This is a genomic window from Streptomyces marokkonensis, from assembly GCF_008312835.1.
Taxonomy (GTDB): Bacteria; Actinomycetota; Actinomycetes; order Streptomycetales; family Streptomycetaceae; genus Streptomyces; species Streptomyces marokkonensis_A.
The window spans coordinates 1-98133 of sequence record NZ_VSKS01000027.1; the positions used below are offsets into that span (position 1 = coordinate 1).

78 protein-coding genes, 1 pseudogene and 1 riboswitch are annotated in these 98133 nt (G+C 73.0%); of the genes and pseudogenes, 50 read left to right on the forward strand and 29 right to left on the reverse strand.

Annotated features, from left to right (window positions below):
- Both F1615_RS31960 and F1615_RS31965 read left to right on the forward strand, forming a co-directional pair.
- Positions 1-357 (forward strand): methionine adenosyltransferase domain-containing protein (locus F1615_RS31960; RefSeq protein ID WP_167533920.1); only part of this gene is annotated, 357 nt, incomplete at its 5' end.
- Between the two features lie 325 nt (positions 358-682).
- The gene (locus F1615_RS31965) at positions 683-2830 is read left to right on the forward strand and encodes a primosomal protein N' (protein ID WP_149552530.1); all 2148 of its coding nucleotides are present in this window, start codon (positions 683-685) and stop codon (positions 2828-2830) included.
- Positions 2831-2916: 86 nt separating this feature from the next.
- On the opposite strand, the gene F1615_RS31970 is transcribed toward F1615_RS31965, so the two are convergent.
- Entirely contained in the window at positions 2917-3468 is a 552-nt protein-coding gene (locus F1615_RS31970; RefSeq protein WP_149552531.1) for a hypothetical protein, read from the reverse strand.
- Positions 3469-3711: 243 nt separating this feature from the next.
- Here F1615_RS31970 and fmt point away from each other — a divergent pair, with 243 nt between their 5' ends.
- Both fmt and F1615_RS31980 read left to right on the forward strand, forming a co-directional pair.
- Complete coding sequence (gene fmt, locus F1615_RS31975; protein ID WP_149552532.1) at positions 3712-4644, forward strand: methionyl-tRNA formyltransferase; 933 nt, start codon at positions 3712-3714, stop codon at positions 4642-4644.
- A gap of 65 nt (positions 4645-4709) precedes the next feature.
- On the forward strand, positions 4710-6128 hold the full coding sequence (locus tag F1615_RS31980; protein WP_149552533.1) for an RsmB/NOP family class I SAM-dependent RNA methyltransferase: 1419 nt from the start codon (positions 4710-4712) through the stop codon (positions 6126-6128).
- On the opposite strand, the gene F1615_RS31985 is transcribed toward F1615_RS31980, so the two are convergent.
- Positions 6109-8253 (reverse strand): MMPL family transporter, encoded by a 2145-nt coding sequence (locus tag F1615_RS31985; RefSeq protein WP_149552534.1) that lies wholly within the window; start codon positions 8251-8253, stop codon positions 6109-6111. The genes F1615_RS31980 and F1615_RS31985 overlap by 20 nt on opposite strands.
- Positions 8254-8414: 161 nt before the next feature.
- Between F1615_RS31985 and rpe the strand changes: the two genes are divergently transcribed.
- From rpe to F1615_RS32035, 10 genes are all read left to right on the forward strand, one after another.
- Entirely contained in the window at positions 8415-9101 is a 687-nt protein-coding gene (gene rpe, locus F1615_RS31990) for a ribulose-phosphate 3-epimerase (RefSeq protein WP_149552535.1), read from the forward strand.
- 78 nt (positions 9102-9179) lie between these two features.
- Positions 9180-10223, forward strand: coding sequence for a sugar-binding transcriptional regulator (locus tag F1615_RS31995; RefSeq protein ID WP_149552536.1), 1044 nt, complete (start codon positions 9180-9182; stop codon positions 10221-10223).
- A 314-nt stretch (positions 10224-10537) separates the two neighbouring features.
- Positions 10538-11980 (forward strand): GuaB1 family IMP dehydrogenase-related protein, encoded by a 1443-nt coding sequence (locus F1615_RS32000; protein ID WP_167533921.1) that lies wholly within the window; start codon positions 10538-10540, stop codon positions 11978-11980.
- A 301-nt stretch (positions 11981-12281) separates the two neighbouring features.
- Positions 12282-13760 (forward strand): amino acid permease, encoded by a 1479-nt coding sequence (locus tag F1615_RS32005; RefSeq protein WP_149552538.1) that lies wholly within the window; start codon positions 12282-12284, stop codon positions 13758-13760.
- A 10-nt stretch (positions 13761-13770) separates the two neighbouring features.
- Positions 13771-14223, forward strand: coding sequence for an Lrp/AsnC family transcriptional regulator (locus F1615_RS32010; RefSeq protein WP_019523726.1), 453 nt, complete (start codon positions 13771-13773; stop codon positions 14221-14223).
- A gap of 95 nt (positions 14224-14318) precedes the next feature.
- On the forward strand, positions 14319-14999 hold the full coding sequence (locus tag F1615_RS32015; protein ID WP_149552539.1) for a hypothetical protein: 681 nt from the start codon (positions 14319-14321) through the stop codon (positions 14997-14999).
- Entirely contained in the window at positions 14999-17179 is a 2181-nt protein-coding gene (locus tag F1615_RS32020; RefSeq protein WP_149552540.1) for a bifunctional polysaccharide deacetylase/glycosyltransferase family 2 protein, read from the forward strand. Before F1615_RS32015 ends, F1615_RS32020 begins: the two co-directional genes overlap by 1 nt.
- Before the next feature lie 162 nt (positions 17180-17341).
- Positions 17342-18538 carry an MFS transporter gene (locus F1615_RS32025; RefSeq protein WP_149552541.1) on the forward strand — a complete coding sequence of 399 codons (1197 nt, stop codon included), beginning with the start codon at positions 17342-17344 and terminating at the stop codon, positions 18536-18538.
- A 496-nt stretch (positions 18539-19034) separates the two neighbouring features.
- Complete coding sequence (locus tag F1615_RS32030; RefSeq protein WP_149552542.1) at positions 19035-19823, forward strand: carbon-nitrogen hydrolase family protein; 789 nt, start codon at positions 19035-19037, stop codon at positions 19821-19823.
- Between the two features lie 38 nt (positions 19824-19861).
- The gene (locus tag F1615_RS32035; protein WP_149552543.1) at positions 19862-21559 is read left to right on the forward strand and encodes a flavin monoamine oxidase family protein; all 1698 of its coding nucleotides are present in this window, start codon (positions 19862-19864) and stop codon (positions 21557-21559) included.
- A gap of 155 nt (positions 21560-21714) precedes the next feature.
- Here F1615_RS32035 and F1615_RS32040 read toward each other — a convergent pair whose 3' ends face one another.
- Positions 21715-22401: a DUF5995 family protein gene (locus F1615_RS32040; RefSeq protein ID WP_149552544.1), complete on the reverse strand. Its 687-nt coding sequence runs from the start codon at positions 22399-22401 to the stop codon at positions 21715-21717.
- A gap of 173 nt (positions 22402-22574) precedes the next feature.
- Here F1615_RS32040 and F1615_RS32045 point away from each other — a divergent pair, with 173 nt between their 5' ends.
- Positions 22575-23693, forward strand: coding sequence for a glycoside hydrolase family 6 protein (locus F1615_RS32045; protein ID WP_149552598.1), 1119 nt, complete (start codon positions 22575-22577; stop codon positions 23691-23693).
- On the opposite strand, the gene F1615_RS32050 is transcribed toward F1615_RS32045, so the two are convergent.
- Positions 23675-25078, reverse strand: a complete 1404-nt coding sequence (locus F1615_RS32050; protein ID WP_149552545.1) for a uracil-xanthine permease family protein — start codon at positions 25076-25078, stop codon at positions 23675-23677. The genes F1615_RS32045 and F1615_RS32050 overlap by 19 nt on opposite strands.
- Positions 25079-25253: 175 nt before the next feature.
- Between F1615_RS32050 and F1615_RS32055 the strand changes: the two genes are divergently transcribed.
- A complete protein-coding gene (locus F1615_RS32055) occupies positions 25254-25712 on the forward strand; it encodes an acyl-CoA thioesterase (protein WP_149552546.1) in 459 nt (152 codons plus the stop codon).
- Here the strand turns inward: F1615_RS32055 and F1615_RS32060 are convergent.
- Entirely contained in the window at positions 25672-26877 is a 1206-nt protein-coding gene (locus tag F1615_RS32060) for an MFS transporter (protein WP_149552547.1), read from the reverse strand. The genes F1615_RS32055 and F1615_RS32060 overlap by 41 nt on opposite strands.
- A 146-nt stretch (positions 26878-27023) precedes the next feature.
- On the opposite strand from F1615_RS32060, the gene F1615_RS32065 reads away from it, so the two are divergent.
- Positions 27024-28214, forward strand: coding sequence for an ROK family transcriptional regulator (locus F1615_RS32065; protein WP_149552548.1), 1191 nt, complete (start codon positions 27024-27026; stop codon positions 28212-28214).
- Between the two features lie 361 nt (positions 28215-28575).
- On the opposite strand, the gene F1615_RS32070 is transcribed toward F1615_RS32065, so the two are convergent.
- Both F1615_RS32070 and F1615_RS32075 read right to left on the reverse strand, forming a co-directional pair.
- Positions 28576-29334, reverse strand: a complete 759-nt coding sequence (locus tag F1615_RS32070; RefSeq protein WP_149552549.1) for an SDR family oxidoreductase — start codon at positions 29332-29334, stop codon at positions 28576-28578.
- 213 nt (positions 29335-29547) lie between these two features.
- Positions 29548-31881 (reverse strand): chitinase C-terminal domain-containing protein, encoded by a 2334-nt coding sequence (locus tag F1615_RS32075; protein WP_149552550.1) that lies wholly within the window; start codon positions 31879-31881, stop codon positions 29548-29550.
- A gap of 222 nt (positions 31882-32103) precedes the next feature.
- Positions 32104-32234: riboswitch (FMN riboswitch) on the forward strand.
- Between the two features lie 151 nt (positions 32235-32385).
- Between F1615_RS32075 and F1615_RS32080 the strand changes: the two genes are divergently transcribed.
- The 9 genes from F1615_RS32080 to F1615_RS32120 all read left to right on the forward strand — a co-directional run bounded on the left by F1615_RS32080 (position 32386) and on the right by F1615_RS32120 (position 39830).
- The gene (locus F1615_RS32080) at positions 32386-33000 is read left to right on the forward strand and encodes a riboflavin synthase (protein WP_149552551.1); all 615 of its coding nucleotides are present in this window, start codon (positions 32386-32388) and stop codon (positions 32998-33000) included.
- Positions 32997-33638 (forward strand): nicotinamide mononucleotide transporter family protein, encoded by a 642-nt coding sequence (locus F1615_RS32085; RefSeq protein ID WP_149552552.1) that lies wholly within the window; start codon positions 32997-32999, stop codon positions 33636-33638. Before F1615_RS32080 ends, F1615_RS32085 begins: the two co-directional genes overlap by 4 nt.
- Positions 33635-34921 (forward strand): bifunctional 3,4-dihydroxy-2-butanone-4-phosphate synthase/GTP cyclohydrolase II, encoded by a 1287-nt coding sequence (locus F1615_RS32090; protein ID WP_149552553.1) that lies wholly within the window; start codon positions 33635-33637, stop codon positions 34919-34921. The genes F1615_RS32085 and F1615_RS32090 overlap by 4 nt, the downstream gene beginning before the upstream one ends.
- Before the next feature lie 19 nt (positions 34922-34940).
- Positions 34941-35426 (forward strand): 6,7-dimethyl-8-ribityllumazine synthase, encoded by a 486-nt coding sequence (gene ribH / locus F1615_RS32095; protein ID WP_149552554.1) that lies wholly within the window; start codon positions 34941-34943, stop codon positions 35424-35426.
- Positions 35427-35460: 34 nt separating this feature from the next.
- Positions 35461-35733, forward strand: a complete 273-nt coding sequence (locus F1615_RS32100; RefSeq protein ID WP_004990764.1) for a phosphoribosyl-ATP diphosphatase — start codon at positions 35461-35463, stop codon at positions 35731-35733.
- A 47-nt stretch (positions 35734-35780) separates the two neighbouring features.
- Positions 35781-36644 carry an ATP phosphoribosyltransferase gene (hisG, locus tag F1615_RS32105; RefSeq protein WP_149552555.1) on the forward strand — a complete coding sequence of 288 codons (864 nt, stop codon included), beginning with the start codon at positions 35781-35783 and terminating at the stop codon, positions 36642-36644.
- An 18-nt stretch (positions 36645-36662) separates the two neighbouring features.
- On the forward strand, positions 36663-37133 hold the full coding sequence (locus F1615_RS32110; protein ID WP_149552556.1) for a PH domain-containing protein: 471 nt from the start codon (positions 36663-36665) through the stop codon (positions 37131-37133).
- Between the two features lie 295 nt (positions 37134-37428).
- Positions 37429-38760, forward strand: a complete 1332-nt coding sequence (locus F1615_RS32115) for a hemolysin family protein (RefSeq protein ID WP_149552557.1) — start codon at positions 37429-37431, stop codon at positions 38758-38760.
- Positions 38757-39830: a hemolysin family protein gene (locus tag F1615_RS32120; protein ID WP_149552558.1), complete on the forward strand. Its 1074-nt coding sequence runs from the start codon at positions 38757-38759 to the stop codon at positions 39828-39830. The genes F1615_RS32115 and F1615_RS32120 overlap by 4 nt, the downstream gene beginning before the upstream one ends.
- Before the next feature lie 51 nt (positions 39831-39881).
- On the opposite strand, the gene F1615_RS32125 is transcribed toward F1615_RS32120, so the two are convergent.
- Positions 39882-41744, reverse strand: coding sequence for an AAA family ATPase (locus F1615_RS32125; RefSeq protein WP_149552559.1), 1863 nt, complete (start codon positions 41742-41744; stop codon positions 39882-39884).
- Between the two features lie 429 nt (positions 41745-42173).
- The gene (locus F1615_RS32130) at positions 42174-42833 is read right to left on the reverse strand and encodes a uridine kinase family protein (protein ID WP_149552560.1); all 660 of its coding nucleotides are present in this window, start codon (positions 42831-42833) and stop codon (positions 42174-42176) included.
- A gap of 200 nt (positions 42834-43033) precedes the next feature.
- Here F1615_RS32130 and F1615_RS32135 point away from each other — a divergent pair, with 200 nt between their 5' ends.
- Positions 43034-44407, forward strand: coding sequence for a peptidase C39 family protein (locus tag F1615_RS32135; RefSeq protein ID WP_149552561.1), 1374 nt, complete (start codon positions 43034-43036; stop codon positions 44405-44407).
- A gap of 141 nt (positions 44408-44548) precedes the next feature.
- On the forward strand, positions 44549-44689 hold the full coding sequence (locus F1615_RS32140) for an SCO1431 family membrane protein (protein WP_149552562.1): 141 nt from the start codon (positions 44549-44551) through the stop codon (positions 44687-44689).
- A gap of 87 nt (positions 44690-44776) precedes the next feature.
- Here F1615_RS32140 and F1615_RS32145 read toward each other — a convergent pair.
- A pseudogene (locus tag F1615_RS32145) lies at positions 44777-45215 on the reverse strand (glycosyl hydrolase family 18 protein); the annotation flags it as partial.
- A 465-nt stretch (positions 45216-45680) separates the two neighbouring features.
- Between F1615_RS32145 and F1615_RS32150 the strand changes: the two are divergent.
- Positions 45681-46853, forward strand: a complete 1173-nt coding sequence (locus tag F1615_RS32150; protein WP_149552563.1) for an acyl-CoA dehydrogenase family protein — start codon at positions 45681-45683, stop codon at positions 46851-46853.
- Between the two features lie 159 nt (positions 46854-47012).
- On the opposite strand, the gene F1615_RS32155 is transcribed toward F1615_RS32150, so the two are convergent.
- Entirely contained in the window at positions 47013-47447 is a 435-nt protein-coding gene (locus F1615_RS32155; protein ID WP_037936542.1) for a hypothetical protein, read from the reverse strand.
- A 215-nt stretch (positions 47448-47662) separates the two neighbouring features.
- Here F1615_RS32155 and F1615_RS32160 point away from each other — a divergent pair, with 215 nt between their 5' ends.
- From F1615_RS32160 to fxsA, 4 genes are all read left to right on the forward strand, one after another.
- Positions 47663-48103 (forward strand): Lrp/AsnC family transcriptional regulator, encoded by a 441-nt coding sequence (locus F1615_RS32160; protein WP_149552564.1) that lies wholly within the window; start codon positions 47663-47665, stop codon positions 48101-48103.
- A 141-nt stretch (positions 48104-48244) separates the two neighbouring features.
- Positions 48245-49849, forward strand: a complete 1605-nt coding sequence (locus tag F1615_RS32165; protein WP_149552565.1) for an amidohydrolase — start codon at positions 48245-48247, stop codon at positions 49847-49849.
- 549 nt (positions 49850-50398) lie between these two features.
- Complete coding sequence (locus tag F1615_RS32170) at positions 50399-51370, forward strand: polyprenol monophosphomannose synthase (protein ID WP_244328929.1); 972 nt, start codon at positions 50399-50401, stop codon at positions 51368-51370.
- A gap of 72 nt (positions 51371-51442) precedes the next feature.
- Positions 51443-52033: an FxsA family membrane protein gene (gene fxsA / locus F1615_RS32175; RefSeq protein ID WP_149552566.1), complete on the forward strand. Its 591-nt coding sequence runs from the start codon at positions 51443-51445 to the stop codon at positions 52031-52033.
- A 131-nt stretch (positions 52034-52164) separates the two neighbouring features.
- Here fxsA and F1615_RS32180 read toward each other — a convergent pair whose 3' ends face one another.
- The 4 genes from F1615_RS32180 to F1615_RS32195 form a co-directional block, all read right to left on the reverse strand.
- Complete coding sequence (locus F1615_RS32180; protein WP_003977404.1) at positions 52165-52539, reverse strand: RNA polymerase-binding protein RbpA; 375 nt, start codon at positions 52537-52539, stop codon at positions 52165-52167.
- A 278-nt stretch (positions 52540-52817) separates the two neighbouring features.
- The gene (locus F1615_RS32185; protein ID WP_149552567.1) at positions 52818-54167 is read right to left on the reverse strand and encodes an MFS transporter; all 1350 of its coding nucleotides are present in this window, start codon (positions 54165-54167) and stop codon (positions 52818-52820) included.
- Between the two features lie 51 nt (positions 54168-54218).
- Positions 54219-54986, reverse strand: a complete 768-nt coding sequence (locus tag F1615_RS32190) for a glycerophosphodiester phosphodiesterase (protein ID WP_149552568.1) — start codon at positions 54984-54986, stop codon at positions 54219-54221.
- Complete coding sequence (locus F1615_RS32195) at positions 54983-55648, reverse strand: YczE/YyaS/YitT family protein (RefSeq protein WP_149552569.1); 666 nt, start codon at positions 55646-55648, stop codon at positions 54983-54985. Before F1615_RS32195 ends, F1615_RS32190 begins: the two co-directional genes overlap by 4 nt.
- 101 nt (positions 55649-55749) lie before the next feature.
- On the opposite strand from F1615_RS32195, the gene F1615_RS32200 reads away from it, so the two are divergent.
- Positions 55750-57249, forward strand: a complete 1500-nt coding sequence (locus tag F1615_RS32200) for a PLP-dependent aminotransferase family protein (protein ID WP_149552570.1) — start codon at positions 55750-55752, stop codon at positions 57247-57249.
- Between the two features lie 73 nt (positions 57250-57322).
- Here F1615_RS32200 and F1615_RS32205 read toward each other — a convergent pair whose 3' ends face one another.
- A complete protein-coding gene (locus F1615_RS32205; protein WP_149552571.1) occupies positions 57323-59050 on the reverse strand; it encodes a hypothetical protein in 1728 nt (575 codons plus the stop codon).
- A 50-nt stretch (positions 59051-59100) separates the two neighbouring features.
- A complete protein-coding gene (locus F1615_RS32210; protein ID WP_030867896.1) occupies positions 59101-59295 on the reverse strand; it encodes a hypothetical protein in 195 nt (64 codons plus the stop codon).
- 261 nt (positions 59296-59556) lie between these two features.
- Here F1615_RS32210 and F1615_RS32215 point away from each other — a divergent pair, with 261 nt between their 5' ends.
- The 3 genes from F1615_RS32215 to F1615_RS32225 all read left to right on the forward strand — a co-directional run bounded on the left by F1615_RS32215 (position 59557) and on the right by F1615_RS32225 (position 62956).
- Positions 59557-59949, forward strand: coding sequence for an ankyrin repeat domain-containing protein (locus F1615_RS32215; RefSeq protein ID WP_149552572.1), 393 nt, complete (start codon positions 59557-59559; stop codon positions 59947-59949).
- Between the two features lie 300 nt (positions 59950-60249).
- Positions 60250-61668, forward strand: coding sequence for a HEAT repeat domain-containing protein (locus F1615_RS32220; protein ID WP_149552573.1), 1419 nt, complete (start codon positions 60250-60252; stop codon positions 61666-61668).
- A gap of 163 nt (positions 61669-61831) precedes the next feature.
- A complete protein-coding gene (locus F1615_RS32225) occupies positions 61832-62956 on the forward strand; it encodes a glycosyltransferase family 4 protein (RefSeq protein ID WP_149552574.1) in 1125 nt (374 codons plus the stop codon).
- A gap of 263 nt (positions 62957-63219) precedes the next feature.
- Here the strand turns inward: F1615_RS32225 and F1615_RS32235 are convergent, their stop codons facing one another.
- Genes F1615_RS32235 through F1615_RS32255 form a run of 5 tightly spaced genes read right to left on the reverse strand, consistent with a single transcriptional unit; the run spans position 63220 to position 67670 of the window.
- Positions 63220-64089: a biotin-dependent carboxyltransferase family protein gene (locus F1615_RS32235; RefSeq protein WP_149552575.1), complete on the reverse strand. Its 870-nt coding sequence runs from the start codon at positions 64087-64089 to the stop codon at positions 63220-63222.
- Entirely contained in the window at positions 64086-64715 is a 630-nt protein-coding gene (locus tag F1615_RS32240) for a 5-oxoprolinase subunit B family protein (protein ID WP_149552576.1), read from the reverse strand. Before F1615_RS32240 ends, F1615_RS32235 begins: the two co-directional genes overlap by 4 nt.
- Positions 64712-65470, reverse strand: coding sequence for a LamB/YcsF family protein (locus tag F1615_RS32245; protein ID WP_149552577.1), 759 nt, complete (start codon positions 65468-65470; stop codon positions 64712-64714). Before F1615_RS32245 ends, F1615_RS32240 begins: the two co-directional genes overlap by 4 nt.
- A gap of 38 nt (positions 65471-65508) precedes the next feature.
- Entirely contained in the window at positions 65509-66354 is an 846-nt protein-coding gene (locus F1615_RS32250) for a putative hydro-lyase (RefSeq protein WP_208818459.1), read from the reverse strand.
- Entirely contained in the window at positions 66351-67670 is a 1320-nt protein-coding gene (locus F1615_RS32255; RefSeq protein ID WP_149552578.1) for an MFS transporter, read from the reverse strand. The genes F1615_RS32250 and F1615_RS32255 overlap by 4 nt, the downstream gene beginning before the upstream one ends.
- Before the next feature lie 134 nt (positions 67671-67804).
- On the opposite strand from F1615_RS32255, the gene F1615_RS32260 reads away from it, so the two are divergent.
- The 4 genes from F1615_RS32260 (at position 67805) to F1615_RS32275 (ending at position 75761) form a co-directional block, all read left to right on the forward strand.
- Positions 67805-68509, forward strand: coding sequence for a GntR family transcriptional regulator (locus tag F1615_RS32260; protein ID WP_149552579.1), 705 nt, complete (start codon positions 67805-67807; stop codon positions 68507-68509).
- Between the two features lie 104 nt (positions 68510-68613).
- Positions 68614-70140 (forward strand): hypothetical protein, encoded by a 1527-nt coding sequence (locus F1615_RS32265; protein ID WP_149552580.1) that lies wholly within the window; start codon positions 68614-68616, stop codon positions 70138-70140.
- Between the two features lie 52 nt (positions 70141-70192).
- Positions 70193-71074: a hypothetical protein gene (locus F1615_RS32270; protein WP_149552581.1), complete on the forward strand. Its 882-nt coding sequence runs from the start codon at positions 70193-70195 to the stop codon at positions 71072-71074.
- Positions 71075-71108: 34 nt separating this feature from the next.
- Positions 71109-75761 carry a hypothetical protein gene (locus F1615_RS32275; protein ID WP_149552582.1) on the forward strand — a complete coding sequence of 1551 codons (4653 nt, stop codon included), beginning with the start codon at positions 71109-71111 and terminating at the stop codon, positions 75759-75761.
- A 23-nt stretch (positions 75762-75784) separates the two neighbouring features.
- Here F1615_RS32275 and F1615_RS32280 read toward each other — a convergent pair whose 3' ends face one another.
- Positions 75785-76582: an IclR family transcriptional regulator gene (locus tag F1615_RS32280; RefSeq protein WP_208818460.1), complete on the reverse strand. Its 798-nt coding sequence runs from the start codon at positions 76580-76582 to the stop codon at positions 75785-75787.
- A gap of 117 nt (positions 76583-76699) precedes the next feature.
- Entirely contained in the window at positions 76700-77272 is a 573-nt protein-coding gene (locus F1615_RS32285; protein ID WP_149552583.1) for a hypothetical protein, read from the reverse strand.
- A gap of 418 nt (positions 77273-77690) precedes the next feature.
- Here F1615_RS32285 and F1615_RS32290 point away from each other — a divergent pair, with 418 nt between their 5' ends.
- From F1615_RS32290 to F1615_RS32310, 5 genes are read left to right on the forward strand one after another with little or no spacing between them, the layout of a single operon-like run.
- Positions 77691-80684 carry a sensor histidine kinase gene (locus F1615_RS32290; RefSeq protein WP_149552584.1) on the forward strand — a complete coding sequence of 998 codons (2994 nt, stop codon included), beginning with the start codon at positions 77691-77693 and terminating at the stop codon, positions 80682-80684.
- On the forward strand, positions 80681-81115 hold the full coding sequence (locus F1615_RS32295; RefSeq protein ID WP_149552585.1) for a roadblock/LC7 domain-containing protein: 435 nt from the start codon (positions 80681-80683) through the stop codon (positions 81113-81115). The genes F1615_RS32290 and F1615_RS32295 overlap by 4 nt, the downstream gene beginning before the upstream one ends.
- Before the next feature lie 9 nt (positions 81116-81124).
- Complete coding sequence (locus tag F1615_RS32300; RefSeq protein ID WP_149552586.1) at positions 81125-81520, forward strand: DUF742 domain-containing protein; 396 nt, start codon at positions 81125-81127, stop codon at positions 81518-81520.
- A gap of 24 nt (positions 81521-81544) precedes the next feature.
- Positions 81545-85222 carry a hydantoinase B/oxoprolinase family protein gene (locus F1615_RS32305; protein WP_149552587.1) on the forward strand — a complete coding sequence of 1226 codons (3678 nt, stop codon included), beginning with the start codon at positions 81545-81547 and terminating at the stop codon, positions 85220-85222.
- Positions 85203-85805, forward strand: coding sequence for a GTP-binding protein (locus tag F1615_RS32310; protein WP_149552588.1), 603 nt, complete (start codon positions 85203-85205; stop codon positions 85803-85805). Before F1615_RS32305 ends, F1615_RS32310 begins: the two co-directional genes overlap by 20 nt.
- An 82-nt stretch (positions 85806-85887) precedes the next feature.
- On the opposite strand, the gene glpK is transcribed toward F1615_RS32310, so the two are convergent.
- Positions 85888-87399, reverse strand: coding sequence for a glycerol kinase GlpK (gene glpK, locus F1615_RS32315; RefSeq protein WP_149552589.1), 1512 nt, complete (start codon positions 87397-87399; stop codon positions 85888-85890).
- 34 nt (positions 87400-87433) lie between these two features.
- On the reverse strand, positions 87434-88159 hold the full coding sequence (locus F1615_RS32320) for an MIP/aquaporin family protein (protein ID WP_149552590.1): 726 nt from the start codon (positions 88157-88159) through the stop codon (positions 87434-87436).
- A gap of 331 nt (positions 88160-88490) precedes the next feature.
- Here F1615_RS32320 and F1615_RS32325 point away from each other — a divergent pair, with 331 nt between their 5' ends.
- Together F1615_RS32325 and F1615_RS32330 are read left to right on the forward strand one after the other, a co-directional pair.
- The gene (locus tag F1615_RS32325; protein ID WP_149552591.1) at positions 88491-89300 is read left to right on the forward strand and encodes a M15 family metallopeptidase; all 810 of its coding nucleotides are present in this window, start codon (positions 88491-88493) and stop codon (positions 89298-89300) included.
- A 62-nt stretch (positions 89301-89362) separates the two neighbouring features.
- Entirely contained in the window at positions 89363-89881 is a 519-nt protein-coding gene (locus F1615_RS32330; protein WP_425385673.1) for an NUDIX domain-containing protein, read from the forward strand.
- On the opposite strand, the gene F1615_RS32335 is transcribed toward F1615_RS32330, so the two are convergent.
- Positions 89872-92241: a glycoside hydrolase family 31 protein gene (locus tag F1615_RS32335; protein WP_149552593.1), complete on the reverse strand. Its 2370-nt coding sequence runs from the start codon at positions 92239-92241 to the stop codon at positions 89872-89874. The genes F1615_RS32330 and F1615_RS32335 overlap by 10 nt on opposite strands.
- Before the next feature lie 213 nt (positions 92242-92454).
- Between F1615_RS32335 and F1615_RS32340 the strand changes: the two genes are divergently transcribed.
- Positions 92455-94422: an acetoacetate--CoA ligase gene (locus F1615_RS32340; protein WP_149552594.1), complete on the forward strand. Its 1968-nt coding sequence runs from the start codon at positions 92455-92457 to the stop codon at positions 94420-94422.
- Positions 94423-94531: 109 nt separating this feature from the next.
- Positions 94532-95422, forward strand: a complete 891-nt coding sequence (locus tag F1615_RS32345) for a hypothetical protein (RefSeq protein WP_149552595.1) — start codon at positions 94532-94534, stop codon at positions 95420-95422.
- Between the two features lie 69 nt (positions 95423-95491).
- On the opposite strand, the gene ptsP is transcribed toward F1615_RS32345, so the two are convergent.
- Together ptsP and F1615_RS32355 are read right to left on the reverse strand one after the other, a co-directional pair.
- On the reverse strand, positions 95492-97162 hold the full coding sequence (gene ptsP, locus F1615_RS32350) for a phosphoenolpyruvate--protein phosphotransferase (RefSeq protein ID WP_149552596.1): 1671 nt from the start codon (positions 97160-97162) through the stop codon (positions 95492-95494).
- A gap of 91 nt (positions 97163-97253) precedes the next feature.
- On the reverse strand, positions 97254-97700 hold the full coding sequence (locus F1615_RS32355) for a PTS sugar transporter subunit IIA (RefSeq protein ID WP_149552597.1): 447 nt from the start codon (positions 97698-97700) through the stop codon (positions 97254-97256).
- Positions 97701-98133 lie beyond the last annotated feature (433 nt).

A 98133-nucleotide genomic window follows, 5' to 3' on the forward strand; every position in this document is an offset into this window, starting at 1 on the left:
CCCTCCAAGGTGGACCGCTCGGCGGCGTACGCGATGCGCTGGGTCGCCAAGAACGTGGTGGCGGCCGGGCTGGCCGCGCGCTGCGAGGTGCAGGTGGCGTACGCGATCGGCAAGGCCGAGCCGGTGGGTCTGTTCGTGGAGACCTTCGGCACCGCCAAGGTCGACACCGAGAGGATCGAGCGGGCCATCGACGAGGTCTTCGACCTCCGCCCGGCCGCCATCATCCGCGACCTGGACCTGCTGCGCCCGATCTACGCCCAGACCGCCGCCTACGGCCACTTCGGCCGTGAGCTGCCCGACTTCACCTGGGAGCGCACCGACCGCGTCGACGCCCTGCGCAAGGCCGCCGGACTGTAGGTCCCACCCCGCGTCCCCCGAGGCCCGGCGTCCCTTCCGAGGGGTCGCCGGGCCCCGGCGTGCCGTGCGCGGCGGCTACGCCGCGAAAAGCCCGTGCTCGCCGCACGGGTGAGCCCTACGCTGGACACCGCGGCGGCGCCACGGCCCGGTGCGAGGGGCACGGATACTTCCGGGTGACGACCCTCGCAGGTTCGAATCCTGCCGCCGGTCCTGGACCGGTGTGGCCGAGTGGACCAAGGCAGAAGCGCCTCCGGGCGTCCGTCCGTACCCACGGCCGATCTCGGGCCCGGCGCCGCTGTCAGTCGTGTTTGGTAAGAATGCAGGCGTGAGCAGCGAGAACGGACGGCCGGACGGCGACGCGGAGGGTGCGCCGCCCGAGCAGCTCGCGCTCATCCGGGAGAGCGTGCGCCAGGCCGGCACGCCCCGCGCCAAACCCCGTACCTGGCGGGGCGCCGCGCTCGCGAAGGACCGGCCCGTCGCCAGGGTCCTCGTCGACAAGGGCGTGCTTCATCTCGACCGGTACTTCGACTACGCCGTGCCCGAGGAGCTGGACGCCGACGCCCAGCCCGGCGTCCGCGTGCGGGTGCGGTTCGGTGCCGGCCGGCACCGGGTGCGCGGGGGCCGGCGCGAGGGCGGCGGACTGATCGACGGTTTCCTGGTCGAGCGGCGCGCCGAGTCCGACTACGCGGGCCCCCTGGCGGCGCTGGCCCAGGTCGTCTCGCCCGAGCGGGTGCTCGACGAGGAGCTGCTGGGGCTCGCCCGCGCGGTGGCCGACCGGTACGCGGGCAGCCTCGCCGACGTCCTCCAGCTCGCCGTGCCGCCGCGCAACGCCCGCGCCGAGCGGCGGCCCTCGCCCGACCCGCAGCCCCCGCCCCCGGCGCCCGGGCCCGGCTCCTGGGACCGGTACGAGCAGGGGCCCGCGTTCCTGGAGTCGCTGGCCTCCGGAGGCGCCCCACGGGCCGTGTGGAACGCGCTGCCCGGCCCGCAGTGGAGCGAGGAACTGGCCCGGGCCGTCGCCGCCACCCTGGCCTCCGGACGCGGCGCGCTGGTCGTCCTGCCGGACGGTCGCGCCGTGGCCCGCGTGGACGCCGCGCTCACCGGACTGCTGGGGGAGGGGCGGCACGCGGTCCTCACCGCCGACGCCGGGCCCGAGAAGCGGTACGCGCGGTGGCTCGCCGTGCGGCGGGGCTCCGTGCGGGCCGTCGTCGGGACGCGGGCGGCGATGTTCGCGCCGGTCCGGGACCTCGGCCTGGTCGCCGTCTGGGACGACGGCGACGACAGCCACAGCGAGCAGCACGCCCCGCAGCCGCACGCCCGCGAGGTGCTGCTGCTGAGGGCGGCGCAGGACAAGTGCGCCTTCCTGCTGGGCGGCTGGAGCTGCACCGTGGAGGCCGCCCAGCTCGTGGACACCGGCTGGGCCAGACCGCTGGTCGCCACGAGGGAGCGGGTACGGGCCGCCGCGCCGCTGGTGCGGACCGTGGGTGACCAGGATCTCGCGCGGGACGAGGCGGCCCGCGCGGCGCGGCTGCCGACGCTCGCCTGGCAGGCCGTCCGGGAGGGCCTGCGGCACGGGCCGGTGCTCGTACAGGTGCCCCGGCGCGGGTACGTGCCGCGGATGGCGTGTGCCGCCTGCCGGGCTCCGGCGCGGTGCCGGCACTGCGCCGGGCCGCTGGAGGCACAGGGGTCCGACGATCTGCGGTGCGGATGGTGCGGGCGCGAGGAGAGCGGCTGGCACTGCCCCGAGTGCGGCGGGTTCCGGTTGCGGGCCCAGGTGGTGGGGGCGCGGCGGACCGCCGAGGAGCTGGGCCGGGCCTTCCCCGCTGTCCCGGTGCGGACCTCGGGACGCGAGCACGTGCTGGACACGGTGCCGGGGTCGCCCGCGCTGGTGGTCAGCACTCCCGGGGCGGAACCGGTGGCCGAGGGCGGCTACGCCGCGGCGCTGCTGCTGGACGGATGGGCCATGCTGGGCCGGCCCGATCTGCGCTCCGGGGAGGACGCGCTGCGCCGCTGGACCGGCGCGGCGGCGCTGGTCCGTCCGCAGCCGGCGGGCGGCACGGTGGTGGTGGTCGCGGAGCCGACCCTGCGGCCGGTGCAGGCGCTGGTGCGGTGGGACCCGGTCGGCCACGCGGTGCGGGAACTGGCGGAGCGGGGCGAACTGGGCTTCCCGCCGGTGTCGCGGATGGCGGCGGTGTCGGGACCGGGCGAGGCGGTGACCGAGTTCCTCCGCGCGGTGGAGCTGCCCGCGCGGGCGGAGATCCTGGGACCGGTTCCCCTGCCGGTCACCGCGGCAGGCCGCCCGCGACGCCCGGGCGCGCCCCCGCCGGGGGAGCACTGGGACCGGGCGCTGATCCGGGTCCCCCCCGGCCACGGCGCCGCACTGGCCGCGGCCCTGAAGGCGGCGCAGGCGGCCCGCATGGCCCGGGGCGGAAACGCCCCCGTGTGGGTCCGGATCGACCCGCTGGACATCGGCTGAGCGGGAAGCGCGCTCATCCTGCCGGTGACGGACGTGCGGCGCCCTCCCGGAGGCGGTGCGCCCGGGAGGGCGGGGGTGGGGGCGGCTCAGCCGTTGCGGGGCGCGGGGAAGACCGTGGGGCGTGGCTCGTCGCGGAGGGACGGGCTGCCGGCCGTGGGCTGGGTCGGCATGGAGCGGGCGGCGGGGACCGTCGGCACCGTGGAGACGCCGGCGCCCACGTTGACCGCGTGGGTGCCCGGGGACTCCGGCGTGCGCTCGGCCTCGGCGGTGGCGGCCGGCGTCCGGTCGGCGGGGCGGCGGGCGCCGTAACGGCGGTGCACCGCCTGCTTGGTGACTCCCAGCGCGGAGCCCACCGCGTCCCACGAGAAGCCGAGTGAGCGGTCGAAGTCGACGGCGGCCGTGACCAGGGTCTCGACACTGTCCCGCAGTTCCTGGGCGAGACGGACCGTCGGGGCGGGCGCCCGTCCGTAGACGACGAAGCCCGTGGAGGGGCCGGAGCGGCGCGGGCGGTAGACGTTGCCCAGCTGGGCGGTGAGCGTGCGCAGCGCGTCCACCTGCCGGCGGACCCGCTCGATGTCCCGCACCAGCAAGTGCAGGCTGGCCCGAGCCTGGGCGTCGTGGGGTGCATGGTCGGCCATGAACAAGCCTCTCGAACCGGCGTTGAAAGGAATGAGCCCGTTTCGGGGCCCGGGGTCAACTCTCTCTTGACCAACGCGTATGCGCTCCGCGGGTCACGGGGTGGGGGCGCGGCGGCATATGCGTACGCCCCCGGCGGAGGTGCCCCGCAGCCCGCGGCCGTCCCTGTACGGGGGCTTCCTGCCCGGCCCCATAGACTGGTGCGCTGCCCCCAGCCGCCCCCGCCCGAGAGGCCCAAGCACTCCATGAAGCTCGTCTTCGCCGGTACCCCCGAGGTCGCCGTTCCCGCACTGGACGCTCTTCTCGCCTCCGGGCGGCACGAGGTGGCCGCCGTCGTCACACGGCCCGACGCGCCCTCCGGGCGCGGGCGCAGACTGGTCGCCTCGCCCGTCGCCGAACGCGCCGAGGAGGCCGGGATCGAGGTGCTGAAGCCGGTCAGGCCCCGGGACCCGGACTTCCTCGAGCGGCTGGAGCGGATCGCGCCGGACTGCTGCCCCGTCGTCGCCTACGGCGCCCTCCTGCCCAGGGCCGCGCTCGACATCCCCGCCCGGGGCTGGGTCAACCTGCACTTCTCACTGCTGCCCGCCTGGCGCGGCGCCGCGCCCGTGCAGCACGCCATCATGGCGGGCGACGAGATCACGGGGGCCGCCACCTTCCTCATCGAGGAGGGCCTGGACTCCGGGCCCGTCTACGGCACCGTCACCGAGGAGATCCGCCCCACCGACACCAGCGGCGACCTGCTCACCCGGCTCGCGTTCGCCGGCGCCGGCCTGCTCGCCGCGACCATGGACGGGATCGAGGCCGGCAGCCTGAAGGCCGTACCGCAGCCCGCCGACGGCATCAGCCTCGCCCCGAAGGTCACCGTCGAGGACGCCCGCGTCGACTGGAACACCCCGGCGCTGCGCGTGGACCGCGTGGTGCGCGGCTGCACCCCCGCGCCCGGCGCCTGGACCACCTTCCGGGGCGAGCGCCTGAAGATCGTCCAGGCCGGCCCCGTACCGGAGATCACCGATCTCGCGCCCGGGCAGCTGTCCGCCGGCAAGAACAACGTGTACGTGGGCACCGCCTCGTACGCCGTGGAACTGCTGTGGGTGCAGGCCCAGGGCAAGAAGCCGATGCGGGCGGCCGACTGGGCGCGCGGCGTGCGGATCACGGCCGGGGAGACCGTCGGCGCCTGAGCCCCCGGAGCCTGGACGACGTAGGCTTGACCGCGCACTTCATCCCACATCCGGAGCACCTTTTCGTGAGCGACCAGCCCCGTCGGCCCCGCAAGCCCGCCAAGCCCTACCGCCGGCCCAAGAAGGACCCCGTCCGCGTCCTCGCCTTCGAGGCCCTGCGGGCCGTGGACGAGCGCGACGCGTACGCCAACCTCGTCCTGCCCCCGCTGCTGCGCAGGGCGCGCGAGGCCGGCGGCTTCGACGCCCGGGACGCCGCCCTCGCCACCGAGCTGGTGTACGGCACGCTGCGCCGGCAGGGGACCTACGACGCGATCGTGGCGGCCTGCGTCGACCGGCCGCTGCGCGAGGTGGACCCGCCGGTGCTGGACGTGCTGAGCCTCGGCGCGCACCAGCTCCTCGGCACGCGGATCCCGACGCACGCCGCCGTGTCCGCCTCCGTCGAGCTGGCCCGGGTGGTGCTCGGCGACGGACGCGCCAAGTTCGTCAACGCGGTGCTGCGGAAGATCGCCCAGGACGACCTCGACGGCTGGCTCGAGCGGGTCGCGCCGCCCTACGACGAGGACCCCGAGGACCATCTCGCCGTCGTGCACTCGCACCCCCGCTGGGTGGTCTCCGCGCTGTGGGACTCCCTCGGGGGCGGACGTGCCGGGATCGAGGAGTTGCTGCGGGCCGACAACGAGCGGCCCGAGGTGACCCTGGTCGCCCGCCCCGGACGGGCGACGACCACCGAACTGCTCGAGGAGGAGGCCGCCCTGCCCGGCCGCTGGTCGCCGTACGCGGTGCGGCTGACCGAGGGCGGGGAGCCGGGCGCGGTCACGGCGGTCGCCGAGGGCCGGGCCGGTGTCCAGGACGAGGGCAGCCAGCTCGTGGCGCTCGCGCTCGCGGGCGCGCCCGTGGAGGGCCGCGACCGGATGTGGCTGGACGGGTGCGCCGGCCCCGGCGGCAAGGCCGCCCTGCTCGGGGCGCTCGCCGCCGGGCGCGGTGCCGTGCTGCTCGCCTCCGAGAAGCAGCCGCACCGGGCCGGCCTCGTGGCCAGGGCGCTCGCCGGGAACCCCGGGCCCTATCAGGTGGTCGCCGCCGACGGGACGCGGCCGCCGTGGCGCCCCGGCAGCTTCGACCGGGTGCTGGTCGACGTGCCGTGCACCGGGCTGGGCGCGCTGCGGCGGCGCCCCGAGGCGCGCTGGCGGCGCCGCCCGGAGGACCTGGAGGGCTTCGCGCCGCTCCAGCGCGGCCTGCTGCGCAGCGCCCTGGAGTCGGTGCGGGTGGGCGGTGTCGTCGGGTACGCCACCTGTTCGCCGCACCTCGCGGAGACCCGGGCCGTGGTCGCCGACCTCCTCAAGCAGTTCCCGGACACCGACCTGATCGACGCCCGGCCGCTGCTGCCCGGCGTACCGGACCTGGGCGAGGGTCCCGACATCCAGCTGTGGCCGCACCTGCACGGGACCGACGCGATGTATCTGGCTCTCATCCGCCGGACCGGCTGACGTCCGCCCCGGGCTCCCGCACCTCACCGCCGTCGTCCTCCCGGGCCAGCCGGTGGGGCCACCACACCTTGGGCCCCACGTCCAGGAACAGCGCCGTCACCAGGACCGACCGCACCACGAAGGTGTCGATGAGCACGCCCAGGGCGACCGCGAAGCCGATCTCGGCGAACGCGACCATCGGGAGCGTGGCGAGCGCCGCGAAGGTGCCGGCGAGGACCAGACCGGCCGAGGTGATGACGGCGCCCGTGGCCGCGAGGCCGGTGATCACGCCGGGCCGGGTGCCCTGGCGGGCGGCCTCCTCGCGGATGCGGGTGGTCAGGAAGATGTTGTAGTCGATGCCCAGCGCCACCAGGAAGACGAAGACGAACAGCGGGAAGTCGGTCGGCTCGCCCGCGTAGTCGAACACGTACCGGAAGGCCAGCGCGCTGAGTCCGAGCGCCGCCGCGAACGACAGGATCACCGTCGCGATCAGCAGCAGCGGGGCGATCAGGGCGCGCAGCAGGGCGCACAGGATCAGCATGACCACGACCAGCACCAGTGGGATGATCAGCATGTTGTCGTGGGTGGTCGCCCTGTCCATGTCCAGCAGCGCCGCCGTGCCGCCGCCCACCTGCGCCTCGGCGTCCGGCACCGCGTGCACGGCGTCCCGTACCCGCTCGACGGTCTGTTTCGCCGCCTCGCTGTCCGCGGGGGCGGTCATGGTGGCCTCGAAGAGCACCTTGCCCTCGAAGGACGGCTTCGTGCCCGGCGGAAGCCCGAGGGACTCCGGGACGACCCCTTCCGTGCCCGCGACCGCGCGGCCCACCTGCTCGGCCTGCGCCTGATTGCTGACGACGACGAGCGGATCGCCGCTGCCCGCCGGGAAGTACCGCGCGGAGACCTCCTGGCCGGTGATCGAGTCCGGTTTCCCGGTGAACGCGTCCGCGTTGCCGATCCCCTCGGCGCGGAGCTGGATCAGGCCCAGCGAACAGATCGCCAGCACGGCGGCGGTCACGGCCCACACCGTCCGCGGGCGGCGCGCGATCCGGCGGCCCATGTGGGCCCACTTTCCCCGCTCCGTCGGGTCGGGGGTCCCGTGGTGCGGGATCACCGGCCAGAAGATCCAGCGGCCGAAGATGACCAGCAGCGCCGGGAAGAGCGTCAGCAGCGCCAGCAGGGCCACCGCGACACCGATCGCGGCGACCGGGCCGAGACCCCGGGTGGAGTTCATCTCGGCGGCCAGCAGCACCAGCATGCTCGCCACGACGGTCGCACCGGAGGCGAGCACGGCGGGGCCCGCGCGGTGCAGGGCCAGCGCCATCGCCTCGTGCCGGTCCTCGTGCCGGCGCAGCTCCTCGCGGTAGCGGGCGACCAGCAGCAGGGCGTAGTCGGTGCCCGCTCCGAAGACGAGGACCAGCAGGATGCCGGCACTCTGCCCGTTGACCGTGAGCCCGCCGTGCTCGGCCAGCAGATAGACCAGGGCCTGCGCCGCGAACAGCGCGACGATCACCGAGAACAGCGGCACCAGCAGCAGGGTCGGACTGCGATAGGTGATCAGCAGCATCACGACGACGACGGCCATCGCGGAGAACAGCAGCGTCGAGTCGATGCCCTCGAACCCCTCGGCGAAGTCCGCCGACGTACCCCCCGGGCCCGTGATGTGCACGGCGAGCCCGTCGACGCTCTCGCCGACGTCGTCCCGGATCGAGTCGACCGCCGGCCCGATCCGCTCCCAGCCCTGCTCGTCCATCGTGATCGGCACGAAGACCTGCGCGGCCCGCGGATCGGTCCGCCGGTCGAACACCGGGCCCCGGGTCTCGTCTCCCCTGATGCCGTGGTCGCTCAACTGCCCGAGCTGCTCCACGTCCTCGGCGATCCGCTCCCGGTCGGCGGCCGTCAGCCCGCTGTCCCGTGCGTAGACCACGATCGCCGGGATCTGCTCGGGCCTGAAGTCCTCGGAGATCTCCAGCACCTGTGTCGACTCCGCGGAGCCCGGCAGCCAGGACGCCGCGTCGTTGTCCTGGGCGTCGGTGAGCCTCTGCGCGAGGGGTGCCGTCACGAACAGCACCACCAGCCACAGCACGAGCACCAGCCACTTGGAACGCCGCCCGCACACCAGTTGAGCGATGCCTCGTTCACCCGTCATGAAGACCTCCGCGGCAGGACCGGGGTTTACGGCGCGGGGCGCTGGAGCCGGCGGCCCGGCCGCTCGGCGCGGCCCGCCGCACGCGGTCCGCGGCAGGACCGGAGCACCGGCCTCCTGGGGGCCCCGCCCCCCAAGTACGGCGCAGCGCATACGCTTGGGCCATGGCCCCGCAGATCAGCCCCAGCATCCTGTCCGCCGACTTCGCCCGCCTCGCGGACGAGGCCAAGGCGGCGGAGGGAGCCGACTGGCTCCACGTCGACGTCATGGACAACCATTTCGTCCCGAACCTCACGCTCGGCGTGCCGGTCGTAGAGTCGCTCGCCCGTGCGACGGACACCCCGCTGGACTGCCATCTGATGATCGAGGCCCCCGATCGGTGGGCGCCCCAGTACGTCGAGGCGGGGGCCGGTTCCGTCACCTTCCATGTCGAGGCGGCCACCGCGCCCGTGCGGCTGGCCCGGGAGATCCGTGCCAAGGGCGCCCGTGCCTCCATGGCGCTCAGGCCGGCGACCCCGGTCGAGCCGTACGAGGACCTGCTCCCCGAACTCGACATGCTGCTGATCATGACCGTGGAGCCGGGATTCGGGGGCCAGGCGTTTCTCGACATCATGCTTCCGAAGATTCGCCGCACCCGCGAGTTGATCAGCAAGCACGGCCTCGAGCTCTGGCTCCAGGTCGACGGCGGTGTCTCGGCCTCCACCATCGAGCAGTGCGCCGACGCCGGCGCCGATGTCTTCGTCGCGGGTTCCGCCGTGTACGGGGCCTCGGATCCGGCCGAGGCGGTACGTGCATTGCGCAAGCAGGCCGAGGACGCCACGGCCAGGGCATCGTGGGCAGGCGACCACTGAGCGTCAGGAACGTGAACGGCGCCCAGCAGGGCTGATCGACAGCGCCGGATCTGCAAGGATGAACGGCGAATCCAGAGTGTGAACAGCAGTGAGGAGATCGCCGTGTCGGGTATGTCGGCGGGCCGGTCAGCCATGCGGATGGGACCCGCTGAGCTGGTGCAGGCGGCGGCCATGGCCCGCCGCTTCTACCTCGAGGGCAAGTCCAAGATCCAGATCGCGGAGGAGTTCGGCGTCAGCCGCTTCAAGGTGGCCCGGGTCCTGGAGACCGCCCTCGAACGGGATCTCGTACGGATCGAGATCCGTGTGCCGGCCGAGCTGGACGCCGAGCGCTCCGACGCGCTCCGCGCCCGCTACGGCCTCAGGCACGCCGTCGTGGTCGAGTCCCCGGCCGAGGCCGAGGAGACACCCGACCCCGAGAACCTGGGAGAGGTGGCCGCCGACCTGCTCGCCGAACTGGTCAACGAGGGAGACGTGCTGGGCCTTGCCTGGGGCCGCTCCACCATCCACATGGCGGCGGCCCTGGACCGGCTGCCGCCCTGCACGGTCGTGCAGCTGACGGGCGTGTACGACGCCGGGACCGCCGAGCGCGGCTCGGTGGAGGCCGTGCGGCGCGCGGCGCAGGTGTCGGGGGGCGACGCCCACCCCATCTACGCGCCGATGCTGCTGCCGGACGCGGCCACCGCTCAGGCGCTGCGTCACCAGACGGGGATCGCGCGGGCCTTCGAGTACTTCGACAAGGTCACGGTCGCCTGTGTCTCCATCGGCTCCTGGGAGCCGGGCATCTCGACGGTGCACGACATGCTCAGCGACGAGGAGCGGGCGCACTACGCCTCGCTCGGTGTCGCCGCGGAGATGTCCGCGCATCTCTTCGACGCCGAGGGGCGCCGGGTCGGCCGCGACCTGGGGGAGCGGTGCATCACGGTCAAGACAGACCAGCTCCGCCGGGTCCCGGAGGTCGTCGCGATCGCCGGCGGCCAGCGCAAGGGGCCCGCGATCGACGCCGTACTGCGCTCAGGTCTCGTCACCAGCCTGGTCACGGACACATCGGCCGCGGACTACCTGATGACGGCGGGCACCACCCCGCGGTCCGCCCTCAACCGCGCGGACCCGGACGGCCCCTGAACAGCGGGTGAGGCGGGGCCGGGCCGCGGCACCGGCCGCACGACGCCGCGGCAGGCCCCGCCCCTCCGCCTCCCGGAGGCCGGCGGCGGTGTCCGCCGGATGCTGCTCGCCGTCGGCCCGCTCAGCGCGGCTGCCGGGCCCGGCCTCGCGGGCCGCCGGCCTTTTCTTGGAGGAACCTCCTGGCACCGCTCCGACCGGCTTGGACGATGCGACCGGGGAAGGCGTACCGGTCGACATGGGACAATGAGGTACGTGCTCTTCCCCCTGGCTGACCTGTCCGGGGGCCACCTCTGATCGACTGGGATGTGCAGCACGTGCGTTTCCTCAACGACATCCAGCCCGCGTACGACCTGACGTACGACGACGTCTTCATGGTGCCAAGCCGCTCCGCGGTCGGCTCGCGGCAGGGTGTGGACCTCAGCTCCCCGGACGGCACGGGCACCACCATCCCGCTCGTCGTCGCCAACATGACCGCCATCGCCGGGCGCCGCATGGCCGAGACCGTGGCGCGCCGCGGCGGACTGGTGGTCATTCCGCAGGACATCCCGATCGAGGTCGTCGCCGAGGTCGTCTCCTGGGTGAAGGGCCGTCACCTGGTCCTGGACACCCCCATCGTGCTGGCCCCGCACCAGACCGTCGCCGACGCGCTCGCCCTGCTGCCCAAGCGCGCCCACAACGCGGGCGTCGTCGTCGACGACGGACACCGGCCGGTCGGCGTGGTCACCGACACCGACCTGTCCGGCGTGGACCGCTTCACCCAGCTCGAAGAGGTCATGTCCAAGGACCTGATCCTCATCGACGCCGACATGGACCCGCGCGAGGCCTTCAACACCCTCGACACGGCCAACCGCCGCTACGCGCCCGCCGTGGACAAGGACGGCCGCCTGGCCGGGATCCTCACCCGCAAGGGCGCCCTGCGCGCCACGCTGTACACCCCGGCCACCGACGCCCGGGGCAGGCTCCGCATCGCCGCCGCCGTCGGGATCAACGGCGACGTGGCGGGCAAGGCGCAGCAGTTGCTCGAGGCGGGCGTGGACACCCTCGTCATCGACACGGCGCACGGCCACCAGGAGTCGATGATCAGCGCCGTGAAGCTGGTGCGCGACCTCGACCCGCGGGTGCCGGTCGTCGCCGGCAACATCGTCTCCGCCGAGGGCGTCCGCGACCTGATCGAGGCCGGCGCGGACATCGTCAAGGTCGGTGTCGGCCCCGGCGCCATGTGCACCACCCGCATGATGACCGGCGTCGGCCGGCCGCAGTTCTCGGCCGTCCTGGAGTGCGCCGCCGAGGCGAGGAAGTACGGCAAGCACGTGTGGGCCGACGGCGGCGTCCGCCACCCGCGCGACGTGGCGATGGCGCTCGCGGCCGGCGCGTCCAACGTGATGATCGGCTCCTGGTTCGCCGGGACCTACGAGTCCCCCGGCGACCTGCAGCACGACGCGAACGGCCGCCCCTACAAGGAGTCCTTCGGCATGGCCTCCGCGCGTGCCGTGCGCAACCGCACCTCGGAGGAGTCCGCCTACGACCGTGCCCGCAAGGGTCTGTTCGAGGAGGGCATCTCCACCTCACGCATGTTCCTCGACACGGAGCGTCCCGGCGTCGAGGACCTGATCGACTCGATCATCGCGGGCGTGCGCTCCTCGTGCACCTACGCCGGTGCCGCCTCGCTGGAGGAGTTCGCCGAGAAGGCCGTCGTCGGCATCCAGAGCGCCGCCGGCTACGCCGAGGGCAAACCGCTCCACGCCAGCTGGAACTGACGGCTCCCGCCGCCGTCCGGCCCCCGCCGCTCCCGCCCCGGGAGAAGCGGGGGCCGCGGTGCGTCCGGGCCCGGGACGCAACGGTCGAAAGCCCCCGCGCAACGAACACCCGCGTCCCCGCGAGTAACGCAATGATCTTGCGGAGGTGCGCAAGGTTGCTGCATTTCAGGAGCAATGAGGAACCTCGTAGGGTTACGCGCTGTACGTGGTGCGGCGGGGACCCCGCTCGGCGGGTCCCGGCTGTCGCGGGACGCCGTCGGTCCCTGCCGCGGAAGACCGGCAGTGACGAAGGAGTCAGCGCGTGCTCGACCAAGGCGCACCCCCGCACAACGGCAGTCCCGCCGCCCCGCAGTCCCCGGGCGCCGGCGCGCGCCTCATGCGCCGTAAGCCCGTGGAACGCCTGGTCGCCGAGGGCGGCCAGGGCGAGGGCGGGTCCCTGCGCCGCTCCCTCGGGCTGTGGCAGCTGACCATGATCAGCATCGGTGCCACCCTCGGCACCGGCATCTTCGTGGTCCTCGGCGAGGCCGTCCCCAAGGCCGGCCCGGCGGTCACGCTGTCCTTCGTCATAGCCGGTCTGACGGCTCTCTTCTCCGCCCTCTCCTACGCCGAGCTGGCGGGCACCATCCCGGTCTCCGGCTCCTCCTACTCGTATGCGTACGCAACGATGGGCGAACTGATCGCCTGGGTCTGCGGCTGGTGCCTGATGCTGGAGTACGGCGTGTCGGTCGCCGCCGTCGCCGTCGGCTGGGGCGAGTACCTCAACGAACTGCTCGACGGCACCATCGGCGTCACCATCCCGGCCGCGCTGTCCGCCCCGCCCGGCGACGGAGGCGTCTTCAACCTGCCCGCGCTGATCGTCGTCCTGCTCGCCATGGCCTTCCTGATGGGCGGCGCACGCGAGTCCGCCCGCGCCAACACGATCATGGTCGTCGTGAAGATCGGCGCGCTGGTGCTGTTCTGCGCCATCGGCGTCCAGGGCTTCCGCTCCGGCAACTACGAGAACTTCATGCCGCTCGGCATGGCCGGCGTCAGCGCGGCCGGGGCGACCCTGTTCTTCTCCTACATCGGGTTCGACGCCGCCTCCACCGCCGGTGAGGAGGCCAGGAACGCCCAGCGCGACCTGCCCCGCGCCATCCTGCTGTCGCTCGCCATCATCACCGCGCTGTACGTCCTGGTCGCCGCCGTCGCCGTGGGCGCCAAGCCCTGGCGGGACTTCACCGACTCCGAGGCCGCGCTCGCCCAGATCATGAGCGAGGTCACCGGCCAGACCTTCTGGGGCACCCTGCTGGCGTTCTGCGCCGTCATCGCCATCGCCAGCGTCGTCCTGACCGTGCTCTACGGCCAGACCCGCATCCTGTTCGCCATGTCCCGGGACGGGCTCGTGCCCAAGGTGTTCGGCAGGGTCAGCCCGAAGACCGGCACACCGCGCACCAACACCCTGATCGTCTCCCTCTTCTGCGGCGTGCTCGCCGCCGCGATCCCGCTCGGCCAGCTCGCCGACGCCACCAGCATCGGCACCCTGTTCGCGTTCGCCCTGGTCAACGTGGCCGTGGTGGTGCTGCGCCGGTCCCGCCCCGACATGCCCCGCACCTTCCGGGTGCCGCTGTCGCCGGTGCTGCCCGCCCTCGGCCTCGCGTTCTGCCTGTGGATGATGGGCAGCCTGTCCACCGTCACCTGGGTGGTCTTCGGCGTCTGGATGGCCGTCGGGCTCGTGTTCTACTTCCTGTACGGCTACCGCCGCTCCCGGCTCGCCGCACCGGCCACACCTGAAGCGAAGTGAACCACCCGCAGTGCTGAACGATCTCGACGAACGCATCGTGCACGCCCTCGCCGAGGACGCCCGCCGCTCCTACGCGGACATCGGCCAGCTCGTCGGCCTCTCCGCGCCCGCCGTGAAACGGCGGGTGGACCGGCTGCGCGCCACCGGGGCGATCACCGGATTCACCGTCCGCGTCGACCCCGCCGCCCTCGGCTGGGAGACGGAGGGGTTCGTCGAGATCTACTGCCGCAGCAACACCTCCCCGGAGACCATCCAGCGGGGCCTGGAGCGCTACCAGGAGGTCGTGTCCGCCTCCACCGTCACCGGCGACGCCGACGCGGTCGCCCAGGTCTTCGCCTCCGACATGCGGCATTTCGAGCGGGTCCTGGAGCGCATCGCGGGCGAGCCGTTCGTGGAGCGGACCAAGTCCGTGCTGGTCCTGTCACCGTTGCTGCGGCGGTTCTCCTCGGGTTCGCCCACGTAGGCAGGCCCGTACCGGCGGCGTACGCTGGCTTCATGCGGAGTCAGGACGATTCCGGACATACGGGGATCGGTCCATCGGCTGATCCGAACCTCCCCGTGTTCGTCGACTCCACCGGCAGGCGCGCGCGGATTCTCCGGCGCACCGGGTACGGCGTGGCCGGAACGGCGGCCGCGTACCTGGCGGTGCTGGGACTGAGCCTCATGGGGGCGACGCCCTTCGCGCCGGGCGCCCTGCTGCCACCCCTGCCCGGCGAGACCACGGCGCCGACGGCGCCGGAACGGCGGGGCCCGGACGACGGACCCCTGCCGCCCAGCGGCGTGCTCGACCCGGAGCGCGGCGGTCCCGGCGACGCCGGCGCGGCATTCGGTCCGGGCGCCCCGCCGGTGCCGCCGCTCATGTCGCCCGTCGGCCCGCTCCTCATCCCCGCGGTCCCGCTCGTCCCCGGAGGTCCGGTGTCCACGGTCCCGGCCGGACCGGAGTCGCCCGGGACGGGAGTTCCGCCGCCGTCGCAGGAGCCCGGCGCCCCCGCCCCCGGCGATCCGACCGCACCCGCGCCCGGCACGGGAAGCGATCCCGCCCCGCCGCCGGCCCCGGACGATCCGCCGCCGAGCCCGGACGGCCCGCCGGCGGGTACGGACGAGCCGCCCGCCCCCGAGCCCCCGCCGGGAACGCCGGAGCCGGGCCCGCCCTCCGGTCCGTCCGAGCCGTCGCAGGCACCGCCCGATGCCCCGGGCAGCTCCCCGCCCGGTGACGCGCCCGCGGCCGGGACCTCCTGATGCGCCGCCGCCCCGACCGCCCGGTCCGCCCCCCACGGACGCGAACCGGCCCGCGGCACCACCGGGCATCACCGCGGCCCCGGCACCGCTTCCGCATCGTCGTCCCGCTTGCCGTGCTGGCCTTCGTGGTCTCGGTACTGCTGACCGAGGGGTACACGACCCGGACCTTCTCCGGGGACCAGGAGGGGCGCACCGGGCAGCCGGCCACCGGGCTACCCCGGGAGGTCACCGGCGGCGGCCCGGTCGTCGACACCACCCGCGACCGCCCGAGCACCTACCGGGTGCCCGACCGGACGGTCGTCCTCAGCTTCGACGACGGCCCGGATCCCGTGTGGACGCCCCGCATCCGGGCCGTCCTCGACCGCCACGGCACGCCCGGCACCTTCTTCGTCACCGGTCAGCAGGCGGTGCGCCACCCCGGGATCCTGCGTGACGTCATCCGGTCCGGCCACGAGATCGGCGTGCACACCTTCTCCCACCGGGACCTCTCCACCCAGTCCGCGAGCGACGTCGACCGCGAGCTGGCGCTGACGCAGCTCGCCCTCGCCGGGGCCGCGGGCATCAACAGCTCGCTCCTGCGGATGCCCTACTCCTCGACGACCGCCGCCCTGGACCGGGCGGACTGGTCCGTCGCCCGGTACCTGGGCGGCAAGGGCTACATCCTGGCCTTCATCGATCAGGACACGAAGGACTGGCAGCGGCCGGGAGCCCGCGCGATCGCCGAGGCGGCCACACCGAGCGCGCCGGGCCGGGGAACGGTCGTCCTCATGCACGACGCGGGAGGGGACCGGTCCCAGACCGTGGCGGCCCTCGACGATCTGATCCCCCGGCTCCAGGCCCAGGGGTACCGCTTCACCACCCTCGCCGACGTCCTCGGCACCGACAGCCTCACCAGCCGCGTCGACACCGCAACCCTGTGGAAGGGACGGGTGTTCGTGGCCGCCGTGACCGTGTCGGGTACGGCGATGTCGGTCATCGGCGTGCTGCTGCTGGTCGTCGGTTCCCTCGTCCTCGGCCGGTGCGCGCTGCTGCTGGTCCTCGCCCGCCACCACGCCCGCCGGCGCCCGCGCCACGCCCCCGGCCCTCCCGTCACCCGGCCCGTCAGCGTCGTCGTACCCGCGCACAACGAGAGCCTGTGCATCGCCAAGACGCTCCGCTCGCTCGCGGCAGGCGACCACCCCGTCGAGATCGTCGTCGTGGACGACGGCTCCGACGACGGCACCGCCGACATCGCGGAGTCACTCGGCCTCCAGGCGGTCACCGTCGTCCGGCAACCGAACGGCGGCAAGGCCTCGGCCCTCAACACCGGCGTCCGGCGGGCCTCCCACGATCTCGTCGTCATGCTCGACGCCGACACGGTCTTCGCCCCCTCGACCGTCCGGCGCCTCGTCCAGCCGTTCGCCGACCCTGCCGTCGGTGCCACCGCCGGCAACGCGAAGGTGGGCAACCGCCGTGGCCTGCTGGGCCGTTGGCAGCACATCGAGTACGTGATGGGCTTCAACCTGGACCGCCGCATGTACGACCTGCTGCGCTGCCTGCCGACCGTCCCCGGCGCCGTCGGGGCCTTCCGCGTCACGGCCCTGCGGGACGCCGGGACGATGAGCGGCGACACCCTCGCCGAGGACACCGACATCACCATGGCCCTGCACCGGGCCGGGTGGGAGATCCGCTACGCCGAGGACGCGCTCGCCTGGACCGAGGTGCCGGCCTCACTGCGCCAGCTGTGGATCCAGCGCTACCGCTGGAGCTACGGCACCATGCAGGCCGCGTGGAAACACCGGCACGCGCTGGTCGAGCGCGGCCACGCGGGACACTTCGGCCGCCTCGGCCTGCCGCTGCTGACCGTCTTCCAGATCCTCACGCCGCTCCTCGCCCCGCTCATCGACCTGCTGACCGTCTACGGCCTGGTGTTCGGGAACCCGCTCACCACCATGCTGGCGTGGACCGGCGTACTGGCCGTGCAGACCGTCTGCGCGGCCTACGCCTTCCGCCTCGACGGCGAGAGCCTCCGGCCGCTGTGGGCGCTCCCGCTGCAGCAGATCGTCTACCGCCAGCTCATGTACCTGGTGCTCGTCCAGGCCTGCCTCACCGCGGTCAACGGCTACCGGCTGCCCTGGCAGCGCCTCAAGCGCAGCGGCGACGTCGTGCTGCCGCCCCCGCTCACCGCCCGGGAACGCTGAGCGGCGACCGTGGGAAATGCCGGGCAGGACCCGTGGTGGCCGGTCTAGCATGGGTTCCATGACCTGGCGACATTGATCCACCGGCCACGCCTCCCGAGGGCCGCCTCGGACGCCGCACGTCCTCGACGTCCGGTGTCCGAAACGCCCTTATGGGAAGGCCTCATGACTCTCACGCCCACGCGTGCCTCCGACGTCCGCGTGCGACGGCTGACGACCACGCTGTACGGCTACTCGTTCCTCGAAGAGTTCGTCCTGCTCTACCCGGTGTACGCGCTGCTGTTCAGCGACACCGGTCTGTCCGTCTGGCAGATCTCCTCCCTGTTCGCCCTCTGGTCGGTCACCGGCGTGCTGCTGGAGGTCCCCTCCGGCGCCTGGGCCGACGCGGTCTCCCGCCGGCTGCTGCTGTGGCTCGGCCCGCTGCTGACCGCCGCCGGCTTCGCCCTGTGGGTGCTGCTCCCGTCGTACGGCGCCTTCGCCGTCGGCTTCGTACTGTGGGGTGCCGGCGGAGCGCTCGGCTCCGGCGCGCTGGAGGCGCTGGTCTACGACGAGCTGGAACGGCTCGACGCGGCCGACCGTTACGCCCGGATCATGGGGCGGGCCAGGGCCGCCGGTCTGGTCGCCGTGATGGCGGCGATGGGACTCGCCGGTCCCGTGCTCGCCTGGGGCGGTCACACCGCCGTCGGCGCCGCCAGCGTGCTGGTGTGTCTGCTGGCGGCCGCCACGGCACTCCGGTTCCCCGAGCACCGCTCCCCGGCCGAGGGGCACGAGAGCTGGACGGCGGCCCTGCGCGCCGGACTCGCCGAGGCCCGCGCCGACCGGTCCGTGCGCGGGGCGCTGCTGCTGGTCCCGGCCGTGAGCGCGGTCTGGGGCGCCCTCGACGAGTACACGCCGCTGCTGGTCCGGGGAACCGGGGTGGCCGACGGGACGGTGCCCTACCTGCTCCTGCTGATCTGGGCCGGCGCAACCGCCGGAAGCCTGCTGGCGGGGGAGGGTGAGCGGCTCGGTACGGGGGGTCTCGCCGCCGTGCTGGCCGGTGCCGGGCTCGCCCTGGCCGTCGGCGCGGGCGACGGCACCCCGTGGGGTCTCGTCCTCGTCGCCCTCGCGTTCGGTGGCTTCCAGGCGGCGACCGTGCTGGCCGACGCCCGGCTCCAGCGGCGCATCGAGGACACCGGGCGGGCCACCCTGACCTCGGTCGCGGGACTGGGCACGGAACTGGCGACGATCGCGGTCTTCGGCGGCTACGCCCTGATCGCCTCGGGGACCTCGCACGCCACCGCCTTCACGGTGTTCGCGGTGCCGTACCTGGCGACGGCGGCGGTGCTGCTGGTGAGGGCGGGGGGTGCGAAGGCACGGCCGTAACGCCCCCGGCGCCCCGCCGGTGGGTGGGCCGGGGCCGGGTCGGAGGTGTCCGTCCTCGGACTGGCGCGACTGCGTTGCCTGGAGAGGCTTACGGCGCGGACGCGCCAGCCACTGCGGGCGAACACCCCCGCCCCGTCCCCTCCGCGCCGTACGCGCCTGCCGGCCGCCCTGCCACTTCCGCGGGCTTGCCGTGCCGCTGGGGCGATGGGGGAGGTGGGCGCGACGGCACCCCGCCGGCGCTGGGCTGCGCGAACACGGCCCGGCCACCACCGAGCGGGGCACCCCCGGCGCGGGGCCGCGCCGGGGGCCCGCGCCGGTCGGGAAGCGGGCACCTCCACCGGCCCGTCCGGCCTCGTGCAACGAATCGCCGCCCACCCCGCTCCGGACGCAACAAACCGCTCACCGGCGCGCAACGGCTTCTCCTTGTCCCGCCGAGCCGCCCGACCGTACCGTCTATCTGGCCCCCGAAACCTCCGCGTACCGGTGAGGAACACGCATGCGCACCGCCCTGCTCCAGAGCTCCGGCCGGCCCGGATCCGTCGTCGAGAACCTCAAGGTCCTCGACGCGGCGGCCGGCCGCGCCGCCGCCGCGGGCGCCGGGCTGCTCGTCACCCCGGAGCTGTTCCTGACCGGGTACGCGATCGGCGACGACCTCGGCCGGCTCGCCGAGCCCGCCGACGGCGACGCGGCCGACGCGGTCGCGGAGACCGCCACCCGGCACGGCCTCGCCGTCGCCTACGGCTACCCGGAACGCGACGGCGACACGGTGTACAACTCCGTCCAGCTCGTCTCCGCCGACGGCACCCGCCTGGCGAACTACCGCAAGACCCACCTCTACGGCTGCTTCGAACGGGAGCACTTCACCCCGGGGGAGCGGACCGTCGTCCAGGCCGAACTCGACGGCCTCACCATCGGCCTGATGATCTGCTACGACGTCGAGTTCCCGGAGAACGTACGCGCCCACGCGCTCGCCGGCACCGATCTCCTCCTGGTGCCCACGGCGCAGCTGCACCCGTTCCAGTTCGTCGCCGAGTCCGTCGTGCCGGTGCGGGCGTTCGAGAACCAGATGTACATCGCCTACGTGAACCGGGTCGGCCGGGAGGGCGAGTTCGAGTTCGTGGGCCTGTCCACGCTCGCCGCCCCCGACGGAGTCGCCCGCGCCCGGGCCGGCCGCGCCGAGGAACTCGTCCTCGCCGACGCCGACCCCGTCCTCCTCGCCGCGTCCCGCGAGAACAACCCGTATCTGCTGGACCGCCGCCCCGCCCTCTACGGGTCCCTCGTCTGAACCTCCCCGTACCACCCCCCGCAAGGAGTCCGTACCCCATGACGTCCACGGTGCCCAACGCCGTCGAGCACACCGACGGGCAGCAGCCGCCGATCACCATGTTCGGCCCGGACTTCCCGTACGCGTACGACGACTTCCTCGCCCATCCCGCGGGCCTCGGGCAGATACCGGCGACCGAGCACGGCACCGAGGTCGCGGTCATCGGCGGTGGCCTGTCCGGCATCGTCGCCGCGTACGAGCTGATGAAGATGGGCCTGAAGCCGGTCGTCTACGAGGCCGACCGGATCGGCGGACGGCTGCGCACCGTGGGCTTCGACGGCTGCGACGGTTCCCTGACCGCCGAGATGGGCGCGATGCGCTTCCCGCCGTCCTCCACGGCGCTCCAGCACTACATCGACCTGGTGGGTCTCGAGACCCGTCCCTTCCCCAACCCCCTCGCCGAGGCCACGCCCTCGACCGTCGTCGACCTCAAGGGCGAGTCGCACTACGCCGAGACCCTCGACGACCTGCCCCAGGTCTACCGCGACGTGGCCGACGCCTGGGCCAAGTGTCTCGAAGAGGGCGCCGACTTCTCCGACATGAACCGCGCCCTGCGGGAGCGGGACGTCCCGCGCATCCGCGAGATCTGGGCGAGGCTGGTCGAGAAGCTCGACAACCAGACCTTCTACGGGTTCCTCTGCGACTCCGAGGCGTTCAGGTCCTTCCGGCACCGCGAGATCTTCGGCCAGGTCGGTTTCGGCACCGGCGGCTGGGACACCGACTTCCCCAACTCCATCCTGGAGATCCTGCGGGTCGTCTACACCGAGGCCGACGACCACCACCGCGGCATCGTCGGCGGCTCCCAGCAACTGCCGCTCAGGATGTGGGAGCGCGAGCCGGAGAAGATCGTCCACTGGCCGTACGGCACCTCGCTGAAGTCCCTGCACGTGAACGGCGAGCCCCGCCCGGCCGTCACCCGGCTCCACCGCACCGCGGGCAACCACATCACGGTGACGGACGCCGACGGCGACATCCGCACCTACCGGGCGGCGGTCTTCACCGCGCAGTCCTGGATGCTCCTCTCCAAGATCGCCTGTGACGACTCGCTCTTCCCGATCGACCACTGGACCGCCATCGAGCGCACCCACTACATGGAGAGCTCCAAGCTCTTCGTGCCGGTGGACCGGCCGTTCTGGCTGGACAAGGACGAGGAGACCGGGCGGGACGTCATGTCGATGACGCTCACCGACCGCATGACCCGCGGCACCTACCTGCTCGACGAGGGCCCCGACAGGCCCGCCGTCATCTGCCTGTCGTACACCTGGTGCGACGACAGCCTGAAGTGGCTGCCGCTGTCCGCCAACGAGCGGATGGAGGTCATGCTGAAGTCGCTCGGCGAGATCTACCCCAAGGTCGACATCAGGAAGCACGTCATCGGCAACCCGGTGACCGTCTCCTGGGAGAACGAGCCCTACTTCATGGGCGCGTTCAAGGCCAACCTGCCGGGCCACTACCGTTACCAGCGACGCCTGTTCACGCACTTCATGCAGGACCGGCTGCCCGAGGACAAGCGGGGCATCTTCCTCGCCGGTGACGACATCTCCTGGACGGCCGGCTGGGCCGAGGGCGCCGTCCAGACCGCGCTGAACGCGGTCTGGGGCGTCATGCACCACTTCGGCGGCGAGACCGACCCGACCAACCCGGGCCCGGGCGACGTCTACGACGAGATCGCCCCGGTCGAACTGCCCGAGGACTGAGCCCGCCCGGACCCCGGGCGGCCCGCGCCTTCTCGTACACCGCGGCGGCGACGTCCTCGAGCTCCTGGGCGTCGCGCGTGGAACCCCGCGGGCCGGTCGGGATCTCGCCCGGACCGATCGCGGCGCCCGGACGCTCGCGGACCGGAACGGCCGGATCAGTCCGGCAGCGGGGTCAGCAGCATGCGCCCGGCGAAGCCCACCGCCGTGTCCAGCCGCTCGGTGAACTCCCCTGCGACATCGGGCAGTCCGCGCAGCGCCCACAGCGCACGCGCCGCCGTCCAGGCGGCGTCCCGGGCGCGCTCCAGGCTCCACGCGCCGAGCAGATGGGTCAGCGGATCGGCGATCCGCAGCAGATCGGGGCCCGGCGCCAGTTCCTCGCGGATGCGCTCCTCCAGCGAGACGAGGAGGTCGCCCACCCGGTCGAATTCGTCCTCGAGGTCGACGGGTTCGCAGGCCAGCGTACGGCAGGTGTCCACGACGGCGAGTGCGAGATCGTGGCCGATGTGCGCGTTGATGCCCGCCAGCGCGAACTGCAACGGACGTACCCCCGGGTGGCGGCGGAACGCGAACAGCGGACGCCAGCAGGCCGGTGGCCGCCGCTCCTCGGACACCGCGTCGACCGCGGCCAGATAGCGCTCGGCGAACCTCACGTCCAGCGCGATCGCCGCCCGGGCGTCCGGGAAACGCCCGGCGTCGATGCGCCGGTCCACGGCCTCCGTCACGGCGAGGTAGACACGGTTGAAGACCGCCACCCCGTCCCGCGCGGGCAGGGCCGCGCCGAGGGCGCGCATACGGGCGACGACCCCGTCCACGGCGGTCAGGACTTGTTCGCATTGCGCCATGAGCGCAGGGTGGCACCTTTAGGGTGGTAGCCGTGGCGGCGGGCCCAACGCTTCCCCGGAACGGGGGAACGCGCCCGCCGTGGGGGAGGGGGAGCAGTACTGTGTCAGGCTCGCGTGCCCAGCGCCTGTCCGCACGAAGGGCAGAGCGCCGCCGTGCCGCCCGTCGCGGCACGATGGTCGCGGCGGCCTCCGTCGTGGTCGCGGTCGGCACCGCCACGGGGATGATCTCGGCGGTCGGCGACGGAGGCGGTGCGGACGAGGCCCGCCCCGAGGTCTCCTCGTCACCGCGCCTGGAACCGCTGCCCGCCGTGCCCTCGCCCTCCCCGTCGGTGACCGGGTCCCCCTCGCCCAAGGCCAGTCCGAAGAAGAAGGCCAGTCCCAGGCCGTCCGCCTCGCGGACCGAGAAGAAGCGGCAGACCGCCCCCGTGTCCACCCGTCTCTACCGCCACCCCGAGAGCCGGGTCCTGGACTGGGTGCGGGCCAACCCCGACGACCCGCGCCGCGCGGTCATAGAGTCCCGCATAGCCGACCAGCCGGCGGCCGTGTGGTTCGCGGACTACTCCCCGGACACGATCACCTCCCAGGTGCGGGCCGTGGCGTCCGGCGGCGCCGCGCAGGGCCGGACGCCGGTCCTCGTGCCGTACACGATCCCCGACCGGGACTGCGGCGGACACTCCCAGGGCGGCGCACCCGATCTGGGCGCCTACGACACCTGGATCGACCGCTTCGCCGCCGGCCTCGGCAGCGGTGAGGTCATCGTGATCCTGGAGCCCGACTCGATCGCCCAGTCCGAGTGCCTCTCCGCCGGACGGCGCGCCGACCGCTTCGCCTCGCTGGCCCGCGCCGGACGGGTACTCAAGGAGGCCAACCCCCGGGCCCGGGTCTACTTCGACGCCGGGCACTCCGGCTGGAACGCGCCGACGAAGCAGGCCGGCTGGCTGCGGCAGGCCGGGGCCGCCTCGGCCGCCTCGTCCGACGGCATCTTCAGCAACGTCTCCAACTTCCACGGCACGGCGGACGAGATCGCCTACGACCGTGCCGTGCTCGACGCCCTCGGCGGCCCGTCGGACCTCGGCGCGGTGATCGACACCAGCCGCAACGGCAACGGCGCCCCGGCGGACGGCGAGTGGTGCGACCCGGCCGGCCGCAAACTCGGCCGGACCCCGACGCTCAGCACCGGTGAGGCCGGGATCCACGGCTACCTGTGGGTGAAGCTCCCCGGCGAGTCCGACGGCTGCAAGGGGGCGCCGGGCACGTTCACCCCGTCGTACGCCTACGACTTGGCGCGCTGACCGTCCTCGGCGCCGTCCGTGTCGTAGGAGGAGGTGCCCTCGTCGAGCAGCGGCTCCTGCGTCTTGAGGTGGGCGGGGGCGAAGGCGCGCAGCGCGTGGTAGCCCGTGATGACCACCAGCGTGCCGAGCGCGATGCCGCTGAGCGAGAAGGTGTCGGTGAACTCCATCGAGACGTTGCCGACGCCGATGATGATGCCCGCCGCGGCGGGCACGAGGTTCAGCGGATTACGCAGATCAACCCCGGCGTTGAGCCAGATCTGGGCGCCGAGCAGACCGATCATGCCGTACAGGATCACGGTGATCCCGCCCAGCACCCCGCCCGGAATGGCCGCCACGACCGCGCCGAACTTCGGGCAGAGACCGAACAGCAGGGCGAAGCCCGCGGCCGCCCAGTACGCGGCGGTGGAGTACACGCGGGTCGCGGCCATCACGCCGATGTTCTCCGAGTAGGTGGTGTTCGGCGGGCCGCCGACCGCGGTGGACAGCATGGAGCCGACGCCGTCGGCGGAGATGGCCGTGCCGAGCTTGTCGTCGAGGTTGTCGCCGGTCATCTCGCCGACCGCCTTGACGTGCCCCGCGTTCTCGGCGATCAGCGCGATGACCACCGGCAGGGCGACCAGGATCGCCGACCACTCGAAGGAGGGCCCGTGCAGGTCCGGCAGGCCGATCCAGTCCGCCCGGCCCACGCCTGAGAGGTCGAGGCGCCAGTGGTCGGTGACCTTGCCGCTCGCGTCCGCCGAGTGGATCCGCCCGAAGACCCGGTCCAGCGCCCAGGACAGGGCGTACCCGAAGACCAGACCGAGGAAGATCGCGATGCGGGACCAGAAGCCGCGCAGGCAGACCACGGCCAGTCCGGTGAAGAGCATGACGAACAGGGCGGTCCACTGGTCCTGCGGCCAGTAGGTCGCGGCGGTCACCGGCGCCAGGTTGAAGCCGATCAGCATCACCACCGCGCCGGTCACGATCGGCGGCATCGTGGCGTGGATGATCCGCGCCCCGAACCGGCGCACCGCGAGACCCACCAGGAACAGCGCGGCCCCGACCACGAACACGGCGCCGGTGACCGTGGCGCTCGAACCGCCCTGGGCCCGGATGACCGCCGCGACGCCGACGAAGGAGAGCGAGCAGCCCAGGTAACTGGGCACCCGGCCGCGGGTGGCCAGCAGGAAGACGACGGTCGCGACGCCCGACATCATGATGGCGAGGTTGGGGTCCAGACCCATGAGCACCGGGGCGACGAACGAGGCCCCGAACATCGCCACGACGTGCTGGGCCCCGAGGCCGGCCGTGCGGGGCCAGGAGAGCCGTTCGTCGGGGCGGACCACCGCGCCGGGGGCCGGGGTGCGTCCGTCGCCGTGCAGTGTCCAGCGGACGCCGAGATCCATGGGCTGTCGCTTTCGTCGTGTGTCCAGCGTGTCCGGACCATTGTGGGGGCTGAGCAGCGGTGCTTCGTACAGCTGACCGGGCGCGGCCGGCCCGGCTGAGCGTCTGCTTAGGATGAGGGTGCGCCGCTGTTCGATGCAGACGGCACTCATCCCGTACGTCCCAGGAGTCCCACCCGTGACCGCCGAAGCCCCGCCCGCCCCCGCACTGTCGTACGGCCGGCTGATCCCCGTGACCGTCCACTTCGACGACCTCGACGCGCTGGGGCTGCTGCACAACGCCCGTTACCCGCTGCTGGTCGAGCGGGCCTGGACCGAGCTGTGGAACGCCAACGGCGTCCGCTTCGAGGGCGACTGGGCCGCGGCCGGCGACGCCTGCAACGCGGTCAGGGAACTGCGCGTCACCTACGAGGCGCCGGTGACCCGCCCGGGCACCTACGCCGTCCACCTCTGGCTGGACCGGCTGGGCACGACCGGACTCACCTACGGCTTCCGCTTCTGCTCGGAGGACGGAGCGGTGACCTACGCCCGGGGCAGCCGGGTGCTGGTGCGGTTGGACGCCGAGACGCTGCGCCCTGCGCCCTGGAGCGGGACGTTCAGGGACGCGGCTCGGGAACTGCTGCGTCCGGACGCGTGACCTTCGTGCGGTCTCCCGCGCGCAGGACGCTCGCGAAGCCGGCGATGCCGCACGACAACACCGTCACCAGGACGAAGGACACCATCAGGCTGGTCGCCTGGGCCAGCAGTCCGATCGCGCTCGGCGCGATCAGTCCCGAGGTGTAGGTGATGGTCGCCACACCCGCGATGGCCAGGCTCGGGTTGGCGCCGCTGCGGCCGGCGGCGGCGAAGCACAGCGGTACGACCACCGCGATGCCCAGACCCATCAGCGCGAACCCGCCCATCGCCGTCGCGGGGTGCTCGGCGAACACGATCAGCAATCCGCCGAGCACGGCGACGACACCGCTCGCGCGGACCGTGCGCACGGCGCCGTAGCGGTCCACCACGTGGTCCCCGGCGATCCGGGCGATCGCCATGGTGAGCGTGAAACCCGTGGTGCAGGCCGCCGCGAGACCGGCCGAGGTCTCCAGCTGGTCGCGCAGATAGACCGCGGACCAGTCCAGGCTGGCGCCCTCCGCGAACACCGCGCAGAAGCCGATCGCGCCGATGAGCAGGGCGGAGCGGGGCGGCAGCGCGAACCGCGGCGGCGGCTCCTCGTCCTCGGCGGGCTGCAGGTCGAGCACCCAGGCGCAGGCGGTCACACCCGCCACCGTCAGCACGGCGGCCGCGAGCGCGTGGTGCAGCCGGGCGTCCGAGCCGAGGTGGGCGGCGAGCGTGCCGGCCGCCGAGCCGATCAGGGCTCCGGCGCTCCACATGCCGTGCAGGCCGGACATGATCGACTTGTTGAGACGGTTCTCCACCTCGACGCCCAGCGCGTTCATCGCCACGTCGGACATGCCCGCCGTGGCGCCGTAGACGAACAGGGCCAGACAGAGGGTGAGCAGGTTCGGGGCGACCGCCGGAAGGACCAGCGCGAGCGTCCACAGCGCGATCAGCCCGCGCAGCGCGGAGCGGGCGCCGAAGCGGTGGCTGATGCTTCCGGCGAGCGGCATCGCGACGGAGGCGCCGAGCGCGGGGAAGGCGAGCGCGAGGCCCAGCTGACCGGCGCTCACCCCGGCGTGGTCCTGGATCCACGGGACACGGGTGGCGAACGAGCCGGTGACGGCGCCGTGCACGGCGAACACCGCGGCCACGGCGTACCGCGCCCGCCTCACGTCGCGCTGGTCGTACCCCACTGCACTCATCGCCCCGCCCCTCCCGGTGGTCCGTTCCCGTCTGCGCCGCCGTAAACTATCAGGAACCCTGCCTGAAAGATAAGAGCGTTTCCGGAACCCCCTCACACCGCCGGTCCTCGAGCCGACCGGTCCCGCCGATCTGGAAGGATCCCGGCATGGCCGCATCCCCGAGCACCGCCAGAGCCATCAACGACCGGCTCGCGCTGGGCCTGCTCCAGCAGGAAGGCCCGTTGACCGCGGGGCAGTTGAAGCAGCTGACCGGTCTGTCCCGGCCCACCGTCGCCGACCTCGTCGAACGACTCACCGCAGCCGGTCTCATCGCGGTGGCCGGCGAGGCGGGGGAGCAGCGCCGCGGCCCCAACGCCAAGCTGTACGGCATCGTCGCGGACCGGGCGCACCTCGCCGCGCTGGACGTCCGTACCGAGGGTGTCGCCGTGGCCGTCTCCGACCTCGTCGGCGAGGTCCTGGCGGAGGCCTCCCTGCCCATCACCGGAGACGCGGGAACGGGGCCCGCGGTGGAACAGGCCGTGGCGCTGGTCGAGCGGACGGCGAAGGAGGCGGGCGCCGACCGGCTGCACACGGTCGGGATCGGCGCACCCGGGCTGATCGACCCCGCGAGCGGCGAACTGCGGGACTCCACGGGCCTGCCCGAGTGGCACCGCCGCCTGGTCGCCGCGCTCCAGGAACGGCTGCCCGAGGCCCGGGTCAGCGTGGAGAACGAGACGAACCTCGCCGCGCTGGCCGAGCAGCGCGACGGCGCGGCCCGGGACCGGGACACCTTCGTCCTGCTCTGGCTGGGTCACGGCACCGGCGCGGCCGTGATCCTCGACGGCACCCTGCGCAGGGGCGCCTCCGGCGGCACGGGGGAGATCGGCTTCCTCCCGGTCCCGGGCACCCGGGGCCTGCCCTCGGCCACGGACTGCGAGGGCGGCTTCCACTCCCTGGTCGGGGCGGCGGCGGTCGCGGACCTGGCCGCGGAGTACGGCATCGTCGCGGAGCCCGGTGTCGAGCCGGTGGCGGCGGGTGCGGTGCGGGCGGCCGTCGCGGCGGCCGGGCCCGCCTCGCCCGGGGCACGCTTCCTCGACACCCTCGCCGACCGGATCGCGGTGGGCGTCGCGTCCGTGGTCGCGCTGCTGGACCCCGGACACGTGGTCCTGGGCGGTGAGGTGGGGCAGGCCGGCGGCGAGGCACTGGCCGCGCGGGTAGGGGGCCGCCTGGCCACGATGTCACCGCTGCCCGCCGACGTGCGGCCCAGCACCCTGGGCGGCGGGGCGGTGCTGCGCGGAGCGCTCCTGACGGCACGCGACCAGGCCCAGAACGAACTCTTCGGCGAACCCGGACACTGACCTCCACGCACCCCGCGGCGCCACCGGCGGTCACACCCGCCCCGCCGGCCCCGGGCCGCTCGCCGAACCCCGCCACCCGGGCCGACCGGCCCGGCGGGCCCCCGATGAGGCCACCGGGCGAAGGGCTTCCGCCGGCGGTCGCCGGGTCGGCGACGGCCGCGGCGGGTCCCCCCGGCGGCGGACTCGGGCCGGGGTCGGGCGGCTCGCCCGGCGCGGGCCCGGTGAGGCCGCACCGGGCGGACGCCCGCACCCGGCACCGCTACGGGCCCCGGGGCCGTGCCGGGGCCGCGTCGCGGCGCGGCGCGGCCCGGGAGCGCCGCCGGTGGTCCGGCCCGGCTCCGCGCCCTCGACCCGTCGTCCGTCACCGGTGAGTGACGCCGGCTCCGAAACGCTTCGTCAGGAACTCGTCGAACGTGCCCGTGCCGACCGCCCGGTCCGGGGCCAGGTGGCCGCCCGCACGGAAGGCGTCGTAGGCCGCCCCGCGCAGGGGGATCCTCACCACGGCGCGGCGGCGGCCCGCGGCCCTCAGATACGCGCGGGCCAGCGAGTCGAACGTACGTACCTCCGGGCCGCCCATGTCGTCGACCCTGCCCGCCGGCGCGCCCTGGGCCAGCTCGGCCAGGCGGTCCGCCACCTCCGTGACGTCGATCGGCTGGTCCTTCACCCGGGCGGGCAGCGGCATGACGGGCAGCTTGGACATGCCCTGCAGGAACCTGAGCACGAGATCGTGGAACTGGGTGGTGCGCAGCACCGTCCAGCCGATCCCGGACTCCTCGACCAGCCGCTCCACCGCCAGCTTGGACTTGTAGTAGCCGAACGGCACCCGGTCGACGCCGACGATCGAGATGTACACCAGGTGCCCCACCCCGGCCCGCCGCGCCGCCGCGATCAGGTTCCGCGAGGCCTTCTCGTCGCCGCCGCGCGGTGACGTCGCGCAGTGCACGACCGTGTCCGCCCCCGTGACGGCCTCGTCCAGCCCGCTCCCGCCCTCGCGCAGATCGACGGCGTACGGCCGCGCGTGCCGGCTGAGTACCCGCACCTCGTGGCCGTCCGCCCGCAGACGTTCGGTGACGTGCCGGCCGAGCGTTCCGGTACCGCCGGTCACCAGGATCGTGGTCATGCGCTTCAGCCCCTTCGGACACCGGCGCTCCCCTGCGGAGCGCCCCGCGTCGGCCGGGACGGACCGGACACCGCCGGATGTGACATCGGTGCCGGACCGCCCCGGACGAAGTCCAGCTTCTCCGGGCGACGCCCCCAGCGCATCCGCGCGTGGTGAGGCCCGGCGGCGGGCAAGGGCCGTCGTCACCGCCGCCGGGCCGGCTCTGTGCGGGGGTCAGCAGGCTCCCTGGTCCCGCCACACTCCCCATTCGCCGGTGGTCCCGGGCTCCTCGCCCTGCGTCCACCACTGCGCCTTCCAGACGTGCCCCTCGTGGGACACCACGCTGCCCCCGCCGTACGCGGCCGCGGCGTTCCACGCCGGGTCCGCGCAGTCGCCGGGCTCACCGGGCGGAGTCGTGGGCGGGTCCGTCGGCGTCGTTCCGGTGCCCGGCTCGACCACGGTCGTCCCGCGCGCCAGGTCCGCTGCGAGGGCGTACTTCCTGCCGCCGATCGTCACCGTCCAGTTCGAGGGCGTCGACACCGGCAGGTAGTAGTTGAACGACAGGTCGACGGTGGCCCCCGGCGCCAGCGACTGCCATGCCGGCAGCTTCAGCGACACGCGGTGGAAGTCACCCTTCAGCCCCCCCACGTTGCTGCCCGTGTGGTCGCTGCTGACGACCTTGGTGCCGAAGCCGGACTGGTCCGAGGCGTTGCCCGGGGCGGCGGTCGCGTAGTCGAACTGGAACTCCGTGCCGCCCGGCAGCGCGGTCCCGGTGCGGTTCGTGATCCGCAGCTTGGGGGTGATCGGGTAGTTGGAGTCGCCGAGCTTGAAGTCCGTGAACTCCACGTCCACGTCGACGGCCTCCGCCGGCAGGTCCGCGTTCGACTTCCTCGCGCCGTACGGCGTGGCCGACTTGAACCTGTCGTACATCAGGGAGGTGAGCGTGTCGCCCATCTCGTACTGGCCCTTGGCGGCGTTCCAGGCGTAGTCGCCGGCCAGCTCCCAGATCATCGTGCCGCCGATGCCGCGCTGCGCCACGTAGTCGGCCTTGGCGGCGACGGACTGCTCGTCCTCGGTGGAGAGGAAGACCTTCTTCTCGGCGTTCCACAACCAGGGGGCGACCAGCGTCGCGTCGTACTTGCGGGCGTAGGTCCCGGTCAGCGCGGTGTCCGCCGGGAAACCGTAGTCGGTGACGTAGTCGCCGACGATCCCCTTCTCGAGGTTCTTGGCGTGCCACATGGGGTTGGAACCCGCGGGGGACTCCTTGCCGTCGGTGTCGAGGTCGTGCCAGAGGTTGTCGATGCCGACGGCGCCGTCACCGCACTTGGTCAGGCCGGAGCCCGCCGGACAGGAGGACGCGGAGGCCCTGCCCCACAGGCCGTCGGACCCGCCCTGCACGTTCTTGTGGCCGCGGGTGTAGTACGGCAGGCCGATGTTGATCCGGCCGGCCGGCATGGAACCGCGGAAGTAGTGGTAGGCCCAGTCGGTGTTGAGGTAGCCGATGCCTCCGTACTGGGCGCTGCCGTAGACGTTCGCGGCGGCCAGCTCGGCGTCCTTGCCGTCGTCGAACAGGGAGGCGTTCGGGCCGACGTACTCGTTCCAGGCGCCGTGCAGGTCGTACGACATGATGTTGACGTAGTCCAGGTACTTCTGGACCTGGAAGGTCTCCATGCCGCGCAGCAGGTAGCCGGACGAGGGTGCCGCCACCGTCAGCAGGTAGTGCCTGCCGTCGGCCGCGCCCGCGCGGTCCAGCTTCTCGCGCAGCGTCTTCATCAGCGCCGCGTACCCCTTGACCAGCCCGGCCCGGCGGGCGTTGGCGAGGGACCAGTCGAGCGGGTTGCCCGCGTCCTTCATCGTCGTCGGGTACTCGTAGTCGATGTCGACGCCGTTGAACCCGTACGACCGGATGAAGTCGACCGCCGAGTCGGCGAAGGTCTCGATGCCGGCCTGGTTGACCGAGCCGTCGGCGTTGGTGGCCATCGAGTAGAAGCCGCCGGAGTTCACGCGGTTTCCGCCCTCGTCGAAGTAGCCGCCGGTCTCGGCCCAACCGCCCACCGAGATCAGCGTCTTGACGTCCGGGTGCTGCTTCTTGAACTTGGTGAGCAGGTTGAAGTGGCCCTTGTAGGGCAGAGCCGGGTCCATCTCCGCGCCGGCCACGCCCGGCCACGTCATCCCCGTCGCCGGGTTGGTGGCGCCGTCGGCGCCGACGGAGATCCTGTTGCCCTTGTCGATGTGCGCGAACGCGTAGTTGATGTGGGTGACCTTGTCCCACGGGATGTCGGACGCGAGGTAGGCGGGCTTCCCGTCCTTGCCGGTGCGCCAGCCGGTGAAGTAGCCGATGACCCGGCGCTGGTGGTCGGCACCCATCTTCTCCCGCCCGGCCGAGTCGTAGACCGAGCAGTACGGGACGTCGACACCTGGTGTGCTGTACAGGCCGTCGGGACGGCAGGACTCCTGGTTGGCGGCGTGCGACACGGTGGCGGGCAGAGCCGCGAGCAGCAGGCCCGCGACCGCGGCGGCGGAGGCGAGCAACGCGGGTCTCGCCCCGGGGCGTGAGGGGGACGGCACAGTGGGTTCCTCTCCACGGAAGTTGGCTCGGACCCTAAGAGGACTAGACCAAAGCGTCAATAGGTATGGACCAATCTCGGGGTGGCCAAGAAGGTGCGGGGCGGAGCGAGTTGCTCCTCGCGCGACACCCGGCGGCGCCCGCGTCACCCCCTGTGAGCCACTCCACACGCCTCGCTCGCGTGCATGGTGGCCGGTCGTGGCACACTGGCCCTGTACCAGTAGCAGCGCACTCCGGGGTCGGTGAAAGTCCGAACCGGCGGTTACAGTCCGCGACCCGGTCGCCTCCAGCGACCGGTTGACCAGGTGAAATTCCTGGACCGACGGTTAAAGTCCGGATGGGAGGCAGTGCGCGGCGGGCGGGCATCCATGCGCGCCGCCGTACCGGTTCGCCGTCCGGGCGAGCCATGTCCGGCGTCGGCGTCGCTCCCGGTGTCCCCGCTCGTACTTTCTGTCGTCGTCGGCAGCCCCGGAGTCCGTGCCCGAAGAGGCAGGAGGACCCGGGAAGTGTTCACCGGAATCGTCGAAGAGCTGGGCGAGATCACCGCCGTCGAAACCCTCGGCGACTCCTGTCGCTTCCGGCTGCGCGGCCCCGTCGTCACCCAGGCCGCCCGGCACGGGGACTCCATCGCCGTCAACGGCGTCTGCCTCACGGTCGTCGAACACGAGGGCGACGAGTTCACCGCCGACGTGATGGCGGAGACCCTGAACCGCTCCAGCCTCGGCGTCCTCGCCGTCGGCTCCCGCGTCAACCTCGAACGGCCCATGGCCGTGGGCGGGCGCCTGGGCGGCCACATCGTGCAGGGCCACGTCGACGGCACCGGCGAGGTCCTCGAGCGCAAGCCGTCGGAGAACTGGGAGCTCGTCAGGATCTCGCTCCCCGCGGACCTCTCCCGCTACGTCGTGGAGAAGGGCTCCATCACCGTCGACGGCATCAGCCTCACCGTCGTCGACGCCGGGCCCGACCACTTCACCGTCAGCCTCATCCCCACCACCCTCGCCCTGACCACGCTCGGCATCAAGCAGCCCGGCGACCCGGTCAACCTCGAGGTGGACGTCATCTCCAAGTACGTCGAGCGGATGCTCGGCGACCGCGCCACCGGTGAGGGGGCGGCCCGGTGAACTGGCTCAACTCCGAGGCGTTCGTCCTCTTCGACCAGCACATCAAATGGTCGGACATGATCGGCAACGTGGTCGGTCTGATCGCCCTCGCGCTCGGCTGGCGCCGCTCCATCTGGACCTGGCCCGCCCAGTTCGTCTCCGGGCTCATCCTCTTCGCCGCGTTCGCCACCGCCCACCTCTCGGGCAGCGCGGGCAAGCAGGTCGTCGTCATGCTGGTCGCCTCCTGGGGCTTCTGGCAGTGGAACCGCGGCCGGCGGCAGGCGCAGGACGGGTCCATCGCCGTGCGGTTCGCGACGAACCTGGAGCGTCTCCTCCTGGCGGGCGCCGCAGCCGTCGGTACCCTCGCCGTCGGCGGACTGTTCACCCTCTATCCGTCCCTGTCCTGGGACCCCTGGCCGGACGCCTACATCTTCGTGGGCACGATCGTCGCCATGTACGCCCAGGCCCGCGGCATGGTCGAGTTCTGGTTCGCCTGGCTGCTCGTCGACCTCGTCGGCGTCCCCCTGAACTTCGCCAACGGCTTCGCCTTCTCCGGCTTCGTCTACGTCATCTACGGCGCACTGGTCCTCTGGGGCCTGCGCGACTGGTGGCTGCGCTCCCGCGACGCGCGGCCCGCCCTGGAAGGAGCGCCGGCATGAGTGCGGCACCGATCCTGTACAGCACCGAGGACTTCGATCTCGGGCTCGACCCGGTCGAGCGGGCCGTCGCCGACATCGCGGCCGGCCGCCCCGTCGTGGTCGTCGACGACGAGGACCGCGAGAACGAGGGGGACCTCGTCATCGCCGCCGAGATGGCGACCGAGGAGATCGTCGCCTTCATGATGAGCGAGTGCCGCGGTCTGATCTGCGCCCCCATGGAGGGCGACGAACTGGACCGCCTGCGGCTGCCGCAGATGGTGGACGACAACACCGAGTCGATGAGGACCGCCTTCACCATCTCCGTCGACGCCTCCGCCGCCCACGGAGTGAGCACCGGTATCTCCGCGGCCGACCGCGCCACCACGCTCCGGCTGCTGGCGGCCGGCACCGCCGGACCCTCCGACTTCGTCCGCCCCGGCCACATCTTCCCGCTGCGCGCACGCTCCGGCGGTGTGCTCGTGCGCAACGGGCACACCGAGGCCGCCGTCGACCTCGCCCGCCTCGCCGGACTGCGGCCGGCCGGTGCCATCGTCGAGATCGCCGGTGAGGACGGCCGCATGCTGCGGCTGCCCGAGCTCGTCCCGTTCGCCCGCAAGCACGGTCTGACGATCATCTCCATCGAGGACCTGATCGCCTACCGCCGCTCCGCCGAACCCACCGTCCGCCGTGAGGCCGAGGTCCGGCTGCCCACCTCCCACGGCGTCTTCACGGCGTACGGCTACCGCTCCACCGTCGACGGCGTCGAGCACGTCGCCCTCGTCCACGGCGACATCGGCGACGGGGAGGACGTCCTGGTCCGCGTCCACTCCGAATGCCTCACCGGCGACGTCTTCGGCTCCCAGCGCTGCGACTGCGGCCCCCAGCTCGACGCCTCCCTGGACCGCATCCAGGCCGAGGGCCGGGGCGTGGCCGTCTACCTGCGCGGACACGAGGGACGCGGCATCGGCCTGATGTCCAAGCTGCGCGCCTACGAGCTCCAAGAGCACGGCCGGGACACCCTCGACGCCAACCTCGAACTCGGGCTGCCCGCCGACGCCCGCGACTACGGGGCCGGCGCGCAGATCCTCGCCGACCTCGGGGTCCGCAGCGTCCGCCTGATGACCAACAACCCCGACAAGTCCGACGCGCTCGTGCGTCACGGCATCGAGGTCACCCGGCGCGAGCCGATGCCCGTCACCGCGAGCGAGCACAACCTCCGCTACCTGCGCACCAAGCGGGACCGGATGGGCCACGACCTGCCCTGGCTGGACACGCCGACCGTGCCCGTCTGCGGCAACCAGTAAGAGAACACCGAGGAGAGACGTGAGCGGCAAGGGTGCACCGGAACTGTCCGTACGCAATGTCGGGGACCTGCGGGTCGCCGTCATCGCGGCGCAGTGGCACGAGAAGGTGATGGACGGACTGGTGGACGGCGCCCTGCGCGCCCTGCACGACCTCGGCATCGACGAGCCGACCCTGCTCCGGGTCCCCGGCAGCTGGGAACTCCCGGTCGTCGCCAAGGTCCTGGCCGGCCGGGGCTACGACGCGGTCGTCGCCCTCGGCGTCGTCATCCGGGGCGGCACGCCCCACTTCGACTATGTGTGCCAGGGCGTCACCCAGGGCCTCACCCAGGTCTCGGTCGACACCGGCGTGCCCGTCGGCTTCGGCGTGCTCACCTGTGACAACGAGGAGCAGGCACTGGACCGGGCCGGTCTGCCCGGTTCCAGCGAGGACAAGGGCCACGAGGCGGTCACCGCGGCCGTGGCGACCGCGGCCTGCCTGCGCTCGGTATCCGAACCCTGGCGCTGAGCAGGCCCCGTCACCGCGTAGGGTAAGGACCACCATGTCCAAGAAGACGTTCGAGGAGCTCTTCACCGAGCTCCAGCACAAGGCCGCCCACGGAGACCCCGCCACCTCCCGCACCGCCGAGCTGGTCGACAAGGGCGTCCATGCCATCGGCAAGAAGGTCGTCGAGGAGGCCGCCGAGGTCTGGATGGCCGCCGAGTACGAGGGCAAGGAAGCGGCCGCCGAGGAGATCTCGCAGCTGCTGTACCACGTCCAGGTGATGATGGTCGCCCGCGGCATCTCCCTCGACGACGTCTACGCCCACCTGTAGATCCGACGTTCGCGACACCACCCCTTCACACAAAGGAAGCCGACCTCATGCTGCGCATCGCCGTCCCCAACAAGGGTTCCCTGTCAGGCCCCGCGGGGGAGATGCTGCATGAGGCCGGCTACCAGCAGCGCCGCGAGTCCAAGGAGCTGCGGATCGTCGACCCGACGAACGAGGTGGAGTTCTTCTACCTCCGCCCGCGCGACATCGCGATCTACGTCTCCTCCGGCAAGCTCGACATCGGCATCACCGGCCGTGACCTGCTCGTCGACTCCGGTGCCGACGCCGAGGAGATCCTGCCGCTCGGCTTCGCCCGCTCCACCTTCCGCTTCGCCACCAAGCCCGGCACGGCGAACGGCGTCGCCGACCTCAACGGCATGACGGTCGCCACCTCCTACGAGGGGATCGTCGCGAAGCACCTCGCCGACCACGCCATCGACGCCTCGGTCGTCCACCTCGACGGCGCCGTCGAGACCGCGATCGAGCTGGGCGTCGCCGAGGTCATCGCCGACGTCGTCGAGACCGGCACCTCGCTGCGCAACGCGGGCCTGGAGGTCATCGGCGAGCCGATCATGAAGTCCGAGGCGGTCGTCATCCGCCGCACGGGTGCCTCCCCCGGAGCCGACGAGACCGTCGAGACCAAGGTGCAGCAGTTCCTGCGCCGCCTCCAGGGCGTCCTGGTCGCCCGGACGTACGTGATGATGGACTACGACTGCCGGGTCGAGCAGCTGGAGAAGGCCGTGGCGCTCACCCCGGGCCTGGAGTCCCCGACCGTGTCCCCGCTGCACAACGAGGGCTGGGTCGCCGTCCGCGCGATGGTCCCGTCCAAGGACGCGCAGCGGATCATGGACGACCTGTACGACATCGGCGCCCGCGCCATCCTCACCACGGCCATCCACGCCTGCCGTCTCTGACCGGCCCGGAGCACCACCATGTCCGATTCCACGCCGGGCACGCTGCCCGCACTGCCCGTCACGTTCCGCCCGGCCCGCACCCGGGCGGTGCTGCTCACGGCCGGCGTCGCGCTGTTCGTGGTCATCACCCTCATCGCGCTGCTGCTGGACCATCTCAACCCGGGGGAGCGGATCAGCTTCGTGTTCACCGCCGCGCTGCTGGCCGGCGTACTGTTCCTGCTGGCCCGGCCGAAGGTCGTCGCCGACGAGGCGGGCGTCACCGTCGTCAACATCGTGAGCCGGCGTCGCCTGGAGTGGGCGGAGATCCTTCAGGTGAACCTCCGCCCGGGTGATCCCTGGGTCTTCCTCAACCTCAGCGACGGCACCAGCCTGCCCGCTCTCGGCATCCAGCCGGGCATCGCCCGGCAGCGCGCCGTCGCCGACGCGCGTGCCCTGCGGGCGCTCGCCGAGGACCGCTCCACGCCCGGTCACGGGACGCCCCGGGACTGAGACGCGGGCCGCCTCCAGGGGCGCGCGCTCCGGGCCCGGGCGCGGGTCCGCTCCGGCAAGCGCCGGGGACGTTCACCTGCCGCAGTCGCCCATGTCTTGATTAATCTGGTGGGCGGAGGCGCCGCGACGGCGTCTCCGCCCCTGCCGCCCCGCCCGGTGCCCAGGGGCCCCGGCTACCCGAGGAGTGACCCTCTCCGGCGATGGACGGATCGTCCTGCAGTACCTGCGCCGCCCCCTGCCGACATACCGCGGACCCGTATCCCCGGGTGCGCGCGCATGCGGAGGAGACGGCATCATGACCACCCCCCTGCTGCTGCTCGCAGCCGCGTTCCTGCTGATCCTGGCCAACGGGTTCTTCGTGGCCGCGGAGTTCGGCCTGGTGACCGTCGAACGCCCGGACGCCGAACAGGCGGCCGCGGCCGGCGACCGGCGCGCCCGCCGCGTCGTCGAGTCCCTCCGGGAACTGTCCTTCCAGCTCTCCGGCACCCAGCTCGGCATCACCATCACCTCCCTGGTCGTCGGCATGCTGGCCCAGCCGGCGCTCGCCGGACTGCTGCACGGCCCCTTCACCGGCATCGGCGTCCCCGGGGGCGCGGTCCCCGGTGTCTCCGTCGTCGTCGGCATGCTGCTGGCCTCGGCCGTGCAGATGGTGATCGGCGAACTCGTGCCCAAGAACTGGGCGGTGTCCCGTCCGATGCAGGTCGCGCGCTTCGTCGCGGGGCCGCAGCACGCCTTCGCCCGTCTGTTCCGCCCGGTCATCGCCGGGCTGAACGCCGTGGCCAACCGTCTGGTGCGGGCCCTGGGCCTCGAGCCCGCCGAGGAACTGGCGTCCGCCCGCACCCCCGGTGAACTCGTGTCCCTGGCCCGGCACTCCGCCCGGGCCGGCGCCCTCGAACAGGACACGGCGGACCTCTTCGTGCGCACCCTGTCCCTGGGCGACCTGACCGCGCAGCACGTCATGACGCCGCGCGTGAAGGTCAGCGCCCTGCAGGCGTCGGCGACCGCCGAGGACGTGGTGAACCTGACCCGGGCCACCGGTCTGTCCCGTTTCCCCGTGTACCGGGAGCGCATCGACGAGATCGTCGGCATGGTCCATCTCAAGGACGCCCTCGCGGTGTCCGTGCCCGACCGGCTGCGCACCCCCGTCGGCCGCATCGCCCGCCCGGCGCTGCTCGTCCCCGAGACCCTGCCCGTACGGCCGCTGCTCACGCGGCTGCGCAGCGAGCAGCCCATCGCGGTCGTCGTCGACGAGTACGGCGGAACGGCCGGCGTCGTCACGCTGGAGGACATCGTCGAGGAGATCGTCGGCGAGGTACGCGACGAGCACGACGGACAGGACGTGCCCGAACTCGCCGTCGCCCCGCCGGAGGACGGCAACCCGGCCTGGGACGTCGACGGCGGCGTCCGCGTCGACATCCTGCTGCGCATAGGGCTGGAGGTGCCCGAGGGCCCGTACGAGACGGTGGCCGGCCTGGTCGCCGACCTGCTCGGCCGTATCCCGGCCGTCGGCGACCGCGCGGAACTGCCCGGCTGGCGGCTGTCGGTGCGCCGGGTCGGCCACTACCGCGCCGAACGCGTCCGCCTGGTCAGGACGGCCCCGCTGCCGCTCGTGGAGGTGGCCGGATGAGCGTCCTGCAACTCCTCTTCGCCGCGCTGCTCGTGCTCGCCAACGGCTTCTTCGTCGGCGCCGAGTTCGCACTGGTCTCGGTCCGCCGCAGCCAGATCGAACCGCTCGGCACCGCCCGCGCCCGTCAGGTGCTGTACGGCCTGGAGCACCTGCCGCAGATGATGGCGGCCGCCCAGTTCGGCATCACCGTCTGCTCGCTGACCCTGGGCGCGGTCGCCGAACCGACGGTGGCCCATCTGCTGGAACCGGTCTTCGCGTGGATGCACCTGCCGCACGGCATGATCCACCCGCTCGGCTACGTCGTGGCGCTCGCCGTCGTGGTCTTCTTCCACCTCGTCATCGGCGAGATGGTCCCGAAGAACCTGGCCATGGCGGCCCCGGAGAGGGCCGCGCTGTGGCTGAGCCCCGGGCTGGTCTGGTTCGCCCGTCTGTGCAAGCCGGTCACCGTCGCGCTCGGGGCCTGCGCCCGGGCCGTCCTGCGCCTCTTCCGCGTCGAGCCGAAGGACGAGGTCGAGGCCGTCTTCACCAGCGAGCAGCTCAACCGGCTGGTGGAGGACGCCGGGCAGGCGGGCCTCCTCGACCCCGAGGAGGCCGAGCGCCTCGAGGACGCCCTGGAGCTGGGCTCCCGCCCGGTGACGGACGTCCTGCTGGGCCGCGAGTCGCTGGTCACGGTCACGCCCGCGGTCACCCCGGCACAGATCGTGGAGCTCACCGCCCGCACCGGCTACTCCCGGTTCCCGGTGGCCGCGGACGGCGGTGCCTTCATGGGCTACCTCCACGTCAAGGACGTACTGGACCTGGAGGACCTCGACCGCGCCGTCCCCCAGCGGCTCTGGCGGCGCATGACGACCCTGCGGCCCGACCTCCCCCTGGACGACGCCCTCACGGTGATGCGCCGCGCCGCGACCCACCTGGCCCAGGTCTGCGACCCCTCCGGCAAGGCCCTGGGCCTGGTGGCCCTGGAGGACGTCCTGGAACTGCTGGTGGGAGAGGTACGCGACCCGGCCCACAGGGAGGTCACCCTGACGGAACAGCGCACGAGCGGCACCCCCGAGGAGGTCCCCGCATAGCCGCGGGCCGTCGTGCCTCCCACCCGCCGTCAGCTCCACCCACCGGGGTCCTCATGACCCCGGTGGGTCCGACGGTCCCCGCCCCGACAGCACCTCCCCGTACGCCTGCATGAGGTCCGGCAGCCGCAGCGTGGCCAGGTCCTCACGGGTCAACGCCCCCGGATAGACCGACAACCGCAGATCCCGGTACGCACAGCTCTTCTCGTACAGCGTCCGCAGGAACCGCCCGTTCCCCAGCTCGTCGATCCACCCCTGGTCCACCACGTGCCCGGCGATCGACCGCAGCTCGTCCAGCGCCTCCTCGTCCCACACATCCCCGTTCTCCCCGGCCAGCACCTCACCGATCGAGGTGAGCTCCAGCGGCCGGTACGAGGGGAAGTCCACGCGTGTGGTGAAGCGTGACGACAGCCCGGGGTTGGCGGCGAGCAGCCGGTCCATGCCCTCCGGATACCCGGCGAGGATCACCACCAGATGATCGCGGTTGTCCTCCGCCCGCTTCAGCAGCACCTGAAGCGCCTCGTCCCCGTACGCGTCACCCTTGCCGTAGCCGGAGTTCGACAGGGAGTACGCCTCGTCCACGAACAGCACCCCGCCGAGGGCGGAGTCGATCAGCTCGTTGGCCTTCACCGCGGTCTGCCCAAGGTACTCGCCCACCAGATCGGCCCGCTGGGCCTCCACCAGGTGGTCACCGCCGAGCAGTCCGAGGGCGTAGAAGACGCGGCCCAGGATGCGGGCCACGGTGGTCTTTCCCGTCCCGGACGGCCCGGAGAACACGAAGTGCCGTTTCGGCGGCTGCACCGGCAACCCCTGCCCGGCCCGCAGCCGCGCCATGTTCAGTTGCGCCGACAACGCCTTGACCTGGCGCTTCACCGGCTCCAGTCCCACCATGCGCTCCAGTTCCGCGAGCGCCTCCTCCAGTAACGCGGGATCGGTCGGCCCTGTCGGCAGCGGCGACCCGGGACTGCCCCCGCGCTCGCGCACCCCCGGTCCGGCGACCGGCGGCAGCGGAGCCGGCGGCGGCTCGGGGTCGGACAGCCTGAGGTCGCGGCCCTCGGTGCCGAAGAGCGGATCGAGTGTGTCGGGACCGTCCATCATGTCCTGCCCGACACCCGCGAGGGTGATCGCGGCGAGGTCGGCGGCATCGTCGTAGCCGTCGCCCTCGGCGATCGCGGCGAGCCGGGCGGAGGTGTCCATGAAGGCCGGATCGACCCGGTGCACGGCCCGGTACAGGGGAAGCGCCGCGGCGCTGCGACCGGTTCCCTCATGGGCGCGCGCCAGCCAGTAGCGCAGCTCCTTGCGCTGCGGCTGCTCGCTGCGGCACCGCATCAGCGCCGCCGACAGCAGTGGTTCGGCCTGCCCGTACATCTCCAGCCGTACCCGCGCCATGCCGCCGAACAGGCCCGCCTCGATGCCGAGCATGGGGTCCTCGACCAGTGAGTCGGTGTGCCGGACCAGCTGCTCCCAGTCCTTGACCAGGTAGGCGCGGCAGGCGTGCAGAAAGCGGACCTGCGGATCGGTGTCCACCGGGGGCAGCCCGGCGAGCGCCCGGTCCAGCTCGGGGACGTGGCGGCCGTCCAGCCAGTGGGAGGCGTGCGCCAGCAGCAGATCGCGGGGGCTCTCCAGCACCGGTTGCACCCACCAGCCCAGCCAGTACCAGGAGTTGAGGGTGCGCCGGTGCCTGCTGCGCTGTTCGCCGAAGCGCTCCCGGTGCCGGAACATCCGCAGCAGCGCGGTCGTCGTGTCGACGCGCAGCGCGTGCAGCCCGAGCCAGCCGTCGGCCATCCCGGGATCGATCCGGACCGCGGCCCGGAACTCCTCCTCGGCCTGCGGGTAGGCGCCCATGGTGTAGGCGTCCACGCCTCGTAGCCAGGCCAGGTCGGCCGGGGCCTGCGTGCCCTGCGTGCCGAAGTCCATCACGTCCCCCACAAACCGTGCCCCCGTCGGTGTGCCGGCCGGCCCTCGCCCGTCGGCTCCCTGTGGTCGAACCGCTGTGCCGCGGACCGGAGTTGCAAGGTGCGCGAAGCAGCGTCCGTAGGTCGCACCGAGGGCATCGTACCTGCGGCGGCGGCGCGTCCGTAGGGTGCCGCGCACGGGGAAGAACGAGGTGGGGGAGGAGTGCGCCGGACCGCCCGGTGACCCAGGGTGATCGTCATATGCCGCTGAGCGGTCGAAAGACGCGAAGAGGGCAGAACGAAGCCCCCGATCACGGGGGAACAACCGGGGGCTTCGCGTCTGCCGGCGACTCCGGAGAGCCGCACATTGAGAACGTAAGACCTGTACGGGCCCTCGGTCAAGCAGAGTTGGGGTACTCCGGCAACTTGTCCGGGACCGCTCTTCACAGGTTCACCACAGTGCCGACGGGTCGTCACCGTGTGTGAACGGAGCAGCTGAATCATCCGTCCCGGCAGGCCCGGTGAGCAGCTCGTACCCCTCCTTGCGCTGCCGCACCAGAAGGTCCGCGAAGGGGCGTGAGGGATCGCCGGCGAAGTGCTCGCTCTCCGCGCGCACCCAGCCGTCCCAGAACTCCCGCTGCTCCTCACCGTCCCGCTCCCGGCCGCGCGACCAGGACTCCTCGCGCGGCAGGTCCATCCAGAGCAGCAGTGCCAGATGCGGGCGCAGGGCACGGCGTCCCGCGCCGACGCCCTCCACGACGATCACGGGGGCCGGCGGCAGGGGGCGGGGCGGCCCGAAGCGGCGGGCGCGCCAGTCGTAGGGGGAGTAGTGCGCGGTTTCGCCGCGGCCGAGGGGTTCGACCACCTCGCTCAGCAGCCGTCCGGTCCAGCCGAACAGCTCCTGGTGGCTGGCGACGTCGTCGAGTCGCAGCACCGGGGCGCCGTCCAGGGCCCCGGCCAGCAGGCCGGCGAAGGTCGACTTCCCGGAGCCGGCGTGTCCGTCGACGCCGACGAGCCGGACCGGGCCGCAGGAGGGGCCGAGCCGGCGGATGCGGGAGGCAAGATCGTGAATGGCTGGTTCCGGGGCAGTGGTGAGGGCGGACGGGAGCACTCTAGGCCCCGGCCCCGCGAGGCCCGCCGCGGGTCCCGCCATTGGTCGAGTCCCATGTTGGTCGGGCGCGGCACGGCCGGGGTGCTGGCAGGATCCGCCCGGCTGCGTTCATAGTTGGCGCACACCCGCTCCACCCGGCGGACGTCCACCGTCCGCGCACTGGTCCTGTCCCGACTCCGACACCTGGGGGTCCTCCACCCATGAGCAGAGCCGAACTGCCGTCCCGCAGAACCCTGCTGACCGCGGCGGTCGCCGCCACCGTCGCCGGGAGCGCGGTCCCGGCGTACGCCGGGACTCCGGCCGCCGGCGCCACCGGCGCCACGGACGGCGGGCGGGCCGCCGCCCGCACCGTCGACAACCGGGCCTGGACCTCGTACACCGACTGGCGCGGCGGCACCGCCGACGGGACCCGTGCCGTCGCCGGTGTCCGTCCCGGTCTGGTGATCGCGAGGGCCGCCGGCACCAAGGACTACACCGACCCGCACACGGGCCGCACGGCCGCCTGGGAGTACGCGACCTGGACCTCGCCCGTGCACCGTCTCGCGGTTCCGGCCACGGAGGCCATCGCCTCCTGGAACGCGCACACCCCCGTGGGCACCTGGCTCGAGGTGGAGCTGAAGGGCACGTACTCCGACGGCACGGACACCCCCTGGTACGTGATGGGCCGCTGGGCGGCCGGTGACCAGGACATCCGGCGCACCTCGGTGGACGGCCAGGGCGACGGCAGGAGCAGTGTCTGGACGGACACGTTCGCCGTCGACGACGCCGCCTCGGGCCTGCGCCTGGTCTCCTACCGGCTGCGCCTCACCCTCCACCGTCGCCCCGGCACCCGCCTCACCCCGACCGTGTGGCGGGCCGGCGCGATGGGCTCCGACGTCCCGGACCGGTTCACCGTCCCCGCCTCCACGCCCCGCCTGGCCCGCGAGCTGATCGTCCCGCGCTACTCACAGGAGATCCACAAGGGCCAGTACCCGGAGTACGACAACGGGGGCGAGGCCTGGTGCAGCCCGACCTCCTCGCAGATGATCATCGAGTACTGGGGCGGCAGGCTCACCGAGGAGCAGTTGTCCTGGGTCGACCCGTCCTACGCCGACCCGCAGATCTGCCACGCGGCCCGTTACACGTACGACTACCAGTACGCCGGCTGCGGCAACTGGCCGTTCAACGCCGCCTACGCGGCCACCTTCGAGGGCCTGCAGGGCGTCGTCACCCGTCTGCGTTCCCTCGCCGACCTGGAGACGCTGATCGCCGCGGGCATCCCGGCCATAACGTCCCAGTCCTTCCTGAAGGAGGAGCTGACCGGGGCCGGGTACGGCACCTCGGGGCATCTGATGACCGTGATCGGCTTCACCGCCGACGGCGACGTGATCGCCAACGACCCCGCCTCGGACGACAACGAGGCGGTGCGCCGCGTCTACCAGCGGCGCGAGTGGGAGAACATCTGGCTGAGGACGAAGCGGTACAACGCCTCCGGCAAGGTCGTCTCCGGCACCGGAGGGGTCTGCTACCTGTACTTCCCGGCACGTCCGACCCCGTCGCAGCGCAAGGCGCTCGCGGCGGTGGGAGTGCGCTGAGCCGGTCCGGCGGGCGGACCCCGGCCGTGCACCGGGGCCCGCCGTCGTGTGACCGATGTCTCGGCCGCGGTCGCCGCTCACGGTGGCAAGGTGGACAGGGCCGCGGGGGAGTCCACCCACCACCGAGACCAGCGAGAAGTCATGAGCGCGAACGCAGCCACCGTCACCCGTGCCCGCACCGGCGGCCCCCGGGAGGACGGACCGAAGATCCTCGAGCACGTCATGGGATGGATGCTCGTCGTGGTGCTCGCGATGCTCGTGACCCAGCTGGGACTGCTGTAGCCGCCGTGGCGGCAGAGGGCGGAGGGCCCCCGGTGGAATCCCCGCCCCCTGACCGTGCCGGGGGCTACCGGATCGCCCTGATCAGCTCCCCGTCGCCGTGCCGCCGGGCGCCGACGGTGTGACACCGGTCCGGCCGCGGCCGTAGAAGCCGATGCCGAGCAGCAGCTCGGAGGCGGGGATCCCGAGCCCCTTGAGCTTCGCGACGGTGGCCGAGCCGTCGGGGTCCGCCTTCGGGATGCCGTCGTACGCGGTCAGCGCCGAGTGCGGGGCGGTGGGCCAGGCGGCGTCGCAGGCGCCGAAGAAGTCGTACGTCATCGGGTTGTACCAGTCGACGTACGGGGCGGCGCCCGCGTGTCGGCCGCGTCGATCTTGCCGCCCGGGGTGGCGTCCGCGGTGATCGCCGCGGTGACCAGGTGCCGGAGCCGAACGTGGCGCGCAGCGCCGACATCAGGTACCGGAAGGCGTCCCGGCCGCTGGAGTCGCAGGTGGCGCCGCAGGCGTCCGGATACTCCCAGTCGATGTCGATGTCGATGCCGATGCCGATGGTGCGTTCGGCCGCCGCGCAGGAGTCACCGGCCGTACGTGCCGCCGGTGACGGCCGTTGGCGCCCCATTCGGTGAAGTGGCCGATGACCTCGGAACCGGCCGCGGCCTCCTGAGCCGAGGTCGCGGCGGTGGATGGCATCGGTGTCTCCTCGCGGGGGAGGGGAGCGCGGGTCGGTGGAGCCAAACCCTAGGAGGACTAGACCAGTTGGTCAATGGTGCGGACCAATCGTGATCGAGGAGACGTGTGGCGAAGGTATCTTGAGTAAGCGGTCGTTAACCGGTGACTCGATGCCGCCGATCGGGCATACTCACAGCGCACAGCCGCTGGTCAGCAGCTTCCGAGACCCGGGAGTGCGAGCATCGGCCAGGCACCGATACGACCCCGGCGGAGCCGCCCCCACCCAAGGCGCACGCCGATGTGCCCGAACAGGGAGGAGAGCGTCGCCATGCCCGACCGCGCCCCGCAGCCGGTGGACCGGCAACTGCCCACGGACGAGGCCCGGGATCTCATCTCGCTCGTCCGCGACGTCGCGCAGCACGAGATCGCGCCCCGGGCGGCCGAGGAGGAGGACGAGGGACGCTTCCCCCGCGAGCTCTTCACCCGGCTCTCCGGGCTGGGCCTGCTCGGCCTGCCCTACGACGCCGAGTACGGCGGCGGCGACCAGCCGTACGAGGTCTACCTCCAGGTCCTCGAAGAGCTCGCCACGGCCCGCCTCACCGTCGGCCTGGGCGTCAGCGTGCACACCCTGGCCTGTTACGCGCTCGCCGCCTTCGGGGCCAAGGAGCAGCAGGCGGAGCATCTGAACGCGATGATCGACGGCGGGCTGCTCGGCGCCTACTGCCTCTCCGAGCCCGCCTCCGGTTCGGACGCGGCCTCGCTGCGCACCAAGGCCGTCCGCGACGGCGGGGACTGGGTGATCACCGGCACCAAGGCCTGGATCACGCACGGTGGCGTCGCCGACTTCTACACCGTCATGGCCCGCACCGGAGCGGAGGGCCCGCGCGGGATCACCGCGTTCCTCGTGCCCGGTGACGCGGAAGGCGTGAGCGCCGCCGTGCCGGAGAAGAAGATGGGCATGAAGGGCTCGCCCACCGCCCAGGTCCACTTCGACGGCGTCCGGGTCCCCGACACGCGGCGCATCGGCGAGGAGGGCCAGGGTTTCGCGATCGCCCTGTCGGCGCTGGACGGCGGCCGGCTCGGCATCGCCGCCTGCGCCGTCGGCCTGGCCCAGGCGGCGCTCGACGAGGCACTCCGGTACGCGACCGAGCGGCGGCAGTTCGGCAAGCCGATCGCCGACTTCCAGGGACTGCGCTTCATGCTCGCCGACATGGCCACCCAGATCGAGGCGGGGCGCGCGCTGTACCTGGCGGCGGCCCGGCTGCGCGACGCGGGACGGCCGTTCGCCAAGCAGGCCGCCATGGCCAAGCTGCACTGCACCGACACCGCGATGCGGGTCACCACCGACGCCGTGCAGATCCTCGGCGGCTACGGCTACACGGCGGACTTCCCCGCCGAGCGCTACATGCGCGAGGCCAAGGTGCTGCAGATCGTCGAGGGCACCAATCAGATCCAGCGCATGGTCATCGCCCGCCACCTCGCGGGGCCGGAGACGCGCTGAACCGACCGGGGCCCCGCCAGGGCGCGGCGAGGCGGGTCCACTCCGGGTCGTTCCGCCCGGGCAGCGGTCACCGGCCGCCGGAACAGGGCGTGCGTTCGCGGCCGTCCCGTCACGGCGGACGAGGGTGGCGGACCCCGCCACCCTCGCACCGGGGCGTGCTCAGGCGGCGTCGCGCCGCATCACCGGGACCCTGATCGGGCGCGAGCCCGGGCCGCCGACGTGCGAGAAGGGCTGCGTGCGCCAGTCGAGTCCCTGAGGGAGCGTCAGCAGCAGGGCGGTGTCCTGCTCCTGGGGCTCGACGGACTCGTCCGCGGGCCGGGCGTCGGAGGCCCGGCGGCCGGTGCCGGCACACACCGTGAGCCCGAAGGGGTTCCACGGCGAGGCGCACAGCGCGTGCTCCGGCAGGACGTCCTCGTCCGCCAGCAGCGCGATGGGCTGCGCGCAGTCCGGGCAGATGACCCGGTACATCTCGAAGGTGTCGTACGCGTCGGGTTCGTCGTCCGGGGTGTCGGGTTCGACGTACTCCGGCTCGGGCGTGACGACCGGCTGCTGCCGCTTGGACGTGGTACGACCAAGGCGCTTAAGACTCTGCATTGGGTTCTCCCCCTCGGGCTGGGCCGTGAAGGCGCTGCGGCCTCGACCACAGCAAGCACTTCCCGTCCCCCCTGGGGCGTAATCACGAGAGCATCACGGAGACCGTTCGAAGGCTGTGGCGTTCGTCACATGCCACTCCCGGGTGCCCCGTGCGGCGACGTCACCGTCCCGCTCCGGTATCCGGGGCGATCAAGCGCACTGTAGGTTCTTGCGCCATGGAGGAGCTGGACCGACAGATCGTGCAGCTGCTCGTCAAGGACGGGCGGATGAGCTACACCGACCTGGGCAAGGCCACGGGCCTGTCCACGTCGGCCGTGCACCAGCGGGTGCGCAGGCTGGAGCAGCGTGGCGTCATCCGCGGCTATGCCGCGGTCGTCGACCCGGAGGCCGTCGGTCTGCCCATGACCGCCTTCATCTCGGTGAAACCCTTCGACCCCAGCGCCCCCGACGACATCGCGGACCGCCTCGCCGACGTGCCCGAGATCGAGGCCTGCCACAGCGTCGCGGGCGACGAGAACTACATCCTCAAAGTGCGTGTGTCCACACCGCACGAACTGGAGGAACTCCTCGCCCGCGTACGCTCCCTGGCCGGCGTCTCGACCCGCACGACGGTCGTGCTGTCCACACCGTACGAGGCTCGGCCGCCGCGCGTCTGACCCGGTCACGGCGGCCGGACGGCCGCCCGTCGCGGTGAGCGGTGCTCCCGTCCGCGGCCGGTGCTGTCCGCGGTCCGGCCCGGCCGCCGTGAGCGGGACCTGCGTGCCGGGCGGATCCCCCGACGCGCGAGACTGTGGGGCATGAGTGAACGCACCGTCCCGTCCCGCACCGTCCTGCTTCGCCGCGGAGAGGTCCACAGCCCCGCCGACCCGTTCGCGACCGCGATGGTCGTCGAGCGCGGTCAGGTCGCCTGGGTCGGCTCCGAGGGAGCCGCGGACGCCTTCGCGGACGGCGTCGACGAGGTGATCGACCTCGACGGTGCGCTGGTCACCCCGGCATTCACGGACGCGCACGTCCACACCACGGCCACCGGCCTCGCCCTCACCGGACTCGACCTGTCCGGCGCCCCCTCGCTCGAGGCCGCGCTCGCCCGCGTCCGGGAGTTCGCCGACGCCCGCCCGGACGACCGGGTGCTGCTCGGCCACGGCTGGGACGCCGCCCGCTGGCCCGGCGGCAGGCCCCCGGCCCGCGCGGAACTCGACGAGGCCACCGGCGGCCGCCCCCTCTACCTCAGCCGGATCGACGTCCACTCCGCGGTCGTCACCACCGCGCTGCTCGACCTCGTCCCCGGCGGTGTCACCCGCGAGGACCGCCCGCTCACCGGGGACGACCACCACGCGGTGCGCGCCGCCGCCCTGGGCGCGGTCACGCCGGCCCAGCGCGCCGGGGCCCAGCGCGCCGCCCTCGCCCACGCCGCGTCCCTCGGCATCGGCACGGTCCACGAGTGCGGCGGACCGGAGATCTCCTCCGAGGACGACTTCACCGGCCTGCTGCGGCTCGCCGCGGAGGAGGCCGGACCGCGCGTCGTCGGGTACTGGGCCGAACAGGACGTCCTCAAGGCCCGAGAGCTGGGCGCGGTCGGCGCCGCGGGGGACCTGTTCGCCGACGGTGCCCTCGGCTCGCACACCGCCTGCCTGCACGAGCCGTACACCGACGCCGCCCACACCGGCACCGCACACCTGGACGCCGCCGCGGTGGCCGCCCATGTCACCGACTGCACCGAGGCGGGCCTCCAGGCGGGCTTCCACGCGATCGGCGACGCAGCGGTGAGCGCCGTCGTCGACGGCGTGCGCGCCGCCGCCGAGAAGGTCGGCCTCGCCCGCGTCCGCGCCGCCCGGCACCGCGTCGAGCACGCCGAGATGCTCACCCCCGAGACCGTCGCGGCCTTCGCCGAACTGGGCCTCACCGCCTCCGTCCAGCCGGCCTTCGACGCCCTGTGGGGCGGCGAGGAGGGCATGTACGCCCGTCGCCTCGGCGCGGAGCGGGCCCGCACCCTCAACCCGTTCGCGGCGCTGCTGCGGGCCGGCGTCCCGCTCGCCTTCGGCTCCGACAGCCCGGTCACCCCCCTCGACCCCTGGGGCACGGTCCGGGCCGCGGCCTTCCACCGCACCCCGGAGCACCGCGTCTCCGTCCGCGCCGCCTTCACCGCCCACACGCGCGGCGGCTGGCGCGCCGTCGGACGCGACGACGCGGGCGTCCTCGTGCCCGGCGCACCCGCCGACTACGCCGTCTGGCGCACCGGCGAACTCGTCGTCCAGGCGCCCGACGACCGGGTGGCGCGCTGGTCGACCGACCCCCGCTCCGGCACCCCCGGCCTGCCGGACCTCACACCCGGCCGTGACCTGCCGGTCTGCCTGCGCACGGTGGTCGGCGGGCGCACGGTCTTCGTAGGGCCGGGCGAGTGATCTAGGAGGGCGGCGCGGTGACGATCATGTGCCGCGCCCCTGTCTCGCGACCTGCGCATCCTCGCCGCTGACCAGGCATTTGAACCACATCGCGCAGGTCGAACGACTGTTGACAGGCGGCCGCAGGGGGCCGGTAGGTTCGGCCGGGTCCACCACCGGACGCCCGACCGGGGAACTTCCGGCCACTCGTGTCAGCGCCGCTGGGTCAGGGACGGTGTGCCGCACCGGGGCACCGCCACTGGGAGCCAGGCTCAGCGTCGGCGCAGTACCGAGGGAACGTTCCAGCCGGTAGGGGAGGTGCGACCCCGGGTGGGGCCCGGGAGCTCAGTAGACAACGGCTTCAGGTCGATCCGCAGCCGGCGGATCCCAGGCCGGCCCGAAGGGCACCGGGCCCCCATCCGCTGCCGCACCCCGCTCCGCGGCGCGAGTGAAAGACGTATTGCTACCCGATCTTCGGTGAACGACACCACCGTACGAACGTCCGGTCACGTCGACGCGGGCCCCGACGACTATGGTGGGACCCTGCGCACAGGACATGAAGGGGCAGCAGTGAACGACGGCGACGGGACCCTCGAGGCGGGATCCCAGGGGCGGAACTCAGGCCCGCTCGGCACGGCTTTGGTGATCATCCCCACCTACAACGAGGCGGAGAACATCAAGGCGATCGTCGGCCGGGTGCGCAAGGCCGTTCCCGAGGCGCACGTTCTCGTGGCCGACGACAACAGCCCCGACGGCACCGGCAAGCTCGCCGACGAACTGGCCGCGGGTGACGACCACGTCCAGGTGCTGCACCGCAAGGGCAAGGAGGGCCTGGGCGCGGCCTACCTCGCGGGCTTCCGCTGGGGCATGGAGCACGGCTACGGCGTCCTGGTCGAGATGGACGCCGACGGATCCCACCAGCCCGAGGAACTGCCCCGTCTGCTGACCGCCCTCAAGGGGGCCGATCTGGTGCTCGGTTCGCGCTGGGTACCGGGCGGCCGGGTGGTGAACTGGCCGAAGTCCCGTGAGATCATCTCGCGCGGGGGCAGCCTCTACTCGCGCGTGGCGCTCGATCTCCCGCTGCGTGACATCACCGGCGGCTTCCGCGCCTTCCGCCGCGAGACCCTGGAAGGCCTCGGCCTGGAGGAGGTGGCCTCCCAGGGGTACTGCTTCCAGGTCGACCTGGCCCGGCGGGCCGTCAGGGCGGGCTACCACGTCGTCGAGGTGCCGATCACCTTCGTCGAGCGCGAACTCGGTGACTCCAAGATGAGCCGGGACATCCTCGTCGAGGCGCTGTGGCGGGTCACCGCGTGGGGCGTGGGGGAGCGCGTCGGCAAGGTCCTGGGCCGCGGCGACGACAAGCAGGCGGGGCCGGAGGCCGGCCGGCCGAAGCCGGACGTCGAGCAGCCCGCGCAGGACGTGAGGCATCCCGAGCCGGACGTGAAGCATCCCGAGCCGGAGGCCAAGCAGTCCGGGCGGGAGACCAAACAGTCCGAGCCGCAGGTCAGGTCCGAGCCGGAGGAGAAGCAGCCCGAGGTCTAGGGCCACCTCCGCCGGTCGGCCGCCCGTGGCCCGTTTATCCCGCACTGAGCCGGGCCCAGGCACACTGGGAGTATGACGACTGGCGCTCAGACCCCGTATCCCGTCCGGCCCCGGCGCTCCCGGCTGCGCGGCATCCTGCCGCTGGCCGTCGCCGCCTGGCTGGTTCTGGAGATCTGGCTGCTCACGATGGTCGCGGGCGCGTCGAGCGGCCTGGTGGTCTTCCTGATCCTGGTGGCCGGCCTCGTCCTCGGCTCGGTCGTCATCAAGCGGGCCGGCCGGCGGGCCTTCAAGAACCTCACCGAGACGCTGCAGCAGCAGCAGGCCGGTGCGGCACCCGAGCCCCGGCCGAACAGCGAGGGCAACGGCCTCATGATGCTGGGCGGCCTGTTGCTGATCATTCCCGGCCTCGTCTCGGACGCGCTGGGGCTGCTCCTGCTGGTGCCGCCGGTCCAGAAGGCCGTGAGCCGTTATGCCGAGCGCACCTTCGAGCGCACACTCCGCGACGCAGCGCACGGCTCCCTGGGGGACGCCTTCCAGCAGGTCCGGATCCACCGGCCCGACGGCAAGGTCGTCCAGGGCGAGGTCATCCGCGACGAGCGCGACGAGCCCGGAAGGACTCACGGGGACGCCCCGCAGGGCCCGCCCCCGCCGCTGACGCGATAGGGCGGTCCGTGCCGGGTCCCCCGGCGGAGGACAGAGCGCGGACAAGACAGGACTGTGGGCGCCGTACCAGTACGGCGCCCACAGTCCTGTCTCGCTGTGCGTTTGTGCTTACGCCCAGGTCCCCGCCGGGATCACGCCGACTTTCGGCTGTCTCGGGGGTGAACCGCGATGTTCATCGCACCGGAGCGCAGAACGGCGAGACGCTCCTCGAGGACCTCTTCGAGTTCCTCTCGGGTGCGCCGCTCCATCAGCATGTCCCAATGCGTACGCGCGGGCTTGGCCTTCTTCTCCTCCGGGCCGTCGCCGTCCACCAGGAGTGCCTGGGCACCGCAGACCTTGCACTCCCACTCCGGCGGGATCTCCGCCTCGACCGAGAAGGGCATCTCGAAGCGGTGCCCCTTCTCGCATGCGTACTCCACGGCCTGGCGCGGGGCCAGGTCGATGCCGCGGTCCGTCTCGTAGCTGGTCACCACGAGGCGCGTGCCGCGAAGAGCTCGCTCACTCATGAATCGTGCCTCCCGGGCTTGTCGCCCACAGGACAGGTGTCGCTGTCGTCGTCATCCGGTCAACGTCCGGTCGGCGGTAAAGATTCCCGTTCCGTGTCCCGTTCCGGGTCCTGCGTCGCCGTCGTAGCCGCAGCCTTGTCAACCATTGCAGTACCCACCGACGCCCGGTTTGTCACATCTGCTAACAGATGTCACACAGCGTTTCGGCATCTTTGACGCGCAGTAACGGTACGCCTGGCAGGCCAAACGCGTACACTACAGCCCTTTCGCGCCGAACGCTAAATCCGTTCGGGAACAGGATTGCCCGCGTCGGCGATCGCACGCCGCACCGGCACCCGCGCGAGCAGCACGAACCCCAGGACGAAGAAGCCCACCAACGAGATGATCGCGTCCCGGTAGCTGCCCGTGAGCTGGTACGTGAGCCCGAAAAGCAGCGGCCCGAGCCAGCTCATCCCCCGGTCGCTCAGCTCGTACGCCGAGAAGTACTCGGCCTCCTTGCCGGGCGGGACGAGGTGGGAGAAGAGCGAACGGGACAGCGCCTGGCTGCCGCCGAGGACCAGGCCGATGCCCGCGGCCAGCACGAAGAACCACACGGGGGCCCCGGCCGGCAGGAAGTATCCGGCGGCCAGGGTCACGGTCCAGGCGACCAGGGAGCCGAGGATCGTGCGTTTCGCCCCGTACCGCCGGGCCAGCCGGCCCAGCGCCAGGGCGCCCGCGACCGCCAGCACCTGCACCAGCAGCACGGCCACGATCAGCGTCGACTGTCCGAGCCCCAGTTCCTTCGAGCCGTACACCGAGGCCTGGGAGATCACGGTCTGGATGCCGTCGTTGTAGACCAGGTACGCCAGCAGGAAGGCGAGCGTCAGCGGGTGCCGGCGCATGTCGCGGACGGTCGCCGCGAGCTGCCGGAAGCCCGGCAGGGCGGCCCCCTCCCGCGCGGGAGCGCGGCGGTCGCGCAGCCGGCGCAGCGGCACCAGAGCGAACGCCCCCCACCACAGACCGGCCGACGCCAGGCAGATGCGCACCGCCATGCCCTCGGAGACACCGAAGCTGTCGTGGCCGGAATAGAGGACGAGGTTCAGGACGAGGACCAGGGCTCCGGCCGCGTAGCCGAAGGCCCACCCGCGCGAGGAGACCGCGTCGCGCTCCTCCGGCGGGGCGATCTGCGGCAGGTAGGAGTTGTAGAGCATCATCGCCACGGACTGCGCCGCGTTCGCGACGACCAGCAGCACACCGCCGAGCAGATAGCGCTCGCCGCCGAGGAAGAACATCCCCGCCGTCGCCGCGGCGCCGGTGTAGGCCGCGGCGGCGAGCAGCGGCTTCTTGCGGCCGGTGCGGTCGGCCGCCGCGCCCACCAGCGGCATCACCAGCACGGCAAGGATCACCGACAGGGAGACGGCGTACGCGAAGAACGATCCCGCGCGCACCGGTACGCCCAGCGGGTGGACGAATCCCTCCGCGTCCGCCGCCGCCTCGGCGACCGACGTCAGATAGGGGCCGAGGAACACGGTGAGCACGCTCGTGGAGTACACGGAGCAGGCCCAGTCGTAGACGTACCAGCCGCGCTGTTCGCGCCGCCGGTCGGCGGCCTCGTCGCCCGCCGGTGACCGCACGGTGTCGGTGTCCACCCGTGCCCTCGCTTCCCCGTCAACGCGCCGCGGCGACGGGGCGCGGTGGTCTCAGACCCACATGCCGCGGTCCACCATGACCTTGCGCAGTGTGTCGATGTGATCGGTCATGATGCCATCCACCCCGAGGTCCAGGAGCCGGTGCATCCGCTCGGGCTCGTTGACGGTCCACACGTGCACCTGCAGACCGCGCGCGTGGGCGGCCCGCACGAAGCGGTGGTCCACCACCCGGACGCCCGACTGCTCCTCGGGGACCTGGGCGGCGACGGCCGACCGGCGCACCGCGGCCGGCAGTCCCCAGGACCGCAGCCGCAGGTTCAGCACGCCCCGGGTGCCGTACGACGTGGCCAGCCGCGGTCCGGCCAGCCGCTGCGCGCGCAGCACACGGGCCTCGGAGAACGAGCCGAGGCAGATCCGGTCCCAGGAGCCGGTGCGCTCGACCAGGTCCAGCAGGGGCGGCAGCGCCGGTCCGGCCTTGACGTCGATGTTCCAGCGCGTCTCGGGGAAGGTCTCCAGGAGCTCCTCGAACAGGGGCACCGGTTCCTCGCCCGCCACGCGCGCGTGCGCCACGTCGCGCCACGGCAGGTCGGCGATCCGGCCCGTCCCGTCCGTCACCCGGTCCAGGGTCGCGTCGTGGAAGGCGACGAGGCGCCCGTCGCGCGTGGCGTGGACGTCGGTCTCGATGTACCGGTAGCCGGCCTCGACGGCGCACCGGAACTGCCGCACGGTGTTCTCCAGGCCGTCCGCCGCCCCGCCCCGGTGGGCGAAGGCGATCGGGCCGGGATGGTCGAGGTAGGGGTGGCGTATCCGCGGGGTCACGGACGCAGTATCGCGCGCCGCGGCGTCCCCGTGGCAACGACCGGGCTGCCGCCCGGTGCCGCGGGGACGGCGAAGACCCGCAGGAACAGCTGGGCGAGCGGACCGATCGTCACCGCGTACAGCAGGGTGCCGATGCCCACCGTGCCGCCGAGGACGAACCCCGTGACGACCACAGTGATCTCGATGGCGGTGCGGACCAGCCGGACCGACACCCCCGTGCGCCGGTTCAGGCCCGTCATCAGGCCGTCCCGGGGGCCCGGGCCGAAGCGCGCCGCGATGTACAGCCCGGTCGCCGCGCCGTTCAGCACGATGCCCGCCGCCATCAGGGGCACGCGGACGGCCATGGCGTGCGCGTCCGGCACCACGGCCAGCGTCGCGTCCATCGCCGCGCCGATCACCAGCACGTTGGAGATCGTGCCCAGGCCCGGCCGCTGCCGCAGCGGGATCCACAGCAGCAGCACCAGCGCGCCCGTGATCGTCAGCACCACGCCCATCGACAGCCCGGTCCGCTCGGACAGACCCTGGTGCAGCACGTTCCACGGCTCCAGACCGAGCCCCGACCGCACCAGCAGCGCCGAACTCGCCCCGTACAACGCCAGCCCGGCGTAGAGCTGGAACAGCCGGCGTGCGAGATGCCCGTGCCGGGCCGCGTACCTGGCCACGATGTGCCCCCCTGTGGTGAAAAGTGGACCGATGCATGACACCCTGTGGCGTGACCGGTCATGCCATCCATGGCCAATCCGGGGAAGGTGGACTGATTCTCATGGCGCAGTGGACCTCGGCAGTGGGTGCGGCACAACTCGCCCGGCTGCTCAACTCCCAGCAGGACCGGCCGGCCGGCCCCGGGACCCGCCGCCCGCCCGCCTACCGCGCGCTCGCCGACGGTGTCCGCCTGCTGGTGCTGGAAGGGCGCGTGCCGGTCGCCGCGCGCCTGCCCGCCGAGCGGGAGCTGGCCCTCGCCCTGTCCGTCAGCCGCACCACCGTCGCCGCGGCCTACGAGGCGCTGCGCGCCGAGGGCTTCCTGGAGTCACGGCGCGGTGCGGGCAGCTGGACCGCGGTGCCGGCGGGCAACCCGGTCCCCGCGCGGGGACTGGAACCGCTGCCTCCCGAGGCCCTCGGCTCGATGATCGACCTCGGCTGCGCCGCGCTCCCCGCCCCCGAACCCTGGCTCACCCGGGCGGTCCAGGGCGCCCTGGAGGAGCTCCCGCCGTATGCTCACACGCACGGCGACTATCCCGCCGGGCTGCCCGCCCTGCGGTCGATGATCGCGGACCGCTACACGGCGCGTGGCATTCCCACCATGCCGGAGCAGATCATGGTGACGACCGGCGCGATGGGCGCGATCGACGCCATCTGCCACCTCTTCGGCGGACGCGGCGAACGCATCGCCGTCGAGTCGCCGTCCTACGCCAACATCCTCCAGCTGATGCGGGAGGCCGGGGCCCGGCTCGTTCCCGTCTCCATGGCGGAGGGCCTGACCGGCTGGGACATGGACCGCTGGCGCCAGGTGCTGCGCGAGGCGGCGCCCCGCATCGCGTACGTGGTCGCCGACTTCCACAATCCGACCGGTGCGCTCGCCGACGAGGACCAGCGGCGCCGGCTGGTGGACGCGGCGCGCTCGGCGGGGACGGTACTGGTCGCGGACGAGACGATGAGCGAGCTGTGGCTCGACCCGGACGTGGACATGCCCCGCGCCGTGTGCGCGTTCGACCCGGCCGGGTCCACGGTGATCACGGTCGGCTCGGCGAGCAAGGCCTTCTGGGCCGGGATGCGCATCGGCTGGGTGCGCGCGGCCCCCGATGTGATCCGCAGCCTTGTCGCCGCCCGCGCGTACGCCGACCTGGGCACACCCGTGCTGGAGCAGCTGGCCGTGAACTGGCTGTTCGGCACGGGCGGCTGGGAGCAGGCGGTGGAGGTGCGGCGCGCCCAGGCCCGGCAGAACCGGGACGAGCTGGTGGGCGCGGTGCGGCGGGAGCTGCCCGACTGGGAGTTCGAGGTGCCGCGGGGCGGTCTCACGCTGTGGGTGCGCACCGGCGGTCTCTCCGGCTCGCGGCTCGCCGAGGCGGGGGAGCGGGTGGGCGTGCGGGTGCCGTCCGGACCGCGCTTCGGCGTCGACGGCGCGTTCGAGGGATACGTACGGCTGCCGTTCACCGTGGGCGGCGCCGTGGCCGAGGAGGCGGCGGTGCGCCTGGCCGCGGCGGCCCGCATCGTCGAGACCGGCGGTACGTCCGGCACCGAGACACCCCGCACGTTCGTGGCGTAGCCGGGGCGCGGGCACGACGTCCGGGCACGTCCCGGGACGGGTGCCCCTGGGAAGACGCCCGTCCCGCGGGCCGCTAGGAGGACGTTTCCGCGACCGCCGCCTCCTCGGGCGCCGGCCGCGCGGCGGCCGTGTCGGCCGCCGCCTGCTCCGCCGGTGCCTCGGCGGCCACCGCGCCGACGGGCACCTTCTCCGTGGTCACCTTGTCGAGGCGCACGGACACGGCGGAGACCGCCTCCGGTTCCGCGGGCTCCGGATCCAGCCGCTCCGGCTCCTCGTCCGCCGGTGTGGTCCGCGGCGGCAGCAGGTCCAGGACCGCCTGCCGGTGGGCCTCGCTGGTCGCGTCGTCGTACGGGTCCGGCGTCGCCGGCACCTGGAGGCGGTGCACCGGCCCCGCGCCCAGACGGGCGTATCCGCGCCCCGGCGGGACCTGGTCGACCGGCGTGGTGTGCGGGGGCGCTCCGAGGACGGCCTTCAGCTGCTCCGCCGTCGCGGGGCCGAGGACGACCCGCGCGCGCGTGTGCTGCCGTACCGGCTCGCCGAGGGACTCCAGGCCGTCGAACTGCTCGGCGACGACCACGGTGACGTTCGCGGGGCGCCCGTGCCGCAGCGGGACCTGGAGGAGCGACTGGGGGTCCTCGCGGCCGTCCGCGGCGGCCAGGTGGGCGAACGTGCTCGGCCGGTCCAGCAGCAGCCACAGGGGTCGCCTGGTGTCCTCCGGCGGCGGGTCGCCCGCCTGGTGGGCGCGGTTCGCGGCGATCAGCCTGCGCTCCGTCTCGTGCGCGGCCCACTCCAGACTGGTCAGCGCCCCCGTCAGCCCGCATTCGACGGCGAGCACGCCGTCCCGGCCGGTGAGGCAGGCGTACTCGCCGGTGCCGCCGCCGTCGACGATCACCACGTCTCCGTGGTGGAGGGCCTGCAGGGCGACGGAGCGCAGCAGTGTCGAGGTGCCGCTGCCCGGCTGGCCGACGGCGAGCAGGTGGGGCTCGGTGGAGCGGATGCCGGTGCGCCAGACGACGGGCGGGACGTCTCGTTGCTCCTCGCCGTGCGCGCCGTGGGTGAGCGGCAGCGTCCGCTGCACCCGGATGGGGTCGGTGAAACCGAGGACCGTCTCGCCGGGGGCGGTCACGAAGGGCTGGGCGGCGATGTCCGTGGGCAGCGGCTCGAGGACGTGGACGGTGAGCTGGTTGCCCTCCTCGTCCCACGAGAAGTGGTACTCGCGGCCGCGCCCCGACTTGGCGCCGAGCAGATGCTCGATCCGCGCCCGGGACTCCGGCTCGCCGTCGGTGAAGTAGGCGGGGTAGGCGATCACCAGGTGGGTGACGCGGCCGGCGCCGTCGAACTCGTACTCGGAGAAGGCCTTCCCCCAGTCCCCGCCGTGGGCGTACAGCGGTTCCGGGTCCTCGGCGGCGGAGAAGTACGGCACCAGGGCCTCGTAGAGCGACTTCAGGCGCTGGGCCTGAGACGCGTCGGGCCCCTCGGGCACGGAGGGGGCGCGGTCCCGGCCCTGCCAGGCCGCCGCCGCCATCAGGGTGATGACGGCGAGCAGTGGACCGTACGGCGCGAGCGCCACGACCAGCACGACCGACGCGATCAGGAAGAGCAGCGCGCCGCGCCTGTCCTTGGGTGTGCCGGCCCATCTGCGCCGCCCGGCCGAGGCCAGCCGGCGCAGACCGCGTGTGATGGTGATCAGCGGGTGGAGGACGTCCGTGGCGCTGTCGGCCGCTGCCTTGGCCAGCTCCCGGCTCCGGGCGAGCTGTGTGCTGCCGTTGCTCAGGATGCGGGGGAGGGGGCGCCGGGCCACTGCTGTCTCCAGAGGGTGCGTACGGGCGGGAGGGGAGTGGTCGGGGCGGATCAGAACTTGAATCCGCCCAGGAGGCCGGCCAGGCTCTCGCCGCCCGCCTTGATGCTGGGTGCGATGGCCGTGCTGGCCAGATAGAAGCCGAAGAGCATCGCCACCAGGGCGTGCGACGCCTTCAGTCCGTCCTTGCGGAAGAAGATGAAGACGACGATGCCGAGCAGCACCACGCATGAGATCGAGACGATCATGTGAGTTCTCCTGGTTCGCGGGGACAGTCACCATGAGTACTTCCAGGATCACAGAATGTATCTATACGATAAAAGGTGCAACTGGGTGGATTTTCGCCGATTACCCTCGGACGGGCCTGTCGTGATCTTTACCTCGGGCACATCAGGTCATGTGCCGCGCGAGCCAGTACGCTGGCGGTTCACCCGTACGGCCTGCACCGCTCGCAGGCGTACGTCCTGTCCCCGATGCGTGAAGCGCGTGCAGTGAGAGGCGGTCCGGCGATGACCGAAGCCCCCGACCCCGAGGTCGTGGAGCTGGCGACCAAGATCTTCGACCTGGCCCGGCGCGGCCGGACCGGGGAGCTGGTGGCCTATGTCGACGCGGGCGTCCCGGCCGACCTCACCAACGACCGGGGCGACTCGCTCGTGATGCTCGCCGCCTACCACGGCCACGCCGAGGCGGTGCGCGCCCTGCTGGACCGCGGCGCCGACGCCGACCGCGTCAACGACCGGGGTCAGACTCCACTCGCGGGGGCGGTCTTCAAGGGGGAGACCGAAGTGATCGAAGCCCTGCTGAAGGGCGGCGCGGACCCGTCCGCCGGCACCCCCTCCGCCGTCGACACGGCCCGGATGTTCGGCCGTACGGAACTGCTCGAGCTGTTCGGCGAGCACTGAGCGACACGCTCCGACCAGCAACGACACGGAAAACGGGGGAGGCGGTACAGGGCCGCCGAAATTTCGGTCGCGGTGGATGTGACCGCCGGGTCATCATGACGACGTGATTCACGGACGCGATGGCTGGGCAGGTGTTGCCGCACCGCGCGGGCCGTGATGCGGCCCGCATGGGCCACAGACGAGAGGCAGAGAGAGATGGTCTACAGCAAGCAGGAAACGGCGGGCGCCCCGACGTGTCGTCACGCGGCCAGGTAATGCACGTCCCCGGTTGCGTCGACGCTTGATGTGAGGCTGTTTCCCATGTTCGATCCGGTCATAGCGCCCAGCGGTACGCTGCTCGGCCTGCTCCAGCGGGGACGCGGCGACGGCACGCTGCACGCGCTCACCGCCCCGCGATCCGAAGCGCTCGCGGCGCTGAACCACTGTGTGCAGCGCGACCCGCGCCACGACTGGCAGGTGGAGAACCGCTCCCTCTACTACGCCCGCCTCTACCTCGACCTGCACGGCGAACTGGACGCCGTCGAGGCCCACCTCTTCGACGCCGAGGACATCCTCGACACCGACGAGTCACGCACCGGACTCGCCCTCGCCGTCCTCGGTCACCTCGCCTCCTACGGCAGGCGGGACGCCCTGGACCTGCTGCGCAGGTACGCCGCGCACGGCACCAACTGGGCCTGGGCCCTGGACGAGCTGGCCCTCAGGGACGACGACGCGGGCCTGCGCGCCCTGGCCGCCCCGGTCCTCGCGCGGTTCGCCACCGACGCCGAGGGCGAGGCGGAGCTGGCCGCAACCGTCCGCGACGCCTTCGAACCACGGCCCTGGCGGCTGTGGGCCGACGATCCCCGCGCGTCCATCGCCACACGCGTGCGTGCCGCCCAGGAGGCCGGCTGCTTCGACCGCTGGCAGCGGCAGATGCGCCCCTCCGGGCCGCGCCCGGGCTGGAGCGTGCAGGCGGTGTTCGAATGGGCCCAGCAAGGCCTCGAACGCGGCGCCGCGCTCCATGTTCCCGCCGCCCGGTGTCTCGGCGCCGTGGCGGGCCCCGAGGACCGCACCGAGATCCTCCGGGCAGCCGAGGACGGCACCGAGGGAGCCCGGTGCACCGCCCTGCGCTACCTCGCCGACAGCAACGATCCCGGCGCTCTCGCGCTGATCGAACGCGCCGTGGCCACGGGCTCCGCGCCCGTCGTGGAAGCCGCCGTCGACGCCTTCGAACGCATGCGCAGTCTCGCCGCCGTCGACCGGGCGCGCGGCTGGGCCCGCCGGCCAGACGAGCTGGGCGCCGCCGCGGGCCGTGTCCTCGCCTGCCGCGGCGGCGTCCAGGACCGTGACGCGGTCCTCGCGGCGCTGAGGGAGGCCGTGCGGGGCGAGGGCCCCGACGCTCCCACCCTGTGGACCCTCGTCGACGGCGCCGGCCGCCTCGGCATCACCTGCGCCGCGCCCGTGCTCCGCCACGTCTACCGCGAGACCGCCTCCTCCCACCTGCGGGGCCGGGCCGCCCGCGCCCTCGCCGCGACCGACCCCTCCTTCGGCACCGGCTTCGCCGTCGAGTGCCTGTGGGACTGCGAGGAGACCACCCGCGAGATCGCCGCCCGGCACGCCGAGACCGGTGACACCCGGGTCGTCGACCGCCTGCGCCGGCTCGCCGCGGACCCGGCCGAGGAGGCCGAGGTGCAGACCGCCGTACGCAGCCGGATCGGTCCCGAGGAGACCGCCGTGTGACCCCCTGGCGCACGCGCGGTGTGAACGGCGGATGACCCGCGGGCCAGGTGTGCGTGGATGCCGTCCGACCCGCGCGGGTGGGGCAGGCAACGCTCACGGCGCGTTCCCCGCCCGGAAAGATCCACGTTGACGTGGCCACGTCCGGTGCGGCGACAACACCGGTATGCGTGTCGTCATCGTGACCGAGTCCTTTCCGCCCGATGTGAACGGCGTGGCCCACTGCGCGCTCCAGACCGCCCGACACCTCGTCGACCGCGGCCACACTCCCCTCGTCGTCGCCCCCGCCACCGCGGGTGACGCACCCGACGACGGGGCACCGTGCCCCGTCGTCCGCGTCCCCTCCCTTCCCCTCCCGGGCTACCCCCAGGTCCGCGTCGCCCTCCCCAGCCGGCGCCTGGCCGCGGCCATCGCCGGGCACCGGCCCGACATCGTTCATCTGGCCGGCCCCTTCGTCCTCGGCGTGCGCGGCATGGCGGCCGCCGCCCGCCTGGGCCTGCCCGCCGTCGCCGTCTACCAGACCGATCTCGCCGGATACGCCCGTACCTACATGGGCGCCGGGGAGGCGGCCGCGTGGCGGCGCATCCGCTCCGTGCACACGGCCGCCGACCTCACCCTCGCCCCGTCCGGCGCCGCCCTGCGCGACCTCGAGGCGCACGGCGTGCCCAGGGTCCGGCTGTGGCCGCGCGGTGTGGACACCGTCCGCTTCCGGCCCGGCCTCCGCGACGACGGGCTGCGCCGCGGCCTCGCCCCGAACGGCGAGCTCGTCGTCGGCTACGTCGGCCGGCTCGCCCCGGAGAAGCAGGTCGAACTGCTGGCCGCGACCTGCGCCATGCCCGGTGTACGGGTCGTCGTCGTCGGCGACGGGCCGAGCCGGACCGCACTGGAACGGGCGCTGCCCGGCGCGCTCTTCCTCGGCCGCCGCACCGGCGACGACCTCGCGCGGATCTTCGCCTCGCTGGACGTGTTCGTTCACACCGGACCGTTCGAGACGTTCTGCCAGACCGTGCAGGAGGCCATGGCCGGCGGGGTGCCCGTCGTCGCGCCCGCGGTGGGCGGTCCGCTGGACCTGGTCGCGCACGGGCGCACCGGCATGCTCGTCCCGCCGCGCGACGCCGCCGCCGTGCGTGACGCGGTGTGGTCCCTGGCCGCCGACCCCGGGCTGCGGGCCGCGTACGGGGCCGCCGGGCGCGCGACGGTCGAGGGGCGCACCTGGGCGGCCGTCGGCGACCGGCTGATCGGGTACTACGCGGACGTGCTCGCCGGGCGCAGGACGGCGGTGGCCGCATGACCGGGCCGGCGCCCCGCCCTGGTCCGGCTCCACGCCACCCACCCGGGGGCGAGCCTGCGGTGGCCGGCCACGTCCGGCACCGGGTGGGTCGCCCGCCGGTGCACGGACCTGCTGCCACAACTGCTCTTCCTGGCCGCCGGCGAGATGCGCCACCACGCCCGGGGCACGGGCGTCCGCCTGGACCCTGCGCACCTCCGCCGCCGTCTCGGCGGCACTCGCCGCACTCCCGGTGGTGGAACGACGCCGAGGCGCCGCCCAGGCCTTCAGCGACGGCGTACGGCGACGAAGCGGACCGGGGTGCCGGGCGGGGCCTGCGCCGCGGCCGGGAGGTCGGCGGCGCGCACGACCGCGATCACCGGGTAGCCCCCGGTGGTCGGATGGTCGGCCAGGAAGACCACCGGCGTGCCGTCGGGCGGTACCTGGACGGCGCCCAGCACCATGCCCTCGCTGGGGAGCTCGTCCCGCCTGGCCCGTTCCAGGGCCGGACCGGTCGTGCGCAGTCCGATGCGGTTGCTCGCGGGGGACACGTGGTACGTGCGCGAGGTGAAGAGGCGTACGGCCCCGGGAGTGAACCAGTCCTCGCGCGGGCCCGGGGTCACGCGCAGCACGAGCTCGGCCGGGGGCGCCGGCTGCGGGGCGACGTCCACGCGCGCGCGCCCTTCCCGGGGAGTCCCCAGGGGGAGCACGGCACCGTCCGTGAGAGGGGCCGGGCCGAGACCCGAGAGCAGGTCCGTGGAGCGGCTGCCGAGCACCGGCTCGACCGCGATCCCGCCCGAGACGGCCACGTAGGAGCGCACCCCGCGGACCGCCGCCCCCACGTCCAGAACCGATCCCGCACGCACGCGCACCGGCGCGCCCCAGGCGACCGCCCGGCCGTCCACGGTGACGGGGCAGGGAGCCCCGGTGACCGCCACCGTGACCGTCGAACGGGGGCGCACGGAACAGCCGTTGAGGGTCGTCTCCAGGACGGCCGCGTCCGGTGCGTTGCCCGCCAGACGGTTGGCGAGCGCCGCCGCGGGCCCGTCCAGCGCCCCGGAGCGGGGTACCCCGAGGTGGGCGTGGCCGGGGCGGCCCCGGTCCTGGACGGTGGTCAGTGCCCCGGCACGGACGACCGCGAGCGCGCGGTCCGTCATGCCGCCGGCTCCGTCGCGGTCACCGGGACGAACCGCACGCGCGTGCCGGGGGACAGCAGCGCCGCCGGCACGCGCGCGTGGTCCCACAGCACCAGGTCGGTCGTACCGATCAACTGCCAGCCACCCGGCGAGGAACGCGGGTACACGCCCGTGTAGGGCCCGGCCAGTGCCACCGAGCCGGCGGGGACGGATGTGCGCGGAGTCGGCCGGCGGGGTACGTCGTAACGCGCCGGCAGACCGGTGAGGTAACCGAAGCCGGGCGCGAATCCGCAGAAGGCGACCCGGAACTCGACGCCCGCGTGGACACGGGCCACCTCCCGCTCGGCGACGCCCCAGTGCGCGGCGACGTCGGCCAGGTCCGGGCCGTCGTACCGCACCGGGATCTCGACCGTCTCCGCGACTCCCCGGGGCGCCGAGGGCACTGCGAGGGCGGTCAGTTCGGCGGCCAGCCGGGCGGGCTCGGACAGGCCGTCGAGCAGTACCGTGCGCGCCGCCGGGACGATCTCCCCGGCGGGCAGCGAGCCCTCCGCGCGCCGCCGCAGCAGCTCCGCGTGGAGCGCCTGGGCCTCGTCGCCCGAGGAGACCTCCACGAGCAGGGCGTCCTCACCGACGGGCAGCACCCTCATGCGAAGGCCTCCACCCGGACCCCGGACGCCTCCAGCGCGGCACGCACCCGCCGTGCCAGGTCCACCGCGCCGGGCGTGTCGCCGTGCAGGCACAGGGAACGCGCCCGCATCCCGATGCGCCGGCCCGACAGCGCGTCGACCTCCCCGTGGCGGGCCAGATCCACCGAACGCGCCACGACGGACTCCGGGCCGGTGACGACGGCGCCCTCCTCACGACGGGGCACCAGCGTGCCCTCGTCCGTGTACGCCCGGTCGGCGAACGCCTCCGTCACCACCGGCAGGCCCGCCTTCCCGGCCAGCTCCAGCAGCCGCGAGCCGGGCAGGCCCAGTACGGGCAGCGCGGCGTCCGCGAGGACCACGCCGTCGACGACCGCGCGCGCCTGTTCCTCGTCGCGCACCACCCGGTTGTAGAGCGCCCCGTGCGGTTTCACGTAGGCCACGCGGGCGCCCGCCGCGCGGGCGAACACCTCCAGGGCACCGATCTGGTAGGCCACCTCGGCCGCCAGCTCGGCGGGTGGCACGTCCATCGCGCGCCGCCCGAACCCCGCCAGGTCCCGGTAGGAGACCTGGGCGCCGATCCGCACCCCGCGCTCGGCCGCGAGCTCGCACACCCGGCGCATGGTCGCGGCGTCCCCGGCGTGGAAGCCGCAGGCCACATTGGCGCTGGTGACCACGGACAGCAGCCGCTCGTCGTCGGTGAGCCGCCAGCGGCCGAAGCCCTCGCCGAGGTCGGCGTTCAGATCGATCGAGGTCATGGGTCCTTCGTTTCTCCTGTCGGTGCCGCGCGGGTCCGTCACGCCACGCGGAACTGTTCGTCCCGGGCGTCGCTGAGGAACATCTGCCCCGGTGCGTGCGTGATGGCGAACGGCGGGCGGGAGGCCATGACCGCGGCCTGCGGGGTCACCCCGCACGCCCAGAACACCGGGATGTCGTCCGGTGCGAAGTCCACCGGGTCGCCGAAGTCCGGGCGGCCGAGGTCGTCGATGCCCAGCCCGTAGGGGTCGCCGCAGTGCACGGGGCCGCCGTGCACCGCCGGGAGCAGACTGCTCTCCCGGATCGCCGCGGAGAGCAGTCCGGGAGGCACCGGCCGCATCGAGACCACCATCGGGCCGCTCAGCCGCCCCGCCGGGCGGCACTGCCAACTCGTCACGTACATGGGAACGTTGCGACCCTGCTCGACGTGCCGGACCGGAACACCCGCCGCCGCCAGCGCCCACTCGAACGTGAAGCTGCAGCCGATCAGGAACGACACCAGATCACCGCGCCAGTGCGCCCGCACGTCCGTCGGTTCGTCCACCAACTCACCGTGCTCCCACACCCGGTAGCGCGGCAGGTCGGTGCGCAGGTCGGCGCCGTCGGCGAGGACGGTGGTCACGGACCCGGCGTCGGTGACGTCCAGGACCGGGCAGGGCTTGGGGTTGCGCTGGCAGAACAGCAGCATGTCGTACGCCCAGTCGGCGGGCACCGAGATCAGATTGGCCTGTGTGTGTCCCGCGGCCACACCGGCCGTGGGGCCCGCCAGACCCTTCCGGAAGCGTGCGCGCGCCGCGCGCGGGCTCCACGCGCCCGCGCGGTCGTCGGCCAGGGTCACAGGACGGTCGTCCACGACGGTCGGTGTGCGGTCGTCGGTGGGGTTCACTCCAGCTCCTTCCCGCGCGTCTCCGGCAGCCCCAGCAGCGCCAGCGCGGCGAGGCCGTAGCCGATCGCGCCGAAGACCAGCGCCCCGCCCACGCCCCAGCTGTCGGCCAGGAAACCGACCGTCGTGGGGAAGACGGCGCCCACGGCGCGCCCGGTGTTGTACGTGAAGCCCTGTCCCGTTCCGCGTACCGCCGTCGGGTACAGCTCGCTCAGGTAGGAGCCGAATCCGCTGAAGATGGCCGACATGCAGAACCCCAGCGGGAAACCGAGCACCAGGACCAGGGTGTTGGCGCCGCTGGGGATGTTCGTGTACGCCAGGATGCAGACGGCGGACAGCAGGGCGAACAGCCAGATGTTGCGCCGGCGGCCCAGCCGGTCGGTGAGGTAGCCGCCGGTCAGATAGCCGAGGAAGGCACCCGAGATCAGGAACGTCAGATAGCCGCCGGTGCCGACGACCGACAGGTCGCGCTCCGTCTTCAGGTACGTCGGCACCCAGGTGGCGAGGGTGTAGTAGCCGCCCTGGACGCCGGTGGACAGCAGTACGGCGAAGAGCGTGGTGCGCAGCAGTCCCGTCGATCCCGGCCCGTCCGGCCGGAAGATCGCCGCGAACGAGCCCTTGTGGGCGCTCCTCTCCCGCGCGGCGGCCGCCTGGGGCGCGTCCCGCACACTGCGCCGCACCCACACGACGAGCAGCGCCGGCAGCGCGCCGGTCCAGAACATCACCCGCCAGGCCAGGTCGTCGTCGACCAGCGAGAAGATCACCGTGGACACGATCACGGCGAGCGCCCAGCCCACGGCCCAGGAGCTCTGGACCGCGCCGAGGGTGCGTCCGCGGTGCCGGGCGCTCGCGTACTCCGCGACCAGGATGGCGCCGACCGCCCACTCACCGCCGAAGCCGAGGCCCTGGAGGGCCCGGAACACCAGCAGCGTCTCGTAGTTGGGCGCGAAGCCGCAGGCCACCGTGAACACCGCGTACGTGATCACGGTCAGCAGCAGGGCCTTCACCCGGCCGACGCGGTCCGCCAGGACCCCGGCGAGGGCGCCACCGACCGCCGAGACCACCAGGGTGACGGTCGTGAGCAGGCCGGTCTCACCGCTGTTCAGACCGAAGTACGCGGACAGCGCGACCATGGTCAGCGGCAGCGTGAAGTAATCGTACGAATCCAGGGCATAGCCGCCGAACGCGCCGCCGAAGGCGCGTCGGCCGCTCGGCCCCAGGGCGCGCAGCCAGCCCAACGCCCCGTCGCCTGTGGTGCTTCCGGGCGAGGCGGGGCGTGGTTGGCCGGTCAGGGCCTTCGGTGGAGGGGTCGCGCTCATGGGCACCTCGCAGAGGGAGGACGAAGGGTGCGGGAAGAGGTGAGCCGTGCCGTGGGCAGCAAGGTAGAGGATCGTTGAACGATCCTTCAATACCCGTGTTGTCTCGTTCTCCGGCGTGCGATTGAATTCCGGGCATGACGGAGCAGCTGAGCGGACTGGCCGACGACCGTGCCCTGTTGGGCCGTACCAGCACCGCGGAGCGGGTCGCGGACATCCTCCGAAGCCGGATCGCCGAGGGGTACTTCCCGCCCGGCACCCGGCTGTCGGAGGACAGCATCGGCGGGGCCCTCGGCGTCTCCCGCAACACGCTGCGCGAGGCGTTCCGCCTGCTCACGCACGAGCGGCTGCTCGTGCACGAACTGAACCGGGGTGTCTTCGTCCGGGTGCTCACCGTCGAGGACGTCGAGGACATCTACCGCACCCGGCGGCTCGTCGAGTGCGCCGTCGTGCGCGGCCTGGGTGACCCGCCCTACCGGCTCGACGCGCTCGCCGGGGTCGTGGAACAGGGGCGCGGGGCGGCGCGCGAGGGTGACTGGAAAGCGGTGGGTACGGCCAACATCCACTTCCACCGCGAACTCGTGGCGCTCGCCGCCAGCGAGCGCACGGACGAGCTGATGCGCAGCGTCTTCGCCGAACTGCGGCTGGCCTTCCACGTGGTGGACGAGCCCAAGCGGCTGCACGAACCCTACATCGCACGAAATGCCGCCATTCTGGAAGCGCTTGAGGCAGGCCGGCGGGAGGAGGCCGAGCACCTCCTCGCGGCGTACCTCGACGTGTCGCTGGAGCGGGTGGTGGAGGTGTACCGGCGCCGGGTGGGGGAGGAGGCGCAGGGCGGCTGACCCCGCCCGCGACCGGACGGATCACGGCGGTGTGACAAGCGTGACGCCGGGGCGCATCTGCCTCGTTTGGGTCGTTGTCTGACCGAGGACCTAGTCTGTGCACCGTGACTTCGCCTGCATCGACGGACAGCGTTCCGCCCCAGCTCAGCGCGGGGCCGAGGCCCGCGCCGGGCCCGGCCGCCGACGAGGGTCTGGCGCGGCGGCTGCGCGCGCTCGCCTGCACCGCGCCGCTGCACGACCTCGACGCGCGCAAGGCCAACCTGGCCGGTGAGTACTCGGTGTACGGCATGGCGGAGATCGCCCTCGCCGCCATCGACCTGGTCACGCTGAACATGGACTTCGACACGGGCGCCGACCACGACCAGGTCGTCGCCCGGCTCATCCCGCGCATCGCCGCCCAGGCCCCGCGCCGCCCGGCCGCCGAACACGAGCGCGTGGCCCGCTGGGTCCTGGAGAACCTGATCAACGTCGGCAGCGTCGACCGCGGCTTCCGCGCGGTGTACGGCGTGTTCGGAGCGGACGGCACCTATGTGCGCCGCGACTACGACTTCAAACTGGTCGAGGAGGTCCCCGGCCCCGGCGGCACGGTGTACCTGCGGACCACGGACGAGGCGGTCAACGTCCTGGTCGGCGCCCTGGACACCGACGTCACCAGCGCGCAGATCGCCGCCGAGGTCAAGCTGGAGGTGCTGATCAGCCGGGGCAGGCTCGCCGACGCCCAGCTCGCCGCCGAGCAGGCCCGCTACCGCACCGTGCAGTACTCCGAGACCCTGCGCCGGGCCCTGGAGGCGACCCGTCGCAACGTCCGCGCGGTGGACTGGCTGAGCACCGTGCCCGACATGATCGCCGAGGCCCTCGACCACGTGGCGGACCGGTACCGCCACGAGAACGCGATCCTCACCAACATCCGCAAGGCCCGCGACGAGTCCGAGGACCCCGGGCACAAGCGCCGCGCGGCCGAGCTGGTAGACATCGTCAAGGACTGCATCCGGCGCCACACACAGCTGCAGTCCCGGCTGCTGGAGGCCGGACCGCTGTTCCGCGCCGAACAGGACCGGCAGGCCTTCGCCACCCCCACGTCCACCTCCGGCACCGACCTCTACGGCCACCTCCTGGCACCCCTGCTGCCCCTGCCCGTGGAGCGGGCGTCCCGGGTCACCGACGCCTTCTTCGCCCACGGCACCGGACTGCGCACCCCGGTCTCCGTCCGGGTGGCCGACCTCGTCGAGATACTGCTGACGCCGCCCGTGGAGCGTGAGCACCTCGGCGCGGAGATGCCGGAGCCCGACCTGATCGCCACGCCCGACGACAGCCGCTTCAGCGAGGAGCAGCTCGCCGCCGCCACCGAGCTGCTGGACCTGCCGGCCGACGCGCCGCGCCGGCTGTCCGGACTGCTCGCCGACGCCCGCCGCCAGGACCCCGAACTGCCCTACCTGGTCGCCCTGCTGGCCATCCACGCCGCCAGCCCGCCGTTCGGCACCGCCTACCGCCAGGGGGAACGCAGGCTGCTGTTCGCCGTGGACGACGGCACCGACCTCGACGACCCCGAGTTCGGCGGTGCCGACCTCATCGTGGGCACGGCCCTGCTGGACGCGGCAAGCATGGCCGCCGACCGGACGGAGGCGGCATGACCGCCCGGGCAGCAGTCCGTACCGACGTTTCCCACAGCGAGGAGTCCCGACCGTGACCGAGCACGTCGAGTGGAGTGAGCCGGAGGCCGCGGCCGCACCGGCGAGCGCCGCCGTCACGCCCGCCGACGCCGCGGACGCGGCGCGGCTCGTCGCCTTCGGCCTCCAGCCCAGACTCCAGCCCGCCCGCGACCAGGAGTACGCCGACCTGCTGCGCCGCTACCGCGAGGACCCGCCGTTCGCGCGGCTCGCCGACGCCGTGGCCACCGGCCTCGGGCTGATCGTGCTGGAGGTGTCCCCGCGCGCCGGCATGGCCGTCACCGCCGCCGAGGACTCCGTCTTCGCCGTCCGCATGGGCGACTACGCGCGCCGTACCTCCGCCGACGGCGGTGACCGGTTCCTGCACGGGCTCGCCCACCTCGCCGTCGCCGCCATGGCCTTCCCACGCCCCGAGGACCTCGCCGACGACGGCTACATCGGGCGCGTCACGGTCAACGGCGTCGACGCCTTCGTCCGCCAGGCCTGCCACCGCCTGGAGGAGCGGGCCGCCGAACAGGGCGAGAACACCGACCCGGCCAGCGACGCCCCCGGCCTGGAGGCCGCCTGGCGGATCTGGGCCAGACGCAGCGCGACCGGAGCCACCAAGGACGCGCGCCGGCTCGCGGGCTCCACCACCGGCATCGTCGCCAAGGCGGTCGCCTTCCTCACCGACTCCGGTTTCCTCCAGCGCACCGGCGACGACAGCGGCGGCACCTACCGCACCACGGCCCGCTACCAGCTCCAAGTGCGCGACATGGCGGGCAGTGCCGCCCTCGCCGAACTGCTGGAACTGGGCGTCGTCCCGGTCACCGACGGCACGCCCACCCTGCTGCCGCCCCAGGACGGCGACGACCTGGAGCTGGTCGCCGACGCCGGCCTGCCGTTCCACTCCGCCTGACCCCCCACCTCACGAAGCCTCACGAGAGTCCGCCATGTACGAGCTGTCCCGGGTCCGCCTCTACTCCATCGGGCCGGCCGGTGCGCGCTACGCCGACACCGTGCTCGACCTGCGCGGTGTCGGCGGGGTCGTGCCGGACCCCGCGCCGGCGCAGGCGGAGTTCTTCGAGGAGGAGCCCGTCGGCCCGCCGCGCCGTCCCGCCCCCGCCGGGGTGCTGTTCCTCGAGAACGGCGGCGGCAAGTCCGTCCTGCTGAAGCTGATCTTCTCCGTGATGCTCCCGGGCCACCGCAACACCCTCGGCGGCGCCAGCTCCGGTGTGCTGCGCAAGTTCCTGCTCGCCGACGACTGCGGCCACGTCGCGCTGGAGTGGCAGCACGTGCAGACCGGCGAGTGCGTCGTCGTCGGCAAGGTCAGCGAATGGCGGGGCCGCCAGGTCTCCAACGATCCCAGGAAGTTCGCCGAGGCCTGGTACTCCCTGCGCCCCGGCCCCGGTCTCAGCCTGGACAGCCTCCCCGTCGCCGAGTCCACGGCCGTACGGCCGCCCGCCGAGGGCCAGTCGGGCGCGCGGGGACGGCGCCGCACCATGAAGGGCTTCCGGGACGCCCTCACCGAGGCCGGCAAGAACTACCCGCACCTGGAGGTGCACTGGGAGGAGATCCACGAGCGCTGGACCGAACACCTCGGCGACCTCGGACTCGACCCCGAACTCTTCCGCTACCAGCGGGAGATGAACGCCGACGAGGGAGAGGCCGCCGGTCTCTTCGCGGTCAAGAAGGACTCCGACTTCACCGACCTGCTGCTGCGCGCCGTCACCGACACCCGCGACACCGACGGACTCGCCGACCTCGTCAGCGGCTTCGGCAACAAGCTGGGCCGGCGCGCCGAACTGATCGCCGAACGGGACTTCACCGCCGGCTCGGTCGACCTGCTGGGCCGGATCGTCGAGGCCGCCGGGGCCCGCACCAGCGCGCGGGAGATCCACACCGCGGCCGAGCGCCGCACCCGCACCCTCGCCCGCCGGCTCTCCGCGCGCGGCGCCCAGGAACGCGTCCGCGCGGCCGACCTGGCCGGGCGCGTCACCGCCGCCGCGTACGCCGTCACCCGGGCCGGGTCGGCGCGCGGGCACAGCGCGCTGATCTCCGCCGAACTCGCCTACCGGCACGCCTCCCTGGCGCTCACCGCGGCCGAGAAGTCCGCAGCGACCCAGAAGCGCGAACTCGCCGACGCGCGCACGCTGTACTCGGCCTGGCAGGCCGCCGAGGCCGTGCTGCGCCACCGCGCCGCCGCCGACCGCGTGGCCCGTGTCTCCGCCGCGATCCAGGAGGCCGAGCGGGACGCGGCCCCCGCGCTGGCCGCCCGCGCCAAGGCCGCCGTCGACCTGGTGCGCGCCCTGCACGCGGCCGCGCGGAACGCCGAGGACCTCGCCAACGAGGAGGAGGCACGGTCGGCCGCCCTCCAGGAGGTCAGCGACGGCGCCCACCGCGACTCCACCGCCGCGGCCACCGAGGCGCAGCGGGCCCGCAGCGAGATCGGACACCTGCGGCAGCGGCTCACCGAGGTCGAGCAGGAGACCGCCGAGGCGGTACGCGCCGGCTGGCTCGACGACAGCGCCCCCGACGCCGACCCCGCCCGGGCCGCCCTCGCGGCGAGCGACGCCGAGAAGACGGCGGTCGCCGCCTGGGACTCTGCCCGCGAGGCGTCCCGCCGGGCCACCGAGCACGCGCGCGAGGCGGCCGCCGCCGAGAGCCGTGGGGAACTCACCGCGGCCCGCGCCGCGGACGCGGCCACGGCGGCCGAGCGCGCCCACGAGGGCGAGCGCCGCACGGCCGAGGCCCTGGCCGCCGAGCAGCGGCTGGCGGAACTGCTGAGCCTCCCCGGAACTCCCGCCGGGCGGCGGACCGGTGTGCCCGCTCAGCGCACGGACGCCGGCCGCGCCGCGGCTGATCCCGGCGCCCGGCCGTCCCCGGGCGAAAGCGCCCTGACCGCCGAGGAACTCGACCGCTTCGCCGACGAGTTGCGCGAACTGCTCGACGACGCCGTCTCCTCCGCCGAACGACAGCTGTTCGACCTGCGCACCGCCGCCGCGGACGACGCCCGGATCCTCGGTGCCCTCGGTGACGGCGGGCTGCTGCCGCCCGGCCCGGACGTGCTGGCGACGGTCGAGTTCCTCGGCGAGCACGGCATCCCCGCCCTCCCGGGCTGGCGCTACCTCGCCCAGGCCGTGGACCCGGCCGACCACGCGCGCGTGCTCGCCGCCCGCCCCGAGCTGGTCGACGGCGTCGTCATCACCGACCCGGACTCCCACGTCCGCGCCCGCGAGGCGCTGAGCGAGGCGGCGCTGCTGCCCCGGTCCGCCGTCGCCGTCGGGACCGCCGCCGCCCTGCTCGCCCCCACTCCGGCGCCGGACACGGACAGCGGTGACGTCTTCCTCGTACCGCCGAACCCGGCCATGCACGACGAGCACGCCGCCGACGAGGAACGGCAGACACTGCGTGCCCGGGCGACCGAGCGGGACGAGGAGATCCGCGCCCTCGCCGCCCGGCTCGGCAAGGACCGTGAACTGGCCGCCCGGCTGGCCTCCTGGCGCTCCGGCTGCCCGGCCGGGCGGCTCACGGAACTGGCCGGGACGGCGCGCGAAGCGCGGGCCTTCGCCGAGGAGGCCGAGGCCGAACTGGCCGAGGCCCGCACCGAACGGGCGGAGGCCGAGGAGGCCGCCGCCGAGGCCGTCCGGGTCCGGGACGAGCGGCAGGAGGCCGCACAGCGGGCCCGGCGCGCGGCGGACGCCCTCGCCGGGCTCGCCTTCCGGCTGCGCGAACGGGCCGGCTGGCAGGTCAAACTGCGCGAACTGGCCGACGACGCGGCCGAGGCGGAGGCACGCGCCCAGACCTGTCTGGAACGGGCACGCGCCGCCGACGAGGACCGGCGCGGCGCCCAGCGTGCCGCCGACGACGCCCGGCGCACCGCCCGTGCCCTGCGCGCCGAGCGCTCCGAGATCGCCGGCGCGCCCGACGACGTGCCCGAGGACGGCGCCGAAGCGCCGCAGGTGTCCCTGCCCGCCCTGCGCGAGGCCTACCGGGCCGCGTCCCAGGTGTACGAGAAGGTCGGCGTCGGCGCCGATCTGCGCGCCGAACAGGCCCGCGCGGAGAGCGACGAGAGCGCGGCCCGCGCGGACCTGGACCGGCTCAGCAACAAGGTCCGCACTCGCGCGGAGCAGCTGCTGACGTCGCCCGACGGCTCCGACGGCCCCAGCCGGCAGGCCGCCGCCGCCCGCGCCGAGGAACTGGTGCAGCTCCTGGAGACCCGGATGTCCGGCGCGAGCGAGCAGCTCGGACGGCTGCGCGGCGAGGCCGAACGGCTCGCACCCGAGGACGGAGAGGCGCACACCGAGCTCCCCGAGGAGCTCATCCCGGCCGACGCCGGGCACGCACAGGTGCTGCTGCGCACCGCCACCACCGAACTCGCGTCCCGCAACGAGGCGTTGAACGCGGCGCGGGAGGCCCACGCCCAACTGCTCGACGCGCACCGGGCCGCCGAGGACGCGGCCGGCGGCTTCGACGAGACCGCCGCCATGCTCCGCGACCTGCTGCGCGAGCACACGACGGAGGAGGAGCAGGAGCAGCCCGAGCCCTACCCGGGCAGCCTGGACGAGGCCCGGCGGTCCGCCGCCGAGGCCCGCCGCTCGCTGCGCGGCTGCGCCGCCGACCTGTCCACCGCCGAGTCCGCCGTGCGCGAGGCGAGCGACGTCCTCGTCCGGCACGCCAACTCCACCCGCTACGAGCAGGTCCGCACCCCGGCCCGCCAGCAGATCCGCGAACTGCCCGCCTCCGCGCTGCCGGAGCACGCCCAGAAGTGGGCGGAGGCCTTCGCGCCGCGGCTCCGGGTCCTCACCGACGAGCTGGAGCAGCTGGAGCGCAACCGCGACTCGATCGTGGACCGGCTGCGGGGCCTGGTCGAGTCCGCCCTCGCCACCCTCCGCTCGGCCCAGCGGCTGTCCCGGCTGCCGGAGGGCCTCGGCGAGTGGTCCGGGCAGGAGTTCCTGCGCATCCGCTTCGAGGAACCCGACCAGGCCACCCTCACCGAACGCCTCGGCGAGGTCATCGACGAGGCGACCCGTGCGGCCGTCAGGAAGAACTCCGATCTGCGGCGCGACGGCATGTCCCTGTTGTTGCGCGGGGTCGCCGCCGCCCTCCAGCCGAAGGGGGTCGCCGTCGAGATCCTCAAGCCCGACGCGGTACTGCGTGCCGAGCGGGTGCCCGTCGGCCAGATGGGCGACGTGTTCTCCGGCGGCCAGCTGCTCACCGCCGCCATCGCCCTGTACTGCACGATGGCCGCCCTGCGTTCCAACGACCGGGGCAGGGACAAGCACAGGCACGCCGGAACGCTGTTCCTGGACAACCCCATCGGCCGCGCCAACGCCACCTACCTGCTGGAACTCCAGCGGGCCGTCGCCGACGCGCTCGGCGTGCAGCTGCTGTACACCACCGGCCTGTTCGACACGACGGCGCTCGCCGAGTTCCCGCTGGTCATCCGGCTGCGCAACGACGCCGACCTGCGGGCGGGGCTGAAGTACATCAGCGTGGAGGAGCACCTTCGGCCGGGGCTTCCCCAGCAGGACCCGGCCGAGGAGGCGCACAGCGAGATCACCGCGACCCGCATGTTCAAGCGGCCGGCCCCGGCGAGCGGCTGACCAGGCGCCGCGCCGGAGGTGACTCAGAAGCCGTAGCCCATCCGCCGGGACAGCTCGGCCGCCGCTCCGGCCGTCCGGCTGCCCAGCCGGGGCAGCCGGTCCGCGGTCAGCCGGTACACCGGACCCGAGACACTGATCGCCGCGATCACCGTGCCGTCGTGGCAGCGGACCGGCGCCGCGACGGCCGCGAGTCCCGGTTCCAGCTCCTCGAGCGTCGTGGCGTATCCCTGCTCGATCACCTGCTCCAGCTCGCCGCGCAGTACCGACGGGTCGGTGATCGTGCGCTCGGTGAACCGGTGCAGCGGGCGGGTGAGGTGGCCTTCGCGCGGGGCGGGTGGCATGTGGGCCAGGAACACCTTGCCGCTCGAGGTGGCGTGCAGCGGGGTGCGCCTGCCGAGCCAGTTCTGCGCCGTGACCGACGCGGTGCCCCGCGCCTGCATGATGTTGACGGCCGCGTCCTCGTCCGGCACGGCCGTGTTCACCGTCTCGCCCAGCTCGTCCGCGAGGTCCCGGCACACCGGGACACCCTCCTGGGAGATGTCGAGCCGCAGGGCGGCCGCCCCGGCGAGACGCAGTACGCCGGCCCCCAGGTGGTACTTGCCGTGGCCCCGGGCCTGCCCCACCAGGCCGCGGTTCTCCAGTACACCGAGCAGCCGGAACGCCGTGGACTTGTGCACCCCGAGTTCGCCGGCGATCTCCGTGACGCCCGCCTCGCCCTGCCGGGCGAGGATCTCCAGGACGCTCACCGCACGGTCCACGGACTGCACGGCACCCGCAGGGCTCTTCCCGTTCCTCCCCGACTCGTTCTGCGCGCGGGTCATGGTTCGGCTCTCACCATCCGTCGGGGCGGTTGCGCGGGACGCTCAGACGTGCGTCATACGAAACCCCAGGGTACCGAGAGCCCGCGGCGCCGGCGGTGCCGGTGAGTCCTGGCGGTGTCAGGGATGGGAGAGCTGACCGGCTCCACCGCGCCGGCGTATCCGAGCCCGCGCGCGCTCGGCCGACCGCTCCTGACGGCGGGCACGGCGCCGCTCGCGCCGCAGGGCGCGCGCCGTGCTGCTGGGCGCGGACACCACACCGTTGCGCTGGTTCCAGACCTGGCGGGTCACCCACACGTCCAGAGCCGCCCAGGTGGCCAGGATCGTACTGACGACGCTGCCGATGACCATGGGGAACGCCAGCCAGGACCCGGCCAGCGTGCACAGGAAGGCCACCATGGCCTGAATCAGTGTCACGGCGATGACGATCACGGCCCGCACGGCCGAGGTGCGGACCGGATCCGGAAGGCGGCGCCGCCGCGCCGGCTCCTCGACCCACAGCGGCCGGTAGTGCGCCTGCTCCCGGGTACCGCCGGACTCGCCGCCGGCCTGGTCCTTGCGAGCCGGCCTCCGCCCGGTGGCCCCGCGCTCTGCTGCGGGTATGCCGCGGCCCGGTGCCCCGGCATCCGTCCGCGCCGTCGTCCGCGCCGCCGCGCCGCCCTCGGGCGCCTCGCGCCGCTCCGCCGTGCCCATCAACGTGTCACTCCCCACCGCCGGCAAACCACTCGCTCGTGTCCGAAGACCCCACTCCCCAGTGGCTGCCCGGCTTGCGCTGTTTTACGCCGCCCAGGTGCGGGGCACGGCTCCTGTGGCCGATTCCGCCCCCATGTCCCACAGAGAAGGACGAACGACACGTCGAGAAGATTCCCGACTGGGAAAGAATCCGGCCAACAGTCCCTGTTCGTCCGGGAGACGGGTTCGGGGCGCACACCCCGGATTCCGGTGGGCAATCTCCCCCAATGGCCGGACAACTCACCATCTCCCGCCACCGGCACGGAACTGCAGCTTCCGGACGGGTCTTCGAGTTGTCCCCGGCGCGGTAGTAGGCTCGCGCCGTTTGTTGACGCACATGTGTGCCTCCGGTCGCCCGGGGGCCGAGCTGGGGGAGGCCATGCGCTTTCGCGGGAAGTCCATCCGCCGGAAGATCGTGGCGCTGCTTCTCGTGCCGCTGGTGTCGCTGACGACGATCTGGGCCTTCACCACGGTGCTCACGGGCCGCGAGGCAAGTCACCTCTTCGACGTCTCGGCGGTGATGGAGGACGTCGGCTACCCCGTCGAGGACACCGTGCGCGTCCTCCAGCAGGAGCGCCGGCAGACCCTCGTCCATCTCGCCGACCCCCGCGCCTCCGACGGACTCGCCGCACTCCGGCGCAGCCGTGCCGCCACCGACAAGGCCGTCGCGAAGGTCCGCAGGAACGCGGCCCAAGCCGACGTGCGCGAGGCCATGCACGGCGACTCCGGTGAGCTGAACGCGGTGCTGGACTCCTTCGACGGCATCGAGTCCCTCCGGCGCAGCGTCGAGGACGGCACCGTCAACCGCTCCCAGGCCCTCGACCTCTACAACCGGCTGGTCGACCCGTGCTACGTGCTGCTGGCCAATCTGCACGTGGTCGAGGACGTCGAGCTCGACAAGCAGTACCGCGCCCTGGTCAGTCTGGCCCGCGCCCGCGAACTGCTCTCCCGCGAGGACGCCCTGCTCGGCTCCGCCCTGATCGTCGGCAGGCTGTCCCGTTCCGAGGTGCGGGACATCTCCGACCTCGTGGCCCAGCGCACGCTGATGTACGACGCCGGGCTGCCGCAGCTGCCCGCGTCCGAACGCGACCGCTACGAGACCTTCTGGAAGAACGCCGCGTCCGCCCCGCTGCGGGTGGGCGAGGAGGCCGCCGTCTCCTCCGGCACCGGGCCGCCCCGCGGGATCACCGCCAAGAGCTGGGACACCGCCGCCGGCAACGTGCTCGCCGAACTCGGCAGGCTCAACGACCAGGCCACCGACCGCTACCAGGACCGCGTCCGCCCCGTCGCCATGGGCGTCATCGCCCAGGCCGTCGTCGCGGGCGTGCTCGGACTGATCGCCCTCGTGGTCTCCCTCTTCCTCTCCGTACGCGTCGGACGCGGACTCATCCGCGACCTCCGGCAACTGCGCCTGGAGGCCCACGAGGCGTCCGGCGTGCGGCTGCCCAGTGTGATGCGCCGCCTCTCGGCCGGCGAACAGGTCGACGTCGAGACCGAGGTCCCGCGCCTGGAGTACGACAAGAACGAGATGGGAGAGGTCGGCCAGGCCCTCAACACGCTGCAGCGCGCCGCCGTGGAGGCCGCCGTCAAACAGGCCGAACTGCGCGCCGGCGTGTCCGAGGTGTTCGTCAACCTCGCCCGCCGCAGCCAGGTCCTGCTGCACAAGCAGCTCACCCTGCTGGACACCATGGAGCGCAGGACCGAGGACACCGGGGAACTCGCCGACCTGTTCCGCCTGGACCACCTCACCACCCGTATGCGCCGGCACGCCGAGGGCCTGGTGATCCTCTCCGGCGCCGCGCCCTCCCGGCAGTGGCGCAAGCCCGTCCAGCTCATGGACGTCGTACGCGCCGCCGTCGCCGAGGTCGAGGACTACGAGCGCATCGAGGTCCGCCGCCTGCCGAGGGTCGCCGTCACCGGACCGGCCGTCGCCGACCTCACCCATCTCGTGGCCGAACTGCTGGAGAACGCCACGGTGTTCTCCCCGCCGCACACCGCCGTCCAGGTCCTGGGCGACCGCGTCGGCAACGGCTTCACCCTGGAGATCCACGACCGCGGGCTCGGCATGGCGGCCGACGCGCTCCTGGACGCCAATCTCCGGCTCGCCGAGACCCCGGAGTTCGAACTCTCCGACACGGACCGGCTCGGGCTGTTCGTGGTCAGCCGGCTCGCCCAGCGCCAGAACGTCCGGGTCTCCCTGCAGCCCTCCCCGTACGGCGGCACCACGGCGGTCGTCTTCATCCCCGACGCGCTGCTGACGGACGACATCCCGGACACCAACGGTGTCGGCTTCCGCCTCGACCGTCCCCAGCGCCCCACGGACAGGGAGCCGGAGGAGAGCCGCCGCGCCGCGCTCTCCCAGGTGCCCGTCCAGTTGCCCCGGCTGCCCGCCTCGGTGCTGGACGGGCCGGTCGAACTGGAGGCTCCCGTCGACCTGGACGCCCTTGACGGATTCCCCGTCTCCCTGGGTGACGAGGAGGGCGAGAACGGCGGTCTCTTCCGTCCCCGCCGCTCCCTCGGCGGCACCAAGGACGAGCGGCCGGACCGCAGCCGTGAGCCCCGCCGGCCGAGCCCCGGCACCCCGAAGGGCCCGGACGCGGACGAGGGGACGAGCGTCCCGGTTCCGCTCGCCCGCAGGGCGACGCCCAAACTGGTCAGCTCCCACGGCCGTCCGGTCCGCGACCAGCGCGCCCGCGGTGAGCGGACGGACGAGGGGGAGACGGCCCCGCCGGCCCACCCCGAGCTGGAAGCGGCACCTCCGCCGCCCGCCCGTCGCCGCGGTGAGGACCCCGCGGGACGCCGGGAGCCTGACCGTCCGGGCGCGGAACCCCTGGCCCCGCTTCCGGCCCGCCGTCGCACCGGACGGCTCTCCTCCGGCCACGAGCGCGAAGAACCGGACCCGCGGACACTGCCGCCCCTGCCCGCCCGCCGACGGTCCGCGGACGCGTCCCGCCCCGGCGCCGGTGCCGCGGAGCAGAGCGGCACTCCGGCAGCCGCCGGCCCCGCGCGCGAGGCCCCGCCGGAGCCGCCGGCCGGCCTTCCCCGGCGCACCCGCCGCCCCGCGACCGGGCCGAACGGACCCGACGACTCCGCACCGGCCCCCGAAGGACCGGACACCGGCGCCGTACAGCCCGGCGGGGGAGCGCTGCCCCGGCGGGTGCGGCAGGCCAGCCTGGCCCCCCAGCTCAAGCGCAGTGCGGGGCCCCGGAACGAGGGCAAGGACCTGCCCGTTGAACGGGACGCGGACGAAGTACGCAGCCGCATGGCCTCGCTCCAGCGCGGCTGGCAGCGCGGCCGCGAGGAGAACGCCGCAGGCGACGAGACCGACAGCGGCACAGCACCACGACGAACGACAAAGGGGGACGGTCGATGACCGCACCGAGGGCCACCGGCCACACCGAGACCGACAAGGGGGAGCTGAACTGGCTCCTCGACGACCTGGTGGACCGCGTCGCCAGCATCCGCAAGGCGATCGTGCTCTCCGGCGACGGCCTGCCCACCGGCGCGTCGAAGGACCTGACCCGGGAGGACAGTGAGCACCTGGCCGCCGTCGCCTCCGGCTTCCACAGTCTCGCCAAGGGCGTGGGCCGCCACTTCGAGGCCGGTGACGTCCGCCAGACCGTCGTCGAACTCGACGAGGCGTTCCTGCTCGTCACCGCCGCCGGCGACGGCAGCTGCCTCGCCGTCCTCGCGGACGCCGACTCGGACGTCGGACAGGTCGCCTACGAGATGACGCTGCTCGTGAAGCGGGTCGGTGTGCATCTGGGCGCCGCTCCGCGCACCGATCTGCCCTCGGGCGGGTAGTGGGATGACATGAGCGCTGACGGTCAGGGTAGAAGCCACTGGTTCGACGACGAGGCCGGACCGGTCGTCCGTCCGTACGCCATGACGCGGGGCCGCACCACCAGTGCGGTCCAGCACCGCCTCGACCTGATCGCGGTGGTCGTCACGGAGCCGCACGCCGACGATCCGGAGAACGATCCCACCCTGTCCCCGGAGCACGTGGACATCGTGGAACTGTGCCGCGACACCTCGCAGACGGTCGCCGAACTCGCCGCCGAACTCGACCTGCCGATCGGAGTGGTCCGGGTCCTCGTCGGAGACCTCGTGGACTCCGAATTCGTCCATGTGAACCGGCCCGTACCCCCGGCCGAACTGCCGGACGAGAGTATTCTGCGCGACGTGATCAACGGCCTCCGGGCGCTGTGACCGGCGCGGAAGCGGGGTACTGACGTGACAGGCTGGCAGTTCTGGGTCGACCGAGGCGGCACCTTCACCGACATCGTCGCGCGGCGCCCCGACGGCCGGCTGCTCACCCACAAGGTCCTGTCCGACAACCCGGCCCCGGCCCGGCCTCTCCCGGGCCGGGCGGCGGGCGGCACCGACGCGGCGGTCGTGGGCGTCCGCGCGCTGCTGGCCGGATCCGGCGCGCCCGTCGACGCCGTACGCATGGGCACCACGGTCGCCACCAACGCCCTTCTCGAACGCAAGGGCGAACGCACCCTGCTCGTCGTCACCCGCGGCTTCCGCGACGCCCTGCGCATCGCCTACCAGAACCGCCCCCGCATCTTCGCCCGCCGCATCGACCTGCCCGAGCTGCTGTACGAACGGGTCGTCGAGGTGGACGAACGCATCGCCGCCGACGGCACCGTCCTGCGCGCCCCGGACCTGGACGCCCTCACCGTGCCGCTGCGACAGGCCCACGACGCCGGGATCCGGGCCGTCGCCGTGGTCTGCGTGCACAGCCACCTCCACCCCGCTCACGAACGGGAGATCGGGGACCTCGCCGCCCGCGTCGGCTTCCCGCAGATCTCGCTGTCCAGCGAGGTCAGCCCCCTGATGAAGCTCGTCCCGCGCGGGGACACCGCCGTCGTCGACGCCTACCTCTCGCCCGTACTGCGTCGCTACGTCCGGCACGTCGCCGACGAACTCGAGGGCGTACGGCTGATGTTCATGCAGTCCAACGGTGGTCTCACCGAGGCCGGGCAGTTCCGCGGCAAGGACGCCGTCCTCTCCGGGCCGGCCGGCGGCATCGTCGGTATGGCGCGCATGTCGCAGCTCGCCGGCTTCGACCGCGTCATCGGCTTCGACATGGGCGGCACCTCCACCGACGTCTCGCACTTCGCGGGCGAGTACGAACGCGTCTTCACCACGCAGATCGCCGGCGTCCGGCTCCGCGCCCCCATGCTGGACATCCACACCGTCGCCGCCGGCGGCGGCTCGGTCCTCCACTTCGACGGCTCCCGCTACCGCGTCGGCCCGGACTCGGCGGGCGCCGACCCGGGGCCCGCCTGCTACCGGCGCGGCGGCCCGCTCGCCGTCACCGACGCCAACGTCATGCTGGGCCGCATCCAGCCCGCCCACTTCCCCGCGGTGTTCGGTCCGGACGGCGACCGGCCGCTCGACGGCGCGCTCGTCCGCGACCGCTTCACGGCCCTGGCCCGCGAGATCCGCGAGCGGACCGGCGACGACCGTACCCCCGAACAGGTCGCCGAGGGCTATCTGCAGATCGCCGTCGCCAACATCGCCGGAGCGGTGAAGCGGATCTCCGTCCAGAAGGGCCACGACGTCACCCGGTACGCCCTCACCACCTTCGGCGGGGCGGGCGGACAGCACGCGTGCATGGTCGCCGACTCCCTCGGCATCCGCACCGTCCTCGTCCCGCCCATGGCGGGCGTGCTGTCCGCACTCGGCATCGGCCTCGCCGACACCACGGCCATGCGGGAGCAGTCCGTCGAGGCTCCCCTGGAGCCCGGCGCGATGCCCGGGGTCCACCGGACCGCCGACGACCTGGAGACGGCGGCCCGCGCCGAGCTCCTCGCCGAGGACGTCCCCGAGGAGCGGATCGAGGTCACCCGCCGTGCCCAGCTCCGCTACGACGGCACCGACACCACCCTCACCGTCGAGCTGACCGAGCCCGACACGATGCGGCGCACCTTCGAAGAGCGTCATCGCGCCACGTACTCCTTCACACTCGACCGCCCGATCGTCGTCGAAGCCCTCTCCGTCGAAGCCACCGGCATCACGCAACCCCCCGATCTCTCCGCCCTCGCCCCCTACCGGGGCACCCCGGGGCACGGCACCGCGGCCCCACGGACCGTCCGCCTCCACACCGGCGGCGCCTGGCGCGACGTACCCCTCCACCGCCGCGAGGACCTTCCCCCCGGCGAAACCGTCACGGGACCGGCGATCATCACCGAGTCCGGAGCGACGACCGTCGTCGACGACGGCTGGCGGGCCGCCGCGACCGATCACGGGCATCTGGTCATGGAACGCGTCGCGGTCACGCAGAGTTCCGACATCGGTACGGAAGCCGATCCCGTACTGCTTGAGGTCTTCAACAACCTCTTCATGTCCATCGCCGAGCAGATGGGCGCCCGCCTGGAGTCCACCGCCCAGTCCGTCAACATCAAGGAACGCCTGGACTTCTCCTGCGCGCTCTTCGACCCGGACGGAAACCTGGTGGCCAACGCGCCGCACATCCCCGTCCACCTGGGCTCGATGGGCACCAGCGTCAAGGAGGTCATCCGGCGCCGTGCCTCGGCCATGCGTCCCGGGGACACCTACGCTGTCAACGACCCCTACCACGGCGGCACCCATCTGCCCGACGTCACCGTGATCACCCCGGTCTTCGGCACGGGGCCCGCGGCCGGCACGGAGAGTGACCCCCAGGTCCTCTTCCACGTCGCCTCACGCGGCCACCACGCCGAGATCGGCGGCATCGCCCCGGGCTCCATGCCCGCCGACAGCCGCACCATCGACGAGGAGGGCGTCCTCTTCGACAACTGGCTGCTCACCGAGAACGGCCGCTTCCGCGAGGAGGAGACCCTCCGCCTCCTCACCCGGGCGCCCCACCCCTCCCGCAGCCCGGAGACCAACCTCGCCGACCTGCGCGCCCAGATCGCCGCCAACCACAAGGGCGTCGACGAGGTCGGCCGCATGATCGAGAACTTCGGTCTCGACGTCGTCCAGGCCTACATGAAGCACGTCCAGGACAACGCCGAGGAGGCGGTGCGCCGCGTCATCGACGCCCTCGACGACGGCGCGTACGCCTATGAGACGGACTCGGGCGCCGTCATCCGGGTGAGCGTCCGGGTGGACCGCGAGAACCGGACCGCGACCATCGACTTCACCGGGACGTCCGCCCAGCTCCCCACCAACTTCAACGCCCCCTTCTCGGTCGTCAACGCGGCCGTCCTGTACGTCTTCCGGACTTTGGTCGCCGACGACATCCCGCTCAACGACGGCTGTCTGCGCCCGCTGAGGATCGTCGTCCCGCCGGGCTCCATGCTCGCGCCCCGGCCGCCGGCCGCCGTCGTCGCGGGCAACGTGGAGACCTCCCAGGCCATCACCGGCGCCCTCTACGCCGCCCTCGGCGTCCAGGCCGAGGGCTCCGGCACCATGAACAACGTCACCTTCGGCAACGCACGCCACCAGTACTACGAGACCGTCGCGTCCGGTTCGGGCGCCGGAGACGGCTTCCCCGGCGCGTCCGTCGTCCAGACCCACATGACCAACTCGCGGCTCACCGACCCCGAGGTCCTGGAGTGGCGGCTGCCCGTCCGGCTCGAGGAGTTCGCGGTTCGCCGCGGCAGCGGAGGCGCCGGACGGTGGCGCGGCGGGGACGGAGCGGTGCGCCGCATCCGCTTCCTCGAGCCCATGACCGTCTCCACCCTGTCCCAGCACCGCAGGGTGCCCCCCTACGGCATGGCGGGCGGAGCACCCGGATCACTGGGTGCCAACCGGGTCGAACGCGCGGACGGCACGGTCACCCGGCTCGCCGGCAGCGACTCGGCGGACGTCGGCGCCGACGACGTGCTCGTCATCGAAACCCCCGGCGGCGGGGGATACGGCCCGCCGCCCGAACCCCATCAAGCAGGAGAAGAGATCGATGATCTTCGGGCGCTCTGAGCGCGGCAAGCCCCCGGTCGAGCCCGTCACGCTCAAGATCCTGGTGGCCGGCGGCTTCGGCGTGGGCAAGACCACGCTCGTCGGCGCGGTCAGCGAGATCAGGCCGCTGCGCACCGAGGAACTCCTCACCGAGGCCGGCCGGCCGGTCGACGACACCAGCGGTGTGGAGGCGAAGAGCACCACCACCGTGGCCATGGACTTCGGCCGCATCACCCTCCGCGAGGACCTGGTGCTGTACCTCTTCGGCACACCCGGCCAGGAGCGGTTCTGGTTCATGTGGGACGAGCTGTCCGAGGGTGCCCTCGGAGCCGTCGTCCTCGCGGACACCCGTCGGCTGGAGGACTGTTTCGCGGCCATCGACTACTTCGAGCGGCGCTCCATACCGTTCCTCGTCGGCGTCAACTGCTTCGACGGTGCCGCGCGTTACCCGGCCGGGGACATCCGCCGGGCCCTCGATCTCGACGACCACGTACCGCTGCTGATGTGCGACGCGCGGGACCGCGAGGCGGTCAAGGAGGCCCTGATCGGCGTCGTCCAGCACGCCATGGCGCAGGCCTCGCAGCGACGGGCGGTCACCACCTGAGGAGACGGCACACACGCGGCCCGTACCCCGCCGACCGGAGTACGGGCCGCCGCGCGGAGGACGACGCGCCGGGCCTGCGCGGTCAGTCGTCGCCCTCCTCGATCCAGCCGAAGCTCTTCTCCACCGCCCTGCGCCAGTTGCGGTACTCACGGTCCCGCACCGGCGCCTCCATCGCCGGCGTCCACTCGGCGTCCTTCCTCCAGTGCGACTTCAGCTCGTCCAGACCGTTCCACACGCCCGTGGCGAGTCCCGCCGCGTAGGCGGCTCCCAGGCAGGTCGTCTCCGAGACGCGGGGGCGGATCACCGGTACCCCGAGCACATCCGCCTGGTGCTGCATCAGCAGGTTGTTCTTCGTCATGCCTCCGTCGACCTTCAGGGTGGTGATCCGCACCCCGGAGTCCTGGTACATGGCGTCCACGACCTCGCGCGTCTGCCAGCTCGTCGCCTCGAGCACCGCGCGCGCCAGGTGCGCCTTCGTCACGTACCGCGTGAGGCCCGTGACCACGCCGCGGGCGTCGGAGCGCCAGTACGGGGCGAAGAGGCCGGAGAACGCGGGCACGATGTAGGCCCCGCCGTTGTCCTCCACGCTCGCCGCGAGCGGTTCGATCTCATCGGCGGTACGGATGATGCCGAGCTGATCGCGGAACCACTGCACCAGCGCGCCCGTGATGGCGATCGACCCCTCCAGGCAGTAGACGGGGGCCTCTTCGCCGATCTGGTAGCCCATCGTCGTGAGCAGCCCGCTTTTCGACGGCACCGGCCGGTCGCCGGTGTTGAGGAGCAGGAAGCTGCCGGTGCCGTAGGTGTTCTTCGCCGTGCCCACGTCGTAGCAGGCCTGCCCGAAAACGGCCGCCTGCTGGTCGCCCAGCGCGGAGGCGACGGGCACGCCGGAGAGCCGGCCCACGGCCGTCCCGTAGACCTCGGAGGACGACCTGATCTCCGGGAGCACCGCCTCGGGCACGTTCATCGCGGCCAGGATGGACGTGTCCCACTGCAGCGTCCGGAGGTTCATCAGCATGGTCCGCCCGGCGTTGGTCACGTCGGTGACGTGCCGTCCGCCATCGGTGCCGCCCGTGAGGTTCCAGATCAGCCAGGAGTCGATGGTGCCGAACGCGATCTCGCCGTTCTCCGCACGGGCCCGCAGACCCGGCACGTTGTCCAGCAGCCAGGCCGCCTTCGGCCCGGAGAAGTAGCTGGCCAGGGGCAGCCCGGTCTGCTCGCGGAACCGGTCCTGCCCGTCCGAACCGCCCAGCTGGTTGCAGAGCGCGGCGGTCCGCGTGTCCTGCCATACGATCGCGTTGTGCACGGGCTTGCCCGTGGCCCGGTCCCACAGGACCGTCGTCTCCCGCTGGTTGGTGATGCCGAGCGCGCTCAGCTGGTCCGCGCGCAGCCCCGCCTTGGCCAGGGCCCCGGCGACCACGGCCTGCACCTTGGACCAGATCTCGGTGGCGTCGTGCTCCACCCAGCCCGGCTTCGGGAAGATCTGGCGGTGCTCGCGCTGGTCGACGGCGACGATCGCGCCGTGCTGGTCGAAGACGATGCAGCGGCTGGAGGTGGTGCCCTGATCGATCGCGGCGACGAACTTGTCCGTCATGACGTCCCCTTCGTCGGTTCGTGCGGAGGTTCGTTCAGAAGGCTGCGTTGAAGACGAGCCCGGACAGCGCCGCGCCGATCAGCGGTCCCACCACGGGCACCCACGCGTAGGACCAGTCCGACGTGCCCTTGTTGGGGATCGGAAGCAGCGCGTGCACGATGCGCGGCCCGAGGTCACGGGCCGGGTTGATGGCATACCCGGTCGGGCCGCCGAGCGAGAGGCCGATCCCGACCACCAGGAACGAGACGACGAGGATCGCGGTGCCCGACTCGCCGAGCCCCTTCGTGAGCCCGAAGGCCAGGATCGGCAGCACCAGCCCCATGGTCGCGATGATCTCGGTGATCAGGTTCGCGACGGGATTGCGGATCACCGGTGCCGTGGAGAAGATCCCGAGTGTCGGCTGGGCGATGTCCTCCTCGGAGTTGGCCTGGAACTGCGCGTAGTAGACCAGCCAGCACAGGACGGCGCCGAGCATGGCACCGGCCATCTGCCCGGCGACGTAGATGTGGACCTTGTCCCACTCCCCGGTGTCGATGGCGATGCCGAGGGTGACCGCCGGGTTGAGGTGCCCGCCGGACAGCGGGGCGGCGGTGTACGCCCCGGCCATCACGCCGAACCCCCAGCCCAGCGCGATGACGACCCAGCCTGCGTCCTTCGCCTTCGAGTAGTTCAGTACGACGGCCGCGACCACGCCGGCGCCGAACAGGATGAGTATCGCGGTGCCGATGACTTCCCCGACGAATATGTCTCCGTTGCTCATGGCGGCTCCTAGGCCCTGGCCCAGGACGATCCGTCCCGGACCTCACGTGCAGGGTGCGTTTCCCATGGCGACTTCAGCCGAAGGCAGGGAGAACCCGCGCCCCGCCCGGCGTCCGTGACGAGCGTGCCGTCGCAGTCGAATCGCCCGTGGGGAGTGGGCCTGTCGCAGGAGGCCCCCGGGAGTGGCGTGCCGGAATGCGCCGAGATGTACGGCGATGTCGACTGACACCGGAAGTGTTCACCGGCACTCAGGGGGCGTCAAGGTCGCCGACCGGAACGGTTCTCGGCCACCCGCTTCCCGGAGAAGCCGACTCCTGATAGATGCAGGGGGCATGACACGACTCTCCGCCGTGGTGCGCGGTCTGGCCACCGCCGTCGCCGCCCTCCTCGCCGCGACCGCCGCTTCCGCCCCCGCCCGCGCGAAGCCCGAACCCACAGCACCCCGGGACTTCGTGGCGCTGAACAGCGTGGACCCGACGATCATCCAGGAGATCCGCTACTTCACCCCGCACAACTTCGTCGGTGAGCGGATCGACGGCTACCAGCAGCCGTTGTGCATCCTCACGCGCCCCGCCGCCGAAGCCCTCCACACGGCGCAGCGAAAGCTGCTCAGCCAGGGCTACTCCCTCAAGGTGTACGACTGTTACCGGCCACAACGCGCGGTGGACCACTTCGTGCGCTGGGCGAAGGACCTCGACGACCAGACCATGAAGGCCGAGTTCTACCCCCGCGTCGACAAGACCCGGCTGTTCGCGGACGGTTACATCGCCGAGAAGTCGGGCCACAGCCGGGGCTCGACCGTGGACCTCACCCTCGTGGAACTCCCGGCGAAGCCGACCCGGCCGTACCGCCCCGGACAGCCCCTCACCCCTTGCTTCGCGCCCGAGGACCAGCGGTTCCCCGACAGCTCCGTGGACATGGGCACCGGTTACGACTGCTTCGACACCCTCAGCCACACCCTCGACCCGCGCATCCGGGGCGAACAGCGTGCCAACCGGCTGCTGCTCAAGAACACGCTGGAGGACCTCGGGTTCGTGAACCTCGCCGAGGAGTGGTGGCACTACACCTTCAAGCCCGAGGCCCACCCGGACACCTACTTCGACTTCCCGGTGTCCCACAGGTCACTCGCCGGCCGCCACTGACCGACCTGCCGGAGACGCCCCCACCGTGATCGGATACAGTCCCGCGCGTGTCCGAAACTCCCATGGTTTCCAACTCCGCGCCGAACTCCCACTGTTCGAGCTGCGGCGCGCCCTACGGAGAGGGCGTCTCCGGCTGGCCCCGCACCTGCCCGGCCTGCGGCACCGTGGCCTACCGCAACCCGCTCCCCGTCGCGGTGGCCCTCCAGCCCGTGTACGACACACAGGGCACCGCCCTGGTCGTCATCACCCGGTCCATCGCTCCCGCGCGCGGGGAAAGGGCCCTGCCCGGCGGTTACATCGACGACCGGGAGGACTGGCGCCGGGCCGTCGTCCGTGAACTCAGGGAGGAGACCGGCATCGACGCGGCGAGCCGCGACGTACGGCTCGCCGACGCCATGAGCTCGCCCGACGGGCACCTGCTGCTGTTCGGACTCCTCCCCGAACGGCCGGCGGAGGACCTGCCCCCCTCCGTCCCCACCGACGAGACCGAGGGCCGGAGCCTGCTCCGCCGCCCCGAGGAACTCGCGTTCCCCCTGCACACCCTGGCCGTGCGGGCCTGGTTCGAGGGCCGCTACATCTGATCCTCGGCCGGGCCGAGCCCGCGGACGCGCACCGGGCAGGCCGGCGCACCGACCCCGCCCTCGCCGTCCCGCTCGACCACGATCCGCGGGCCCGACCACCGGACCGCGTACCGCTCGATCTCCGGCTCCCCCCACCCGTCGCCGGCATCCGGCACGACCAGCCCGCCCCCGGTCCGCCCCCGGGCCGGGGCCCACGCCTCGAGCTCCGTACCGCCGTCGTCCCCCAGCACCGGAAGGACCGCGCCCCCGCGCGCGAACACCGGAATCCGCCCCAGCGGCGCGTCGACCACCACCTGGGCCGGCCCCTCGTACGCCCGTTCCGTCGCCGTGTCGTACCACCGCCCGCGCGGCAGCTCCACGGCACGCCGGTCCGCACCGGGATCGAGCACCGGCGCCACCAGCAGACAGTCGCCGAGCAGGAAGGTGTCCTCGCAGTCCCGCAACGAGCGCTCCTCCGGTGCCGCCCACCACAACGGCCGCACATACGGAGCTCCGGTACGCCGGGCGAGGTGGGCCAGCGTCATGAAGTACGGCAGCAGCCGCCTGCGTTCCACGAGCGCCGCGCGCGCGTGCCCGAGAACCTCGGCACCGAAAGCCCACGGTTCCCCGTCCCCCGCACGCGGACCGGTGCGGGTGCGGAACAACGGCAGATAGGCCCCCAGCTGGAGCCCGCGCAGATACAGCTCCGGCGACCGCTCCCCGTCGGAGCCGCCGACGTCCGGACCCGAGTAGGGCACCCCGCACAGCCCCAGTCCCAGCACCAGCGCCAGCGTTGCCCGCAAACCGGACCAGCCCCGGCCCACGCCGCCGGACCACGCCCCGCCGTACCGCTGCATGCCGGCCCACCCGGAGCGTGAGATCACGAACGGCCGGTCCTGCGGCGCTTGCTTCCGCAGACCCTCGTACGCCGCACGGGCCATGCACAGCCCGTACACGTTGTGCGCCTCGCGATGATCACCGCCGCGGCCGTCCAGCGCGTGCCGGGCCGACCGCGGCAACGTCGGCTCCCCGAAGGCCGTGAACGACGTCGGCTCGTCCAGGGTGTGCCAGAAACCGGCGAACCCCTGTGCCAGACGTTCCGCGTACAACGCGCCCCACCACTCACGCACGCGCGCGTGCGTGAAGTCCGGGAACACCGCGTCCCCGGTCCACGACACGCCCCGCACGACCTCCCCGGAGGCACCCCGTACGAAGGCGTCCCGTCCCGTCCCGTCGTCGTGCACGGCGTCTGTGGGCACCTCCCCGACGGCGGGAGCGACGACCGACACCAGTCTGATCCCCTGGCGCCGCACATCGTCCGCCAGGACCGGCAGCTTGGGGAACCGCTCCCGGTCGACGGTGAACACCCGCCGCGACTCGAAGTGGCCGGGGCCGAGGTGCACGGCGTCCAGCGGCAATCCGTGCCCCAGGTGATCCTCGACGATCCTGCGCACCTCGTCCTCACCACCGCCGCCCGACCACACGTGATGGTGACCGAGCGCCCACGCCGGCGGCAGAGCCGGCGCCCCGGTGAGCGACGCCCAGGCGAGCAGCACGCGCGCGGGAGTGCCGACCGTCACCCAGCAGCGCAGCGGGCCGCCCTCCATCCGCAGCTCACTCGTCCCGGGCCGGTCGTGCCCGGACCCGGCGCCCTCCTCGCCCTCCCGCAGCGTCACCGTGCCGTCCCACGCACTGTCGTGGAACACCAGATGGGTGCCCGCGTCGGCCACCACCATCTGCGCCGGCATGGTGACGGAGAGCGGACCGTCACCGGCCCCGGAGGCCCGGCCGGGGCCGGTGTTCCACAGCCGGTACGTACCGTCCCGCAGCCGGGGACCCGACGCACGCCCCCCGAGACCGAAGAAGCGGGCGTCCGCGGGCACCTCGGACCGCTGCTTCCACCGCGCGGTCCCACCGCCGACCGGTTCCCACCACAGCGGCGGAAGGTCCCGCCGCAGCGTCACACCTCCCGGGGTCAGCACCTCCACCGCACCGTGCCGGGAGACGACGACCGTCACGCGCTCCGCCACCACACGCCAGCCACCGTCCTTGTCCGGTTCCAGCGCCGCCCGCGGATCAGGATCGGGGCAGCGGCCGGCCAGCGCGTAGGACGGCTCGGGAGCCGCCCCGTCCCAGCCCCAGAAGACGGCCCCGTGCACCGCGACGAAGATCCGTAGCTCGGAACGGCCGAACCTGATCAGCCCCCCGCCGAGCCCCGGCTCCACCTCCCGCACGATCCCGGGCACCCGCGCCCGCACCGGCCCGCGCGGCGGCAGCCCGCCGGCATCCGCCCGCCGCCTGCGCCACGCTGCTCGTACGGTACGCAACCCCTGAGCCGACCCCACCGATGTCACCGAACGCACCAGGTCACGACCGTCCATATGGCTCACCCTGCCACCGATCGCGCCCGGCAAGGGTGTCGTTCAACTTCCGTTCACCCGTGATCGGACCACATCTTCACGACACCGACTATGTGGGGGGCGCCCTGGTGCAGAAGTCGATCACATGGCATCGTCCCTGTCAGCCGCGTCACGCGCACACCCCAGCCCGTGCGCGAAGGACGCACACGACGCGCACAGTCCGGGAGCCGCCCCATGTCGACCGTGAACCCCCAGCCGCTCTGGCAGCCCGATCCGGAACGCATCGCCCGGGCACGGATCACCACGTTCCAGGCATGGGCCGCCGAGCACCACGGCGCCCCCGCCGAAGGTGGCTACGCGGCCCTCCACCGCTGGTCCGTGGAGGAGCTGGACACCTTCTGGCAAGCGGTCACGGAGTGGTTCGACGTCCGCTTCACGACGCCCTACGAGCGCGTACTGGGCGACCGCTCCATGCCCGGCGCCCAGTGGTTCCCCGGAGCGACCCTGAACTACGCCGAGCACGCCCTGCGCGCGACCGAGTCCCGCGCGGACGAACCGGCCCTGCTGTACGTGGACGAAACCCACGATCCACGCCCCGTCTCCTGGGCCGAGCTGCGCCGCCAGGTCGGCTCCCTCGCCGCCGAACTGCGCACTCTCGGCGTACGTCCCGGCGACCGCGTCAGCGGCTACCTCCCGAACATCCCGCAGGCCGTCGTCGCCCTCCTGGCCACGGCGGCCGTGGGCGGCGTGTGGACCTCCTGCGCCCCCGACTTCGGCGCCCGCAGCGTCCTCGACCGCTTCCAGCAGGTCGAACCCGTCGTCCTGTTCACCGTCGACGGCTACCGCTACGGCGGCAAGGAGCACGACCGCCGCGACGTCGTCGCCGAACTGCGCCGGGAACTGCCCACCCTGCGCGCCGTCGTGCACATCCCCCTGATCGGCACCGAGGCCCCCGACGGCGCGCTCGACTGGGCCGCCCTCACCTCCGCGGACACCGAACCGGTCTACGAGCAGGTGCCCTTCGACCACCCGCTGTGGGTGCTCTACTCCTCCGGCACCACCGGACTGCCCAAGGCGATCGTCCAGTCCCAGGGCGGCATCCTCGTCGAACACCTCAAGCAACTCGGACTCCACTGCGACCTGGGCCCCGGGGACCGCTTCTTCTGGTACACCTCGACCGGCTGGATGATGTGGAACTTCCTCGTCTCCGGCCTCCTGACGGGAACGACGATCGTCCTGTACGACGGCAGCCCGGGCTACCCCGACACGGGCGCGCAGTGGCGGATTGCCGAACGCACCGGGGCCACCCTCTACGGCACGTCCGCCGCATACGTCATGGCCTGCCGCAAGGCCGGCGTGCACCCGTCGCGCGACCACGACCTCTCCGCCGTCAAGTGCGTCGCCACCACCGGCTCCCCCCTGCCCCCCGACGGCTTCCGCTGGCTGCACGACGAGGTCCGCGACGACCTGTGGATCGCCTCCGTCAGCGGCGGCACGGACGTGTGCTCCTGCTTCGCCGGAGCCGTGCCGACCCTGCCCGTCCACGTCGGAGAGCTCCAGGCACCCGGTCTGGGCACCGACCTGCAGTCGTGGGACCCCAGCGGCAAGCCCCTGACCGACGAGGTCGGCGAACTGGTGGTCACCAACCCGATGCCGTCCATGCCGATCCGCTTCTGGAACGACCCCGACGGCAGCCGCTACCACGAGAGCTACTTCGACACCTATCCCGGCGTCTGGCGGCACGGCGACTGGATCACCATCACCTCACGGGGCTCCGTCGTCATCCACGGCCGCTCCGACTCCACGCTCAACCGCCAGGGCGTCCGCATGGGCTCGGCCGACATCTACGAAGCCGTCGAACGCCTCCCCGAGATCAGGGAATCCCTCGTCATCGGCATCGAACAGCCCGACGGCGGCTACTGGATGCCCCTGTTCGTCCACCTGACCCCCGGAGCCACCCTCGACGAGGACCTGCTGAGCCGCATCAAGCAGACCATCCGCGAGCAGCTCTCACCGCGCCACGTCCCCGACGAGATCATCGAGGTGCCCGGGGTTCCGCACACCCTCACCGGCAAGCGCATCGAGGTCCCGGTCAAGCGCCTCCTCCAGGGCACCCCCATGGAGAAGGCGGTCAACCCGGGCTCCATCGACAACCTCGACCTGCTCTCCTTCTACGAGGATCTCGCCCGCAAGCGCGCCTGACCCCGGCTCCGGGGCCCCCTCCGGGTACGCCGTCGTCTCCTCCCGCCGCCGTTGTCAGTGCCGCCGATTACTGTGAGTGAGCATTGATCGACTGTGTACAGGGGGAGACATGGCGTACACCGACCACCGAACCTTGCGACGCGTCCTGCGCCGCGAGATCGCCGGCACCATCGGCCTGCTGACCGACGAGCACGACTTCCGCGCCATGCGGCGCTACGACAGCTTCCTCTTCGACGACCACACCACCTACCTCAAACACGTGGAGGCCGTTCTCAGGACGCGCGCACTGCAGGGCAGCCACACCACCGTGGCGCTCTTCGACCCCGCGGACTACGCCGAGTTCTGCGCGAGGACCGGCCTGGACCCCGACAGCCACACCAGCCGCTCCCGGTTCACCGCCGAACTCGCCTCGACCGGCCCCACCGTCCCCTACGACGGCCGGCCACTGGCCGACCTCCTGCCCACCCTCGTCGACGAGGCCGTCCGCCAGGCGACCTGGGAGTACGCGACCACCCTGCTGGCCCGCCTCGGCCCCTGTGCCTCCTGCGGCGAGGATCTGGGCCGCGCCGCCTTCGCCCGCGCCTCGCACCTCCTCGTACGCATCCTCGACACCGCCCCACCCGGCGACCGGCACCTGGTCTGCAGCGTCTCAGGACCGCCGGACACACTCGTGGCCGTCCTGCACGCGGACGACCTGGCCGGCCGCCTGGACATCGACGAGACCGAAGCCCTCGAGTTCACCACCGTCCTGGCCGTCGGCCTCGCCACCGCGAGCCCCGGCGGACTGGTCATGCGGACCAGCAAACCCGGCAGCCCCGACCGCGTGCACGGCTGGCGCCTGCGCGCCTACGGCCTCGATCCCCTCACCGCCGGGGAGGTCTTCGACGCCTACTGCACCGACGCCGAAACCGGGGACCTCATCTCCCCTGAATCCAACGTCGACTACTGCGAGCCGCCCGACCTCGGGGAGGAGGGCCCGGACCCGGCCCACCACCACTGAACCCGGCAACGCGCGAAGGGCGCCCCACCCAGGGTGGAGCGCCCCTCACGGAAACCGGTCGCGGTCCGGCTATTCGCCCGACAACACCGCCTGCGCGGCGGCACGGGCGTCCTCGGCACTGTCCGCCGCCCGGGCGGCCGCCGCGGCCCGCTCGCACTGCGCCAGCGTGAACTTCGCCAGCGACGCCCGCACGTACGGGATGGACGCAGCACCCATGGAGAGAGAGGTGACACCCAGACCGGTCAGCACACACGCCAGCAGCGGATCGGAAGCGGCCTCACCGCACACGCCGCAGCTCTTGCCCTCGGCCTTCGCCGCCTCGGCGGACAGCGCCACCAGGTCGAGCAGCGCGGGCTGCCACGGGTCCTGCAGCCGGGAGACCGCACCCACCTGGCGGTCCGCGGCGAACGTGTACTGCGCGAGGTCGTTCGTGCCCAGCGACAGGAACTCCACCTCCCGCAGCACCGAGCGCGCCCGCAGCGCGGCCGACGGAATCTCGACCATCGCGCCGAACTTCGCCCGCAGCCCGGCCTCCCGGCAGGCCTCCGCGAAGGCCCTGGCGTCGGCCCGGTCCGCGACCATCGGGGCCATGACCTCCAGGTGCACCGGCAGCCCCTCCGCGGCCTTGGCCAGCGCCGTCAGCTGGGTGCGCAGCACCGCGGGATGGTCCAGCAGCGTCCGCAGACCGCGCACGCCCAGCGCCGGATTCGGCTCGTCCGCCGGAGTGAGGAAGTCCAGCGGCTTGTCCGCGCCCGCGTCCAGCACGCGCACCACCACCCGGCCCTCGGGGAACGCCTCGAGAACCTGACGGTACGCCGTGATCTGCTTCTCCTCGGACGGGGCGTTCTTGCTGTCGTCCAGGAACAGGAACTCGGTACGGAAGAGACCGACGCCCTCCGCGCCCGCCTCGACGGCGGCCGCCACGTCCGCCGGGCCGCCGATGTTGGCCAGCAACGGCACTGTGTGACCGTCGGCGGTCGCTCCGGGGCCGGTGGACGCGGCCAGCGCCGCCCTGCGCTCGGCCGACGCCGCCTCGAGCTGCGCCTTCTTCTCCTCGCTCGGGTTCAGGAAGACCTCGCCGGTGCTGCCGTCGACCGCTATCAGCGTGCCCTCGGCGAGCTCGCTCGCACCCGGCAGGGCTACCACGGCCGGGACACCGAGCGCGCGGGCCAGAATGGCGCTGTGACTCGTCGGCCCGCCCTCCTCGGTCACGAAACCGAGCACCAGCGTCGGGTCGAGCAGCGCCGTGTCCGCGGGCGCGAGATCACGGGCGACCAGGACGTACGGCTCGTCGCTGTCCGGCACACCGGGCATGGGCACGCCGAGCAGCCGCGCGACGATGCGGTTCCGCACGTCGTCGAGGTCGGCCACCCGGCCGGCCAGATACTCACCGGCGTTCGCGAGCAGCTCACGGTACGCGGCGAACGCGTCGTACACCGCGCGCTCAGCCGTGCTGCCGACAGCGATGCGCCGCTCCACGTCGACGAGCAGTTCAGGGTCCTGGGCCATCATGGCCTGCGCCTCGAGCACCGCCTGGGCCTCGCCCCCGGCGAGGTTCCCGCGCGCCGTCAGATCGGCCGCCACCGCCTCCACGGCCTTGCGGGCGCGCCCCTGTTCACGCTCCGCGTCCTCCGCCGGGATCTGCTTGGCCGGCGGCTCGAGCACCGCCGTACCCATGTGCCGGACCTCGCCGATCGCCACACCGTGGCTGACACCGACGCCTCGCAGCGTTGTCTCCATCTCACCCGTCTCCGCTAGTACGGCGGCACCGGCCGCCGTGTTGGTTGTCCTGGTGGCCGTCAGGGACGGCGCTGCGTCAGTTCCGGCTGCGTCACTTCCAGAGGAAGATGCTGTCGCCGGCCTTCACTTCGCCGTCCTCGCGAAGCTCGGAGAGAGCGTCCGCCGTGGCCTCCAGGGCCACGACCGGGCAGACCGGGGACTTGCCGGCGGCTTCGACGGCGGCCGGGTCCCAGCGCACGATGCTCTGCCCGCGCGTCACCGTGTCGCCCTTGTTGACGAGCAGCTCGAATCCCTCGCCGTTGAGCTGAACCGTGTCGATACCGAGGTGGGTGAGCACGCCGTGCCCGTTCTCGTCGACGACGAACGCGTGCGGGTGCAGAGAGACGATCACGCCGTCGACGGGGGAGACGGCCTCGGAGGGCTCCCGCACGGGGTCGATCGCCGTCCCGGGGCCGACCATGGCGCCGGAGAAGACCGGATCGGGCACGGACGCCAGTGCGATGGCCCGTCCTGCAAGCGGGGACGTCACGGTGGTCATGGGAAGCCTCCCAAGGAGTGGAGATCTGTATGTGCGCCGTCACTGCCTGTCTCCGGCGTGCTGTTCAGCAGGGTATGTCATGTGACGTACCGGTTCCGGGGGACAGGTCCAGGTCCTGGTCTAGACGAGAGGTCTAGACCACCCACCCTAATCGATTTGCACGTGGTCTGCGACCCCTGTACGGTTGTACTCCTGCTCGGGGATGTGCGGCGCGGTCAAGTGCCCTCACCCGGCAGAAAACCAACTCGTCAGATCCTATCTCTGGGTCGCTTTCTGCATGTCTGCAGGACAGTGGTCAGGGAGTCGGAAAATCACTGATAGAGTCGGAAACACCGAAGGGAAGCGCCCGGAGGAAAGCCCGAGAGGGTGAGTACGAAGGAAGCGTCCGTTCCTTGAGAACTCAACAGCGTGCCAAAAGTCAACGCCAGATATG

What these genes read in the sequence shown, in the direction of transcription:
- F1615_RS32200 (WP_149552570.1), top strand. Translation starts at nt 55,750, where the DNA reads ATGGCGCAGTGGACCTCGGCAGTGGGTGCGGCACAACTCGCCCGGCTG.
- F1615_RS32125 (WP_149552559.1), bottom strand. Translation starts at nt 41,744, where the DNA reads ATGGACTTCGGCACGCAGGGCACGCAGGCCCCGGCCGACCTGGCCTGG.
- F1615_RS32115 (WP_149552557.1), top strand. Translation starts at nt 37,429, where the DNA reads ATGACCACCCCCCTGCTGCTGCTCGCAGCCGCGTTCCTGCTGATCCTG.
- F1615_RS32050 (WP_149552545.1), bottom strand. Translation starts at nt 25,078, where the DNA reads ATGGATCTCGGCGTCCGCTGGACACTGCACGGCGACGGACGCACCCCG.
- F1615_RS31970 (WP_149552531.1), bottom strand. Translation starts at nt 3,468, where the DNA reads ATGGCCGACCATGCACCCCACGACGCCCAGGCTCGGGCCAGCCTGCAC.
- F1615_RS32240 (WP_149552576.1), bottom strand. Translation starts at nt 64,715, where the DNA reads ATGAGGGTGCTGCCCGTCGGTGAGGACGCCCTGCTCGTGGAGGTCTCC.
- F1615_RS32225 (WP_149552574.1), top strand. Translation starts at nt 61,832, where the DNA reads ATGCGTGTCGTCATCGTGACCGAGTCCTTTCCGCCCGATGTGAACGGC.
- F1615_RS32210 (WP_030867896.1), bottom strand. Translation starts at nt 59,295, where the DNA reads ATGATCGTCTCGATCTCATGCGTGGTGCTGCTCGGCATCGTCGTCTTC.
- fxsA (WP_149552566.1), top strand. Translation starts at nt 51,443, where the DNA reads ATGACGACTGGCGCTCAGACCCCGTATCCCGTCCGGCCCCGGCGCTCC.
- ptsP (WP_149552596.1), bottom strand. Translation starts at nt 97,162, where the DNA reads ATGGAGACAACGCTGCGAGGCGTCGGTGTCAGCCACGGTGTGGCGATC.
- F1615_RS32285 (WP_149552583.1), bottom strand. Translation starts at nt 77,272, where the DNA reads ATGGGCACGGCGGAGCGGCGCGAGGCGCCCGAGGGCGGCGCGGCGGCG.
- F1615_RS32020 (WP_149552540.1), top strand. Translation starts at nt 14,999, where the DNA reads ATGCGCCGCCGCCCCGACCGCCCGGTCCGCCCCCCACGGACGCGAACC.
- F1615_RS32160 (WP_149552564.1), top strand. Translation starts at nt 47,663, where the DNA reads ATGGAGGAGCTGGACCGACAGATCGTGCAGCTGCTCGTCAAGGACGGG.
- F1615_RS32280 (WP_208818460.1), bottom strand. Translation starts at nt 76,582, where the DNA reads ATGACCCGCGCGCAGAACGAGTCGGGGAGGAACGGGAAGAGCCCTGCG.
- F1615_RS32300 (WP_149552586.1), top strand. Translation starts at nt 81,125, where the DNA reads ATGAGCGCTGACGGTCAGGGTAGAAGCCACTGGTTCGACGACGAGGCC.
- F1615_RS32355 (WP_149552597.1), bottom strand. Translation starts at nt 97,700, where the DNA reads ATGACCACCGTGACGTCCCCGCTTGCAGGACGGGCCATCGCACTGGCG.
- F1615_RS32320 (WP_149552590.1), bottom strand. Translation starts at nt 88,159, where the DNA reads ATGAGCAACGGAGACATATTCGTCGGGGAAGTCATCGGCACCGCGATA.
- F1615_RS32260 (WP_149552579.1), top strand. Translation starts at nt 67,805, where the DNA reads ATGACGGAGCAGCTGAGCGGACTGGCCGACGACCGTGCCCTGTTGGGC.
- F1615_RS32335 (WP_149552593.1), bottom strand. Translation starts at nt 92,241, where the DNA reads ATGGACGGTCGTGACCTGGTGCGTTCGGTGACATCGGTGGGGTCGGCT.
- F1615_RS32345 (WP_149552595.1), top strand. Translation starts at nt 94,532, where the DNA reads ATGGCGTACACCGACCACCGAACCTTGCGACGCGTCCTGCGCCGCGAG.
- F1615_RS32110 (WP_149552556.1), top strand. Translation starts at nt 36,663, where the DNA reads ATGTCCGATTCCACGCCGGGCACGCTGCCCGCACTGCCCGTCACGTTC.
- F1615_RS32330 (WP_425385673.1), top strand. Translation starts at nt 89,363, where the DNA reads ATGGTTTCCAACTCCGCGCCGAACTCCCACTGTTCGAGCTGCGGCGCG.
- F1615_RS32180 (WP_003977404.1), bottom strand. Translation starts at nt 52,539, where the DNA reads ATGAGTGAGCGAGCTCTTCGCGGCACGCGCCTCGTGGTGACCAGCTAC.
- F1615_RS32035 (WP_149552543.1), top strand. Translation starts at nt 19,862, where the DNA reads ATGACGTCCACGGTGCCCAACGCCGTCGAGCACACCGACGGGCAGCAG.
- F1615_RS32025 (WP_149552541.1), top strand. Translation starts at nt 17,342, where the DNA reads ATGACTCTCACGCCCACGCGTGCCTCCGACGTCCGCGTGCGACGGCTG.
- rpe (WP_149552535.1), top strand. Translation starts at nt 8,415, where the DNA reads ATGGCCCCGCAGATCAGCCCCAGCATCCTGTCCGCCGACTTCGCCCGC.
- F1615_RS32310 (WP_149552588.1), top strand. Translation starts at nt 85,203, where the DNA reads ATGATCTTCGGGCGCTCTGAGCGCGGCAAGCCCCCGGTCGAGCCCGTC.
- F1615_RS32090 (WP_149552553.1), top strand. Translation starts at nt 33,635, where the DNA reads ATGAGTGCGGCACCGATCCTGTACAGCACCGAGGACTTCGATCTCGGG.
- fmt (WP_149552532.1), top strand. Translation starts at nt 3,712, where the DNA reads ATGAAGCTCGTCTTCGCCGGTACCCCCGAGGTCGCCGTTCCCGCACTG.
- F1615_RS32135 (WP_149552561.1), top strand. Translation starts at nt 43,034, where the DNA reads ATGAGCAGAGCCGAACTGCCGTCCCGCAGAACCCTGCTGACCGCGGCG.
- F1615_RS32045 (WP_149552598.1), top strand. Translation starts at nt 22,575, where the DNA reads ATGGTCGCGGCGGCCTCCGTCGTGGTCGCGGTCGGCACCGCCACGGGG.
- F1615_RS32030 (WP_149552542.1), top strand. Translation starts at nt 19,035, where the DNA reads ATGCGCACCGCCCTGCTCCAGAGCTCCGGCCGGCCCGGATCCGTCGTC.
- F1615_RS32100 (WP_004990764.1), top strand. Translation starts at nt 35,461, where the DNA reads ATGTCCAAGAAGACGTTCGAGGAGCTCTTCACCGAGCTCCAGCACAAG.
- F1615_RS32325 (WP_149552591.1), top strand. Translation starts at nt 88,491, where the DNA reads ATGACACGACTCTCCGCCGTGGTGCGCGGTCTGGCCACCGCCGTCGCC.
- F1615_RS32215 (WP_149552572.1), top strand. Translation starts at nt 59,557, where the DNA reads ATGACCGAAGCCCCCGACCCCGAGGTCGTGGAGCTGGCGACCAAGATC.
- F1615_RS32245 (WP_149552577.1), bottom strand. Translation starts at nt 65,470, where the DNA reads ATGACCTCGATCGATCTGAACGCCGACCTCGGCGAGGGCTTCGGCCGC.
- F1615_RS31985 (WP_149552534.1), bottom strand. Translation starts at nt 8,253, where the DNA reads ATGACGGGTGAACGAGGCATCGCTCAACTGGTGTGCGGGCGGCGTTCC.
- F1615_RS32140 (WP_149552562.1), top strand. Translation starts at nt 44,549, where the DNA reads ATGAGCGCGAACGCAGCCACCGTCACCCGTGCCCGCACCGGCGGCCCC.
- hisG (WP_149552555.1), top strand. Translation starts at nt 35,781, where the DNA reads ATGCTGCGCATCGCCGTCCCCAACAAGGGTTCCCTGTCAGGCCCCGCG.
- F1615_RS32070 (WP_149552549.1), bottom strand. Translation starts at nt 29,334, where the DNA reads ATGACCACGATCCTGGTGACCGGCGGTACCGGAACGCTCGGCCGGCAC.
- F1615_RS32060 (WP_149552547.1), bottom strand. Translation starts at nt 26,877, where the DNA reads ATGAGTGCAGTGGGGTACGACCAGCGCGACGTGAGGCGGGCGCGGTAC.
- F1615_RS32340 (WP_149552594.1), top strand. Translation starts at nt 92,455, where the DNA reads ATGTCGACCGTGAACCCCCAGCCGCTCTGGCAGCCCGATCCGGAACGC.
- glpK (WP_149552589.1), bottom strand. Translation starts at nt 87,399, where the DNA reads ATGACGGACAAGTTCGTCGCCGCGATCGATCAGGGCACCACCTCCAGC.
- F1615_RS32290 (WP_149552584.1), top strand. Translation starts at nt 77,691, where the DNA reads ATGCGCTTTCGCGGGAAGTCCATCCGCCGGAAGATCGTGGCGCTGCTT.
- F1615_RS32120 (WP_149552558.1), top strand. Translation starts at nt 38,757, where the DNA reads ATGAGCGTCCTGCAACTCCTCTTCGCCGCGCTGCTCGTGCTCGCCAAC.
- F1615_RS32065 (WP_149552548.1), top strand. Translation starts at nt 27,024, where the DNA reads ATGGCCGCATCCCCGAGCACCGCCAGAGCCATCAACGACCGGCTCGCG.
- F1615_RS32155 (WP_037936542.1), bottom strand. Translation starts at nt 47,447, where the DNA reads ATGCAGAGTCTTAAGCGCCTTGGTCGTACCACGTCCAAGCGGCAGCAG.
- F1615_RS32275 (WP_149552582.1), top strand. Translation starts at nt 71,109, where the DNA reads ATGTACGAGCTGTCCCGGGTCCGCCTCTACTCCATCGGGCCGGCCGGT.
- F1615_RS32295 (WP_149552585.1), top strand. Translation starts at nt 80,681, where the DNA reads ATGACCGCACCGAGGGCCACCGGCCACACCGAGACCGACAAGGGGGAG.
- F1615_RS32235 (WP_149552575.1), bottom strand. Translation starts at nt 64,089, where the DNA reads ATGACGGACCGCGCGCTCGCGGTCGTCCGTGCCGGGGCACTGACCACC.
- F1615_RS32255 (WP_149552578.1), bottom strand. Translation starts at nt 67,670, where the DNA reads ATGAGCGCGACCCCTCCACCGAAGGCCCTGACCGGCCAACCACGCCCC.
- F1615_RS32040 (WP_149552544.1), bottom strand. Translation starts at nt 22,401, where the DNA reads ATGGCGCAATGCGAACAAGTCCTGACCGCCGTGGACGGGGTCGTCGCC.
- F1615_RS32150 (WP_149552563.1), top strand. Translation starts at nt 45,681, where the DNA reads ATGCCCGACCGCGCCCCGCAGCCGGTGGACCGGCAACTGCCCACGGAC.
- F1615_RS32165 (WP_149552565.1), top strand. Translation starts at nt 48,245, where the DNA reads ATGAGTGAACGCACCGTCCCGTCCCGCACCGTCCTGCTTCGCCGCGGA.
- F1615_RS32220 (WP_149552573.1), top strand. Translation starts at nt 60,250, where the DNA reads ATGTTCGATCCGGTCATAGCGCCCAGCGGTACGCTGCTCGGCCTGCTC.